Origin of the sequence: Pseudomonas sp. TH39(2020) (assembly GCF_016650715.1) — a bacterium.
GTDB classification, from domain to species: domain Bacteria; phylum Pseudomonadota; class Gammaproteobacteria; order Pseudomonadales; family Pseudomonadaceae; genus Aquipseudomonas; species Aquipseudomonas mandelii_C.
Genome location: NZ_JAEKFF010000006.1, coordinates 610,044 through 724,090, shown reverse-complemented (window position 1 = coordinate 724,090; position 114,047 = coordinate 610,044). Strand labels below are relative to the sequence as shown.

Annotated in this window: 104 protein-coding genes, 1 tRNA gene and 4 pseudogenes (1 of these 109 only partly in view); 59 read left to right on the top strand and 50 right to left on the bottom strand. The window is 59.0% G+C overall.

Annotation, left to right across the window (positions count from 1 at the left end):
• Window positions 1-186, bottom strand: the start of a protein-coding gene (locus tag JFU47_RS11390; RefSeq protein WP_201183021.1) for a putative bifunctional diguanylate cyclase/phosphodiesterase. 1,866 nt of this gene lie to the left of the window's left edge; the window shows 186 of its 2,052 coding nt (coding positions 1-186); it begins with the start codon at window positions 184-186; its stop codon lies beyond the left edge, outside the window.
• A 1,030-nt stretch (window positions 187-1,216) separates the two neighbouring features.
• Here JFU47_RS11390 and JFU47_RS11385 point away from each other — a divergent pair.
• Window positions 1,217-1,483 carry a DUF6124 family protein gene (locus tag JFU47_RS11385; RefSeq protein ID WP_201183019.1) on the top strand — a complete coding sequence of 89 codons (267 nt, stop codon included), beginning with the start codon at window positions 1,217-1,219 and terminating at the stop codon, window positions 1,481-1,483.
• Between the two features lie 175 nt (window positions 1,484-1,658).
• On the opposite strand, the gene JFU47_RS11380 is transcribed toward JFU47_RS11385, so the two are convergent.
• The 3 genes from JFU47_RS11380 to JFU47_RS11370 form a co-directional block, all read right to left on the bottom strand.
• On the bottom strand, window positions 1,659-2,255 hold the full coding sequence (locus JFU47_RS11380) for a superoxide dismutase (protein WP_008156084.1): 597 nt from the start codon (window positions 2,253-2,255) through the stop codon (window positions 1,659-1,661).
• A 176-nt stretch (window positions 2,256-2,431) separates the two neighbouring features.
• Window positions 2,432-3,034, bottom strand: coding sequence for a LysE/ArgO family amino acid transporter (locus JFU47_RS11375; RefSeq protein WP_140893501.1), 603 nt, complete (start codon window positions 3,032-3,034; stop codon window positions 2,432-2,434).
• 7 nt (window positions 3,035-3,041) lie between these two features.
• Entirely contained in the window at window positions 3,042-3,443 is a 402-nt protein-coding gene (locus tag JFU47_RS11370; protein WP_201183017.1) for an ACT domain-containing protein, read from the bottom strand.
• A 96-nt stretch (window positions 3,444-3,539) separates the two neighbouring features.
• Here JFU47_RS11370 and JFU47_RS11365 point away from each other — a divergent pair, with 96 nt between their 5' ends.
• The 4 genes from JFU47_RS11365 (at window position 3,540) to JFU47_RS11350 (ending at window position 7,453) form a co-directional block, all read left to right on the top strand.
• On the top strand, window positions 3,540-4,433 hold the full coding sequence (locus JFU47_RS11365; protein WP_076028448.1) for a LysR family transcriptional regulator ArgP: 894 nt from the start codon (window positions 3,540-3,542) through the stop codon (window positions 4,431-4,433).
• 61 nt (window positions 4,434-4,494) lie between these two features.
• A complete protein-coding gene (locus JFU47_RS11360) occupies window positions 4,495-5,487 on the top strand; it encodes an NAD-dependent epimerase/dehydratase family protein (RefSeq protein ID WP_201183015.1) in 993 nt (330 codons plus the stop codon).
• Between the two features lie 118 nt (window positions 5,488-5,605).
• Window positions 5,606-6,481: an ATPase gene (locus tag JFU47_RS11355; RefSeq protein WP_201183012.1), complete on the top strand. Its 876-nt coding sequence runs from the start codon at window positions 5,606-5,608 to the stop codon at window positions 6,479-6,481.
• Window positions 6,482-6,604: 123 nt separating this feature from the next.
• Complete coding sequence (locus JFU47_RS11350; protein WP_201183010.1) at window positions 6,605-7,453, top strand: cache domain-containing protein; 849 nt, start codon at window positions 6,605-6,607, stop codon at window positions 7,451-7,453.
• Between the two features lie 129 nt (window positions 7,454-7,582).
• Here JFU47_RS11350 and JFU47_RS11345 read toward each other — a convergent pair whose 3' ends face one another.
• Window positions 7,583-9,100: an MDR family MFS transporter gene (locus JFU47_RS11345; protein WP_140676946.1), complete on the bottom strand. Its 1,518-nt coding sequence runs from the start codon at window positions 9,098-9,100 to the stop codon at window positions 7,583-7,585.
• An 80-nt stretch (window positions 9,101-9,180) separates the two neighbouring features.
• Window positions 9,181-10,365, bottom strand: coding sequence for a 4-hydroxybenzoate 3-monooxygenase (gene pobA, locus JFU47_RS11340; protein WP_185049435.1), 1,185 nt, complete (start codon window positions 10,363-10,365; stop codon window positions 9,181-9,183).
• Between the two features lie 188 nt (window positions 10,366-10,553).
• Here pobA and JFU47_RS11335 point away from each other — a divergent pair, with 188 nt between their 5' ends.
• Window positions 10,554-11,450, top strand: a complete 897-nt coding sequence (locus JFU47_RS11335) for a helix-turn-helix domain-containing protein (RefSeq protein ID WP_140676944.1) — start codon at window positions 10,554-10,556, stop codon at window positions 11,448-11,450.
• Between the two features lie 9 nt (window positions 11,451-11,459).
• On the opposite strand, the gene JFU47_RS11330 is transcribed toward JFU47_RS11335, so the two are convergent.
• Both JFU47_RS11330 and JFU47_RS11325 read right to left on the bottom strand, forming a co-directional pair.
• Window positions 11,460-11,636 (bottom strand): hypothetical protein, encoded by a 177-nt coding sequence (locus tag JFU47_RS11330; RefSeq protein ID WP_170206612.1) that lies wholly within the window; start codon window positions 11,634-11,636, stop codon window positions 11,460-11,462.
• A gap of 218 nt (window positions 11,637-11,854) precedes the next feature.
• Complete coding sequence (locus tag JFU47_RS11325; protein WP_207202903.1) at window positions 11,855-12,760, bottom strand: LysR family transcriptional regulator; 906 nt, start codon at window positions 12,758-12,760, stop codon at window positions 11,855-11,857.
• Between the two features lie 114 nt (window positions 12,761-12,874).
• Here JFU47_RS11325 and JFU47_RS11320 point away from each other — a divergent pair, with 114 nt between their 5' ends.
• Both JFU47_RS11320 and JFU47_RS11315 read left to right on the top strand, forming a co-directional pair.
• The gene (locus tag JFU47_RS11320) at window positions 12,875-13,756 is read left to right on the top strand and encodes an MBL fold metallo-hydrolase (protein ID WP_201183008.1); all 882 of its coding nucleotides are present in this window, start codon (window positions 12,875-12,877) and stop codon (window positions 13,754-13,756) included.
• A gap of 41 nt (window positions 13,757-13,797) precedes the next feature.
• The gene (locus JFU47_RS11315; protein WP_201183006.1) at window positions 13,798-14,412 is read left to right on the top strand and encodes an NAD(P)-dependent oxidoreductase; all 615 of its coding nucleotides are present in this window, start codon (window positions 13,798-13,800) and stop codon (window positions 14,410-14,412) included.
• 250 nt (window positions 14,413-14,662) lie between these two features.
• On the opposite strand, the gene JFU47_RS11310 is transcribed toward JFU47_RS11315, so the two are convergent.
• Window positions 14,663-15,544: a LysR substrate-binding domain-containing protein gene (locus JFU47_RS11310; RefSeq protein ID WP_201183004.1), complete on the bottom strand. Its 882-nt coding sequence runs from the start codon at window positions 15,542-15,544 to the stop codon at window positions 14,663-14,665.
• Between the two features lie 159 nt (window positions 15,545-15,703).
• Here JFU47_RS11310 and JFU47_RS11305 point away from each other — a divergent pair, with 159 nt between their 5' ends.
• From JFU47_RS11305 to JFU47_RS11280, 6 genes are all read left to right on the top strand, one after another.
• Window positions 15,704-17,341, top strand: coding sequence for a 5-guanidino-2-oxopentanoate decarboxylase (locus JFU47_RS11305; RefSeq protein ID WP_201183002.1), 1,638 nt, complete (start codon window positions 15,704-15,706; stop codon window positions 17,339-17,341).
• Window positions 17,342-17,349: 8 nt separating this feature from the next.
• Window positions 17,350-18,798 carry an aldehyde dehydrogenase family protein gene (locus JFU47_RS11300; protein ID WP_201183000.1) on the top strand — a complete coding sequence of 483 codons (1,449 nt, stop codon included), beginning with the start codon at window positions 17,350-17,352 and terminating at the stop codon, window positions 18,796-18,798.
• 218 nt (window positions 18,799-19,016) lie between these two features.
• The gene (locus tag JFU47_RS11295; protein WP_201182998.1) at window positions 19,017-20,120 is read left to right on the top strand and encodes an ABC transporter substrate-binding protein; all 1,104 of its coding nucleotides are present in this window, start codon (window positions 19,017-19,019) and stop codon (window positions 20,118-20,120) included.
• Window positions 20,121-20,314: 194 nt separating this feature from the next.
• Window positions 20,315-21,223, top strand: coding sequence for an ABC transporter permease (locus JFU47_RS11290; RefSeq protein WP_201182996.1), 909 nt, complete (start codon window positions 20,315-20,317; stop codon window positions 21,221-21,223).
• Complete coding sequence (locus JFU47_RS11285) at window positions 21,220-22,068, top strand: ABC transporter permease (protein WP_201182994.1); 849 nt, start codon at window positions 21,220-21,222, stop codon at window positions 22,066-22,068. Before JFU47_RS11290 ends, JFU47_RS11285 begins: the two co-directional genes overlap by 4 nt.
• A 15-nt stretch (window positions 22,069-22,083) precedes the next feature.
• A complete protein-coding gene (locus tag JFU47_RS11280; protein WP_140676924.1) occupies window positions 22,084-23,139 on the top strand; it encodes an ABC transporter ATP-binding protein in 1,056 nt (351 codons plus the stop codon).
• 206 nt (window positions 23,140-23,345) lie between these two features.
• Here the strand turns inward: JFU47_RS11280 and JFU47_RS11275 are convergent, their stop codons facing one another.
• On the bottom strand, window positions 23,346-24,275 hold the full coding sequence (locus JFU47_RS11275) for an AraC family transcriptional regulator (protein WP_201182991.1): 930 nt from the start codon (window positions 24,273-24,275) through the stop codon (window positions 23,346-23,348).
• Window positions 24,276-24,610: 335 nt separating this feature from the next.
• Between JFU47_RS11275 and JFU47_RS11270 the strand changes: the two genes are divergently transcribed.
• Both JFU47_RS11270 and JFU47_RS11265 read left to right on the top strand, forming a co-directional pair.
• Complete coding sequence (locus JFU47_RS11270) at window positions 24,611-24,964, top strand: putative quinol monooxygenase (RefSeq protein ID WP_123368238.1); 354 nt, start codon at window positions 24,611-24,613, stop codon at window positions 24,962-24,964.
• Between the two features lie 41 nt (window positions 24,965-25,005).
• Window positions 25,006-25,236 carry a hypothetical protein gene (locus JFU47_RS11265; RefSeq protein WP_123368237.1) on the top strand — a complete coding sequence of 77 codons (231 nt, stop codon included), beginning with the start codon at window positions 25,006-25,008 and terminating at the stop codon, window positions 25,234-25,236.
• On the opposite strand, the gene JFU47_RS11260 is transcribed toward JFU47_RS11265, so the two are convergent.
• From JFU47_RS11260 to JFU47_RS11235, 6 genes and pseudogenes are all read right to left on the bottom strand, one after another.
• Window positions 25,237-25,866, bottom strand: a complete 630-nt coding sequence (locus JFU47_RS11260; RefSeq protein WP_140893515.1) for a flavin reductase family protein — start codon at window positions 25,864-25,866, stop codon at window positions 25,237-25,239. It abuts the gene before it with no gap.
• Between the two features lie 86 nt (window positions 25,867-25,952).
• A pseudogene (locus tag JFU47_RS11255) lies at window positions 25,953-26,147 on the bottom strand (hypothetical protein); the annotation flags it as partial.
• 208 nt (window positions 26,148-26,355) lie between these two features.
• Window positions 26,356-27,675, bottom strand: coding sequence for an MFS transporter (locus tag JFU47_RS11250; protein WP_123367845.1), 1,320 nt, complete (start codon window positions 27,673-27,675; stop codon window positions 26,356-26,358).
• Between the two features lie 380 nt (window positions 27,676-28,055).
• The gene (locus JFU47_RS11245) at window positions 28,056-29,387 is read right to left on the bottom strand and encodes a sigma-54-dependent transcriptional regulator (protein WP_201182989.1); all 1,332 of its coding nucleotides are present in this window, start codon (window positions 29,385-29,387) and stop codon (window positions 28,056-28,058) included.
• Complete coding sequence (locus JFU47_RS11240; protein WP_201182987.1) at window positions 29,381-31,147, bottom strand: sensor histidine kinase; 1,767 nt, start codon at window positions 31,145-31,147, stop codon at window positions 29,381-29,383. The genes JFU47_RS11245 and JFU47_RS11240 overlap by 7 nt, the downstream gene beginning before the upstream one ends.
• 159 nt (window positions 31,148-31,306) lie before the next feature.
• Window positions 31,307-32,830, bottom strand: coding sequence for a fumarate hydratase (locus JFU47_RS11235; RefSeq protein WP_008156025.1), 1,524 nt, complete (start codon window positions 32,828-32,830; stop codon window positions 31,307-31,309).
• 485 nt (window positions 32,831-33,315) lie between these two features.
• Between JFU47_RS11235 and JFU47_RS11230 the strand changes: the two genes are divergently transcribed.
• Genes JFU47_RS11230 through JFU47_RS11220 form a run of 3 tightly spaced genes read left to right on the top strand, consistent with a single transcriptional unit; the run spans window position 33,316 to window position 36,127 of the window.
• Window positions 33,316-34,422, top strand: coding sequence for a GGDEF domain-containing protein (locus tag JFU47_RS11230; RefSeq protein ID WP_201182985.1), 1,107 nt, complete (start codon window positions 33,316-33,318; stop codon window positions 34,420-34,422).
• Entirely contained in the window at window positions 34,415-35,350 is a 936-nt protein-coding gene (locus JFU47_RS11225) for an iron-sulfur-binding ferredoxin reductase (RefSeq protein WP_201182983.1), read from the top strand. The genes JFU47_RS11230 and JFU47_RS11225 overlap by 8 nt, the downstream gene beginning before the upstream one ends.
• A gap of 27 nt (window positions 35,351-35,377) precedes the next feature.
• Window positions 35,378-36,127 carry an enoyl-CoA hydratase-related protein gene (locus JFU47_RS11220; RefSeq protein ID WP_201182981.1) on the top strand — a complete coding sequence of 250 codons (750 nt, stop codon included), beginning with the start codon at window positions 35,378-35,380 and terminating at the stop codon, window positions 36,125-36,127.
• A gap of 191 nt (window positions 36,128-36,318) precedes the next feature.
• Here the strand turns inward: JFU47_RS11220 and pyk are convergent, their stop codons facing one another.
• Window positions 36,319-37,770 carry a pyruvate kinase gene (gene pyk, locus JFU47_RS11215; protein WP_201182980.1) on the bottom strand — a complete coding sequence of 484 codons (1,452 nt, stop codon included), beginning with the start codon at window positions 37,768-37,770 and terminating at the stop codon, window positions 36,319-36,321.
• A 157-nt stretch (window positions 37,771-37,927) separates the two neighbouring features.
• On the opposite strand from pyk, the gene JFU47_RS11210 reads away from it, so the two are divergent.
• Window positions 37,928-38,314, top strand: coding sequence for a tetratricopeptide repeat protein (locus tag JFU47_RS11210; RefSeq protein ID WP_140676880.1), 387 nt, complete (start codon window positions 37,928-37,930; stop codon window positions 38,312-38,314).
• Between the two features lie 241 nt (window positions 38,315-38,555).
• On the top strand, window positions 38,556-38,915 hold the full coding sequence (locus tag JFU47_RS11205) for a PilZ domain-containing protein (protein ID WP_140677283.1): 360 nt from the start codon (window positions 38,556-38,558) through the stop codon (window positions 38,913-38,915).
• A 149-nt stretch (window positions 38,916-39,064) separates the two neighbouring features.
• On the opposite strand, the gene JFU47_RS11200 is transcribed toward JFU47_RS11205, so the two are convergent.
• From JFU47_RS11200 to JFU47_RS11165, 8 genes are all read right to left on the bottom strand, one after another.
• Window positions 39,065-39,451 carry a DUF6124 family protein gene (locus JFU47_RS11200; RefSeq protein ID WP_201182978.1) on the bottom strand — a complete coding sequence of 129 codons (387 nt, stop codon included), beginning with the start codon at window positions 39,449-39,451 and terminating at the stop codon, window positions 39,065-39,067.
• Window positions 39,452-39,727: 276 nt separating this feature from the next.
• Complete coding sequence (locus JFU47_RS11195; protein WP_201182976.1) at window positions 39,728-39,976, bottom strand: hypothetical protein; 249 nt, start codon at window positions 39,974-39,976, stop codon at window positions 39,728-39,730.
• 156 nt (window positions 39,977-40,132) lie between these two features.
• Window positions 40,133-41,464, bottom strand: coding sequence for a DUF58 domain-containing protein (locus JFU47_RS11190; RefSeq protein ID WP_201182974.1), 1,332 nt, complete (start codon window positions 41,462-41,464; stop codon window positions 40,133-40,135).
• The gene (locus JFU47_RS11185; RefSeq protein WP_201182973.1) at window positions 41,461-42,462 is read right to left on the bottom strand and encodes an AAA family ATPase; all 1,002 of its coding nucleotides are present in this window, start codon (window positions 42,460-42,462) and stop codon (window positions 41,461-41,463) included. Before JFU47_RS11185 ends, JFU47_RS11190 begins: the two co-directional genes overlap by 4 nt.
• A complete protein-coding gene (locus JFU47_RS11180; RefSeq protein ID WP_201182970.1) occupies window positions 42,459-43,622 on the bottom strand; it encodes a DUF4350 domain-containing protein in 1,164 nt (387 codons plus the stop codon). Before JFU47_RS11180 ends, JFU47_RS11185 begins: the two co-directional genes overlap by 4 nt.
• Window positions 43,619-45,163 (bottom strand): DUF4129 domain-containing protein, encoded by a 1,545-nt coding sequence (locus JFU47_RS11175; RefSeq protein WP_201182968.1) that lies wholly within the window; start codon window positions 45,161-45,163, stop codon window positions 43,619-43,621. The genes JFU47_RS11180 and JFU47_RS11175 overlap by 4 nt, the downstream gene beginning before the upstream one ends.
• On the bottom strand, window positions 45,150-46,127 hold the full coding sequence (locus JFU47_RS11170; RefSeq protein WP_201182966.1) for a stage II sporulation protein M: 978 nt from the start codon (window positions 46,125-46,127) through the stop codon (window positions 45,150-45,152). Before JFU47_RS11170 ends, JFU47_RS11175 begins: the two co-directional genes overlap by 14 nt.
• A complete protein-coding gene (locus JFU47_RS11165; protein WP_201182964.1) occupies window positions 46,124-46,849 on the bottom strand; it encodes an RDD family protein in 726 nt (241 codons plus the stop codon). Before JFU47_RS11165 ends, JFU47_RS11170 begins: the two co-directional genes overlap by 4 nt.
• A gap of 183 nt (window positions 46,850-47,032) precedes the next feature.
• Here JFU47_RS11165 and sbcB point away from each other — a divergent pair, with 183 nt between their 5' ends.
• A complete protein-coding gene (gene sbcB, locus JFU47_RS11160) occupies window positions 47,033-48,463 on the top strand; it encodes an exodeoxyribonuclease I (protein WP_201182963.1) in 1,431 nt (476 codons plus the stop codon).
• A 99-nt stretch (window positions 48,464-48,562) separates the two neighbouring features.
• Here the strand turns inward: sbcB and mvaT are convergent, their stop codons facing one another.
• The gene (gene mvaT / locus JFU47_RS11155) at window positions 48,563-48,940 is read right to left on the bottom strand and encodes a histone-like nucleoid-structuring protein MvaT (protein ID WP_007933316.1); all 378 of its coding nucleotides are present in this window, start codon (window positions 48,938-48,940) and stop codon (window positions 48,563-48,565) included.
• Window positions 48,941-49,279: 339 nt separating this feature from the next.
• On the opposite strand from mvaT, the gene purU reads away from it, so the two are divergent.
• Complete coding sequence (gene purU / locus JFU47_RS11150) at window positions 49,280-50,128, top strand: formyltetrahydrofolate deformylase (RefSeq protein WP_008147434.1); 849 nt, start codon at window positions 49,280-49,282, stop codon at window positions 50,126-50,128.
• A gap of 86 nt (window positions 50,129-50,214) precedes the next feature.
• Window positions 50,215-50,391: a hypothetical protein gene (locus JFU47_RS11145; RefSeq protein WP_201182960.1), complete on the top strand. Its 177-nt coding sequence runs from the start codon at window positions 50,215-50,217 to the stop codon at window positions 50,389-50,391.
• 217 nt (window positions 50,392-50,608) lie between these two features.
• Here the strand turns inward: JFU47_RS11145 and JFU47_RS11140 are convergent, their stop codons facing one another.
• The 5 genes and pseudogenes from JFU47_RS11140 to JFU47_RS33575 all read right to left on the bottom strand — a co-directional run.
• Complete coding sequence (locus JFU47_RS11140; RefSeq protein WP_201182958.1) at window positions 50,609-51,604, bottom strand: lysylphosphatidylglycerol synthase transmembrane domain-containing protein; 996 nt, start codon at window positions 51,602-51,604, stop codon at window positions 50,609-50,611.
• Entirely contained in the window at window positions 51,601-52,377 is a 777-nt protein-coding gene (locus tag JFU47_RS11135) for a DUF2334 domain-containing protein (RefSeq protein WP_201182956.1), read from the bottom strand. Before JFU47_RS11135 ends, JFU47_RS11140 begins: the two co-directional genes overlap by 4 nt.
• Window positions 52,370-53,491 (bottom strand): glycosyltransferase family 4 protein, encoded by a 1,122-nt coding sequence (locus JFU47_RS11130; protein WP_201182954.1) that lies wholly within the window; start codon window positions 53,489-53,491, stop codon window positions 52,370-52,372. The genes JFU47_RS11135 and JFU47_RS11130 overlap by 8 nt, the downstream gene beginning before the upstream one ends.
• Window positions 53,492-53,681: 190 nt before the next feature.
• Window positions 53,682-54,446: a methyl-accepting chemotaxis protein gene (locus JFU47_RS33580; RefSeq protein WP_409077343.1), complete on the bottom strand. Its 765-nt coding sequence runs from the start codon at window positions 54,444-54,446 to the stop codon at window positions 53,682-53,684.
• A gap of 93 nt (window positions 54,447-54,539) precedes the next feature.
• Window positions 54,540-55,571, bottom strand: a pseudogene (locus JFU47_RS33575) (HAMP domain-containing protein); the annotation flags it as partial.
• A gap of 189 nt (window positions 55,572-55,760) precedes the next feature.
• Here JFU47_RS33575 and JFU47_RS11120 point away from each other — a divergent pair.
• Window positions 55,761-57,248 carry a helicase HerA-like domain-containing protein gene (locus tag JFU47_RS11120; RefSeq protein WP_201182950.1) on the top strand — a complete coding sequence of 496 codons (1,488 nt, stop codon included), beginning with the start codon at window positions 55,761-55,763 and terminating at the stop codon, window positions 57,246-57,248.
• Window positions 57,249-57,372: 124 nt separating this feature from the next.
• Here the strand turns inward: JFU47_RS11120 and JFU47_RS11115 are convergent, their stop codons facing one another.
• Window positions 57,373-57,828: a DUF721 domain-containing protein gene (locus JFU47_RS11115; RefSeq protein ID WP_008147416.1), complete on the bottom strand. Its 456-nt coding sequence runs from the start codon at window positions 57,826-57,828 to the stop codon at window positions 57,373-57,375.
• A gap of 307 nt (window positions 57,829-58,135) precedes the next feature.
• Here JFU47_RS11115 and secA point away from each other — a divergent pair, with 307 nt between their 5' ends.
• The 4 genes from secA (at window position 58,136) to JFU47_RS11095 (ending at window position 63,966) form a co-directional block, all read left to right on the top strand.
• Window positions 58,136-60,871: a preprotein translocase subunit SecA gene (gene secA, locus JFU47_RS11110; RefSeq protein ID WP_140676832.1), complete on the top strand. Its 2,736-nt coding sequence runs from the start codon at window positions 58,136-58,138 to the stop codon at window positions 60,869-60,871.
• Window positions 60,872-60,993: 122 nt separating this feature from the next.
• On the top strand, window positions 60,994-62,211 hold the full coding sequence (gene argJ, locus JFU47_RS11105) for a bifunctional glutamate N-acetyltransferase/amino-acid acetyltransferase ArgJ (RefSeq protein WP_123367875.1): 1,218 nt from the start codon (window positions 60,994-60,996) through the stop codon (window positions 62,209-62,211).
• Window positions 62,212-62,386: 175 nt separating this feature from the next.
• Window positions 62,387-63,019 carry a glutathione S-transferase family protein gene (locus JFU47_RS11100; protein ID WP_201182948.1) on the top strand — a complete coding sequence of 211 codons (633 nt, stop codon included), beginning with the start codon at window positions 62,387-62,389 and terminating at the stop codon, window positions 63,017-63,019.
• Window positions 63,016-63,966: a Nudix family hydrolase gene (locus JFU47_RS11095; protein WP_201182946.1), complete on the top strand. Its 951-nt coding sequence runs from the start codon at window positions 63,016-63,018 to the stop codon at window positions 63,964-63,966. The genes JFU47_RS11100 and JFU47_RS11095 overlap by 4 nt, the downstream gene beginning before the upstream one ends.
• Window positions 63,967-64,071: 105 nt before the next feature.
• Here the strand turns inward: JFU47_RS11095 and JFU47_RS11090 are convergent, their stop codons facing one another.
• The 3 genes from JFU47_RS11090 to JFU47_RS11080 are packed head-to-tail and all read right to left on the bottom strand — an operon-like array spanning window position 64,072 to window position 67,655.
• The gene (locus JFU47_RS11090) at window positions 64,072-64,653 is read right to left on the bottom strand and encodes a cob(I)yrinic acid a,c-diamide adenosyltransferase (protein ID WP_201182944.1); all 582 of its coding nucleotides are present in this window, start codon (window positions 64,651-64,653) and stop codon (window positions 64,072-64,074) included.
• Between the two features lie 2 nt (window positions 64,654-64,655).
• Complete coding sequence (locus tag JFU47_RS11085) at window positions 64,656-66,692, bottom strand: sensor histidine kinase (protein WP_201182942.1); 2,037 nt, start codon at window positions 66,690-66,692, stop codon at window positions 64,656-64,658.
• 45 nt (window positions 66,693-66,737) lie between these two features.
• On the bottom strand, window positions 66,738-67,655 hold the full coding sequence (locus JFU47_RS11080; protein ID WP_201182940.1) for a putative 2-dehydropantoate 2-reductase: 918 nt from the start codon (window positions 67,653-67,655) through the stop codon (window positions 66,738-66,740).
• Between the two features lie 141 nt (window positions 67,656-67,796).
• Here JFU47_RS11080 and JFU47_RS11075 point away from each other — a divergent pair, with 141 nt between their 5' ends.
• Together JFU47_RS11075 and JFU47_RS11070 are read left to right on the top strand one after the other, a co-directional pair.
• Window positions 67,797-68,282: a YajQ family cyclic di-GMP-binding protein gene (locus JFU47_RS11075; protein ID WP_028621905.1), complete on the top strand. Its 486-nt coding sequence runs from the start codon at window positions 67,797-67,799 to the stop codon at window positions 68,280-68,282.
• Window positions 68,283-68,419: 137 nt separating this feature from the next.
• Window positions 68,420-69,262 (top strand): mechanosensitive ion channel family protein, encoded by an 843-nt coding sequence (locus tag JFU47_RS11070; protein WP_201182938.1) that lies wholly within the window; start codon window positions 68,420-68,422, stop codon window positions 69,260-69,262.
• A 64-nt stretch (window positions 69,263-69,326) separates the two neighbouring features.
• Here the strand turns inward: JFU47_RS11070 and JFU47_RS11065 are convergent, their stop codons facing one another.
• The gene (locus tag JFU47_RS11065; protein WP_201182937.1) at window positions 69,327-70,670 is read right to left on the bottom strand and encodes an OprD family porin; all 1,344 of its coding nucleotides are present in this window, start codon (window positions 70,668-70,670) and stop codon (window positions 69,327-69,329) included.
• A 916-nt stretch (window positions 70,671-71,586) separates the two neighbouring features.
• Here JFU47_RS11065 and JFU47_RS11060 point away from each other — a divergent pair.
• The gene (locus JFU47_RS11060; RefSeq protein WP_123367895.1) at window positions 71,587-72,012 is read left to right on the top strand and encodes an HIT domain-containing protein; all 426 of its coding nucleotides are present in this window, start codon (window positions 71,587-71,589) and stop codon (window positions 72,010-72,012) included.
• Window positions 72,013-72,015: 3 nt separating this feature from the next.
• Window positions 72,016-72,222: a SlyX family protein gene (locus JFU47_RS11055; protein ID WP_008029236.1), complete on the top strand. Its 207-nt coding sequence runs from the start codon at window positions 72,016-72,018 to the stop codon at window positions 72,220-72,222.
• Between the two features lie 70 nt (window positions 72,223-72,292).
• Here the strand turns inward: JFU47_RS11055 and JFU47_RS33285 are convergent, their stop codons facing one another.
• Entirely contained in the window at window positions 72,293-72,895 is a 603-nt protein-coding gene (locus JFU47_RS33285; protein WP_008147390.1) for a cold-shock protein, read from the bottom strand.
• A gap of 308 nt (window positions 72,896-73,203) precedes the next feature.
• On the opposite strand from JFU47_RS33285, the gene JFU47_RS11045 reads away from it, so the two are divergent.
• The 21 genes from JFU47_RS11045 to nadA all read left to right on the top strand — a co-directional run bounded on the left by JFU47_RS11045 (window position 73,204) and on the right by nadA (window position 91,842).
• A complete protein-coding gene (locus tag JFU47_RS11045; protein WP_140676806.1) occupies window positions 73,204-73,674 on the top strand; it encodes a Dps family protein in 471 nt (156 codons plus the stop codon).
• A gap of 265 nt (window positions 73,675-73,939) precedes the next feature.
• A complete protein-coding gene (locus JFU47_RS11040) occupies window positions 73,940-74,278 on the top strand; it encodes a ribbon-helix-helix domain-containing protein (RefSeq protein ID WP_201182936.1) in 339 nt (112 codons plus the stop codon).
• 136 nt (window positions 74,279-74,414) lie between these two features.
• Window positions 74,415-74,636, top strand: a complete 222-nt coding sequence (locus JFU47_RS11035; RefSeq protein WP_010457489.1) for an FmdB family zinc ribbon protein — start codon at window positions 74,415-74,417, stop codon at window positions 74,634-74,636.
• 122 nt (window positions 74,637-74,758) lie between these two features.
• Window positions 74,759-76,534: an aspartate--tRNA ligase gene (aspS, locus tag JFU47_RS11030; RefSeq protein ID WP_123367883.1), complete on the top strand. Its 1,776-nt coding sequence runs from the start codon at window positions 74,759-74,761 to the stop codon at window positions 76,532-76,534.
• A gap of 123 nt (window positions 76,535-76,657) precedes the next feature.
• Window positions 76,658-77,404 (top strand): YebC/PmpR family DNA-binding transcriptional regulator, encoded by a 747-nt coding sequence (locus JFU47_RS11025; RefSeq protein ID WP_129437845.1) that lies wholly within the window; start codon window positions 76,658-76,660, stop codon window positions 77,402-77,404.
• Window positions 77,405-77,561: 157 nt separating this feature from the next.
• Complete coding sequence (ruvC, locus tag JFU47_RS11020; RefSeq protein WP_008147379.1) at window positions 77,562-78,086, top strand: crossover junction endodeoxyribonuclease RuvC; 525 nt, start codon at window positions 77,562-77,564, stop codon at window positions 78,084-78,086.
• Between the two features lie 115 nt (window positions 78,087-78,201).
• Window positions 78,202-78,816 (top strand): Holliday junction branch migration protein RuvA, encoded by a 615-nt coding sequence (gene ruvA, locus JFU47_RS11015; protein ID WP_046049661.1) that lies wholly within the window; start codon window positions 78,202-78,204, stop codon window positions 78,814-78,816.
• Window positions 78,817-79,878 (top strand): Holliday junction branch migration DNA helicase RuvB, encoded by a 1,062-nt coding sequence (gene ruvB, locus JFU47_RS11010; RefSeq protein WP_046049660.1) that lies wholly within the window; start codon window positions 78,817-78,819, stop codon window positions 79,876-79,878.
• A 127-nt stretch (window positions 79,879-80,005) separates the two neighbouring features.
• Window positions 80,006-80,473: a tol-pal system-associated acyl-CoA thioesterase gene (gene ybgC / locus JFU47_RS11005; protein WP_008147372.1), complete on the top strand. Its 468-nt coding sequence runs from the start codon at window positions 80,006-80,008 to the stop codon at window positions 80,471-80,473.
• Complete coding sequence (gene tolQ / locus JFU47_RS11000; protein WP_046049659.1) at window positions 80,463-81,158, top strand: protein TolQ; 696 nt, start codon at window positions 80,463-80,465, stop codon at window positions 81,156-81,158. The genes ybgC and tolQ overlap by 11 nt, the downstream gene beginning before the upstream one ends.
• A 23-nt stretch (window positions 81,159-81,181) precedes the next feature.
• A complete protein-coding gene (gene tolR, locus JFU47_RS10995; protein WP_161807482.1) occupies window positions 81,182-81,634 on the top strand; it encodes a protein TolR in 453 nt (150 codons plus the stop codon).
• Window positions 81,634-82,713 carry a cell envelope integrity protein TolA gene (gene tolA, locus JFU47_RS10990; RefSeq protein WP_201182935.1) on the top strand — a complete coding sequence of 360 codons (1,080 nt, stop codon included), beginning with the start codon at window positions 81,634-81,636 and terminating at the stop codon, window positions 82,711-82,713. Before tolR ends, tolA begins: the two co-directional genes overlap by 1 nt.
• Window positions 82,710-84,011: a Tol-Pal system beta propeller repeat protein TolB gene (gene tolB, locus JFU47_RS10985; RefSeq protein WP_074879460.1), complete on the top strand. Its 1,302-nt coding sequence runs from the start codon at window positions 82,710-82,712 to the stop codon at window positions 84,009-84,011. Before tolA ends, tolB begins: the two co-directional genes overlap by 4 nt.
• A gap of 52 nt (window positions 84,012-84,063) precedes the next feature.
• On the top strand, window positions 84,064-84,561 hold the full coding sequence (gene pal / locus JFU47_RS10980) for a peptidoglycan-associated lipoprotein Pal (RefSeq protein WP_003178634.1): 498 nt from the start codon (window positions 84,064-84,066) through the stop codon (window positions 84,559-84,561).
• A 6-nt stretch (window positions 84,562-84,567) separates the two neighbouring features.
• Window positions 84,568-85,407 carry a tol-pal system protein YbgF gene (gene ybgF, locus JFU47_RS10975; protein WP_140676800.1) on the top strand — a complete coding sequence of 280 codons (840 nt, stop codon included), beginning with the start codon at window positions 84,568-84,570 and terminating at the stop codon, window positions 85,405-85,407.
• 167 nt (window positions 85,408-85,574) lie between these two features.
• A complete protein-coding gene (gene queE / locus JFU47_RS10970; RefSeq protein WP_201182934.1) occupies window positions 85,575-86,222 on the top strand; it encodes a 7-carboxy-7-deazaguanine synthase QueE in 648 nt (215 codons plus the stop codon).
• A 1-nt stretch (window position 86,223) separates the two neighbouring features.
• The gene (gene queC, locus JFU47_RS10965) at window positions 86,224-86,916 is read left to right on the top strand and encodes a 7-cyano-7-deazaguanine synthase QueC (protein ID WP_201182933.1); all 693 of its coding nucleotides are present in this window, start codon (window positions 86,224-86,226) and stop codon (window positions 86,914-86,916) included.
• Window positions 86,917-86,979: 63 nt separating this feature from the next.
• Window positions 86,980-87,055: transfer RNA gene (locus JFU47_RS10960), tRNA-Lys, on the top strand.
• 560 nt (window positions 87,056-87,615) lie between these two features.
• Window positions 87,616-88,755, top strand: a complete 1,140-nt coding sequence (gene rffA / locus JFU47_RS10955) for a dTDP-4-amino-4,6-dideoxygalactose transaminase (RefSeq protein WP_201182932.1) — start codon at window positions 87,616-87,618, stop codon at window positions 88,753-88,755.
• A 147-nt stretch (window positions 88,756-88,902) separates the two neighbouring features.
• Window positions 88,903-90,501: a hypothetical protein gene (locus JFU47_RS10950; RefSeq protein WP_201182931.1), complete on the top strand. Its 1,599-nt coding sequence runs from the start codon at window positions 88,903-88,905 to the stop codon at window positions 90,499-90,501.
• A gap of 282 nt (window positions 90,502-90,783) precedes the next feature.
• A complete protein-coding gene (gene nadA, locus JFU47_RS10945) occupies window positions 90,784-91,842 on the top strand; it encodes a quinolinate synthase NadA (protein WP_201182929.1) in 1,059 nt (352 codons plus the stop codon).
• A 63-nt stretch (window positions 91,843-91,905) separates the two neighbouring features.
• On the opposite strand, the gene JFU47_RS10940 is transcribed toward nadA, so the two are convergent.
• The 8 genes from JFU47_RS10940 to JFU47_RS10905 all read right to left on the bottom strand — a co-directional run bounded on the left by JFU47_RS10940 (window position 91,906) and on the right by JFU47_RS10905 (window position 101,675).
• A complete protein-coding gene (locus JFU47_RS10940; RefSeq protein ID WP_201182927.1) occupies window positions 91,906-92,394 on the bottom strand; it encodes an RDD family protein in 489 nt (162 codons plus the stop codon).
• Window positions 92,395-92,490: 96 nt separating this feature from the next.
• The gene (locus JFU47_RS10935; protein WP_003175786.1) at window positions 92,491-92,703 is read right to left on the bottom strand and encodes a cold-shock protein; all 213 of its coding nucleotides are present in this window, start codon (window positions 92,701-92,703) and stop codon (window positions 92,491-92,493) included.
• Between the two features lie 403 nt (window positions 92,704-93,106).
• Window positions 93,107-94,231 (bottom strand): glycine cleavage system aminomethyltransferase GcvT, encoded by a 1,125-nt coding sequence (gene gcvT, locus JFU47_RS10930; RefSeq protein ID WP_201182925.1) that lies wholly within the window; start codon window positions 94,229-94,231, stop codon window positions 93,107-93,109.
• 38 nt (window positions 94,232-94,269) lie between these two features.
• On the bottom strand, window positions 94,270-95,646 hold the full coding sequence (locus JFU47_RS10925; RefSeq protein ID WP_201182923.1) for an L-serine ammonia-lyase: 1,377 nt from the start codon (window positions 95,644-95,646) through the stop codon (window positions 94,270-94,272).
• Between the two features lie 206 nt (window positions 95,647-95,852).
• Window positions 95,853-98,705, bottom strand: coding sequence for an aminomethyl-transferring glycine dehydrogenase (gcvP, locus tag JFU47_RS10920; RefSeq protein ID WP_201182921.1), 2,853 nt, complete (start codon window positions 98,703-98,705; stop codon window positions 95,853-95,855).
• Between the two features lie 11 nt (window positions 98,706-98,716).
• On the bottom strand, window positions 98,717-99,100 hold the full coding sequence (gcvH, locus tag JFU47_RS10915; protein WP_008027813.1) for a glycine cleavage system protein GcvH: 384 nt from the start codon (window positions 99,098-99,100) through the stop codon (window positions 98,717-98,719).
• Between the two features lie 422 nt (window positions 99,101-99,522).
• Window positions 99,523-101,031 (bottom strand): sigma-54-dependent transcriptional regulator, encoded by a 1,509-nt coding sequence (locus tag JFU47_RS10910; protein WP_201182918.1) that lies wholly within the window; start codon window positions 101,029-101,031, stop codon window positions 99,523-99,525.
• A gap of 278 nt (window positions 101,032-101,309) precedes the next feature.
• Window positions 101,310-101,675 (bottom strand): DUF5064 family protein, encoded by a 366-nt coding sequence (locus JFU47_RS10905; protein ID WP_123367217.1) that lies wholly within the window; start codon window positions 101,673-101,675, stop codon window positions 101,310-101,312.
• A gap of 190 nt (window positions 101,676-101,865) precedes the next feature.
• On the opposite strand from JFU47_RS10905, the gene JFU47_RS10900 reads away from it, so the two are divergent.
• Window positions 101,866-102,729: a DNA-3-methyladenine glycosylase family protein gene (locus JFU47_RS10900; protein ID WP_201182916.1), complete on the top strand. Its 864-nt coding sequence runs from the start codon at window positions 101,866-101,868 to the stop codon at window positions 102,727-102,729.
• Window positions 102,730-102,929: 200 nt separating this feature from the next.
• Here JFU47_RS10900 and JFU47_RS10895 read toward each other — a convergent pair whose 3' ends face one another.
• The 5 genes and pseudogenes from JFU47_RS10895 to gap form a co-directional block, all read right to left on the bottom strand.
• Window positions 102,930-104,279 carry a CoA transferase gene (locus JFU47_RS10895; RefSeq protein ID WP_201182914.1) on the bottom strand — a complete coding sequence of 450 codons (1,350 nt, stop codon included), beginning with the start codon at window positions 104,277-104,279 and terminating at the stop codon, window positions 102,930-102,932.
• Between the two features lie 152 nt (window positions 104,280-104,431).
• On the bottom strand, window positions 104,432-105,187 hold the full coding sequence (locus tag JFU47_RS33570; RefSeq protein ID WP_446739637.1) for a methyl-accepting chemotaxis protein: 756 nt from the start codon (window positions 105,185-105,187) through the stop codon (window positions 104,432-104,434).
• A 102-nt stretch (window positions 105,188-105,289) separates the two neighbouring features.
• Window positions 105,290-106,297, bottom strand: a pseudogene (locus tag JFU47_RS33565) (PDC sensor domain-containing protein); the annotation flags it as partial.
• Between the two features lie 581 nt (window positions 106,298-106,878).
• Entirely contained in the window at window positions 106,879-107,343 is a 465-nt protein-coding gene (locus JFU47_RS10885; RefSeq protein ID WP_008155845.1) for a methylglyoxal synthase, read from the bottom strand.
• Window positions 107,344-107,360: 17 nt separating this feature from the next.
• Window positions 107,361-108,362, bottom strand: a complete 1,002-nt coding sequence (gene gap / locus JFU47_RS10880) for a type I glyceraldehyde-3-phosphate dehydrogenase (protein ID WP_140676771.1) — start codon at window positions 108,360-108,362, stop codon at window positions 107,361-107,363.
• Between the two features lie 220 nt (window positions 108,363-108,582).
• Here gap and edd point away from each other — a divergent pair, with 220 nt between their 5' ends.
• The 4 genes and pseudogenes from edd to JFU47_RS10860 all read left to right on the top strand — a co-directional run bounded on the left by edd (window position 108,583) and on the right by JFU47_RS10860 (window position 113,744).
• A complete protein-coding gene (gene edd, locus JFU47_RS10875; RefSeq protein ID WP_008155848.1) occupies window positions 108,583-110,409 on the top strand; it encodes a phosphogluconate dehydratase in 1,827 nt (608 codons plus the stop codon).
• Window positions 110,406-111,365 (top strand): glucokinase, encoded by a 960-nt coding sequence (locus JFU47_RS10870; protein WP_201182910.1) that lies wholly within the window; start codon window positions 110,406-110,408, stop codon window positions 111,363-111,365. The genes edd and JFU47_RS10870 overlap by 4 nt, the downstream gene beginning before the upstream one ends.
• A 189-nt stretch (window positions 111,366-111,554) precedes the next feature.
• Window positions 111,555-112,286 (top strand): response regulator, encoded by a 732-nt coding sequence (locus JFU47_RS10865; RefSeq protein ID WP_008155851.1) that lies wholly within the window; start codon window positions 111,555-111,557, stop codon window positions 112,284-112,286.
• Window positions 112,276-113,744 (top strand): annotated as a pseudogene (locus tag JFU47_RS10860) (ATP-binding protein). The gene JFU47_RS10865 and the pseudogene JFU47_RS10860 overlap by 11 nt, the downstream one beginning before the upstream one ends.
• Window positions 113,745-114,047 lie beyond the last annotated feature (303 nt).

Here is a 114,047-nt window from a genome sequence, read left to right as displayed (position 1 = left end):
GGCCTGGGTCGAGGGGTCGCGGAACATGTCGAGGATGCGTTGGGCATCGCTGGCCACGGCCTGGCGTGTTTTATAGGCATCAAAAACGATCTGTGCGCAGCTCAAGACCACGCCGACGATCAATGCCGACAGGAGCACGACCCGAAGCAACTTCACCGACAAGCTGTTCTTGAGTTCCAGCTTCAAAGAGTCATTCCTTGTTCCGTGCGGGTAGCGTCAAGTTGCCATGAGTATTGGCAATCCGGTGATGGCAGTCAAAGGGACAATCAATCACATGGGGTTTTGCCTGTAGCTTGGCTGAAATGCTGTTGTCTGGAGTATTTGTACTGGTTGTACTGTGTCGGTTGTTGGGTCCTTCAACTTGAGGGGGATTTGGACATATTTTCCGTTTGATTGATGTTAGACGGCTGTGGCGGTGGGGCAAGGGGCTGAAGGCTGGTTTCATCTTGGGAAATCGCCCTGGTTTTGCGGATACACCCGGTGTACATATCCATTTCTGCGGTAACGGCCACTTGGGGTTTCGCCCTTACGGCGACTCACTTTTTTTACAAACGCCTAAAAAAAGTAAGCAAAAAAACGCTCGCCCCAAGCGTCCGGCCCCTCGCCTGGGCTCGGCGTTCCTTCGCTCCGGTATTCATCTGGGGGCATCGCCTCCGGTCGGCTTCGCTTCGACCTCCTCTCGATGTGTTCGACTGCGTCGAACGGCGCTGCGCGCCACTCCCCGGATGAACACCTCCACTCAGCCTCCCGAAGGGGCGGGTGGATCAAGGTCAAGAGCTGCAGGCGAGCTAACGCTCGGCCTGTTGAGTGGTGAGGTGCGAAAGGCATGCGCCGATTCCCTGTGGGAGCGAGCCTGCTCGCGATGGCGGCTGCACGGGCAACGGATGCGTACGTTTAAATAGCGGTAAAAAAACCAGACCTTTCCCACGAGGTTTTCAGGTTGCCCGTAGGAAGCGGGTTCAATAACCTTTTGGCTGTCGCTGAAAATCAGCGATCGGGAGTGAGATCCCCGACTAAGCAATTGGAAACCAGCGCTAGGCCCTCCATAATTGCCGCCAGCTCCAGGCTGTCAGCAATTGTTTTATGGCGGCTGTGTGCGGGCGGACTTCGGTCCGGCCGGGTTCCTTTTGCCGGTGATCTCACCCTGCACATAGCTGCCACCTCTTCTTCGAGTGAGATCGGGAATCGATGGCTCCAAACTCAAAAGGCTATGTAAGTGGATAAATTAATCCCCGACCCACCCTTCAACATCACCAAACCCTACAGTCCCAACACCATGTTCATGATCGCCCCCGACATGGATACCGAATCCCTCCTGGCCCACGCCTGTGAGTCATTGGCTTCAGCCAACGTCTTGGCCAGTGATTTCGCCACCTACCTGACCGGCTCCCAGCGCAGCACGGCGTTGGCCATTGCGCAGATCGTCATGTTGGCGGACTTAGCCGTTAATCGGGCGTTGGATATCGTCGACCCGCAGGAATAGGCGTTCAGTCAGTTCTACCGCGTCATCGTTCTTCGCGAGCAGGCTCGCTCCCACAAGTACAGTGGTGTCCTTGTGGGAGCGAGCCTGCTCGCGAAGGTCCAACTGCCGCCCCAAGACTTTTCCTGGTGCATAAAAAAACCCGGCAAAAGCCGGGTTTTTTTGACTGGCGTCGATCTTAAGCGGTGAAGGTTTTGCCTTCGAACTGCTCAGCCACGAATTTCCAGTTGACCAGGTTCCAGAACGCTTCGACGTATTTTGGACGAAGGTTGCGGTAGTCGATGTAGTAAGCGTGTTCCCAGACGTCGCAGGTCAGCAGCGGGGTGTCGCCGTTGGTCAGCGGGTTGCCGGCGCCGATGGTGCTGGCCAGGGCCAGGGAACCGTCAGCCTTTTTCACCAGCCAGCCCCAACCGGAACCGAAGGTGCCGATGGAAGTCTTGCTGAACTCTTCCTTGAACTTGTCGAACGAACCGAAGGCTGCATTGATTGCCTCAGCCAGTGCGCCGGTTGGTTGACCGCCGGCGTTTGGCGCCAGGCAGTTCCAGTAGAAAGTGTGGTTCCAGACCTGAGCGGCGTTGTTGAAGATACCGCCCGAGGAAGATTTGACGATTTCTTCCAGAGTCTTGCCTTCGAACTCGGTGCCTGGCACCAGGTTGTTCAGGTTCACGACATAGGTGTTGTGGTGCTTGTCGTGGTGGTATTCCAGAGTTTCCTTGGAAATGTGCGGCTGCAGGGCATCGTGTGCGTAAGGCAGCGGCGGCAATTCGAAAGCCATGATGATTCTCCTAATCAGGTCAGTTGCGGTGAGCGCAAGGCCGATCACGGGCGGCCAGACAAGCGCCGGGGAGTTTGTACTCTTTGCGGCGCATCGGACCGGATCATAGCACCGGGGGGGCGGCATAACCACGCAACAACTGTGTGGGATAGAGGTTCCAGAGCCTTTTGGAATAATCAGCCAGCGGCGATCAATTGAAAGGCCACGGCAAACATCATCACCGCCACCAATAGATCGAGAATCCGCCAAGTGCTCGGCCGGGCCAGCCATGGCGCGAGCCACGCGGCGCCCAATGCCAGGGTGAAAAACCACAGCAACGACGCACTGGCCGCGCCCACGACATAAGCGCCGGGCTCGGTTTGTTGAGCACCGAGAGAGCCAATCAGCAACACGGTATCCAGATAAACGTGCGGGTTAAGCAGCGTTACGGCCAAAGCACTGAGCATCACCGCGCGCAGCGAGCGCACGGTCTGGTTTTCGCCCTGTTGCAGGCTCTGTTTCGAGCAGGCCCGACGCAACGCCAGGCTGCCATACCAAATCAGAAACGCCGCGCCACCCCAACGGGCAACCGCTAAAAGCGTCGGGTTTTGCGCCAGCACCGTCGCCAGGCCGAATACCCCGGCGGCCACCAGCAAGGCATCGCAGATCACGCACAGTGCCGCCACGGGCAGGTGATGTTCGCGCCTAAGGCTCTGGGCCAACACAAACGCATTCTGAGTACCGATCGCCATGATCAGCCCCGCGGCCACCAACAGGCCGTTTACATAGCTTTGCCACATAAGATGTTTACTCCGCGTTGGCCGCCAGATCCCGCAGCACGTGCAGGGCGCGTTCGGCATCGGCCTGGCCGACGAATAAATGGTCGTGGTAATAGCCAGCGATCACGTTGCAACTGATGCCGGCCTGGCCCAATGCCGTGGCGAATGCGGCGGTCAGGCCGACGGCTTCGAGGGCCGAGTGCACGTTCAAGGTGATCCAGGCCGCGACGTAATCGAAGCTGAAACCGGCCTTCTCGGCGTGGGAGCGTTCCAGAATCACCGTCAGACCTTCCTGCTCGCGAAAGCTGCCGACAATCTCAAGACTTGCCGGCAACTTGCCGTCGCGCAGGGTGCAGAACACGTATTCGCCGACGTTAAGTTGCGGGCTCATGCTGCGCAGCAGGGTTGCCAATGAAGTTTCGCCAGCCATGTCGATGATCCTTGTTGAAGAGTTCTTGCTGGCTATTCTCCAGTGCAAAGCTGTATAAGAAAAACCAATCTTGCTGATCGCTCATTAGGAAAACTGATGTTCGACTATAAATTGCTTTCTGCCCTGGCCGCGGTGGTCGAGCAGGCCGGGTTCGAACGAGCTGCGCAGGTGCTCGGCTTGTCGCAATCGGCGATCTCCCAGCGCATCAAATTGCTCGAGGCGCGGGTCGGCCAACCGGTGCTGGTGCGGGTAACACCGCCGGCCCCGACCGAAATCGGCCGACGGCTGCTCAACCATGTGCAGCAGGTGCGTTTACTTGAACGGGACTTGCAAACCTTGGTGCCGGCACTCGACGAAGAAGGTCTGCCGGAACGCCTGCGCATCGCCTTGAACGCCGACAGTCTGGCCACGTGGTGGGCTGCAGCCGTCAGTGATTTCTGCGCCGAGCAACACCTGCTGCTGGATCTGGTCGTCGAAGACCAGACGGTGGGCCTCAAACGCATGCGCGCTGGCGAAGTGGCCGCGTGCATCTGCGCCAGCGAGCGCCCGGTGGCCGGCGCCCGCAGCGTTTTGTTGGGGGCCATGCGCTACCGTGCATTGGCCAGCCCGGCATTTATTGCCCGGCATTTCCCTGAAGGCGTGCGCGCCGATCTGTTGTCGAAAACGCCCGCGTTGGTGTTTGGCCCGGACGATTTCCTACAGCATCGCTACCTTGCGTCCCTCGGCGTCGATGGCGGATTCGAACACCATCTATGCCCCTCGTCGGAAGGCTTCATCCGTCTCACGGAAGCGGGACTCGGTTGGGGCCTGGTGCCTGAACTGCAGGTGCGCGAGCAACTGGAACGCGGTGTATTGGTAGAGCTTTTGCCCGATAAGCCGATCGATGTGCCGCTGTACTGGCATCATTGGCGCAATGGTGGTCAGTTGCTGGGGTTACTGACCGATCAGTTGGTGCGTTCGTCGAAGCAATGGCTGGTGCCGTTGGACTGACAGGCAGCGTCAAGACCTCACGCAATATGCAAAACGCAAAACGAAATATTCGGAGCAATTCATGAAAATTCTGGTTACCGGCGCAAGCGGCTTCATCGGCGGGCGCTTTGCGCGTTTTGCCCTGGAGCAGGGCCTGGACGTGCGGGTCAACGGTCGCCGGGCCGAAAGTGTGGAGCATCTGGTGCGCCGTGGCGCCGAGTTCATCCAGGGTGACTTGAGCGACCCGGAACTGGCACACGACCTGTGCTCAGACGTCGAAGCCGTGGTGCATTGCGCCGGTGCGGTCGGTTTGTGGGGGCGTTATCAGGACTTCCATCAAGGCAACGTGCAGGTCACGGAAAACGTGGTCGAGGCCTGTCTGAAACAGCGGGTTCGCCGACTGGTGCACTTGTCGTCGCCGTCGATCTACTTCGATGGCCGCGATCACCTGGGGCTGACCGAAGAACAGGTGCCCAAGCGCTTCAAGCATCCCTACGCCGCGACCAAATACCTGGCCGAGCAAAAAGTGTTCGGCGCTCAGGAGTTCGGCCTCGAAACCCTGGCCCTGCGCCCGCGTTTCGTGACGGGGGCTGGTGACATGAGCATCTTTCCGCGGCTGCTGAAAATGCAGCGTAAAGGACGGCTCGCGATCATCGGCAACGGCCTGAACAAGGTTGATTTCACCAGCGTGCAAAACCTCAATGAAGCGTTGCTCAGCAGTTTGCTGGCCAGTGGTTCGGCATTGGGCAAGGCCTACAACATCAGCAACGGCACGCCGGTGCCGTTGTGGGACGTGGTCAACTACGTGATGCGCAAGATGGATGTCCCACAGGTTACCCGCTACCGTTCCTACGGTTTGGCCTACACCGTGGCGGCGCTCAACGAGGGAGTGTGCAAGGTGTGGCCGGGTCGTCCCGAGCCGACCCTGTCGCGCTTGGGCATGCAGGTGATGAACAAAAATTTCACCCTGGACATCAGTCGCGCCCGGCATTATCTGGACTACGATCCCAAAGTCAGTCTCTGGACCGCCCTCGATGAATTCTGCGGCTGGTGGAAGGCCCAGGACATTCGCTAAGGCATGGGTTAGCGCCGCCACACTGAACCGAGTTCGGGGTTGAGGGTCAATCGATGCGGCAGTGGGGGTTATACTGCGCCGCATCAAGCCATCACCGCGTTCCACAAAGGTTGACTCAATGTCCATGCGTAACGATGCCAACGACGACTTCGACGATGTACCGAGCCTGCGTGCCGACAGCCTCGACGACGATGATTTTCCGACCACCGCTCGCACCTCCGTGCATTCGCGGACCGCGCCCGTCGTCAAAGTCAAAAGCCCGAGCACCGGCCCGCTGTGGGCGCTGGTCGGCGCCTTGTTCTTTGCGTTTGCAGGCCTTGCCTGGTGGAGCTTCCAGCAGCTCTCGCTGATGGAACAGCAATTGGTGGCGACCCAGGAAAGTTTCGCGCGTATCAGTGAGGATGCGGCGGGGCGCTTGCAGGACATTTCCGGCAAGGTTGTCGCCAGTCAGACCAACGTCAGCAGCGACAGCGAAGCCTTGAAGCTGCAAATCAAACAGCTGGAAAGCAAGCTCCAGGATCAAAGTAAACAGCAGCAAGGCGTCCTCGGCCAGACCACCGATCTGGACAAGCGTCTGGCACAGATGACTGCCCAAACCACTGATCTGGATAAGCGCTTGGCGCAGATGACCGCTCAGACCACTGAGCAACAGACCGCCACCATTCAATTGCAGGCTCAGGTCAAAGTCTTGAACAGCGATGTAGCCGTGCTGAAAAGCAACCCGGCGGACACAGACAAATTCGACGCGCAACTTAAAAGCCTTGGCTCCGACATCGTTGCCCTGAAGAAACAAGGCAACCCGAGCGCCGCCATCGAGCGTCTGGAGCAGGAAGTCATTATTCTCAAAAGCCAACAGGACAATCGCCCGGCCGCGACACCAGGCGGGACCAATACCGCCGAATTCGATGCCTTCCGTAGCCAGGTCACCCGCACCATCAACTCCCTTCAGGCGCAGATTCAGAATCTGCAGCAGCAGCTGCGCGCCCGGCCTTGAGCCATGAATCATTCCCGGATGCCCCGGGAATGATTTCCTTACACACTGCCATTCGCTGAATATCCATACATACCCCATTGCCGTCTACGCTCTTGAAACACCAACAAGAACGAGGGATGCGCAATGGGGTTTTTGCATAGGTTGGCCTTGCTGGGCGTGATGCTTTTGCTGTGTCTTGGCCAGGTTCAAGCCGCCGGCACGGAAAAGGACGACAGCCAGGCTGCCAAAGCCTTGCTGGAAAAAGCCCTGGCGTACTACCACGACCATGGCGACAAGGCCTTCGCTGCTTTCAGCCGTCAGGGCGAGTTTGTCGACAAGGATCGTTACGTGTTCGTGGTCGACACCCAAGGCGTGATGCTTGCCAGTGGCGGGCCGTCTTCGGCGTTGATTGGCCGTGATGTGTCCGATGTGCTCGGGCCGGATTTGCAGAAAGCCTTCAAAGACGCCTTGAAAGTGCCGGAGGGCAATGGCATCCAGCAGGCCGAATACCGCTGGCAGAACTGGTCCGACGGCAAGGTCGAACGCAAGCATGTGTTCTACCAGCGCATCGGTCAGCGGATCCTCGCGGTCGGTTACTACTTGCCACGGGCCTCAGCGGAACAGGCGATGGCGTTGCTGAACAAAGCGGCGGCCGATCTGGCCAAGGACGAGAAGGGTACGCTCACCGCCATCAACTCCCTCAAGGGCGGTTACTTGCAGGATGACCTGTACGTCTTCGTCGTCGACCTGAATAACCAGCGTTATGTCGCCCATGGCACCAACCTGCGGTTGATCAATACCGATTTCAGCAAGATCAAGGATCCGGAAGGCAAGCCGGTTGGGGAGCCGATCCTGGCGCTGATGGCCAAGCAGGACTACGGCGAATACGAGTACCGCTGGAAAAACCCGGTGACCGGCAAGGTCGAGGACAAGCATGCCTACCTGAAAAAGGTCGGGCATTTTCTGGTGGCTGTCGGGTATTACAGCCCTTGATGGATTACCGTGATCGTTCCCACGCTCTGCGTGGGAATGCCTCAATGGACGCTCTGCGTCCGCTCTTGGGACGCGGAGCGTCCCGGGCTGCATTCCCACGCAGAGCGTGGGAACGATCAGTCGGAGGTATCAGCGAACCTTGTCTTCCCGCCCACGCAACACCATGTTCGGCATGGCAACCGCGGCCGCCAGCCCCAGCAGCGACACCGCCGCGCTGACCATCAGCAAATGTTGAAAGGTCAGCAGCAGTTCAGCGCGCAAGGCGTTCTGCGCATCCCCCGGCGCGGCGTTCAAACCATCGAGCAAGACATTCCCCGAACTGCCCTCGGCAATCATCGAAGAGCCGGCCAGGTGGGCAAAACTTGAGTCCTGCAACAACGCCAGCAGCAGTGCCGACATCAAGGCCACACCCACCGCACCGCCCAGTGAGCGGAACAGGTTGGTGGTGCTGGTGGCGACACCGATGTCCCGTTGTGCCACCGCGTTCTGCGTTCCGACCAGGGACGTCGGGAACTGCATGCCGCTAGCGATCCCGCTGAGCAACATGAACAGACTACTGAGCACAAAGGCCTGGGGAGGACTGAACGCCATACCGAGAATCGAGAGGGGCATGATGAGGGCCCCGGTCAGAATCATGGGTTTGTAGCGCCCGGTCACCGAGGTTCGGCGGCCGGCGACATACGCCCCGATCGGCAAACCTATCGCCAGCGGCAACAGGTGCAGCGCGGCGCTGTCGGCCCCAGCGCCGGTCACGCTCTGGAAGCGCAGCGGCATCAACACAATCAGCGAGATCGCCTGGAAACTGGTGAAGAAAATCGTGCACCAGCACAGGATCGCATTGCGATTGGCGAACAAATGCATCGGCAGCAGCGGCTCCCGCGCCCGGCGTTCATGCCAGACGAACAGCGCCAGTACCAACACCGCACAACCGAGCAGGCCCAGCACTTCGGCACTGCGCCACGAATGGCCCTGACCGACCTGGGTGATGCCCAGCAACAAGGCGGTCAAGCCGATGATCATCAACAATGTGCCGAGGTAATCGATGATCGGTTTGCGTTGCGGCACTGGCAAACCCACCAACGTTCGATTGGCCACCAGCCAGGCACCGAGGCCCAACGGCAGGTTGATCAGAAATACCCAGCGCCATGACAGGTACTCGGTCATGTAACCGCCGAGTACCGGGCCGGCCACGCTGGCCACTGCGTACATGCTGCTGAAATAGCCTTGATAGCGGCCACGTTCCCGGGGCGGCACGATGTCGCCAATGATCGCCTGGCTGACCGAAATCATCCCGCCAGCACCGATGCCTTGAAGAATCCGCGCCAGCACCAATTGCTCCATGCTCTGGGCCATGCCGCAGAAAAACGAAGCGACCGTGAACATTCCCATGCCAAACAGCATCAACGTGCGGCGACCGTACAGATCGCCCAATTTGCCGTAGATCGGCACGGCCACCGTCATTGCCACCATGTAGCCGGAAATCACCCAGGCCAGCAGGCTGACGTCCTTGAATTGTGCGGAAATGGCCGGCATCGACACGGCGACGATGGTCTGGTCCAGCGCGCCCAGAAAGATCGCCAGCATCAGGGCGATCAACACGCTGCGAATGGCCGGTTTGGGCGTTTCAGGCTGGTTGAGATTGGTCACGGGTTAGAACCTGCGGACAGTGATTAACCCGCAAGGAGCAAGGCGAGCGGGGATGCTCGCCAGTGTAAGTCGATAGCAGGCTATTCGATAGCCTCGTATGGAAGGCCGACGTAATTTTCTGCAATGGTTTTCCGACCGGCTTCGGAGTCGACGAAGTACCCCAGTTCCGACTCGGCAATCCGCTGGCTGAAGGCGTCGTTATCGTCAAAGCGGTGCAGCATCGAGGTCATCCACCAGGAAAATCGTTCGGCTTTCCACACCCGACGCAGGCAGACCTCGGAGTATTTCTCCAGCAAATCCACACGGCCTTCCCGGTAAACCTTCAGCAGAATGTTGAACAGCGTACTGACATCGCTGGCCGCCAGGTTCAGGCCCTTGGCGCCGGTGGGCGGGACGATGTGCGCGGCGTCGCCGACCAAAAACATCCGCCCGTACTGCATCGGTTCGACGACAAAACTGCGTAACGGCGCGATGCTTTTTTCGATGGAAGGTCCAGTGACCAACGACGCTGCCAACGCACAAGGCAGACGGGATTTGAGTTCATCCCAGAAGCGCTGATCAGACCAGTTCTCGACGTGCTCGTCGGCCGGCACCTGGAGGTAATAGCGAGTGCGGGTGGCCGAACGCATGCTGCACAGGGCAAAACCGCGCTCATGCCGGGCGTAAACCAGCTCTTCGTGCACTGGCGGGGTATCGGCAAGAATCCCCAGCCAGCCAAACGGATAGACCCGCTCGAACACGTTCAGGCACTCGGCAGGAATCGACTGCCGGGCCACGCCATGGAAACCGTCGCACCCGGCGATGTAGTCGCAATCGAGTCGATACAGCTCGCCGTCCTTCTCAAAAGTCACGAACGGCTCTTCGGTTTTCATCCCGTGAGGAACGACGTTGCCTGCCTCGTAAATCGTCTGCGCACCGGCCTCCCGACGAGCGGCCATCAGGTCGCGGGTGACCTCGGTCTGACCGTAGATCATCACCGTTTTGCCACCGGTGAGGGCGTGCAGATCGATGTGGACCTGACGTCCGTCGAGGGCCAGTTCGAAGCCTGTGTGGACCAGCCCTTCGGCGTCCATGCGCTGTCCCACCCCGGCCTGGCGCAACAGCTCTACCATGCCTTGTTCGAGGACGCCGGCACGGATTCGTCCGAGCACATAGTCCGGGGTCTGGCGTTCGAGAATGAGGGTGTCGATGCCGGCGTTGTGCAGCAATTGGCCGAGCAATAAACCGGACGGACCGGCGCCGATGATGGCGATTTGGGTTTTCAGCATTTTCATTGTTTTTATGACTCGCAAGCTTCACGCGACCAGGGCCGGTGAATAATTTTTATGGATCGAGTGCTTGCATTTTTCTCTCGCGAGTCTGTCAATTGAAGGGGAAAACTGAGCCGATACCTGTACATTCTGCCAATCGGTGCGATTATCGCCCGCCTACCCCCGAGGCCTGGATTGAAGTGATGAACAAGCCTGACCTACCTTCGATTCCAGTGTTCAAGCTCTACGGTGAAAGCCTGGATTGGCCGACCCCGGACTTGCTGCACTGTGAAACCATTTCCAAACGCAGCCGCGAACACCAATGGGAAATCAAACCCCACCGCCACGCCGATTTGTGCCAGCTGCTCTTCGTATTCAAAGGTCAGGCAGAGCTTGAAATCGAAGGCAAACGCACGCAATTGACTGAGCCGGCGATCCTGATCCTGCCGCCGTTATCGGTGCATGGCTATCGGTTTTCCGAGGACGTCGAAGGGTTTGTCGTGACCCTTGCCGCGCCGCTGGTTGCTCATCTTCAGGCGCAACTGGGCAACTCGGTGAACGCTCTGGCCCAGGCCGAAAGTTATCCGGCGGGCAAGGAAGGCGAATACCTCAACAGCCTGTTTTCAGCGCTGCAAGACGAATACACCGGGCACCAGCCGGCTCGCGAAATGCTCATGCATTCGTTGGTCAGCGTGATCATGGTGTGGGTCAGCCGCCAGGTGATTTCCCGCCGCAACGCCAGCCAGCGTCCGCAGCGAGCCCGGGAATACCTCAACGGTTTTATCCAACTGGTGGAAGAGACCTATCGCCAGCACGTCAAGGTCGAGGACCTGGCCCATCGGCTGGGGATTTCCGTGTCCCACCTCAACGGCACCTGCCGTGAGCTGGCGGGACAACCGGCGTTGCAGATCATGCACGAGCGTCAATTGCTGGAGGCCAAGCGCTTGCTGACCTACACCAGCATGACCATTTATGAGATGTCCGACGTGTTGGGGTTCTCTGATCCGACCAACTTCACGCGCCTGTTCCGGCGTCGAGTGGGGATCTCGCCCAAGGCATTTCGCGACCGCTTGAAGGCCGATCAGGACAACGAGGCCTGATCCCCTTCGTTACTTGAGGGCGTTGAGGGTCGCGTTGTGGGGAATGCAGCGTTCGAAGTTGCAGCTCGCGTATTCACGGGGCAGTTGTCGCAACTGCTCGACCCGCCAGGCCGCGGTGCCATACAGCGCGAGCGTGGCCGCGCAGGTGATGAAAATCGCGAGGTATCTTCTTGTTTTGATGTTCATGGCGTTGACCTCTGAACGAATACCCTTCGGTACTACTTTCAGCATAGGTCAGTGCCAGTGAGTTACCAGTAACACGGCCTGGGCATGTAACCCGACATTCAGAACAGTGATTTCCCCTGTGGGAGCGAGCCTGCTCGCGAATGCGATCAATCATTCAACAATGATGTTGGCTGACCCACCGCCTTCGCGAGCAGGCTCGCTCCCACAAGGGGATACGGTTACAGGCCGATATCCCACGCCGGATCGTCCGGGAATCTGAGCACCAGAAAATCCAGCATGCTGCGCAACGCCGCCGGCATGTGTTTGCGTGAGGCATACACCGCGTAAACGTTCATCTGCCGGGGTTCGGCATGGGGCAGCAGGCGGATCAATTCGCCGCTATGGATATACACGCCGGCCTGATAACTGGGAAGCATCGCCACCCCTGCACCGGCCATCGCCGCGCGCAACAACGTGCTGGCTTCGTTGGCGCTGATGTTGCCCTGCACCGGCACTGACACCTGCTCACCGTCCTCCTCGAAATGCCAGAGGCTTTTGCCGAAGTAGGAGTGGGTCAGGCAATTGTGCTGGCTCAGATCCTCGACCCGCCGCGGTGTCGGGTGTTCGAGCAGATAAGCGGGGGAGGCGCAGATCACCGAGCGGCAGACCGTCAGCCGTCGCGCGATCAGGTTCGGGTCCAGGTCGTTGCTGGTGCGGATCGCCAGATCGATGCGCTCATCCACCAGGTTCACCGTGCGGTCGAGCATCTGCATGTCGATGCTGACGCCGGGATAACGTTTGACGTAAGCGGCCATGGCATCCGCCAGTTGTGCCTGACCGAACGAAGTGCTGACGCTGATCCGCAACACGCCGCGCGGCGCATCGTCCGGTTCGCTGACGGCGGCCTGCATGTCCGTGGACAAGTCGAGCATCTGCCGACAACGAGGCAGGATTTCACTGCCGGCGGCGGTCAGGCTCAGCTTGCGCGTGGTGCGGTGCATCAGGCGTGCGCCGACCCAATCCTCCAGCTCCGCCAGATAGCGCGAAACCACGGGCCGTGACAGGTCCAGGTGATCGGCGGCGGCTGATTGGCTGCCGAGGTCAACCACCGTGACGAACACCCGCATTGCTTGTAGACGATCCATCATTCGCTCACTTTCAGAAACAAACTATGTCCCAGCATCGCATTTTTTGTACTGAGTCATGCAACTAAGCTCTGGTCCATCGCCACGCACGGCAATTTGACAACGGAGCAACAGATGATCGGCTTCACCTCGCTTAAACGTATTTTGCTGGCCACCGCCACCCTCGGTTTCGCCGCCCACGCGGCGGCTGCCTCGACCCTGACCCTGGACGTCTACAACCCGGGCGACAAGGCGATTTTTCCGGTGACCTCGGTGCTGGTCAGCGGCGAGAAAGACGCGATTTTGGTGGATGCACAATTTGGCAAATCCCAGGCCGAGCAAGTGGTCGAGAAGATCCGCGCCAGCGGCAAGCAACTGACCACCATCTACATCAGCCACGGTGACCCGGATTACTACTTCGGCCTCGACACCCTGACTGCCGCATTCCCCAACGCCAAAGTGCTCGCCTCGCAGCCGACCGTGGACCACATCCAGAAAACCGTCGACGGCAAACTGGCGTTCTGGGGGCCGAAAATGGGCGCCGACGTACCGGCCAAAACCATCGTGCCGGATGTACTCAAAGGCGACAGCCTGATGCTCGAAGGACAGAAGTTGCAGGTGGTGGGGCTTGAGGGCAAGCAGCCGGATCGCACCTTTGTCTGGATTCCGTCGATCAAGGCGGTGGTCGGTGGCGTCGTCGTCGCGGAAAACATCCATGTGTGGATGGCTGACACCCAGACGCCGCAGTCCCACGCCGATTGGTTGACTACGCTGCATGCCATCGAAACCCTGAAGCCGAAAACCATCGTGCCGGGTCATTACCTCGGTGAGAGCGCCCGCTCCCTGGCCGCCGTGCAGTTCACTGCCGATTACATCAAGACCTTCGACGAAGAAACCGCCAAGGCCAAAGACTCCGCTGCGCTGATCGCCGCGATGAAAAAACGCTACCCGAAGCTGGGTGAAGAAAGCTCCCTGGAACTGAGCGCCAAAGTCGCCAAGGGCGAGATGAAGTGGTAACCCGATTCACCTACTCACACTGATCCACACTGGAGAACGTCATGAGCAAGATCGCAATCATTGGAGCTACCGGTCGCGCCGGTAGCCAGCTGTTAGAAGAAGCCTTGCGCCGGGGTCACAGCGTTACGGCGATCGCCCGCGACACCTCGAAGATCGGCCAACGTGCCGGTGTGGTGAGTAAAAATGTGGATGCGCTCGACGCTGAAACCTTGCAAGCGGCAGTCGCGGGCCATGACGTGGTGATCAGCGCTGCGCACTTCGCGACCCTTCCTGCCAGCGCGGTGATCGGACCGGTGAAACAGGCCGGCGTGAATCGTCTGCTGGTGGTGGGCGGTGCCGGTTCGCTGTTGCTGCCGGACGGAACCCGCGTCATCGACAGCGAGGGTTTTCCGCAGGCGTACAAGGCTGAGGCCAGTGCCGGTGCGCTGTTTCTGGAAAACCTGCGGCAGGAAAAACAGCTGGACTGGACCTTTGTGTCGCCGTCGGCAGAGTTTGTCGAAGGTGAGCGCACAGGCACGTTTCGGATCGGCAAGGATGATTTGCTGGTGAGTAGCGAAGGGCGGAGCTGGATTACTTTTGCCGATTATGCGATTGCGATGATCGATGAAGTGGAAGCGCCGAAGCATTCTCGTCAGAGGTTTGCTGTCGGGTATTGAGCTGAAAACCACCCCTCACCCTAACCCTCCCGAAACGTCGGACCGCCGCAGAGGGGCGAGGGGACTGACCGGGTTGTCTGATCGAAATTTTGCGACCTGAGATATCGAGTCGAACTCAAGTTTTGAACGGCCCCGGATCTGCCCCCTTTCCCCCTCTCCCCTCTGGGGCGGTCCGACGTTTCGGGAGGGATGGGCGGGCGGCGTTCCGATGAGGGGTGGATCTAACTGACACACCACGCCACACACACATTCACCGCGCCTGAGCCTGCTCCACCAACCACCCCATCAATTCACGCAACTTCGGCGAAGGTCCAGGTTTATCGGGGAAAACAAGGTAATACGCCAACCCGGTCTTCACCTTCAATTCAAACGGCATGACCAGCCGCCCGGCACTCAAATCATCGCCAATCAACGACCAATCCCCGATCGCCACGCCTGTCCCTTGGGACGCCATCGACATCGCCAGGTCCAGCGTTTCGAAATGCTGACCCTTGCCGACATTGCTCAAGCGAACATCCGCGGTGGCCAGCCAGGCCTTCCAGTCTCGTTCATCCCGTGTCGGGTGCAGCAGCATGTGCTGCTCCAGATCTTCCGGCGTCAGCAGCGGCACCGGACCTTCGAGCAACGGCTTGGAACAGACCGGCGTCAGTTGTTCGTCAAACAGCCGATGGGACGCCAGTGAGGTGTCCGGTGGCACGCCATACACCACCGCTGCATCGAACTGCTCGCGATGAAAATCCACACCGTGCTTGACCGTGGTGGTCAATTCCACCGGCACATCCGGGCGCTCCCGTTGCCACTGCAACAGCCGTGGCAACAGCCAGCGCATGACGCACGTCGGGGCCTTGAGTTGCAGGGTTTCGCGCTTCTCGCCGATCTGTTCCACCGCCTCGTCGATCAGACCGAAAATCTGCTGGACCCGTGGCAGCCATTCCCGTCCTTCAGCGGTCAGGCTCAAGCCTCGAGCCTGGCGAATGAACAGTTCATAACCCAGATGTTCTTCCAGCCCGGCGATCTGCCGACTCACCGCACCTTGGGTGATGTACAGCTGTTCAGCAGCACGGGTGAAGTTGCAGCACTGCGCGGTAATCAGAAAAGTGTGCAGCGCCGGCAGGGGAGGCAATCGTTTCATTGGGATCCAAGGTATGACGTGAGGACATGGCTAGTATGACTTTTTATCCATTGTTGCGGCTACGTGTCGCCCGTTCCAATGAGGCCATCCCTGGACCTGCCCGCTCATCATAAACACTGCGCAGGTCCGGCGTCTCAAACGAACAAAAAGGGCAAAGACATGGCGACGTGCGGCGAAGTATTGGTCAAGTTACTCGAAGATTATGGGGTTGAGCAGGTGTTCGGCATTCCCGGGGTTCACACCGTGGAGCTGTATCGCGGGCTGGCCCGTTCGAGCATCAACCACGTCACTCCGCGTCACGAACAGGGCGCCGGTTTCATGGCCGACGGTTACGCTCGCACCAGCGGCAAACCGGGTGTGTGCTTCATCATCACCGGCCCTGGCATGACCAACATCACCACCGCCATGGGCCAGGCCTACGCCGATTCGATCCCGATGCTGGTGATCTCCAGCGTGCAATCGCGCAGCCAGTTGGGCGGCGGTCGCGGCAAGCTGCACGAGCTGCCAAACCAGAGCGCATTGGTCGGTGGCGTCGCGGCGTTCTCCCACACCTTGATGTCGGCGGCTGAATTGCCGGGCGTCCTGGCTCGCGCTTTTGCACTGTTCCAGGCTGGCCGTCCGCGTCCTGTGCATATCGAAATTCCGTTGGACGTGTTGGTAGAAGAGGCCGATGACCTGCTCGCCAGCGTACCCGTGAACATCGACCGCGCCGGTGCCTCGCCGAGCGCAATCAGCCGCATGACCGCGTTGCTGGCCGGTGCCAAGCGCCCACTGATTCTCGCCGGTGGCGGCGCCATCGATGCGGCCGCCGAGCTGACTGAACTGGCCGAGCTGCTGGACGCTCCAGTGGCCCTGACCATCAACGCCAAAGGCATGCTCGAATCCAATCACCCGTTGCTGATCGGCTCGACCCAGAGCCTGGTCGCGACCCGCGCCCTGGTGGCCGAGGCTGACGTAGTGCTGGCCATCGGCACCGAACTGGCCGAGACCGATTACGACGTGACCTTCGCCGGCGGTTTCGAGATTCCTGGCGTGCTGCTGCGTGTGGACATTGATCCCGACCAGACCGTGCGCAACTACCCGCCGAAAGTCGCGTTGGTAGCCGACTCACGCAACGCCGCCCAAGCCTTGCTGAGCGAACTGTCCCACCACTCGCTGGCCGAGCGCCGCAACGATTGGGGCCAGGTCCGTGCCGCACGCTTGCGCGACGAACTGGCCGCCACCTGGGACGCTCCGACCCTGGCCCAGACCCGTTTCCTGGAAACCGTTCTGCACGAATTGCCAGAGGCCGTTTTCGTCGGCGATTCGACCCAACCGGTATACACCGGCAACCTGACGTTTAACCCGGAACGTCCACGTCGCTGGTTCAACTCGTCCACCGGTTACGGCACCCTTGGTTACGCCTTGCCGGCAGCGATTGGCGCCTGGCTCGGCGGCAGCATCGAAAATGGTACCCGGCCGCCAGTGGTGTGCCTGATCGGCGACGGCGGCCTGCAATTTACCCTGCCGGAACTGGCCAGCGCCGTTGAAGCGCGCACTCCGGTGATCGTCCTGCTGTGGAATAACCAGGGCTACGAAGAGATCAAGAAATACATGGTCAACCGCGCCATCGAGCCGGTTGGCGTAGACATCTACACCCCGGACTTCATCGGCGTGGCCAAGGCGCTGGGCTGTGCAGCCGAAGCCGTCTGCGGTGTCGAGCAACTGCGCAGCGCACTGCGCGCCGCCACCGATCGCCAGGGTCCGACCCTGATTGAAATCGATCAGACTGTTTGGATGAAGGCGGTGTCGAAATGACTTTCCGCATGACTTTCCCAACGGCACTGGATGGCCTGTTCATCGACGGCCAATGGTCCGCTGGCAACGAACACCTGCGCGTGATCAACCCGGCGACCGAAGCCTTGTTGACCACCGTGAACGGCGGCGATGAACGCGCGGTCGAGCAAGCCGTTACTGCCGCAACCAACGCCTTCGCCGACTGGTCGAAAACCACCGGCGCCGAGCGCGGTGCAATCCTGCGCAAAGTTGCTGCGGGCGTGCAGGCCAGTCGCGAACGGTTGATGCATTTGCAGTCGAGCAACAACGGCAAGCCGCTGTTTGAAGCCGCCATCGACGTCGACGACGTGATCGCCACCTTCGAGTACTACGCAGGTCTGGCCGAAGGCCTCGATGCCAAGCAAGACAGCAATGTTGAACTGCCAACCGACGATTTCAGCGCTCGTGTGCGCCGCGAACCCTGCGGTGTGGTCGGCCTGATCGTGCCGTGGAATTTCCCTATGGTCACCACCGCCTGGAAACTCGCCCCGGCCCTGGCTGCCGGTTGCTGTGTGGTACTCAAACCGTCCGAAGTGACACCGCTCCCGGAACTGGAACTGGCGACGATCATCGCCGAGGCCGGTCTGCCCAAAGGCGTGTTCAACCTGGTCTGCGGCACGGGGCTGGCGGTCGGCGCGCCGTTGTCCACTGATCCGCGCATCGCCAAAATTTCCTTCACCGGCAGCAACGCCGTCGGTGTTCAAGTCATGCAACGTGCCGCAGAAACCGTGAAGGGCGTTAGCCTGGAGCTGGGCGGCAAATCCTCGCTGCTGGTGCTCAAGGACGCAGACATCGAACTGGCCGTGGAAGTGGCCTGTGGCGGTGGATTCTTCAACGCCGGGCAGATGTGTTCGGCCACCAGCCGTGTGCTGGTCGCCGATGAACTGGCGGACGAATTCCTCATCCGTTTGAAGGCCCGCGCCGAAGCCATTCGCGTGGCTGATCCGTTCGACCCGAATGTGGAAATGGGCGCGCTGGTCAATCAGGCTCAATACCAGCGCGTGCTGGGCCACATTGATCGTGGTTTGAGTGCTGGCGCCAAACTGGTTTGCGGCGGCAATCGTCCGGCAGACTTGCCGCGCGGCTATTTTTTGCAGCCGACGATTTTCACTGAAGTGCCCCCAGGCAGTGCGCTGTGGTGTGAAGAGATTTTCGGTCCGGTAATCTGCGTGCGCAGTTTTGCCACCGAAGCCGAGGCGATTGCCCTGGCCAATGACAGCCAGTTCGGTCTGGTGGCCAGCGTGGTCACCCGCGATGCGGAAGCGGCAGATCGGGTCGCCAACGCCTTGCAGGCGGGGCTTGTGTGGATCAACGCGCCGCAAGTGATCTTCCCGCAGACCGCCTGGGGTGGCTACAAACAGAGCAGCATCGGCCGCGAATTGGGGCCGTGGGGTTTGCAGGCTTTCCAGGAAATCAAACACGTGATTCGAGCGGTCTGACGGCCCGAAAAGGGTCAGCGCATGCCTCGTCATGAGGCATGCGCTGGCGTCATGGCTTCAATGAGTTTTTATCGATAGTCAGGTGTTTTGCACGACCTCAGGATGAACCCGTCGGCTCAGCGCAAGTCCTTTGAAACCGGGGGCTTTAAGCCGATTTGACCGCGCGGATGCAACGGTTGCGACCAACCTCATACTTAAAAAAACAAAGGGAGTCCTTCATGGGCGAGCATGATTTAAACAGACGTCAATTCATCAAAACCGTGGGCGTGGCGTCCGTAGCCGCGGCGGCCATGAGTTTGCCCTTCGTCAAGGCCAATGCCAGTGACACACGCTTCCAGGGCAAAACCCTGCGCCTGCTGACCTGGTCCGACGACACCGGCCTGGCCGCACTGCGCAACATCGCGGCCACCTTCGAAGACAAGTACGGCTGCAAGGTCATCGCTGACCGCACCGGCAGCACCTCGGAAATGGTCGCCAAACTCAAGGCCGGCGGTGATCGTCCGCAGTACGACATCATCACCCTGGCAGGCGTCGGCGCCGAAGGTCTGGCCGCGGCCAACCTGCTGGAAAAACCCGACCTCAACCGCATTCCCAACCTGGTCGACGTACCGGAGAAATACCGCACCGGCGCCAATGGCCACGGCATCGGTTACCTGCTCTGGTGCAACAGCCTGGTCTACAGCACCCGCACCATCAAAGAAGCGCCGGACAGCTACGCCGCCCTGTGGGACGCCGAGCTGTCGCCGAACATCTTCCTGCCGCCGCCGAACTGGACCGAAGCGATGGACCTGATCATCATCGCCGCCAAACTGGCCGGTGGTGACGAGCACAACATCGAGCCTGGCTTCAAGAAACTCGCCGAGCTGAAAGATCGCGTAGTGACCCTGGGTGAAAACCCGAACCAGATCGCCGAACTGTTCCGTACCGGTTCTCTGGACATGGGCGGCTTGTACGCGCCAGCGTTCTTCCCGAAACAGATCCGCGATCCGGCTTACGGTCTGGGCGCCACCTTCGGGATGAAGGAAGGTTTCTACACCGACCTGATGCTCTCGGTGATGCCGAAGAATCGTCCGGGCGATACCGACCTGGCCTACGCCTTCATCAACCACTCTCTGGACCCGCTGGTGCAGGGCAAGATGGCTGAGGACATCTACAACGGTCCGGTCAACGCCAAGGCGATCATCTCCGCCGAAGCGCGCAAGAGCCCGTACATCCTCACGCCTGATCAGATTGCCGAGAAGGCGATCATGCACGACAACGCCTTCCTGGCCACCGTGCATGACCAATGGATTCGTCGTTACACGGAAATCTTTTCTTCCTGATCGAGTGACAAACACAGGATCTTCAACCACTGAAGATCCCCTGTGGGAGCGAGCCTGCTCGCGAATGCGGTCTGACATTCAGCATTGATGTCGACTGGCAGATCGCTTTCGCGAGCAGGCTCGCTCCCACAAGGGGCCAAGGTGGTTTTGAGGGATGTGTTTGTCCGCTGCTTTCCATTGACGAGACCTTTGCTATGGAACACCAACCTCTGACTCATCCGGTCGTCGCCGTTCCCGCGCGCACCAATCGGGGTGTTTCGCCGACGACGCGTGCCTGGATTTTCCTCTCGCCGTCGATGCTGTTTCTGGGCGTATTGATCGCCGCCAGCCTCTTGGTACTGCGCATGAGCGTGGGCACCAAAGGCGCGGAATGGACCGGGTTCAGCCTGGCCAGTTACGCCCAACTGCTGGAACCGTACTACCTCAAATCCTTGCTGCTGACCCTGCGTCTGGCGCTGATCAGCGCGGTGATCGCGGTCGTGTTGGCGATCCCGGTGGCCTACACCATGTCGCGGCTGACCTCACCGTTTGTGCGACGGATCTTCCTCGCCGCGGTGCTGCTGCCATTGCTGGTCAACCTGCTGCTGCAAAGCTACGGCTGGCTGGTGATTCTGGGACCTGGCGGGATGCTCAACCAGGCGCTGATGGGCCTGGGCCTGATCAAGCGCCCGATCATGTTGCTCTACAACCAGAACGGCGTACTGATGGGCCTGGTGCAAACCGCGTTCCCGTTGGCCGTGCTGCCGATTGCCAGCGCCATGCGCGGCGTCGCCCGTACTTATGAAGAAGCCGCTGCAACCCTGGGTGCCAGCCGTTTGCAGGTGTTCCGTCAGGTGGTGCTGCCGATGAGCATGCCGGGGATCATCACGGGTGCGACGTTGGTATTCGCCTACAACGCCAGCAGCTTCGTGGTGCCTTTGCTGCTCGGCGGCCGACGCGTGCCGATGCTGGCCGTGATGGTGCATGACCAGATCGCCCCGCTGATGAACTGGCCTGCCGCCTCCGCTGCCGGTGTGGTGCTGATTGTCACCACGCTCGCAATCATGACCTTGTCCGAATACATCACTGGCCGTCGTCGGCGCATGCTGGAGGCTTCCCAATGAGCACCCTGATCAAGAAACGTTATGGGCTGCTGCCCGGCGAGACCGGCAAGTTTGCCGGCATCCTGTCGGGCTTCATCCTGCTGCTGGCGGTGTTGCCGATCCTGACCATGATCGTGATGTCGTTCAGCGGTGCGTCGAACCTCGACTTCCCGCCGAGCAGCTACAGCCTGCAATGGTACAAGGCTGCCTGGCACACCTTCGTGTCGCCGGATTCCAGTGATGTGCTGAGCCTCGGCAAAGCCATGACCACCAGCCTGATGGTGGCGTGCCTGACCATGGTGTTTGCAACGATTGTCGCGGTGCCGGCAGCCTATGCCCTGACCCGTTGCGAGTTCCGCGGCAAAGCCGTGGCGCTGCAACTGATGTCGCTGCCATTGGTGTTCCCGATGGTGGTGTTGGGGCTGGCGTTATTGCTGGTGTTCGACAGCCTGCCCTTTCAAATCACTACGTCGCGGCTGGTGATTGCCCACGTGATCCTGGCGTTACCGTTCGTGGTGAAAAACTGCACCGCCGCGATGCTCTCCATCGGCAGCGAAGTCGAAGAGGCCGCGCAGATGCTTGGCGCTTCACCGACCCGGGCGATTATCGATGTGGTGGTGCCGTTGATGAAGTCGGGGATTCTGGCGGGGATGCTGCTGGCGTTCATCGTCTCGTTCAACGAATTCACCGTGACCTACTTCCTCTACACCATCGATGTCATGACCGTGCCGATCTGGATGTACAGCCGCACCGTGTCATCGCTCGACCCTACCGTTTTCTCGTTCGCCGTGCTGATCGTGCTGATCGACTTCGTCCTGATTTGGGCGTTGGAGAAGCTAGTCGGTGAAGGTGGCGTTTCGTTCTGATTCTTGAGGTGCAACATGACTGGTCTGATTCTGGAAAACGTCGAGAAACATTACGGCTCGGCCTGCGCGGTAAAGGATGTGAACCTGCATTTGCCTGAGGGCAAACTAGTGTGTTTTCTCGGCCCGTCGGGCTGCGGAAAAACCACTTTGCTGCGAATGATCGCAGGGCTTGAAACCCTGAGCGGCGGCGAGATTCGCCTGGACGGTGAAGACATCGGCCACACGCCTGCGCATCAACGTAACTTCGGCATGGTGTTTCAATCGCTGGCGCTGTTCCCGCACATGACAGTGGGGGAGAACATCGCCTATCCGCTGAAACTGCGTGGCGTCAGCAAGGCTGATCAGCAGGCGCGGGTGGTGGAGTTGCTCGAGCTGATTCAGCTGAGCGAGATGATTGATCGCCCGGTGGCCAAACTCTCCGGTGGTCAACGCCAGCGCGTTGCGATTGCCCGGGCGATTGCCTCGCGGCCGAAAATCCTGCTGCTGGATGAGCCGCTGTCGGCGCTCGACGCCAAGCTGCGCGAATCGATGCAGGTGGAAATCCGCCAGCTGCAACAACGCTTGAACATCACCACCATCATGGTGACCCACGACCAGCGTGAAGCCATGACCATGGCGGATATCGTCGTGGTATTGGGTGAGCATCGGGTGCAGCAGGTGGGTACGCCGATTGAAATCTATCGTCACCCGGCCAACGAGTTTGTTGCGGACTTTATCGGCTCGGGCAATATTTTCCCGGCCACTGCGCTGGGCAACGGCAAGATCGGGCTGCCGGGTGGCGATGCGCTGGAAGTGCCGATCTGCAGCAGCATCGTGGTCGGTGAGAAAGTGAAGATGCTGATTCGCCCTGAAGATTTGCAACTGTCGCATCCGCAGGCGACGGCGGGGAATCGGCTGCTCGGTAAGGTGACGTTTGTGCGTGATATTGGCGCGACCATCGAAACGACCGTGGAGTGTTCCGGGGTGTCGTTTACGGCGTTGAGTACGCCGTGTCAGGGGTTTGGGTTGAGCATTGGTAATCCGGTGTCGGTGACCCTTCCGGCGGAGGCGTGCCGAGTACTAAGCGCCTGAGTTCCTGCCGTTAGATCCACCCCTCACCCCAACCCTCTCCCCAAAGGGGCGAGGGGGCTGACCGAGGTGTTCTTTTGAGCTACATCGACCTGAAATATCGAGTCGAACTCAAGTTCTGAAAAGCTTGGAGATCGGCTCCCTTTCCCCCTCTCCCCTCTGGGGAGAGGGCTGGGGTGAGGGGTGGATTTTGACGGCAATACACAACCTCAAACCGTCAACCGCAACCGCGCCAAATCCCTTAACGGCGGAGCCCCGAACAATCGGCTGTACTCACGGCTGAATTGCGAGGGGCTTTCATACCCGACCCGATACCCCGCCGCCGAAGCCTCCAACCCTTCCGCCAGCATCAATCGCCGCGCTTCTTGCAGGCGCAGTTGCTTCTGATACTGCAACGGACTCATCGCCGTCATCGCCTTGAACCGGTGATGCAGCGTCGACACACTCAGGTTCACTTCCTTCGCCAGATCATCGATGCGCAACGGCTGTTCATAGTTGCCGTTGAGCCATTTGATCGCCTGGCTGATGCGATGGCTCTGGCTGTTGGCGATAGCGATTTCGTACAGCCGATGGCCCTGCTGACTGCGCAACAACCGATACAGAATCTCCCGGCGAATCAACGGCGCGAGCATGGCGATGTCTTTCGGCGCATCCAGCAAACGTGCCAGACGCAACACTGCGTCGAGCATCGCGGTGTCGATCCGTTCGACATACAAGCCGCGCCCCGTCGGCCGGGTGGGCACACCGAGAGGACCAGCGTCGGCAATCAGCGCGGAGATTTCCGCCGGGTCGATATCCAGCCGCACCGCGAGGATCGGTTCTTCAGACGTGACGTTCACCACTCGTCCGCTCAATGGCATCGAGACCGACACCACCAGGTAATTCAGCGGATCGTAATTGAAGTATTCATCGGCCAGCCTGACCTCTTTACGGCCCTGCGCCATGATACACAGCGCGGGTTGCGCCAGTACCGGGGCAAACTCATGGGACTTGCTATGGCGAGACATGAAGAGCGAGCCGACGGCAGTCGCATAAGTGCCATCCTCCGCCGTGTTATGGCGAATGATAGCGGCCAGTTCCGCGCGCTGTTTCTCCATGTCGGCATCCAGCGGGGCTTTAAAGTGATCGAGCGACGACATGCAAGGCATCCTCGGTGGGGCGTCAGTAATGAGGCGAGCTTAAGTTTGTGCAAGACGAAGCGGTAGACACATCCTGCCTCAACCTTGCCTGATTCTGCACGGAGTGGATTAACGGCACCTCTATGACAGGGCCGTCCACGGAAAACTTGCTTGAAAGCCCTGTTTCATTGGCACGAAAGCTTTTACAGGTTGTTATAGGTTTTTCGAGAAGCCGCGCAGGATTGTGCAACAAGCCGGCAGGAATCGACTAACCGCGCTTCCACCGGCGCGCTTAACCTTGGATCCTGTCGCAGCCCGTCCCACGGCTGCCACTCGAGTACCTGGGAGGGTTGAACATGTCTACGCAGATCCCCGTCAGTCATATGGCTTTTGTCCGCGCCCGCGCCGGGCGTTCGGCGGAACTCGGTGCGCGCCTGAGCGCCTTGATCGAGCCGTCCCGCAGCGCACCGGGTTGCCTGAATTTTGCCCTGCAGCATTCGCAGTGCGATCCGGAGCTGTGGCTGGTGTCCGGTTTCTGGATGAACCAGCAGGCCATGACCGCTTATTTCAGCACCCCGGCCATGCAGATCTTTGCCGAGCTGGTGCAAGACCTGGTGGTCAATAGCCTGGATTTTCATACCTTCAAGGACGTATCGGCCGCCCAGGCGCTCGGTCAGTCTCAGTCGTGGGTACACAAAATGGCGGGTTGAGGGTTTAATGGCTCAATTCTCAGTTAGCCAGGATCCGCGACATGGCACGTAAAGCCTTTGAAACCTTCGAAGCCGTATCCGCCGTAGTACCCCGCGAGGGCGGTTATCACGCCGCGATCGCCACCAAAGCCATCGGTGGTTCGGGCGCACCGCGCTTTCATAAGCTGCTGGAAGAGCAAACCTTCAAAACTGCCCGCGAGGCCGATGAAGCCGCCGCGCTTGAGTTGACACGCCTCAAAGACGTCAGCGAAGACGGCGACCTGATCTGGTAATTACCTTTTCGCCCCCGGGCGATACATCTTGAACAATGCCTCAGGCCCCAGCTGGAAATAATCCGCTGGCCCGCCGCCGCGCAGGATCGGTTCTGCCGCGGCGGTGTCGTACACCCCATCCTTCAATAGCCACTTGGCGATATGCACGGCGACCACTTCGCCGAGAATCAGCCAGCTGGGCACCACTTCGCCGTCCGCCCGCTGCAACTGAATGATCTGCGTGACCTTGCACTCGAAGGACACCGGGCTTTCGGCGACGCGTGGCACCTGAATGATTTTCGACGCTGCCGGGGTTAGCCCGGACAGCTCGAACTCGTTGACCTCAGGCCCGACCATGGCCGAGCACTGGTTCATCTGCTCGGCCAGCGGACGGGTCGCCAGGTTCCAGGCGAACTCGCCGGTTCGCTCGATGTTATTCAGGCTGTCTTTGCGCCCGACACTGGAAAATCCAATGATCGGCGGAATGTAGTTGAAGGCGTTGAAGAAACTGTAAGGCGCCAGGTTCAAGCGGCCATCGGCATCCTGGGAGGAAATCCAGCCAATGGGACGTGGGCCGACGATGGCATTGAACGGGTCATGCGGCAGGCCGTGGCCGTTGGCGGGTTCGTAGAAGTGGATGTCGTCAGCCATGGCATGGGGTTCCTGAATTCGGTTCGTAGCGAAGACGGCCATAGTGCAAGGGCTGACGGGTAATTTCCAGCGTGAGATCAGTTGGTACGGGCTGCGTCGGTGTGATCGGCGCTGTCGGAAGCGACCTTCGCCGAGTCAGTGCGATCGTTTCCAGCGGAGGCGACTGCAGCGCCACTTCCGGAGGTGAAAGCGGCAGAGCCGGTGCGATCGTAACCGTCAGCGGCGAAGGTACTGGCGGCCAGTACAGAGAGGGTCAGGGCGAGGATCAGTTGGGTTTTCATGGTGTGTACTCCAGGTTCGCTTGCACAATGTAATGAATCGGCGAGGAGAGTCCGTGGAGGGCGTTAACCGCTGATTAATTCGCTCTTTTGCTTATGTGACAAATTGTTCATGGCGCACTTATTTGTCTTGATCGCACTCTTTTCAGCGTCAATGAAAAAGGGGCAGACCTTTGCCAGGTCTGCCCCTTTTTTTGTGTCGCTTGCGGAATTAGTCCGTCTCGATCCGCGAATGCTTGCGGGTGTCTTTCATGGTCACGTAGACCAGCAACGACACGGCAATACACGCGGTGACATACCAGTAGTAACCAGTTTCCATACCGATGCTCTTGAACCACAGTGCGATGTATTCAGCGGTGCCGCCGAAGATCGACACGGTCAGCGCGTACGGCAGGCCGACGCCCAGCGCACGGATTTCGGTCGGGAACAGTTCGGCTTTGACCACCGCGTTGATCGAGGTGTAGCCGCTGACGATGATCAGCGCCGCCATGATCAGGAAGAACGCGCCCCACCAAGTCTGTACGGTGTGCAGGGTGGTCAGGATCGGCACGGTGAACAGCGTCCCGAGAATACCGAAGGCAATCAGGATTGGCCGGCGACCGACTTTATCCGACAAGCCGCCGATGATCGGTTGCAGGCACATGAACAGGAACAGCGTGGCAGCGGAAATGGTGGTGGAGTCGGAGATGCTCATGCCGACGGTGTTCACCAGGTATTTCTGCATGTACGTGGTGTAGGTGTAGAACGCCAGGGTGCCGCCCATGGTCAGGCCGACCACGGTCATCAGTTCCTTTGGATGACGCATCAAGGTGCGCATCGCGCTTTCCTTGGCCTTCTCTTTCTTGGTGAACGACTCGGTTTCTTCCATGCCACGACGCAGGTACAGCGCGACCACGGCACACAGCGCGCCGATGGCGAACGGGATGCGCCAGCCCCAGGCGTAGAGCTCCTCGGTGGTCAGGGTCTGTTGCAGCACGATCAGCACTGCCAACGCGATGAGCTGGCCGGAGATCAGGGTCACGTACTGGAAGCTGGAGTAGAAGCCGCGACGATCCTTGGTCGCCATTTCGCTGAGGTAGGTTGCCGAGGTGCCGTACTCGCCACCGACCGACAGGCCCTGCAGCAAACGGGCGAAAATCAACAGGATCGGTGCGCCAATGCCAATGGTTTCATAACCCGGGCTCAGGGCAATCAGCAGCGAGCCGAAACACATCAGATACACCGAAGCCATCAGTGCTTTCTTGCGACCGGCCTTGTCGGCGTAGAGGCCCATCAGCCAGCCACCGATCGGGCGCATCAGGAAGCCCACGGCGAAGATCGCGGCGGTGTTCAGCAGTTGTGCGGTGGTGTCGCCTTTGGGGAAAAAAGCCTTGGCGAAGTACAGGGAGAAGGCGGCATAGACGTACCAGTCGTACCACTCGACCATGTTGCCGACTGAGCCGCTGAAGATCGATTTGATGCGACTGGCAGTGGTTCTTTCTTTGGCAGGCGAAGCTGCCGACCCAAGAGGCAGGGATTGTGAGTTATCCATGACGGATCCTTCATTTAATTGTTTTTGTGGAGCGCGTTGAAACGCAGCCTGCTTGGGCTATAGCAGGAGCTGTGCCAACGGGAGGAGGGCCGGTTTAGAGGGGTTTTGAAACTTGAGTGAGCGGAAATCCGCTTATTCTGGCTTGGTTGTAGGCGGAAATTTGCTTATTGCGGAAGGGCCACCCCTCACCCTAACCCTCTCCCCAGGGGGGGAGAGGGGACTGACCGAGGTGTTCTCTCGAGGTACATCGACCTGAAAAATCGAGTCGAACTCAGGTTTGCAAAGCATGGAGATCGGCTCCCTTTCCCCCTCTCCCCCGTGGGGAGAGGGCTGGGGTGAGGGGATGGATTTCAGCATCACTGAAAATCCCGCGTGAAAACTCACTCCCCCAAAAACATCTCCCGACTCAACCCATGCCGCTGCATCTTTTCATTAAAGGTCCGGCGCGGCAGTTGCAGCTCTTCCAACACCGCTTTCACGTCGCCCTTATGCCGGGTCAACGCCGCGCGCAGACAATGCGCTTCAAACGCTTCCTGCTGCGCCGCCAGCGACTGCCCAGGGTCAATGCCCGCCGGTTCCGGCTCGCCCAGCCCCAACACTTGTCGCTCAGCAACGTTCGCCAATTCGCGCACATTGCCCGGCCAGTCATGGCTCAGCAGGTGGCTCAACTGCGGGCCGCTCAGCGGTGGAAAAGTGCGCCCCAAACGCTCGGCGGCATTTTGCGCAAACGACTCGAACAACAACGGAATGTCTTCACGCCGCTCGCGCAACGGTGGCAGCCGCAACTCGGCCACGTTCAACCGATAGGCCAGGTCTTCGCGAAAGCGTCCAGCCCGGGCTTCGTCCAGCAAATCGGGTTTGGTTGCGGCGATGATCCGTAAATCCACGCGGATGCTCTGATTGGAGCCTAACCGCTCCAGCTTCTGTTCCTGCAACACCCGCAGCAATTTCACCTGTTGGGCCAGCGGCATGCTTTCGATTTCATCGAGAAACAGCGTGCCGCCATCGGCGTATTCGAGCTTGCCGATGCGTTTGCCCGAGGCGCCAGTGAATGCGCCGCTCTCGTGGCCGAACAACTCAGCCTCGAACAACTGCTCGGGAATTGCCGCACAGTTCAATGCCACAAACGGTTTGTCGGCCCGCGGGCCGAAGTCGTGCAGGCAACGGGCAACCAATTCCTTACCGCTGCCGGTTTCACCGCGAATCAACACATTGACCGGCAGCGTCGCCAGGTCCAGCACTTGCCGACGCAGCGTCTGCAAGCCACGGGACACGCCCAGCAACGTCGCATCGAGTTTGGCGCGGTTGTCCGCCTGCTCGTGCAGGGCGCGGTTTTCCAGCACCAGCCGCCGCTTGTCCAGCGCACGGCGCAGACTGCCGAGCAGGGTTTCGGGGCTGAAGGGTTTTTCAAGGAAGTCGTAGGCGCCATCGCGCATCGCTTCGACCGCCATCGGCACATCGCCGTGACCGGTCAGCAGAATCACCGGCAAGTCGGCGTCGCGCCGCTGAACTTCGGCCAGCAGTTCCAGGCCGGTCATGCCCGGCATGCGCACGTCGCTGAGGATCACCCCGGGGAAATGCTTCGGCAGCTGCGCCAGGCATTCATCGGCGCGGCTGAACAATTGCACCTCGAACCCCGACAGGCTCAGCCATTGTTCGACGGCACTGCGAATACTGCTTTCGTCGTCGACCACCATCACTGAGTTCAGCATGAGCCAGGTGCCTCCAGGTCGATGGGCAAGGTCACGGTGAACACCGCGCCGTTTGCATGATTGTCGGCGCTCAGGCGTCCGCCCGATTCGTGAACGATGGCAAAGGATACGGCCAGCCCGAGGCCCAGGCCATCACCCACCGGTTTAGTGGTGAAGAACGGATCAAACACGTTGGCCAAGTTTTCTTCGGCAATGCCGCCACCGTTGTCGGCGACCGTCAGGCGCCAGAGTTGTTCGTCGGCTTCGAGACGGATTTCCAGGCGTTTGCAGGGTTTGTCCTGCATGGCGTCCAGGGCATTGCGCAGCAAATTGATCAGCACCTGTTCCAGGCGAATCGCATCGCCACGCACCCACGCCGGGCGCGTCAGGTGCAGCACCGTGCTGACCTGTTCATCGCGCAACCTCGTGTCGAGCAGCTGCAATGATTGGTCGACCACCGCCGCCAAATCCAGTCGTTCGCGCAGCCCGCTGGGGCTTTTGCGGGCGAAGGTTTTCAGGTGGCCGGTGAGGGCGGCCATGCGCGTCAGCATGTCATCCACCGGTTTGAGCGCCTTGTAAGCGTCGTCGACCCGACCGTGATCGAGCAGCAGCCTCAGAGTAGCAAGCTGCATGCGCTGGGCGGTCAGTGGCTGGTTGATTTCATGGGCCAGCGCGGCAGACATCTGTCCGAGGGCGGCGAGTTTGGCCGACTGCACCAGACCGTCCTGAGCGGTGCGCAGGTCGCGGGTGCGTTCTTCCACCAGTTGTTCGAGTTCTTCACGACTGCGCTGGCGCAGCTTGGCCAGACGCCAGCGCTGATTGAGGAACAGCAACAGAAACACCACGGCCAGCCACAACCCGGCGGCGGCGAGCCCGGCGTTACGGCTGTCTTCGAACGAAACTTGCGGGCGGCGCAGCAAGTGTAACGTCCAGCCTTCAGTGCTCAGCGGCAGCGATTCCCACAGGTAATTCGCCGTCCCGTCAGGCCCCACGACCCGTGTCAGGTCACTGTTGTCGTCGAAGCGCCGCACCGATTGATATTCGAGCGGTGTCAGCGGTTGTTTGTCGTATTGGCGGGTGGCCTTGAGTTCGGCGTGATCGCTGTCACTCAGCGGTTTCAACGAGCGATAGCGCCAGCCCGGCTGGTTGGCGATGAAGATAATCCCGCGTGCATCGCTGACCAGCAGCGTGTCGCTGCCCTGACGCCACTCGCGCTCCAGTTCCGGAAATTCGAGCTTCACCACCATGGCGCCGAGGAACTGGCCGCTGTCGCCGGTGACCGCGCTGGACAGGAAGTAACCGGGAATGCCGCTGGTCACGCCCACCGCGTAAAAGCGCCCGGTGCCTTGGGTGCGGGTCTGGCTGAAGTAGGGACGGAAGCCGTAGTTGTGGCCGACGTAGCTGCTGGGCAAACGCCAGTTGCTGGCGGCCACGGCGAGGCCGGTGTGGTCGAGCAGTTCGAGTGTCGAGGATTGCGCCGCGCCGTTGATTTTTTCCAGTTTGCGGTTCAGTGCGTCCTGCTGTTCAGCGGATACCGAACCATTGAGGGCTGCGCGCAATTCGGGGTCCAACGCGAGCACGGCGGGCAGGGCGCGGTAGCGGTCGATCAGGGTGTGCAGGGAATTGGCGTACAACGCCAATTGCTGATTGGCGCGGGCGGCGTCTTCGACCAAGGCCTGGCGTTCTGCGTGACGTATTGACACGGTGGCCGCGATCGCAGCGCCGACGAGGATAAGAAGGGTGTACAGAATTATGCGCAAGGAGCGAGAAGACTCAAACATGCTTGGCGTTACACAAGTGTGCGGGGGGGCACCATATCATGACGAAGTTAGGCATTCCCACGCTCAAATCCACCTCCCTCAGCCTATATATATAAACGACCATTAAAAAAGGCGACAAGAGCATGGCTCATGTCGCCTTTTATTTGTCAGTCGAAGCGCTTACTGCACTTCCACCGCCAGGCTTTCACTGATCTTTTTCTGCCAGATGGCAGGACCGGTGATGTGTACCGACTCACCCTTGCTGTCGACTGCAACCGTCACAGGCATGTCTTTGACGTCGAACTCGTAGATCGCTTCCATGCCCAGTTCGGCGAACGCCACCACGCGGGATTTCTTGATGGCTTGTGCCACCAGGTAAGCCGCGCCGCCGACGGCCATCAGGTAAACGGCTTTGTGGTCCTTGATCGCTTCGATCGCGGTCGGGCCGCGCTCGGATTTGCCGATCATGCCCAGCAGGCCGGTTTGCTCGAGGATCTGACGGGTGAACTTGTCCATCCGCGTCGCCGTGGTCGGACCGGCAGGGCCAACCACTTCTTCGCGCACCGGATCAACCGGGCCGACGTAGTAGATGAAGCGACCCTTGAGGTCCACCGGCAGGGTTTCACCCTTGTTCAGCATCTCGACCATGCGCTTGTGCGCGGCGTCGCGACCGGTGAGCATCTTGCCGTTGAGCAGGACGGTTTCGCCCGGCTTCCAGCTCTGCACGTCTTCCGGGGTCAGGGTGTCGAGGTTGACGCGACGGGCCGACGGGCCGGCTTCCCAGACGATTTCCGGGTAGGCGTCCAGCGGTGGCGCTTCCAGCGAGGCCGGGCCGGAACCGTCGAGCACAAAGTGCGCGTGACGGGTGGCGGCGCAGTTGGGGATCATGCACACCGGCAACGAAGCGGCGTGGGTCGGGTAATCCATGATCTTCACGTCGAGCACGGTGGTCAGGCCACCCAGGCCCTGGGCGCCGATGCCCAGTTGGTTGACCTTCTCGAACAGCTCCAGGCGCATCTCTTCGATACGGTTGGACGGGCCGCGCTTTTTCAGCTCGTGAATGTCGATGGATTCCATCAACACTTCCTTGGCCATCACGGCGGCTTTCTCGGCGGTGCCGCCGATGCCGATGCCGAGCATGCCCGGTGGGCACCAGCCGGCGCCCATTTCCGGAACGGTTTTCAGCACCCAGTCGACGATCGAGTCGGACGGGTTGAGCATGGCCATTTTCGACTTGTTCTCGGAACCGCCGCCCTTGGCCGCCACGTCCACTTCCACGGTGTTACCCGGAACGATGGAATAGTGGATAACGGCCGGGGTGTTGTCCTTGGTGTTTTTACGAGCGCCCGCCGGGTCGGCGAGGATCGAGGCACGCAGGACGTTTTCCGGCAGGTTGTAAGCCCGGCGCACGCCTTCGTTGATCATGTCGTCCAGGCCCATGGTGGCGCCATCCCAACGTACGTCCATGCCCACGCGAACGAAGACGGTAACGATGCCGGTGTCCTGGCAGATCGGGCGGTGGCCGGTGGCGCACATCCGCGAGTTGATCAGGATTTGCGCCATCGAGTCACGGGCCGCTGGCGATTCTTCGCGCAGGTAGGCTTCGTGCATCGCCTGGATGAAGTCAACGGGGTGGTAATAGGAAATGAACTGCAGGGCGTCGGCAACGCTCTGAATCAGGTCGTCTTGCTTGATCACGGTCATGAGTCGCGCTCCTCTAAAAGACGGGAACATTCAATAAGGTGCTTGCAGCTTGGGTGCATCGGTCGGTTGCAAGCACCTTTACAAGGCACGCCGGGGCAGCTGGCGCGACGCTAAAAAGGCGCGGCAGTATACCGCGCCTCGGTTCCGGGCACACCCGCCGGTAGTCAATCGTTGGTCGCATATCGAACACAATCCCTGTAGCAGCTGGCGAAGCCTGCGTTCGGCTGCGCAGCAGTCGCAAAACCTGCGTTCATGGTCTGCCTGACACACCGAGGAGCATGATTTCACGACTGCTGCGCAGCCGAACGCAGGCTTCGCCAGCTGCTACAGGGAATGCAGCAAGGATCAGGAAATCAGTCAGCGTTCTGACGCCAGTTATCCGCCCTTAAAATTGAATGGTCATTTATCAGGCACGCTACTAAAGTGGCATTCGGTCTGTAGAGTAGGACACTCAAGCAGCCTCCCTTCGCACGGTGAGTCAACGATTGACCCATAACGCCATCCAACGCTTGTTGCTCAAACGCTTTGCCCTCGCAGCCGGCACCTACGCCCTGGCTTTGTTGCTGTTGTGGCTGGCGTTTTTCACCGGTCATTACGATGAACCCCTGTCCAACGTGGCCATCGGCAGTGCGCTGGTGGTTATCAGCCAGGCCGCGTTGTTTGCGGTGTTTTACAGCGGCTGCAACCTGCGTTTTTCCGACCCCAGCCTGACGGAAGCGCAAGTGTTGCTGGGGCTGGGTTGGCAAACCTGGCTGATCGCCCATCTGGACGAGGCACGCGGCGCGTTCCTGGTGTTCTACGTGCTGATTCTGCTGTTCGGGTTGTTCCATCTTTCGCGACTGGCCTTTTTGCGGTGCGCGCTGTTGGTGTTCGTCAGTTTCAGCGCGATCACGCTGTGGGAGGGTTTCCACTTCCAGTTACCCGACCCGGCACTGGCCGCGTTGCAGGTGTGCGTGCTGCTCATCGTGTTGGTCTGGCTGGAGCTTTATGCCCGTCACGTCCAGGCCTCCCGTCAACGCATGCGTCAGCGCCGATTTGCCTTGCAGGCGCATCAGGACACGCTGCGCGGGATGATGCGTCAGCTCGAAGACCTGGTGGCCACTGACGAACTGACCGGGCTGTTCAATCGCCGGCATTTCCTGCGCCTGGCCTCCCGCGAGCTCAAAGCCATGGGGGCCGATGTCGTGCATGGCCTGGCGCTGATCGACCTCGATCACTTCAAACGGATCAACGATGTACACGGCCACGCCGCCGGCGATCAGGTGCTGCAAGCCTTTGCCGCCGTGGCCACCGCCTGCCTGCGCGATGGCGATGTTCTGGCCCGTTACGGTGGCGAAGAATTCGTCGTGCTGTTGCCCGATTGCAACGCCGAGCGCTTGACCTCCTGTTGCGAGCGGCTGCGCATTGCGTTCACCGATGTAGAACTGATCGGACTCAACCTCGCCCATATCAGCTTGTCGGCGGGCATGACGTTGCTCGAACTGGGCGACGATCTCGATGAAGCCTTGCAGCGCGCCGATCAGGCGCTTTATCGCGCCAAGCGTGACGGCCGCAATCGTTGCGCGGCCGCGTGGGAGAACGTCGATGCCTGAGTTACGGGTCGGCGAACGCCAATGGTCGGTGGCGGCGGGCAGCAACCTGCTCGATGCGTTGAATCAGAACGGCGTATCGGTGCCCTACAGCTGTCGCGCCGGCAGTTGCCATGCGTGTCTGGTGCAATGTGTACAAGGGCTGCCGAGCGACAGTCGCCCCGACGCCCTGAGCGCAGACCAACGTCAGCAAGGCTGGCGCCTGGCGTGTCAGTGTCAGGTGGTCGAGGACTTGCAGGTGCACACCTTCGATCCGCAGCAGGATGGCCGCCCGGCCGAGGTGGCGGCTGTCGATTGGTTAAGCGCCAGTGTGTTGCGTTTGCGCCTGACCCCTCAAAACCCTTTGCGCTACAGCGCCGGGCAGCATTTGGTGTTGTGGGCGGGTAACGTGGCGCGGCCGTATTCATTGGCCAGCCTGCCGGAAGAAGACCGTTTTCTGGAGTTCCATCTTGATTGTCGTCAGCCGGGGGAATTCAGCGACGCGGCCCGTCAGTTGAAAATCGGCGATTCGATCCGCCTCGGCGAGTTGCGCGGCGGGGCCTTGCATTACGACCCGGACTGGAACACCCGACCGCTTTGGCTGATGGCCGCCGGCACGGGTTTGGGGCCGTTGTTCGGTATCTTGCGTGAAGCGCTTCGGCAAGATCACCAAGGTGCCATTCGCGTCATTCACCTGGCCCATGATGCCGAGGCGCATTACCTGGCCAAACCCCTGCAGGCCATGGCCGCCAGCCGCCCGAACCTGAGCATTGAGCTGTGGACAGCGGCCGAGTTGCCAGAGGCTTTGGCACAACTGCGGCTTGTTTCACGGCAAACCCTGGCCTTACTCTGCGGGGCCCCTGACAGCGTCGACGCCTTTGCCCGGCGCTTGTACCTGGCGGGATTGCCGCGCAATCAACTGCTGGCGGACGTCTTTGTTCTCCGCGGTTGAGCGCTGATTTTCGATGCGAGACCGACCATGAGCGATGCCATCCAATTTGAACGTGAGCGCGGCCTGCTGACCCTGCGCCTCAACCGCCCCGACAAGAAAAACGCCCTGACCCGCGCCATGTACAGCCACTTGGCCGAAGCGTTGAAACTGGCGGATTCCGACCCGGAAATCAAAGCCGTGCTGATCACCGGTACTACCGAGTGCTTCACCGCTGGCAACGACATCGCCGACTTCATCCAGCAACCGCCGAGCAACCTCGACAGCCCGGTGTTTCAGTTCATGCTCACCCTGCTCGAATGCCGCAAACCGGTGATCGCCGCCGTGGCCGGCGCTGCGGTAGGGATTGGCACGACGATGCTGCTGCATTGCGATCTGGTGTATGTCAGCCGCGATGCGCGCCTTCGCATGCCGTTCGTGAATCTCGGTCTCTGCCCGGAGTTCGGTTCCAGCCTGATACTGCCGCGACTGCTCGGGCAGGCCAAAGCCGCAGAATTGTTACTGCTGGGCGAAGGCTTCAGCGGTGAACAAGCCGCGCAGTGGGGCATTGCAACCGAAGCCTTGGACAGTGGCGAAGCGGTGTTGGCCAAGGCGCGGGAGATGGCGTTACGTTTCGAGTCGCTGCCTTCGGAAGCGGTGCGTATCAGCAAGCAATTGATGAAAGCCCCGGACCGCGAACAACTGCGCAAGGCCATAGAAGAAGAGAGCGCACAGTTCACCCAACGGCTGCGCTCGCCGGAAGCGATTGCGGCGTTGACCGGGTTTATCAAACGGCATTGATTCTGCGGTGACTGTGCGGGCCTCATCGCGAGCAGGCTCGCTCCCACATTGGATCTGTGGCGTACACAAAACCCCTGTGGGAGCGAGCCTGCTCGCGATGAGGCCAGCCCAGGCAACACATCTTCCGGATCAGAAACCAAAAAGCCCCGCCATTCACATGGCGGGGCTTTTGTTTTTCAGCAACCGGGCACTCAGACCATCTTGTCGCCAACGTGCAGGATTTTCATCCCGTTGGTGCCGCCGATGGTGTGGTAGCTGTCGCCCTTGGTCAGGATGACCCAGTCGCCTTTCTCGACTACGCCGCGCTTGAGCAACTCGTCGATCGCGGCCTGGCTGACTTGCTCAGGCGGCAGCGATGCCGGGTCGAACGGTACGGTGTAGACACCACGGAACATGGCCGCGCGGGCCTGGGTTTCGCGGTGCGGGGAGAACGCGTAGATCGGCACCGAAGAACGGATGCGCGACATGATCAACGGCGTGTAGCCACTTTCGGTCAGGGCGATGATCGCTTTCACGCCAGGGAAGTGGTTGGCGGTGTACATGGCCGCCAACGCGATGCTCTGGTCGCAGCTTTCGAAGACCTTGCCGATGCGGTGGCTGGAGGTCTTGCTGGTCGGGTGCTTTTCAGCGCCGATGCAGATGCGCGCCATGGCTTGCACCGCTTCCAGCGGGTACAGGCCGGCAGCACTTTCAGCCGAGAGCATCACGGCGTCGGTGTAGTCGAGCACGGCGTTGGCCACGTCGGACACTTCGGCGCGGGTCGGCATCGGGTTCTGGATCATCGACTCCATCATCTGGGTCGCGACGATCACAGCCTTGTTGTGGCGGCGTGCGTGCAGAATGATTTTCTTCTGAATGCCCACCAGCTCGGCGTCGCCGATTTCCACACCCAAGTCACCACGAGCGACCATGACGGCGTCGGATGCATTGATCAGCGCGTCGAGGGTTTCGTCGTCGGCCACGGCTTCGGCGCGTTCAATCTTCGCCACCAGCCAGGCCGTACCGCCGGCTTCGTCGCGCAGTTGACGGGCGTATTCCATGTCGGCAGCGTCACGCGGGAAGGACACGGCGAGGTAATCGACCTGCATCTCGGCAGCGAGCTTGATGTCGGCCTTGTCTTTTTCAGTCAGGGCCGGAGCGGTCAGGCCGCCACCGCGACGGTTGATGCCTTTATGGTCGGACAGCGGACCGCCGATCAGCACGGTGCAATTCAGTTCGGTGGCATTGGCGGTATCAACGCGCATCACCACGCGGCCGTCGTCGAGCAGCAGCTCGTCGCCTACGCCGCAGTCCTTGACCAGGTCCGGGTAGTCGATACCAACGATGGTCTGGGTGCCTTCGGTCAGAGGATGGCTGGTGGAGAAGGTGAATTGATCACCGATCTTCAGCTCGATCTTCTTGTTGGCGAATTTGGCGATACGGATTTTCGGGCCTTGCAGGTCACCCAGCAGGGCGACGAAGCGGCCGTGCTTGGCAGCGAGGTCACGCACCAGCTTCGCGCGAGCCTTGTGCTCGTCGGGGGTGCCGTGGGAGAAGTTCAGGCGGGCGACGTCCAGGCCAGCCAGAATCAGCTGTTCGAGAACTTCCGGCGAGTTACTGGCCGGGCCAAGGGTAGCGACGATTTTGGTGCGACGGACGGACATGCATAGACTCCTGAGTTCAAGCGCTGAGTGAGGCTACTATGGTCCGAAGTTGTAGTCATTGTTCGTTTGCACTACTTATTCGTTTATCTCTTTAACCGAACAATCCTGAAGATTTCTGCTCACGGGTCGATACAGAGCTCAAGACAGGAGAACCCCCATGCGATTCGTGCTCATTGCCGCCCTTGCCATCAGTGCCCTCAGCGTCACGGGCTGCACCCGTTGGTCGATGAACCATCATTTGAATAACGCCTACAGCGCCTACGACCGCGGCAATTGCGAGCAGGTGACGCTCGAACTGTCCAAAGTCGAACGCGCCAGTCGAGCTAGGCCTTATGTGTGGCCGGAAGTGTCGATGTTGCGCGGGTTGTGCCTGGAACGGCAGAAACTGTTTGTCGATGCGGCACAAACCTACCAGTTCATCATCGCCTCGTACCCGCAAAGTGAATACGCCTACCGCGCCCGCGCCCGCCTGGAAACCTTGCAGTCGCTGGGCCACTATCCGCTGCGCAGTGCTGCTGCGGTCGTGCGCCCGACGCAGTTCTGATTGTTGTAGTTGTTCAAAGGCTGGCTCACCGGCGGTGGTGAGCTATAGTCGAATAGATCGGTTTAGAGCCTTGCCTCTGATCGACGCAACACCTGTGATCGGCAGAAGTAAGCGGCAGCGGCTTTATGGACTGTCGCACCGGGATCGGGGAGAGCGCGCCCATGCCTCTGTATAAAAGAAGCAGGCCCGTTCCGAAGCATTAGTGCGGCTCTGCTTAAGAGCCTTGCTGGGCCATTTGCGCATGTTTACTGACCGCCGGATCGAGCGGCATCAACTGCCGTATTTTCTAAGAGTGTTCAACAGCGTCACCGACAAACCCATCGGCTTTCTGGGCAACGTGTCCGAAGACGGGCTGATGCTGATCAGTCAGTTGCCGATGATGATCGGCGCCGATTTCGATTTGCGCCTGAAAATCCCCGCCAGCGATGGCTGCATGCAGGTCATTGATCTTCAGGCGTGTTGCCTGTGGTGCCATGAAGACACGACCCCTCACCACTATGACGCCGGGTTCAGCCTGCAACGGGCACCGCCGGAGTATGGGCAACTGATCAGCGCCTTGAAGCAATACTTCAGTTTTCAGCCGTTGCCTGCCTCTGCCTGAACGCCCACAACCTGTAGCAGCTGGCGCAGCCTGCGTTCGGCTGCGCAGCAGTCGTAAAATCAAAGCTCGCGGTGATCAGGTAGACCGTGCATCTCGGGTTTACGACTGCTGCGCAGCCGAACGCAGGCTGCGCCAGCTGCTACAGGGGTTTAGGTCGTCTTGATCGCTGGCTCGTTAGCCAGCGACCTCTCTACCAGCATCAACCCCAACTCACTCAACTGATAAATCGCCATCGCCAGGTGACGTTCCTTATCTTCGAGGCTTTCAGCCAGGTCCAGTAACAAGGTACCGACTGATGAAAAGGTTTCGAAGGTCTGGATCAGCAGCTCCTCGGGATTTGCATCTGGGGCGACGGCGAACATCTTCATGGCTCGTTCCTCGGTGGTGTGTTCGTCGGTAAAGCGGTTTTGGGTATTGTTTTGTTTTAGGTAGTGTTTCAGAGCCTTTTTGGCGGCGGCGTGGAGCTTTTTAGGGTCGAGGGTGGCGTAGGGCGAATGGGGGATGGATTCGAATTTCTCGGGTGGAGGTTTGAACATCGGGTTAACTCCTTTGGATCGCTGATGGGTAGAGACAGGAGAACCTTAAGGTTGAACGGCCATCTTCAATAGTCAGTCAAGGCCGCTGCTAGTTGTAGGCAGAGGCGCTTGGTTTTGTAGTCGTTGTCGTTTGCTCGAATATTTGAGTAGGAAAAGAGAAAGAGCAGCTGTCCAACGATGAACATTTGTCATGCCACCAAAGCTATTCCTTCATCACAGAGCGCTCGACAAATTGAGAAATTGTCGAGCGATATTTGCAAGAGTTGAAAGTGTTTATCACTCATCAGAATGTGGTTTTTTCGGGGGCTGTACTTCTTTAAAGTCGGTGGAAACAGAGATAAGCGCCAGAGAGATAAATTCTTGGTTTCGATCTAGCGTTTGGAGCGTCCCTCGGATGTTATTTGCGACTTCAGTAGCCCCTTGCTTCTCCACCCAATTGGTTAGTTCCTCTATTGCCGCACCCATTGCCAGCTGGTTCTGAGAGATCTGGGTTAGCACTGCAGTGAATAGATTTTTCTCATCCATGATTTATTCCTCGATGTAGAGCTAAACGCTTGTTGGTTATGACCGATGCTCAAAACTGCTATGGGAAAGAATTGACCACTGCATCGCGTCCTTAAGTAGTTCAATTATCACTTCCTATAGAGGTTGTGAAGCAGCTATTTTCTATGTTGGGTACCGTTACATCATTCCCGCTTTTTTCCAACCAAGATACCGCGTCACCAGCTCGGCCCCCAACTCTGAGGGTCGAGCATCCACCACCGGAACTCCATGAGCACTCAACCGCTCATGGAGTTCCGCCCGCTCATTCAAATAATCCACCGTCCCGCAGTAAGCCAGCGCCTCCGGCAAGGTTTGCACTGGCGTGTGCCGCAGCGTGTCGAGCAAGTCTTCGCGCAGACTCGCCACCAGTACCCGATGGTGTTTGCCTAGGCGTTTGACGGCGGTGAGCAGTTCTTCATCGTCTTCGTCGCGCAGGTTGGTGACCAGCACCACCAGCGCCCGGCGTTTTTGCCGGGCCAGCAGTTGGTTGGCGGCGGCTTGGTAATCGGCGGGGCGTTGGGTGTTGTTGAGGTCGTAGACGGTGTTGAGCAGTACCTTGAGTTGTTCAGTGCCTTTGACCGGGGCGAGGTAATGTGGGCGGTCGCAGGCGAAGGTGCTCAGGCCTACCGCATCGCCTTGGCGCAGGGCGATGTAGCTGAGCAGCAGGCAGGCATTGAGTGCATGGTCGAAATGCGCCAGTTCACCGTCCTGGCTGCGCATCCGGCGGCCGCAGTCGAGCATGAAAATGATCTGCTGGTCGCGCTCGTCCTGATACTCCCGGGCAATTGGAGTGCGCTGGCGGGCGGTGGCTTTCCAGTCGATTTGTCGCAGGCTGTCGCCTTCGCGAAATTCACGCAGCTGATGAAACTCCATACCCAACCCGCGACGCTGGCGTTGGCGCACGCCGAGCTGGCTGAGCCAGTTGTCCACCGCCAGTAATTGGCCGCCGTAGAGGCGGGCGAAGTCCGGGTAGACGCGGGTGTTGTCGGTGACGTTGAGCAGGCGTTTGTCGGACCATAAACCCAATGGGCTCGGCAGGTTGATTTCGCAGTGTTCAAAGGTGAAATGACCACGCTTGAGCGGGCGCAGGCGGTAGCCGACCTGGCTGTGCTGGCCGGGTTGCAGTTCGACCGACAGGGGCAGGTTTTCGAAGCTCAGGCCGTCCGGCACATGGTCGAAAATGTGTATGTTCAGTGGTTGGGCAAAGTCATGCTCGACCTCCAGTCGCACTTCACCCCATCGACCGAGTGCAAGGCTGCCGGGCATTTGTCGTTGTACGCGGGGAGTGGGCAGGCGTTTGAGGCGGATGGCGTCGAGTACTGCCAAGGCCAGCAGTGCCAGCAGCAATCCCCAGTTGATCGACAACAGGCTCGGTGGAACCGCGAATTCCAATGCCCGCAACGCGCCCAGCACGATGCCGATGACCAGCAGCAATGCGAGCCAGATCAGCAGTAGGCGCGAGGGTTTCACAGGCGTGGCGCCGGCACTTGATCGAGCAATTGCTTGAGTACTTGATCGACGTCCAGCCCTTCGATGTCGAGCTCCGGCGCAATCCGCACACGGTGACGCAGCACCGCGAGGGCGCAGCCTTTGATGTCATCCGGGATTACAAAATCGCCACCACGCAACAAGGCGCGGGCCCGAGCGCAACGCACCAGGGCAATGGAGGCCCGAGGCCCGGCGCCGAGGATCAGGCCCGGCCAGGTGCGGGTGGTGCGGGCCAGGCGCACGGCGTAATCGAGCACCTGATCGTCCAGCGGCAGGTCGCTGGCAATGCGTTGCAAGGCCAGCACGTCCTTGGCTTGCAACACCGTGCGCAGCGGCTGCACGTCGAGCATGTCGGCTCGGGTCGAGCGGCTGACCTGGCGGACCATGTTCAGCTCCTGATCGGCGTCGGGGTAATCCATGCGCACCTTGAGCATGAAGCGATCAAGCTCGGATTCCGGCAGCGGGTAAGTGCCTTCCTGTTCGATGGGGTTTTGTGTGGCGAGCACCATGAACGGTTGCACGATGGGCAGGGCGCGGCCTTCGAGGGTGACCTGGCGTTCCTGCATGGCTTCGAGCAGCGCGGCCTGGGTTTTCGCCGGGGCGCGGTTGATCTCGTCGGCCAGCAGCAGGTTGGTGAACAACGGCCCTTTGCGCAGTTTGAATTGCTCGGTATGCAAGTCGTACACCGCGTGCCCGGTGACATCGCTGGGCATCAGGTCCGGGGTGAACTGGATGCGCGCGAATTCACCGCCGAAGCAGCGAGCGAGGGCGCGCACCAACAGTGTCTTGCCCAGCCCCGGCACGCCTTCGAGCAGTACGTGGCCACCGGCAATCAACGCGGTGAGGACGTCGTCGATCACCGTGTTCTGGCCGATCACGGCTTTCTGTAATTCGGTCCGTACTGCTTGGGCCAACTGGCTCGCGCGCTGGCGCTGCTGGGCGGCGTGGGTCTGTGTGCCGGGCTCGATCTGTTCACTCATAAGGCGTTCCTCAAGGTTTGCAGGTGGGCGACCTGACGGCTGAATTCAGCGCTGGACAGCCGCTGCTTCGGTCGCGGGCTCATGGCCTGGCTGATAGCGCGTGTGGATTGGCCGGTCAGGCGTGCGAGCACCAGCCATTGTTCGGCAACGCCGAGTTGTTCGAAACCGGGATGACGGCGCCGCACACGACGCAAGATGTCGTGCTGCAAGGCTTGCATCAGGTGTTGCTGACCGTTTCGGCGCAGCATGAAATCGGCGCTGGCGCGCAGGTGTTCCTGAAGTTGACGGCGGGCTCTCGGGGCCGGTTCCAGCAGCGGACCCTGGCGCACGCCGACGTGCCAGAAGCCAAGACCGATCAGGGCAAAAAGGGCGACCAATGCTTGGGGGAAATAGCGCAGGAGCAAGGTCAGAAGACTGTCGTGATCGGTGTTGAACAGCAGGGTCACGTTCGTGTCCGCGGTCAGGTACCAGAGCAGCCAGGCGTTGTCGTACTGGTCAATGGCCGGGGTTTTCCACAGGTCGGCGTCGGTGACCACGGTGATCGAACCGAGCCCGTGATTGAGCTGCATCATGTGCGTGGCCTTGCCGCTGTTGGCCCAGGCCTGGGCGAGGTTTTTCGGGTCTTCGAGATGGAATGCGGTATCAAAACCGACGTAGGCCGGCGCGTTTTCGTCTTCCAGATACAGCTTGGTCAGCTTGGGGTAAGGATCGTCGTCGATAGCGGGCGGCGGGTCCTTGAGGTCTTTGCTCAGCGACTGGTGCAGCTGCACCCGGTCGAGCAACAGGTCATTGCTTTGGCCGGTCTTCTCATCCCACAGCGACTGGGCGACAAACAAAAGTCGCCCGCCGGCCCGGGTCCAGTTCAACAGCTGATCGATCTGGCGCGGGGTCATGTTGTACCGGTCCCCGAGCAATAACAGGCTGTGCTGATGCGGCTCCAGGGTGGGCAGAATGTCGAGGCTGTTGGCGTGGTTCACCGACAGGCCCTGCTTGCGCAGGAAATGCTCGGCGGCGAGATAGGGGTTGGCCTGGGCTTCGGGCGAGGGGCCGTGATCGATGTCTGCCTGATAGGGCGTCGCTTTGACGTACAGATAAACGCTCAGCGCGATCAAGAGCACGGCGATGAACACGCCGACCGCCAGCCAGCGTTGCCGGTTCAACGCAACGCTCCCGGGCCGAACAGGGCTCGCCAGCCGTCACAGAGTTCCTGTTGCACATGCGCGGGAGGCAGGCGATGCCCGTAGGCCATGTTCTGCCAGTGCCCGGTCAGGTTTTTACTGAAGGCCAGCAAGGCAGGTTGTTGCAGGTGTTCGATGCGCTCCAGGACCTGGCCTTCGGTGTCGGCGGGTTTCAGCGCCATGTTGAAGTCGTGCAGCAAGTGGCTGAGCAGACCGCGATAGAGTAATCCTAGGGCCTCGCGAGGGTGAGTTTGCCAGAGGCGTTCGGCGCTGGCGGCGATGTCGGCAGGCAGGGTTTCGCGGTTGAGGTCCAGGCCGAAAGCCTGTTGCGGTAACGGCCGCGCGACCTTGCTGTTCAAGGCCGGTCGACGGCTGACGAAGGCTTGCAACCCGTCACGGTAATGCCAGATCAATAAACCAATGGCACCGATCACGACACCCCACAACACCACTTCAATCAGCGTGGCCGCTGCGTCGAAGCGTTGGTTGTCCAGCAGCTTGAGCAGCGCCTCCAGCCATTCGGGTGTTTGGTCATCGTCTGTCGTATCGGCGGCGGGTTGGTCCTCGCCAAACCGATAGCGCGTGACCGATTCCTTGTTCTTGAACGGAGGCTGATCGAGGATCGCCTTGATGCTGTCCCGGGATGCCTGACTGGTCAGTGGCTGGTCCAGCAGGCGTGGGCTGTCGGGTGAAATGACTGGCTCGGCGGCCCATACGGTGTGTGCTGTCGGTATCAACAGGAACGCTGCCAGCAGCAGGGTGACGGCGGCGCTGCTCAAGCGTTGGCGCATGCGACGGAACACCAGCTCGATATCCCAGGCCTCCAGCACTGTGCGCCGATTTAGATAAAGGCTGAAACCGCAGGCGACATAAACCGGTTCCCAGACAATGAGCACCAGTGCGTAAAAGGCGTTGGTCAGGTGTTCCAGCCATCGCCAGTCCTGTGTCGCGGCGGTGATCAAGGTCTGCCAGCTCCAGTCGAGTTCGACCTGTTGCGGCAAAAACAGGTAGAACAGCACCATCAGGCCGATCCACAGCGCGGTTTCCAGATGCACGCCGATGATGGTCAGCCACCGCGCGGCACCGGCGTTGCGCTGCAACAGCACCTGCAAGCGCTGTTGTCGCGTTTGCCCATTCAGCCCTTCGAGCTGCATCACCGGCATCAGGAAGCTGCGACTCAGGCTCAGGCGCCGCCAGGTCAGACTCACCAGCAGTTGCGGTTTGAGCAGCTGCGGAAATTGGCGCAATGCCTGCTTGAGCGTGGGCGTTTCGCCAAACATGGCTTTGGACAGTATGTACAGCGGCAGGCGGTCGAACGCCGGTTTCAGCCACCAGAAAATGAACACGGCGAGGGAGGGCGAATCCCACAGCACCCAGCTGAGCAGGGCGAAAACCGGCAAGGTCACGATGGCCCAACTGGTCATCAGCAGACACCGGTGTCGCTGGCTCAGCAGGACGCCCAGGTCCATGGCTTCCCAGGTGGTGCGCGGGCGGATGACAACCGTGGCGTCACTCAGGCGCATGGCGGGTCCGTCCGGCAAACAGCAGATAGGTCGCCACCAACAACCAGAGCGCTGCGCCGACCAGGTATTTGGTCATTGGCGCGACCCCGATCGTGGACGACCAGTAAGCTTCGATAAACGCCGCAATCAGCAGAAACAGCATGACCCCGCAAATCAGCAGTACGCTCTTGCGTGCCGCCAATCGCAGGGCTTCGGAGCGGGGCAGGCGTCCCGGCGCGATCAATGCCCAACCCAGTTGCAGGCCGGCGGCACCGGCCAGGGCGATAGCACTCAGTTCGAAGGCGCCGTGGCCAACCACGAATGACCAGAAGGTTTGCCCGTAGCCGATGTGCGTCAGGTGCCCGGCCACCGCGCCAATCATCAAACCGTTGAAGAACAGGAAAAACGCGCTGCCCAGGCCAAACAGCACACCGCTGGCGAAGGTCTGAAAGGCAATGCCGATGTTGTGCATGATGTAGTAACCGAACATCACCCAGTCTTCACTGGCCGCCCGTTCCGCCGAGCGCCCCAGGTGACCGGCCTCGGGGTCGTACATGCCTTGCATCTCGCTGACCTGCTCGGCCGGGATCAGGTTGTAGACGAAGTCCGGGAACAGATACACCAGCAGCGCGATGCCGATCAGGCTGCCAAAAAACATCAGGCCGGCGGCGAGCACGAAGCGCCACTGTTCGCGCACCAGTCGCGGGAAGTCAGCCAGGATGAAGCCCAGCACGTTGGCACCCAGTCGACTGCGGTGGCGATAAAGCTGTTGATGCCCGCGCAGTACTTGTTGCTGTAATGAGTCGATCAGAAAGCTGCTGTAACCACGTTCCTGGGCCAGCGCCAGATGCTGGCAGAGACGACGATAATCGCTGGGGAAACCGGCGACTCGCTCTGCTTCCTTGCCTTGCTCCAGCTGTTCAAGCACGAGAGCAAATTGTTCCCATTCGGCCTTGTGGCGACTTTCGAAAAGGCTTTGTTTCATGTCGGGCCCAACAAGCCGCGGGCGATGCCATTGAGTTCGTCCACGGCCCCTGGCACCGACACCTGCAACGGTTGCGCGAGTATGGCCGCCAGCTCTTTGACCCGTGCGTCAGAGAGTTCACCCTGGCGCTCGGCAAACCCGAGGATGGCGCGTTGTTCGGTCAGCGTCAGCGCAAAGGCCGGGCGCCGGGGCTGGACGGCGGGTAGTTGTGGTCGGGCGAGCGGTTGTTCGCGGTAGATCACCAGCGTGCCGGCGGCCAGATCGCCGAGGCGTTTGAAGGTGGGATGTTGCAGGCAACTGATGGCCCCAAGGAAATAGCCGAACGGCAGCATGTCGACAAATCGCAGCAGGTTGCGCAGCAGCGAAGCAGACCAGCCGATGGGCGTGCCATCGTCCTGCACCACCCGCAGGCCCATCCATTGCTTGCCTGGTGAACGACCCTGGTTGAGCACTTCGAACAGCACCATGTACCACCAGCTCACCACGAACAACAGAATCGAGCCGAGCCCTGCACCGAGTTTTCCGAGGAACGCCAGGACGATGAACAGCAGGCCGACGATCAACCCGCGCAGCCCGAGATCGATGGAGAACGCCAGCGCACGAACCATCAACCCGGCCGGGCGCAGTGGCAGGTCGATGCCTTCCGGCGTTTCGACTTGATACCGCGTATCCAGTGGCGGGGACAGCGTCGCATTCCTTGGCAGTGCTGTGGTCTCGAGCATGGGCAACCTTGATGTGGCCTGTTCGGGATTCGATGTCCGTCCGATGCTAGCAGCCTCTCGGGGGAAAACGACATAACTATGTATTGCACGGCACGTGGCCAGAGGTGATTGAATGAGAAGATTACTGGCCGGGGCGGGATATGAACGCCTAGACTTCGCCGATCTTCAGTTCAGGAATAGCCCGTGACCTCTATCTTCTGGTACGACTATGAAACCACTGGCGTCAACCCCCGTTGCGACCGCCCGCTGCAAATGGCGGGGATTCGCACTGACTTCGATCTCAACGAAATAGACGAGCCGGTCAACCTTTACTGCCAGCCCAGTGAAGACATCCTGCCCCATCCGGCAGCCTGTGCGATTACGGGTATCACGCCCGGCCGACTGGCCGAGCAAGGCTTGAGCGAAGCCGATTTCATGACCCGGGTGCATGCCCAACTCGCTGCGCCCGGCACGTGCGGGGCGGGGTACAACACGTTGCGTTTCGATGACGAGATGACCCGTTACAGTCTTTACCGAAACTTTTTCGACCCTTATGCGCGCGAGTGGCAGGGCGGTAATAGCCGCTGGGACTTGATCGATGTGGTGCGTGCAGCCTATGCCTTGCGCCCTGACGGCATCGTTTGGCCAACGGACGACGAGGGGCGGATAACGCTCAAACTCGAACGCCTGACCGCCGCCAATGGCATTGATCACGGAAATGCTCACGAAGCGCTTTCGGACGTTCGCGCCACCATCGCCCTGGCGCGTCTGATCCGGGAAAAGCAGCCGAAGTTGTATGACTGGTTGTTTCAGTTGCGCGGTAAACAAAAGGTGATGGATCAGATTCGTCTGTTGCAGCCGATGGTGCACATCTCCGGGCGCTTTTCGGCGGCGCGCAATTATGTCGGTGTGGTGCTGCCCTTGGCCTGGCACCCGAAAAACAAGAACGCCTTGATTGTCTGTGACCTGCACCTGGACCCTCAAGGTTTGCTCGATCTTGATGCCGACACCTTGCGCCAACGGCTGTATACCCGCCGCGATGACTTGGCCGAGGGCGAGTTGCCGGTGCCGCTCAAACTTATCCACATCAATAAATGCCCGGTGGTGGCGCCGTTGTCGGTTCTTCGTTCTGAAGATCAGCAACGTTTGGGGCTGGATATGCCGCTCTACCAAGAGCGCGCGCTGCGGCTAAGTGACGCACAAACAGTTTGGCGAGATAAAGTTCAGGCGATTTATGCCAGCGAAGCTTTCACCCCGAGCCAAGACCCTGAGCAACAGTTATACGATGGTTTTATCGGTGATAGGGATCGGCGTCTTTGTGAGCAAGTCAGGTCTGCCGACCCGGCTCAATTAGCGCAACAACAGTGGCCTTTCGATGATGAACGATTGCCTGAATTATTGTTTCGATATCGCGCACGCAACTTCCCCGATACGTTGAATTTCGAAGAGCAAGAACGCTGGAGAATATTCTGTCAGCAACGTTTGTCAGCACCCGAGTGGGGGGCGCCAAATACGCTGGAAACTTTTGTAGAAGCCGCCGCCCAATGGAGTATTACGGCTACATCGTTTCAGCGAGAGGTGCTGAATGAATGGCAGAATTATGTCGAAGGATTACGCAAACGTTTGAATCTTTGAAATCGAAAATGTTCGGGGCTGAATACCGGACATAAAAAAACGCCAGCAGATGCTGGCGTTCTTTTTTGTCGCGGATGAGTCTGCGACAAGCGCTACGGCTTAGCCCAGCAGGGTAGCCCAGCCTTCAACCACGTCACCGCCCCACTTGGCTTTCCACTCTTTCAGAGTTTTGTGGTTGCCACCTTTGGTTTCGATGACTTCGCCGTTGTGCGGGTTTTTGTATTGTTTAACTTTGCGAGCACGCTTGGTGCCAGTAGTTTTTACTGCGCCGCCGCGTGGTGCTTTGGTTTTGGACTCTGGATCCAATAGCGCAATGATGTCACGCAGAGACTTGGAGTACTCGCCCATCAGGGTGCGCAGTTTGCCTTCGAATTCCAGCTCGGTTTGCAGTTTGTCGTCTTGGGACAGGTTCTTCAAACGGGCTTGCAGCTCTTTGATAGCTTCTTCGGTGGCGCGATATTCGTTGATCAAGGACATGAGGACTACCTTATGTTGGGGCGCTGGATGGCAGGTGACAGTGCGGCAATAATAGTCAGGGTGTTTCACCAAGTAAACATTTAACCGGAGTTTTATTTAAATTAGTTGTGGTGAATAGGCATAAATTGCCGGTGTAGTTAAATAGTGTGATGCAGTCATCACGAATATTCACAATTGGGCACTTGAAGATTGGCAACAGGAACACCATCGCGCGGGTTGCAGGTGCTGCCAGAACCTGTGCCGCTTACCTTTGTGTCGGGCCACACGTCATCAATACTGCAGTTTTGCTGCGCAATCGCTAGAATGGCCGCCTTTGCGAAGTTCTGGAGTTTGACCCTCATGCGCACTTTTCGGCTGGTGATTGCTTGCCCGGACCGCGTCGGCATCGTTGCTAAAGTCAGTAACTTTCTGGCGTCACATAACGGCTGGATCACTGAAGCGAGCCATCACTCGGACAATCTCAGTGGCTGGTTCTTCATGCGTCACGAAATTCGTGCCGATTCGCTGCCCTTCGGTATCGATGCCTTTCGCGAAGCGTTTGCACCGATTGCCGAAGAGTTCTCGATGAACTGGCGCATCACCGATACCGAGCAGAAAAAGCGCGTGGTACTGATGGCCAGTCGCGAGTCTCACTGCCTCGCCGACTTGTTGCACCGCTGGCACAGTGATGAGCTGGATTGCGAAATTTCCTGCGTGATTTCCAACCATGACGACTTGCGCAGCATGGTCGAGTGGCACGGGATTCCGTATTACCACGTACCGGTCAATCCGCAGGATAAAGAGCCGGCCTTCGCCGAAGTCTCGCGCCTGGTCAAACAGCACGATGCCGAAGTGGTCGTACTTGCTCGCTACATGCAAATCCTGCCGCCCGAGTTGTGCCGCGAATATGCTCACAAGGTCATCAACATTCACCACAGCTTCCTGCCGTCGTTCGTCGGTGCCAAGCCGTATCACCAGGCATCGATGCGTGGCGTGAAGTTGATTGGCGCTACTTGCCACTACGTGACCGAAGAACTGGATGCCGGTCCGATCATCGAACAAGACGTCGTTCGCGTCAGCCACAGTGACAGCATCGACGACATGGTGCGTTTCGGTCGGGACGTCGAAAAGATGGTGCTGGCCCGTGGTTTGCGTTATCACCTGGAAGATCGGGTGCTGGTGCACGGCAACAAAACCGTGGTGTTCTGATAGCGATACAACACGGTTGAAATACGAAGGGCCTGGGCGTTCAATCGCTTCAGGCCCTTCGCCGTTTCTGCACTGAGGACATGATCATGGCCGATCCACTCGACAAAGCCACTTCCAGGGCACCCGCCACGTTGGGCGAGGGCTGTCTGAGTCGTTACGACCCGCAAGACATGAGCCCCGAAGACGGCACGGAGTTTCCCGGTGCGGCGGAGCTGTGGGAGCAGTTGAATCCGGAGTCCGACGAAGAAATGGAGGAGGCCTAAAAAGATCGTCCGAACGCGGCCCGAACCTTCGGCAGCGCCATGGAGATTTTCGGTGAATGATCCATCGTCATCGCGAGCAGGCTCGCTCCCACATTGGTCCTATGCCACACCGAAGATCCCCTGTGGGAGCGAGCCTGCTCGCGATGAGGCCCGAATCGGCGCTGCAAATCTCCATGTAGGAGCTGCCGAAGGTTCGGGCCGCGTTCGGACGATCTTTTTAGGCCTGCTTGAACTTCATCAACTTCTTCAGCAGCGGCCGCCCGAGCATCAGCAAAAACACCGGGCCACCCACCAGCAAATAAAAGTAATAAGTCACCGCCCGCCAGATCAGAATCGCCGCCGCCGCGGTGGATTTTCCCACCATCGGCGCCAGCAGCGCCGCCGACGTCAACTCCGCCGCCCCGGCACCGCCCGGCAACAGGCTGAACTGCCCCGCACTTAGCGAAAGCATCTGGATCAGAAAGCTCCAGGCCCACTGCAAATCCGCCCCAAGCCCACGCAATGCCAGATACAGCACGCTATAGCGCAAGATCCAATGCACGCAAGTCAGGGCAAACACCTTGATGAGCGTTTGAAAGGGCAACTTCAGCGTGTCAGCAAAGGCCGCCAGAAAGTGCAGGAGTTTTCGCGCCCAGCGCAGACGCGTGGTGGTTTTGACATTCAGGCGAGCGAGCAACCGACCGCTCAGACGAATCAGCACTCGATGGTAGCGAGCGACCACCACGCAACTGAACAACCCGCCGAACATCGAAATGGCGCTGACAGTCAGCAGCCATTCCATGCGTTGGCTGAGGTGCTGGAACAACGCGTAAATCAGGATCCCGCTCAGCGCGCAGAGAAAAAACAGCAGATCGCTCAGTTGATCCATGGCAAACACGGCGCTGCCCCTGGCCGGACGCACGCCATTGCGCGCCAGCAGCGCCATGATCGTCAGCGGCCCGCCGCTGCCACCCGGGGTTGCGCAATAGGCGAATTCGGCGGCCATCACCACCCCGAGGCTTTTTAGCGGTCCGACCTTGTCGCGCTGATCCCCTAGCAACAGACGCAAGCGCATCGTGTTCAGCACCCAGCACAGCAGGATCATGCCGAACATGATCAGTAACCATGTCAGCGGAAAGCTTTGCAGTCGATACCAGGTTTCGTTACCGCCCAGCAGCGACGGAATCAGCACCGCAGCGAGCAGCGCGACGAGCAGCAGAATCCCGCGACTCATGCGGCGCGACCCATACGGTCGCTTTGCAGCGCCAGCCAGCGTGCCTTGGTCATCGGCACACGTCCTTCGTCGAGCAAGCGCTTGAGGGTTTGTAGCCAGTAAGTACGCGAGAACTCATGGCGCATATCCACCGGGTGCAGGCCGAGACGAATCACCGGTGCTTGCTGCCAGCGTTGTTCGCGTTGATCACTGACGAGCTTCGACACCCCACGGCGCCAGGCACTGCGCGCACTCCAGACCAGTCCCGGCGCGTCGACCGCGGTGAAGTCTGGCAGACGATACAGATGCTGAGGATCGCTGGTGTAACGCAGGGGCAACTGGCGCAAGGCCTGGCGCGTCCCTTCGCTCATCAACCAGGCCGGGGCGACGAAGCCCTCCAGCGGCCAGTGATAACGGTGGAATATTTCGATGCCGGCGCGCAGGCGGGCGAGGGCGGTTTCTTGAGACAGGCTGTAAAACTCGCCTTCGTGGGTGTAGATCCGGCGCATGAACCAGTCTCGTGGAGTAGTGGGCGTGGGCGCTTCATCGCAATGAAAGTAACCGTGCAATGCCAGTTCGTCACCTCGGGCGATACGACGGGTGAGTAAACGTCGAAATCCCGGATGCTCCTCCAGATCGTTGTGCTTGTGGAAATCGGGCACCACCAGCCAGGTCATCGGCACCTCGCCCAAGGCGTCGACAGCTTCGACAAAGGGTTGATAATCGGCCCAGGTTTGCGGTGCAACGTCGTGCAGCACGAGTAACAGGCTGGGCGGGTTCATGGGCTCAACCATTGGCCGTCAGTGGCCAGTGGCTGCCGAGCACGGCGTGATAGTGCCCCAGCAGGCTGTTGACCACCGTGTCCCAAGAGTAATGCCGTTCGACATGGCAACGGGCCTGTTTGCCCAAAACCACGCTGCCCGAACTGAACAGCTCGCGGACTGTGTTGGCCATCGCCAATGGATTATTCGGCGGGCAGAGCAGGCCGCATTGATCGGTGATGATTTCCTGAAAGGCCCCGGCCGCCACGGCTACCACCGGAATGCCACTGGCCATGGCTTCAAGAACCACCAGGCCGAAGGTTTCCTGATCGCCGGCGTGCAGCAGCGCATCGGCGCTGGCCATCAACCGCGCCACTTGTGCTGCCGGGCAGAACTCATCGACCACGGTGACGTTGTCGGGCACCACGGCCGGCATCGACGAACCTACCAGCAGCAGGTGATAGCGTCGCCCCAGGCGTTTCATGCAGTCGAGCAGCACCGGCAGGTTTTTTTCCTTGGAGCCGCGCCCGGCGAAGATCAGCAAATGCGTGTTTTCATCAATGCCCAATTCGGCCCGCAGGCCCGTGTCTCGTGCAGTGGGATTGAAGGTTTGCAAGTCGACGCCCAACGGTTGAACGAAAACGTTCTTCACCCCCAGCCCGATCAGTTTGTCGGCCATGACCTGGCTGGGGGCCAGAACCCGATCGAAGTTGCCATAGAGCTTGCTGACATAGGCTTCGACGTTGGTGGTGACCCAGTTGCCCATGCGATTGCTGACCAGCAGCGGCAGGTCCGAATGATAAAAGCCGATCACCGGGACATCGAGTTGCCGCCGGGCATCGAGGGCCGCCCAAGCAGTGAGGTAAGGGTCGCCGACCTCGATCAGGTCGGGCTGTAAGTCCTGCAGAACATTGCGCCATGGCGCGAGACGGAGGGGGAATCGATAACCCTTGCCGAAGGGCAGGGCGGGGGCCGGAACCGTGTAAACGCCATCCTGTTCACTGAAGTAAGCCCCAGGGATCAGCAGACTGTGGCGAATGCCTGGCTTGATGCTCAGGCGACGGTGTTTTGCATCCAGATAAGTGCGCACGCCACCGCTGGCAGGGGCGTAGAACATGGTTATGTCAGCGATATGCACGATGAACATCCCTCCGGTCCGTTGGGCTCCCTTGGTTGACCTTTATGAAGGATAGATGTTCGGTTGGGGTTTTGTGGCGGGGCGTCAGTGAGGTTTTGCGGTGTGTTACAGGCCGCTATCGCGAGCAGGCTCGCTCCCACAAGGTCTGGCGCTGTACCTGTGGGAGCGAGCCTGCTCGCGATGGGGCCCTGATCAGACACTAAATACGGAAACTGCCCACCAACTGCTTCAACCGCGCCGCTTGCTGCTCAAGGTCGGCACACGCCCGCAACGTCGACTGCAGGTTTTCCACACCTTCCTGATTCAGCGTGTTGATCTCGGTAATGTCGACGTTGATTGATTCCACCACCGCCGTCTGTTCCTCGGTCGCCGTCGCCACCGACTGGTTCATCCCGTCAATCTCGCCAATACGCAACGTCACGCTGTTCAACCGCTCGCCGGCCAGGTTGGCGATTTCAACGCTGTCCTGACTATGGCGCTGGCTGTCGCTCATGGTGCTGACGGATTCGCGGGCGCCGACTTGCAGCTCCTCGATCATGGTCTGTACCTGTTGCGCCGATTCCTGAGTGCGGTGCGCCAGGTTGCGCACTTCATCGGCCACTACGGCAAAACCACGTCCGGCTTCACCGGCGCGCGCCGCTTCGATGGCCGCATTCAGCGCCAGCAGGTTGGTTTGCTGGGAGATGCTGGTGATCACTTCGAGAATCTGCCCGATGTTCACGGTTTTGCTGTTCAGCGATTCGATGTTGGTGCTTGAGGCGCTGAGCATGCTCGATAGCTGATTCATCGCGACAATGCTGCGATCCACCACTTGCTGGCCATCTTCGGCCAGGCTGCGGGCATCGCTGGCCTGACTCGATGCTTGCGCTGCGTTGCGGGCGATTTCCTGAGCGGCGGCGCCGAGCTGGTTGATTGCCGCGGCCACGCTGCTGGTGCGCGAAGCCTGTTGGTCGGAGTTGAACATCGAGGAGTTCGAGGCGGCCACTACACGCAGTGCCACTTCGTTGACTTGCCCGGTGGCCGACGACACTTCGCGGATCGAACCGTGAATGCGCTCCACGAAGCGGTTGAACGCGGTACCGAGGACGCCGAATTCGTCGTTGTTCACGATGGTCAGGCGTTTGGTCAGGTCGCCTTCGCCGTCGGCGATGTCTGCCATGGCGCGGGTCATGACGTGCAGCGGCTGGATCAGGATGCGGATCAGCATGCCCAGCAGAGCGATGATGATGGCCACGGCAATGACCGTCGCTATGACCGCCGAAGCGCGGAATTCGCTGAGCATGGAGAAGGCTTTGTCTTTGTCCACCGACAGACCGATGTACCAGTTGACTGAGGACAGCCCTTTGATCGGTGTAAAGGTCACGATGCGAGTCTTGCCGTCAACGTCGACTTCACTGAAGTCGCTGCTGATGCGCGGGGTGTTTTTCGGGTACGCCTCGCTCAGGGACTTCATCACCAGCGCTTTGTCCGGGTGAACCAGGATTTTGCCGTCGGCGCTGACCAGAAACGCATAGCCCATGCCGTCGAAGTCCAGTGCGTTGAGGCTGTCGGTGATCACCTGCAAGCTCAAGTCACCCCCGACCACGCCGATGTTTTGACCGTCCTTGAGTACGCTATTCACGATGGAAATCACCAACTGGCCAGAAGCCAGGTCGATGTAGGGCTCGGTCAGGGCAGAACCGCTGGTGCTTTGGGCGCTCTTGTACCAGGGGCGGACACGAGGGTCATAGCCGTCGGGCATCTTGCTGTCTGGGCGAATGATGAAGGTGCCATCTTTGTTCCCCAGGTAGGCGCCCATAAAGGTCGACGACACGGCCTTCTGTTCCAGCAGGTTGGAGACATTGGCTATATCTGCGTTCAAGGCAACGGTTTGCGACAGGTTTTCGATCAGCAGGCTGCGACCCGCCAGCCAGGTTTGAATGTTTTTTGCGGTGACGCTGCCCATTTCTTGCAAGTAGTTGTCCAGATCGCGGCGTATCGCATTGCGCTGCAAATAGTCGTTGTACAGCGTGAACGAGGCGAAGGCAGCAATGACGATGAGGGCGGCGGCAAGCAGGATTTTATGGCTGAAGCGCAGATTTTTGTTCATGGCTCGGGGGGTCCGCTAAGGTCTTATTGTTCGGGGCGCGTTGCTGTTAATGCGCGCAAAATGAGTGCGCAACGGAGCGAGTCGGTAATTCCTGCTCTCCATAGGGGAATGTCGGACCTTGCTTTCAATTGGGTCTCTCGCTTATTTCTATCGGCCGTGAAGGATCAAAGATTAACCATGGGTGACCAAATGCCTGACTCATTACAACTCGTTATCGGTGCTGATCTCGCCGGGCAACCCATTACCCAGGCCATGCGTCTGGCGAACCGTCATGGTTTGGTCGCAGGCGCTACCGGGACGGGCAAGACCGTCACCTTGCAACGGATGGCCGAAGCATTCAGCGATGCCGGCGTGGCGGTGTTCGCCGCCGATATCAAGGGTGACCTGTGTGGTCTGGGCGCCGCCGGCAACCCTCAAGGCAAAATCGCCGAGCGGATTGCCGGGATGCCTTGGCTGCACCATAAGCCTCAGGCGTATCCAGTGACCCTGTGGGACATTCACGGTCAGTCCGGTCATCCGTTGCGCACAACCTTGAGCGAAATGGGGCCGTTATTGATTGGCAGCCTGCTGGAGCTGACCGACAGTCAACAGTCGGCGCTGTACGCCGCGTTCAAGGTGGCGGACCGTGAAGGGCTGTTGTTGCTGGACCTCAAGGACCTGAAGGCACTGCTCAATCACCTGCGTGACAACCCCGAATTGCTGGGTGAAGACGCCGCGCTGATGACCACCGGTTCCAGTCAGGCACTGTTGCGGCGTCTCGCGACCCTGGAACAGCAGGGCGCCGAAGCGCTGTTCGGTGAGCCGGCGCTGCAACTCGAAGACATTCTGCAGCCGACCGCCGAGGGTCGCGGGCGCATTCACCTGCTCGATGCCAGCCGTCTGGTGCATGAAGCGCCGAAGGTCTACGCGACGTTCCTGTTGTGGCTGCTGGCCGAACTGTTCGAGCAATTGCCAGAGCGCGGGGATTCGGACAAACCGCTGCTGGCGTTGTTTTTCGACGAAGCGCATTTATTGTTCGCCGGTACGCCAAAGGCTTTGCAGGATCGTCTTGAGCAGGTGGTGCGGCTGATACGCTCGAAAGGCGTTGGCGTGTATTTCGTCACCCAATCGCCGGGCGACTTGCCGGATGACGTGCTGGCTCAGCTCGGTCTGCGCGTTCAGCATGGCCTGCGCGCGTTCACCGCCAAGGAACAGAAATCCTTGCGAGCGGTGGCCGAAGGCTTCCGGCCGAACCCGGCGTTCGATGCCTTGTCGGTGCTGACCGAGCTTGGGATCGGCGAGGCGCTGGTCGGCACGTTGCAGGACAAGGGCACGCCGGAGATAGTCCAGCGGGTTTTGGTGGCGCCGCCGCAATCGCGGATCGGGCCACTGAGCGAGACTGAGCGCACGGTGCTGATCGCGGGGTCGCCGTTCAAGGGACGGTATGACAAACCCGTTGATCGCGAATCGGCTTATGAAGTGTTGATGGGGCGCAAAGGGTTGGCGCCAGAGCCTGACGCTGTTCCGGGCAAACCGGCAGCCGAAGAGCCAAGCTTCACCGACAAGGCCGGGGAATTCCTCGGCACCGCGGCGGGGCAGGCATTGAAATCAGCGATGCGCCAGGCGGCCAATCAATTGGGCCGACAGTTGGTACGCGGCTTGATGGGGTCGTTGCTCGGCGGTAGCAAACGCCGCTGAACATCTGGCTGGGCGCAATCAATGTGGGAGCGAGCCTGCTCGCGAAAGCGGTAGATCAGACAACATCTATGTTGAATGTCAGGCCGCCTTCGCGAGCAGGCTCGCTCCCACATTGGGTTCTATGTCAGGTCTTGGGTTTGGCGTGAGCCGCCAGCCGTTCCAGCGCCGCCCGCAGATTCGGATCGCTGATCCCGTCGGCAGTGGCCTGAATGGTCGCGCCAGCATCGGTCGACAAGCTGATGGTATGGCCGGCCGCCCCTTGCTGAACCGTGGGAGGCTGAACCTTAAACAGAATCCGCGTCAGGCTGGCGAATTCGTCGAACATCTGTAATTGCCGTTGCAGACGCTTTTGCTGATAACGCAGGCGGGTTGCCCAATGACCGTCGGTCACTATCAGCAACAAACTGCCTTCGCGCCACGACGCCACATGGCAATGCTCGCGGGCAGCGGGCTGCAATTGGCTTTCCAGCAGACGTTGTAAATGACCCAGGCGTTGAGCGTGGCCGAAGATGGCTTTCAGCGGTTTGGCTTCGCGAAGCAGGACGGCGGGTGCTCTGGCCGTAAGAGGGCGAAATGCCATGATCAGACACCTGAAGTAACAGAGCCGCCATGGTAGCAGAAAGCACCGGATGCACCCGAGCCATTGCTTTGTGAGCGCTTTACCCATTAAATCAACAAGTAACTTGTGCCGTGAATGGCTTGAAGTTCAGCAAAAAGCCCTTATTTTAAGTGAGCCCCGTCACAGCGCTGTGCCAGCATCGTGGAATAACGCCACTTTCCTCACCATCGTTTCCGGGTAGAATGCTCGTTCGCATGCGGCCATGAGGGCTGCTCGGGCGACTCACGGGGCCGCCCTCCATCCCTTTAGTGTGGAAGATCCTGCCGATATGTTTGCGCCTTTGTTAAAGAAACTTTTTGGAAGCAAGAACGAGCGTGAAGTCAAACGCATGCTCAAGACGGTGCAACTCGTCAATGCCTTCGAAGAGCAAATGGTGGCCCTTTCGGACGATCAATTGCGTGCCAAGACAGATGAGTTCAAGGCCCGCATCGCCAAAGGGGAAACCCTCGACAAGCTGCTGCCAGAAGCCTTTGCGGTCGCCCGCGAAGCCGGTAAGCGCGTCATGGGTATGCGCCACTTCGACGTCCAGCTGATCGGCGGCATGACCTTGCATGAAGGCCAGATCGCAGAGATGCGTACCGGTGAAGGCAAGACCCTGGTGGCAACACTGGGCGTTTACCTCAACGCACTGTCCGGCAAGGGCGTGCACGTTGTGACGGTGAACGACTACCTGGCCCGTCGTGACGCCAACTGGATGCGCCCGCTCTACGAGTTCCTCGGAATGTCGGTCGGTGTTGTCACGCCGTTCCAGCCGCCGGAAGAGAAACGTCTGGCTTACGCTGCCGACATTACCTACGGCACCAACAACGAATTCGGTTTCGACTACCTGCGCGACAACATGGCGTTCAGCATGGAAGAAAAATTCCAGCGCGAACTCAATTTTGCCGTGATCGACGAAGTCGACTCCATCCTCATCGACGAAGCCCGTACCCCGCTGATCATTTCCGGTCAGGCCGAGGACAGCTCCAAGCTGTACATCGAGATCAACAAACTGATCCCGCAGCTCGAGTTGCACATCGAAGAAGTTGAAGGCGAAGTCACCAAGGCCGGCCACTACACCGTCGACGAGAAGACCCGTCAGGTTGAGCTCAACGAAGCCGGTCACCAATTCATCGAAGACATGCTGACCCGCGTTGGCCTGCTGGCTGAAGGCGAGAGCCTGTACTCGGCGCACAACCTCGGTCTGCTGACTCACGTTTATGCCGGTCTGCGCGCTCATAAACTGTTCAATCGCAACATCGAATACATCGTGCAGGATGGCCAGGTCGTTCTGGTCGACGAACACACCGGCCGTACCATGCCGGGTCGCCGTCTGTCCGAAGGCCTGCACCAGGCCATCGAAGCCAAGGAAAACCTGAACATTCAGGCCGAAAGCCAGACCCTGGCCTCGACCACGTTCCAGAACTACTTCCGTCTGTACAACAAGCTGTCCGGCATGACCGGTACCGCTGACACCGAAGCGTTCGAATTCCACCAGATCTACGGTCTGTCGGTGATGGTTATCCCGCCGAACAAACCGCTGGCGCGTAAAGACTACAACGACCTGGTGTTCCTGACCGCCGAAGAGAAATACGCGGCGATCATCAATGACATCAAGGAATGCATGACCCAGGGCCGTCCGGTGCTGGTGGGTACTGCAACCATTGAAACGTCGGAACACATGTCCAGCCTGCTCGTGAAAGAAGGCATCGAACACAAGGTTCTGAACGCCAAGTTCCACGAAAAAGAAGCCGAGATCATTGCCCAGGCCGGTCGCCCAGGCGCACTGACCATCGCCACCAACATGGCCGGTCGTGGTACCGACATCCTGTTGGGCGGTAACTGGGAAGTGGAAGTGGCAACCCTGGAAGACCCGACCCCTGAGCAGATTGCCCAGATCAAGGCCGACTGGCAGAAACGTCACCAGCAAGTGCTCGAGTCGGGCGGTTTGCAGGTGATTGCTTCCGAGCGTCACGAATCGCGCCGTATCGACAACCAGCTGCGTGGTCGTGCCGGTCGTCAGGGTGACGCCGGTTCCAGCCGTTTCTACCTGTCGCTGGAAGACAGCCTGATGCGCATCTTCGCCTCTGATCGGGTGAAGAACTTCATGAAGGCCCTGGGCATGCAGCCAGGCGAGGCGATCGAGCACCGCATGGTGACCAACGCCATCGAGAAGGCTCAGCGCAAGGTTGAAGGCCGCAACTTCGATATTCGTAAGCAACTGCTCGAGTTCGACGACGTCAACAACGAACAACGTAAAGTGATTTATCACATGCGTAACAGTTTGTTGGCCGCCGACAACATCGGTGAAACCATCGCCGACTTCCGTCAGGACGTGCTCAACGCAACTGTCAGCGCACACATTCCACCGCAATCGCTGCCTGAGCAGTGGGACGTGGCCGGTCTGGAAGCGGCGTTGCAGAGCGACTTCGGTGTGGCGCTGCCGATCCAGAAATGGCTCGACGAAGACGATCACCTGTACGAAGAAACCCTGCGCGAGAAGCTCATGACCGAGCTGCTGGCCGCGTACAACGAGAAAGAAGAGCAGGCGAGCGCCGAAGCGCTGCGCACCTTCGAGAAGCAAATCGTTCTGCGTGTGCTCGACGACCTGTGGAAAGACCACCTGTCGACCATGGATCACCTGCGTCATGGCATCCACTTGCGTGGTTATGCGCAGAAGAACCCGAAGCAAGAGTACAAGCGCGAGTCCTACACGCTGTTCTCCGAGCTGCTGGATTCGATCAAGCGCGACTCGATCCGTGTGCTGTCCCACGTTCAGGTTCGCCGCGAAGATCCGATCGAAGAAGAACAACGCCTGCGTCAGGAAGCCGAAGCGCTGGCTGCGCGCATGCAGTTCCAGCACGACGAAGCACCGGGGCTTGAGCAACCGGAACTGCTGGGTGAAGAGGTCGATGTCGCCCTTGCCACCGCGCCGGTACGCAATGAACAGAAGCTGGGCCGTAACGAACTTTGCTACTGCGGTTCGGGCAAGAAGTTCAAGCATTGCCACGGGCAGATCCAGTAAAACCCGTTTCATACGCTGAAATACCCGCGCCGCGACCGGCTTATGCCGTCGCGGCGTTTTGCCATTTAAACCACCGTTCTTCCTGAAAGCGGTGCTGACATCATTTATTAAGGAGCGCATTCATGGCTGTTGGTCTTGGTCCTTTGCCAACGTTGCACCCGGTTGCCGGTTTTGAACTCGGTATCGCCTCGGCTGGCATCAAGCGCCCGGGGCGCAAGGATGTTGTGGTCATGCGCTGTGCCGAAGGTTCCACGGTCGCTGGCGTGTTCACCCTGAACGCGTTTTGCGCCGCCCCCGTGATCCTGGCCAAGCAGCGTGTGCAAGGTCCGGTGCGTTACCTGTTGACCAATACCGGCAATGCCAACGCCGGCACTGGCGAACCAGGCCTTGCCGCCGCCGAGCGCACGTGCGCCAAGCTGGCTGAGCTGACCGGCGTCGACGCCAGCCTGGTGCTGCCGTACTCCACCGGTGTGATCGGCGAGCCGTTGCCGGTCGAGAAAATCGAAGGGGCTCTGCAAGCAGCCCTCGACGACCTGTCGGTCAACAACTGGGAAGCTGCCGCCACCGGCATCATGACTACCGACACCCTGCCAAAAGGTGCCAGCCGCCAGTTCCAGCATGACGGCGTGACCATCACCGTCACCGGTATCAGCAAAGGCGCGGGCATGATCCGCCCGAACATGGCGACCATGCTCGGCTACATCGCCACCGACGCCAAAGTCTCCCGCGACGTGCTGCAAAACCTGCTGCTGGACGGTGCCAACAAATCGTTCAACCGCATCACCATCGACGGCGACACCTCGACCAACGACTGCTGCATGCTGATCGCCACCGGTCAGGCAGCACTGCCGGAAATCACTGAAGCCAGCGGTGATTTGTTCGCCAAGCTGAAACAGGCCGTGTTCGAAGTGTGCATGGACGTGGCCCAGGCCATCGTTCGTGACGGCGAAGGCGCGACCAAGTTTGTGACCGTTGAAGTCAACGGCGGCGGCAATCACCAGGAATGCCTGGACGTCGGTTACACCGTGGCTCACTCGCCGCTGATCAAGACCGCACTGTTCGCCTCCGACCCGAACTGGGGCCGCATTCTGGCGGCTGTGGGCCGTGCCGGCGTACCGAACCTGGACGTGAGCAAGATCGACGTGTTCCTCGGTGATGTCTGTATCGCCAGCCGTGGCGCTCGTGCATCGACCTACACCGAAGCCCAAGGCGCGGCCGTGATGCAGCAGGAAGAAATCACCATCCGTATCGAGCTGGGTAGGGGTGATTGCAGCGAAACCATCTGGACCACCGACCTGTCCCACGAATACGTGAAAATCAACGCCGAGTACCGCACGTAATCAACCGTTAGACCGAGTCGCTGCATTCGCGAGCAGGCTCGCTCCCACAGGGGATCTTCAGTGGACACAGGTTTTGTGTACAGCAGGATCCAATGTGGGAGCGAGCCTGCTCGCGAAAGCGGTCTGTCAGTCACTCAATAGATTGGCTTGTCCCCTCCATCAAAAGGTCCCGAACATGAGCTTGCACCTGATCATCGGCGACAAACTGATTTCCTCCTGGTCCCTGCGCGGCGCGTTGGCCCTCGACCTGGCCGGCGTTCCTTACACCGAAGAACTGATCAAGCTGAACCAGCCGGATACGCGTGAGCGTCTGCTCAAGCACTCGCCGACCGCGAAAGTCCCGCTGCTGAAAACCGAACACGGCACCATCGCCGATTCCCTGGCGATTGCCGAGTATCTGGCAGAGCAGTTCCCCGACGCCGGCCTCTGGCCCAAAGACACCGCCGCCCGCGCCCAGGCCCGTTCGGCCTGCGCGCAGATGCACAGCGGTTTTTTCGCCATGCGCGGCAACATGCCATTCGACTTGAGTCACGACGCTGCACTGTCGCCGACACCGGCTGACGTCCAGGCCGATATCGAGCGTATGTTGGCGTTGTGGGCCGAGTGCCGCGCCGCCGCCACCGAAACCGGTCCGTTCCTGTTCGGCGGCGTGACCTTGGCGGATGCCTTCTTCGCACCGATCGCCGTGCGCCTGCGCACCTATCAGGTGAGGCTGCCCGCAGCGGACGCGGCCTATGTCGAAACCATCTACCAGTGGCCAGCCTTCAAGGCTTGGCAGAAGGCAGGTCTGGAGGAAGTAGAACGGTGAAACGAGTCCACGTAGCTGCCGCTGTTATCCGTGATGGCAGTGGCAAGATCCTCATTGCCCGCCGTGCCGACACCCAGCATCAGGGTGGCCTGTGGGAATTTCCCGGTGGCAAGGTCGAGGCCGACGAATCCGTCGAAACCGCTCTGGCTCGCGAGCTCCATGAAGAGTTGGGCATCGTGGTCAACGCGGCTCGCCCGCTGATCAAGGTCCGGCACGATTACCCGGACAAGCAAGTGTTGCTGGACGTTTGGGAAGTGTCGGCCTTTACCGGCGAACCGCACGGCGCCGAAGGCCAGCCGTTGGAATGGGTCGCGCCCCGCGATCTGCTGAACTATGAGTTCCCGGCGGCCAACCAGCCGATTGTCGCGGCTGCGCGGTTACCCGCGCAGTATTTGATTACCCCGGAAGACCTGGAAACCCCGGCCTTGCTACGCGGTATTCAAAAAGCCATTGCCGGCGGCATCAAGCTGATCCAGTTGCGGGCACCCAACGGCTACGATCCGAAGTACCGCGATCTGGCGGTGGACGCGGCGGGGCTGTGTGCTGGCAAGGCGCAGTTGATGATCAAGGGGCCGTTCGAGTGGCTGGGGGACTTCCCGTCCGCCGGTTGGCACATCACCGCCGCGCAACTGCGCAAGTACGCGGCGGCGGGCCGACCGCTGCCGGCGTCACGCTGGTTGGCGGCGTCCTGTCATAACGCTGAAGAGCTGGCGTTGGCCGAGCAGATGGGGGTGGATTTTGTGACCCTGTCACCGGTGCAACCGACCCTGACTCATCCGGGGGCTCAGCCTCTGGGTTGGGAACAGGCTTGCGCGTTGATCGAAGGTTTCAGCAAACCGGTGTTCTTGCTCGGTGGTGTTGGCCCGACGGATCTTCAGAAAGCCTGGGAGACAGGGGCTCAAGGTGTGGCAGGGATTCGGGCGTTCTGGCCTGATTCTTTGGTGTAGCGGCTGGCCTCTTCGCGAGCAGGCTCGCTCCCACAGGGGATTGTGGCGCACACAAATCCAATGTGGGAGCGAGCCTGCTCGCGAAGGCGGCCTGACAGCCGCCGACTAAACCCCAGGCTTCGCCGCTGGCTGCCACAAAATCTCGGCTATCCCCTGCCGCTTGGCAATCAACCGTGCCACCACAAACAACAAGTCCGACAACCGATTGATATACGCCAACCCAACCCCGGCCAGCGGTTCGACGGCGTTCAAGTGCTGACACCGCCGCTCGGCACTGCGCGCCAGGCTTCTGCACACATGCGCCTGGGCAATCAGCGCCGAACCACCCGGCAGAATGAAATTCTCCAGCGGCCCCAGTTCTTCATTCCACACATCGATCGCAGCTTCCAGCCGTTCGACTTCTGCCGTATTCAGTGCCTGATACACCGGCATCGCCAGTTCACCACCCAGGTCGAACAACCGATGTTGGCAGGGCGCCAAAACCTCGATCACTTCGTTCAAGCCTGGATACTCACCAGTTTCCGCCGCCAACCCGGCCAATAGCACACCCACCTGACTGTTCAGCGTATCGACCTCGCCAATGGCTTCGATCCGCGGATGATCCTTGGGTACGCGGCGGCCGTCGCCCAGCCCGGTTTCGCCTTTGTCGCCGGTGCGGGTGTAAATCTTCGACAAGCGAAAGCCCATGGTTACCTCGATAGCTGATTGAGTTCTTGAGAGACGAGCGGGGTGCCCGCCAAGGGCAGGCGCAAGGTGAAACACGTGCCTTGGCCCAGGGTCGATTGCACTTCCATCTGACCCTTGTGGTTGTTGGTAATGATGAAGTACGAGACCGACAGGCCAAGGCCGGTGCCCTGACCGATTTCCTTGGTGGTGAAAAACGGCTCGAAGGTGCGTTTGCGCACGTTCTCGCTCATGCCGATGCCGTTGTCCTCCACCTGGATTTCCGCCCACGGCGGATTCAGTTTGGTGCGCAGAATGATCCGTCCCGGCTCGCGGTCGTCTTCGCGTTGGTGAATCGCCTGAGCGGCGTTTTTCAACAAATTGAGCAGCACTTGCTCCAGTTCGTTCGCGGTCCCGGGCACCGGGCCCAACGCTGGATCGAACTGGCGAATGATCGCCTGGCCCTTGAAGTCGAAACCGATCGCCAGGTCGAAGTCGTTACCGGCGATTTCCACCGCCTGATCGATCAGTGCCGGCAGATCGCACGGGGCCATTTGCCGGGTACTGCGGCGGCTGAAACTGAGCATGTGCGTGACAATCTTTGCCGCCCGGGCGCCAGCCTGTTGAATGCCGTCGAGCAACTGCGGCACTTCGCGCGCTTGCAGGTATTTGTTGACCGTTTCCAGCGCGATCCCGGTTTGCTCGGCTTGTTCGAGGTTCTTCGGCAGATCAGGCGAAAGGCGTCGGCGTATGTTTTGCACGTTGTGCAGGATCGCGCCTAACGGGTTGTTGATCTCGTGAGCCATGCCCGCGGCAAGACCGCCGACCGAGAGCATTTTTTCCGACTGCACCATCATTTCCTCCAGCGACAGGCGCTGAGTGATGTCGTCGATCCGGATCACCACCCCGCGCCCGGCACCGCCCATCAGCGGGTAAAACGTCAGGGCGTAGTGCTTGGGTTCTTCGTCTTTGAGCCACGTCACCCGTTCAATCTTGGCCACCGTGTGCTGCTCGACAGTTTGCTTGAGTTGCGGCAGAAACGGCTTGAGTGGTTCGAAGGCAAGGAAGATCGGCTGGTTCAAGGCTTCGTCGAGGCGCGTGCCGGAGAGGGCGCTGGCTTCCTGATTCCACTGCGTCACGTAGAGCTGTTCATCAAGGGCGATCAGCGCCGAGGGCATGGAATCGATGATGCTGTTGAGGTAGTTCTGGAAACCGGTGAGCTTCTTCTCGATCTTGCTGCGCACCTGAACTTCGAGTTCCAGTTTGCGATTGGTATGGCGGGTTTCTTCGGCCAGGCCCTGAGCCTGGTCATACGCGGCCTGGGAATCGTCTCGGGCCCGCTTGAGTTGCTGCTCCCGGGCTTCGATCCGCGAGAGCATGGTGTTGAAGGCTTCGGCGAGGCTGCCGATTTCGTCATGGTTGCCGCGGGAGGCGCGCAGGGCGTAGTTCTCTTCCCGGGTCACTTGCCGGGACAGCTCTTCGAGCTGATGAATTGGCCGGGTGATCAGGCGTTTGATTTGTCGGGCAATCACCAGCCACAGCAGCACACTGAAGATCAGAATCCCAAGACTGGCGGTGAGCGTCCCGGTATAGAACGCCATCGGCAGTTCGCTGCTGGCGACCAGTAACAGGTGGCCAGGCGCGGTGCCGGGGCGGGGCAGGGTGATGATTTGATTGCTGCGAAACTCGGTGGCTTGCCAGGACTCGATGTGCCGGTAGCGCTCCGGCAGGCTCAGCTTGTCGCCATGCTGCAACTGCGCCAGACGCTCGCCCTTGCCGTCATAAAGGGCCGCCGCGCGCAACGGTGAATAGCTGTTGAGCTCATTGAGCAGGCGTTCGGCGCTTTGCGGTGACTGCAAGGCTTCGGACACCAGGCTGGGGTTGGACACCAGGCGGCCGATGGTCTGCAAGGCCTGAGGTGCCATGCTTTCCTGGGAGATGTAGTACGCGGCGCTGATAAAGGTCAGGTTGGCGACCAGCAGGACGGTGGTCAACAGCACCAGCAGGGCGGCCAGCAATTTCTGGCCGACCGGAAGGTTTTCAAGGCGCTGGCGCAATGGCATCAGGTTCATCGCTGAAAAGGAACAAGTGGCCAGCGTAGCCGCTGCTCAGTCGCTGGGCAATCCAAGGCTGTGCAGATGGGTGATCAACCTTTGCTCAAGTTGATTGAGGTGTGGCAGGTTGAGTTGATGCCTCGCGGCGACTTTACAGGCATGACCCAATAGATAGCTGATCTCGGTCCGGCGCTGGTTCGCGACGTCCTGGTACATCGATGAGTAATTGGCGGCGGTCGCGTGAATCACCCGTTCGACTTCCTGTTGAAGGTCCTCGGCTGCTGCCGGCTGACCGCACCGCTCAAGCAACTCTGTCAATTCGACGCAAAGGGTGGCGACTTCGCAGTGGTGTTCCTGTAAACCGCCATTACGGCAATCGTGCAACACGGTCAGGGGATTGATCGCACAGTTGAGCGCCAGTTTTCGCCACAGCCGGGTCAGAATATCGGTGCTCCACTCGTGGGGAATACCGGCGGCGCTCACATCATCCAGCCAGATCGGCGCCACGGGATGTCCGGCATCCCCCAGCCAGGTGTAACCGTGGCCGGCGAATACCACGCGCCAGTCGCCATCGCGAAAGGCACCTTCGGTGCTCGACGCACTAATACAGCGCGCCTGCGGCACCTGCGTGGCGACGGCGTCCTGGCTGCCAAGACCGTTCTGCAACAGGATCAGCTCGGCGTCGGGAGCCAGGCGCGGAGCCAGTTGGGCCACGGCTTTCTCGGCATCGTAGGCTTTACAGGCCACCAGCAGGCGCTTGATCGGTTCACTGCTGTCGGGTGTCTCGGCAGGCACTGGATAGCTCTGCGCTTTACCGTGTTCGACCAGCGTCAACCCACCCGCTGCCTCATATGCCTGCAAGCGTGCAGCGTCCCGCACGATCAGCTTGACCGGCACGCCGGCCCGCGCCAGTCGAGTGGCCCATAAGGTGCCAAGGCTGCCGGCGCCCAGAACATGCCAGGTGGTGGACATCAGCTTTTTGCTCTGTTTATCGCGCGCATGGGAGGCTCGCAGTGAATGATGGGAAAGACCCGTTATAATCAGCGCGGATTTTAACCGCAAGCCAGGCGTGCTCCATCGTGATCGAGCATGCCCTTTTATTGGAGAGATTACATGCCGTCGTTCGACGTGGTATCCGAACTGGACAAACACGAAGTCACCAACGCGGTCGAGAACGCCGTCAAGGAACTCGATCGTCGTTATGACCTGAAAGGCAAAGGCACCTTCGAGTTCAAGGAAAAGGACCTGACCGTCAACCTGACCGCTGAAGCCGATTTCCAGCTCGAAGCGATGATTGAGATCCTCAAGCTGGCCCTGGTCAAGCGCAAAATCGACGTGCAGTGCCTTGAAGTCAAGGATGCCTATGCGTCGGGCAAGCTGATGAAGCAGGAAGCGGTCCTCAAGGAAGGCATCGACAAAGAGCTGGCGAAGAAAATCGTCGCTCATGTCAAAGACGCCAAACTCAAGGTTCAGGCTTCCATTCAAGGTGAGCAAGTGCGCATTACCGGCAAGAAGCGTGACGATTTGCAGGAAGCCATCGCGGCCCTGCGCGCCAAGACGTTCGATATGCCGCTGCAGTTCAACAACTTCCGCGACTGACCTCTCAGGCGGGAACCTTTTGGGAGCGAGCTTGCTCGCGATGAGGGCGTATCAGTCGACATCACTGTTGAATGACACACCGCTTTCGCGAGCAAGCCCGCTCCCACCCGGATTGTGCTTAACCCAGGAGAATGTAGATGGATTTGAATACTGAAGTGGACAACCTGGTCAAGGCGTCTCAAGCCTGGATTCCGATGATCATGGAATACGGCAGCCGCGTGCTGCTGGCGGTGATCACCCTGGCCATCGGCTGGTGGCTGATCAACAAGGTGGCGCAAAAGCTCGGCGGGTTGCTGGCGCTGCGTAACGCCGACCTGGCGCTGCAAGGCTTCATCAGCAGCCTGGCGAACATTATTCTCAAGGTTCTGCTGATCGTCAGCGTCGCCTCGATGATCGGCGTGGAAACCACTTCGTTCGTCGCGGCCATCGGTGCGGCAGGTCTGGCCATTGGTCTGGCCTTGCAGGGCAGTCTGGCGAACTTCGCCGGTGGTGTGCTGATTCTGTTGTTCCGCCCGTTCCGCATTGGTGACTGGATCGAAGCCCAAGGTGTTGCCGGCACTGTCGACAGCATCCAGATCTTCCACACTGTACTGCGTACCGGCGATAACAAAACCATCATCGTGCCTAACGGCAACCTGTCGAACGGCATCATCACCAACACTAACCGTCAACCGACCCGCAAAGTCGTGTTTGATGTGGGCGTTGATTACGAAGCGGACTTGCAGAAGGCCCGTCATGTTTTGCTGGAACTGGCCAAAGATGAACGTGTTTTGGCTGAGCCGGCACCTCAGGCAGTGATTTCTACTCTGGGCGACAGTTCGATTACTGTTTCCCTTCGAGTGTGGGTCAAGACGGCGGATTACTGGGACGTGATGTTCATGTTCAACGAGCAGTCTCGTGATCGATTGAAAACGGCCGGGATTGATATTCCATTTCCACAGCGGGTGATTCGAGTGGTTCAGGAATCAGCGGTGCAGTAAGCAACAAAAAAGGCCCATCCGAAGATGGGCCTTTTTTTATTGCTTGCGAACTAACTTTCGGTAATTACAGAACCGACAGCGGGTAGTCGATGATCAGACGGAACTCGTCGATGTTGCCTTCAAACGCGTCGTCATGGTTGGCGCGATGCCATGCTTGACGAATACGGAAGGACAGATCCTTGGCCGGGCCGGTTTGAACGACGTACTTAGCTTCGACGTTGGTTTCGTGGTGTTTGCCATCTGCACCGTAGAAACCGGTGTAGAGGCTGCCCGCCGGTGTGTTGGTACCGTCGATGTCCCAACCTTTCACGTAACGGGTCATGAAGCTCAGGCCAGGTACACCGTATTCGGCCATTTTCAGGTCATAACGGGCTTGTACCGATTTCTCGCCAGGGGCGTTGAAGTCAGAGTACTGGATGGAGTTGGCGAGGAAGATCGAGTCGCCACCGCGGTTGGCGGCAGGATCGTGACCACCTACACCAATGTAGTCGAACGGAGTATCGCCATTCACTTTCTGGAAGCCCAGGGTGAAGGTGTGCGCTTTCAGGAACGAGAAAGCAGCAGCGAGCGAGTAGGCGGTGTTGTTGATTTCGCCTGCTTTAGCGTTACCGGTGTCCTTGGTGTTGTAGATGTTACCGTCGAAGTTGATCGAGTTGTCGCCACCCAGTGCCAGGGTGTAGTTCGCGTTGGCGTAGTACTGGTTCCAGATGTCTTCGAGCTTGGCACCGTAGAGCGACACGCTCAGGTCTGGGGTAATGCCGTATTTGCCACCGAAATAATCGATGGAGTTGGCTTGTACGCTAGCGTAGGTTGCCCACAGCTCGCCGTCACGAGCGTTTTTGTCCTGGCTGGTCGCCGAGTAGAAGTGACCGGCTTCGAGGTCAAGGTCTTTGACTTCGCTGCTCTGCAGTTGGATACCGCTGGCAGTTTGGTGAAGGATGCGGGAGCCGCCAACAGCGAACACCGGAGAAGTGCTTGGCTGCATGTCGCCGATTTTCAGCTCGGTCTTGGAGATGCGGAACTTGGCGGCAGCGCCGGCTTTGCCCTGGCTGTTGTTGACCTCGCCATCAGAGTCCACGGACATGTTACCGGTACCGGCATATTTGTCGGAACCGTCCAGCTTAATGGCCAGTTGACCCCAAGCTTCAACGCCAACACCGATCAGACCTTGGGTGTAGCCAGAGCTGAACATGCCCTGAATGCCTTGGGTCCAGTCTTTGTCGTCGGTTGCGCCGTCTTTCTTGTTACGGTTGTAGTAGTAGTTGCGAACTAGCAAGTCGAGCTTGCTGTCTTCAACAAAACCTTTGGCTTCTGCCTGGTCGCTTACGAAAGGTGCGGCTACTGCCAACTGAGTACTGGCTGCTGCTGCAACTGCCAGTGCGATCATGCTCCACTTCATCACGCGCATCGTGATTTGCTCCTTTGGTTTTAGAAGAGTACTGCCGTCCCACCTGATTTATTATCTGGGCGGCTCTTTCTTTTTGTGTCGGCGCAAACTTATATCACGCCGACCATGTTGGCGATACTTGCGCATCTAACCTTTCAGCTTCTTTACGACCCTGTCGCAAACGGCTTGGTAGATGTCGCAAATTTACAGCCCCGACGCAAGCGGACTGACAACTTTTAGCGTTGTTTTCCAGGGCCTGAGCATCGGTAAAAAGAGTCCCTGGTGAAACGCTTGAATCTCCATCGGGCAACCCTGCCACTGTTTTTATTTGCCTTGAAGCTTCCACTTCCAGCGGACGCTTTAGAGGCGATGTGGGTGTGAATGCAACAAGCGTGCACAAATCAGAATCCTGTTGCTGTTTTTTTCTGAAAGCCTGCCTGTTGCTGTAAAAACCTCATAAAACCGGGGTGTTCAAGCACGTCTTGTTTGGGCTTGACGCCATGGTTTGCATCGTGTTGCACCCTTGTGGCCGACTGCATGACAACCAAAAACGTTACCGGTTCACCCCGCCAGTGAGTAGATGGCGGATGCCTGACCGACTCAGCGTAGACGCAATGTGCGGTTTTGGTGCAAAAAATTTTAATCGCTGTACTGAATTCATACAGTGCGGCTGTCTGCCAAATTCGAACGCGTCGTTGTTTATCAGTCAGTTCGGCGTTTTTTGTGTGGTTGCTGGTTCTGTAATGGTGCGTCCTGAACGAAAATGACTCATGTCGGGGCGCGTGGCGGGTCGTTTGTAGTTTCTCGGGTTGGCTTCGACCATGGTTCGTCGTGAAGCCAGCGGCGTTCGCAGGTATGCTGCCGTCCTGTCGCTTGGTGCGCCGTCTCTCGGGATGGACGCTAAGCTGAAATTGATGACCTGGCGGGAGTGCGCGCAGTGTTCGCTTTAGATCCACGACTTCAACAAGACACGTTACCGATCGGGGATTTCCCACTCTGCCGGTTGCTGCTGTCCAACGATTCGAACTACCCCTGGTTCATTCTGGTGCCACGTCGCGAGGATATCAGTGAGATATTTCAGTTGGGTGTCGCAGATCAACAGCAGCTGTGGCAGGAAACGACCGCACTGGCGGAAATGCTCAAGGACTCGTTTGACGCGGACAAATTGAATGTCGCGGCCCTGGGTAACGTCGTCAGTCAGTTACACATGCATGTGATTGTGCGCAAGCGTGAGGACGCCGCCTGGCCGGCGCCGGTCTGGGGGAAACACCCAGCCAAGCCTTATGGCTCAGAGCAGATCGCGCTGATTCGCGAACGGTTGCGCCTGGTATTGACCGATGACTTCACGTTTCTGGAGGGTTGAATCATGAGCCTGGAAGAACGCGTTACCGATCTGGAGAGCCAGCTGGCGTTTCAGGATGACACCATCCAGGCATTGAGTGATGTGCTGGCGACGCAGCAGCGTGCGGTTGAGCGCCTGCAACTGCAAATGGCCGCCTTGCTCAAGCGGCAAGAGGAAATGGCCGGTCAGTTCGAGACGTTTGAAGAAGAAGCGCCACCGCCGCATTACTGAGTGTGGCCAACTGATGGGCAATAAAAAACCGCGAACAGCCAGGCTGTTCGCGGTTTTTTTTAGCCTTGGATCAGCGGCGCGGCAGTGCGGCGATCACATCTTCGGCTTGCAGGCCTTTGTCACGATTCATGACGGAGAACTCCACGCGCTGGCCTTCGACCAGGACGCGATGACCTTCGCCACGAATGGCCCGGAAATGCACGAAAATATCATCGCCGGAATCACGGGAAATAAAGCCGAAGCCTTTAGAAGTGTTGAACCACTTTACGGTACCGGTATCGCGGTTGCTCATGTCATAGCTTGGCGAGGCGGCAGCCGGTGAAGATTTGTAGAAGCTGATGGCCAGGTGCAGAAGAACGGCAATCAGGGCAGCGACCAGGCTGAACAGAACAGCAGGTTGACCGGCAATGACAGGCATTGGCGCGATCAGCGTCAGGGTTTGCAGGACGACGGTCAGAACCAGCAGGGCGCTGACCAGATTTTGCAGTTGATGACGTGGGCCTTTGTTCCAGTAGGGGATAACAGGAGCGAGGGTGAGGTTGAGCAGGCCGAAAAAGGCCAGGTACAGCGCATCAGGTTGTTGCAGGTAAGGTACGGCTTCGGATCGCAGGCTAGGGATGAAGGACAACAGCAAGGCTGCTGCGCCCATTAGCAGGTGGACAATTTTCAACATTTTGAGTAACTCACGTTAAGACGGATCACAAGGAAGAGCTGATGGAGCACGGTTCGCTTCAGAACAATAGGAGGCGTTGGACACGTACCCGGTACCAGCCTATGCGCAGCCCCCGGAAAATAGGCGGTAGCGACACACTGCCTATTTAACAGCAAAGCCTGCGGCTACTCAAATCAGGCAGTCCAGCGGTGCCCTGAGGGTCGATTTGTCGCAGGTGACCGGAAAGTCCGGGGCTGCGGGGTGCCGGCAGGCTTGCTAGAGTGGTCCTGCACCTGCTGGATGAATTTCATCACCTTTAGGGGAAACGCATGGCAATCGATATCGGTATCAGTGAAGAGGACCGCAAGTCCATCGTCGACGGACTTTCGCGTCTGCTGTCGGACACTTATGTACTTTATTTGAAAACCCATAACTTCCATTGGAATGTCACCGGTCCAATGTTCCGGACCTTGCACTTGATGTTCGAGGAGCAATACAACGAGTTGGCCCTGGCCGTCGATTCGATTGCCGAGCGTATTCGTGCCCTCGGGTTTCCTGCGCCAGGCGCCTATTCCATTTATGCTCGACTGTCCTCTATTAAAGAAGAGGTCGGCGTGCCCAGCGCCGAAGACATGATCAAGCAACTGGTCGACGGGCAAGAGGCGGTCACGCGTACGGCGCGCGGGATCTTCCCGCTCCTCGATAAAGTCAGCGACGAACCGACGGCTGACCTGCTTACCCAGCGCATGCAAGTCCACGAGAAAACTGCGTGGATGTTGCGGTCTCTGCTGGATCAGTAACCTGCCAGTGCGCGGATGACGTTCGTTGGCGTTGTTCGCGTTCTGCTTCTTGTCTCTTTAAACCCCTTTCGCGCTAGTCAAATGGCGTCTGACTATGTAGGAAAATGGCCGGCCTAGGACGGTCTCCATGATCGCCCTTCAATTGTTGGCTTCTCCTACGTTGATGGTCATAAAGTCATCTGGATATACCTTTGCGCCTGCGCTTTTATAAGGCAACAGATATTGCTCTTAAAGAAGGCAAGGATGGCTAAGGAGTGTCAACGATATGGATTACGAAGACAGGAGAAGCGAGGGGAGGGTCGGTCCGGTCAAGGAGATAAGGATTGATCCATTTGTCAGCGAATTTGATATGGGGCTGGCCCAGCCTTTATCGCGATCGGTGCGGTTGAATGGCTTCGCCACCTGCTTGCGGCTTGAACAGGTGTACTGGGATATTTTGAGTGATATGGCCAAGGTCAATTGCTGTTCGGTCAGTGTGCTGTTGTCCCATCTGGACCGCGAGGTGCATTTGCGTCACGGTGGGGTCAAGAACTTCACCGGGCTGGTGCGGGTTGTGTGTGTCGTGCATAGCCTGAAGGAAGGCGGCTGCGTCGCCATGCCTTAACCACAGGGGTGGAATGGGTAGAGTGTCGGTCTGTGCAGTCTTACGGCTGCACAGGCTGCATTTAATGGATATAATCCCGCTCTTTGCCGCAAAACCCAGCGTGTGCGGTAGCAATCTGATCGCCGAGACAACCCCCATGCCGATGTACGACTATCAATGTGCTTCCTGTGGTCATCAGTTGGAAGCCATTCAAAAGATCAGCGCAGCACCGCTGGTCGACTGCCCTGCCTGCCAGGCGCCAGAGCTTAAGAAGATGCTGTCCATGCCGGGCTTCCGCCTTAGCGGCACCGGCTGGTACGAAACCGATTTCAAGACCGGTTCCAAGAAGAATCTGGCCGGCGGCGACAAAGCTGACTAGGGTCTTGGACCTGAGTTGAACGACACGTGCGAGGTCTTGCATCATCTGGCGCCTTTCTAAAGGGCGGGGCTGTTGCAGGATCTCCAACCGAATTTCGAATTACGAGAAGTGAAACTACGACCATGATGCGCAGCCATTATTGCGGCCAACTGAACGAAAGCCTGGAAGGCCAGGAAATTACCCTTTGCGGATGGGTTCACCGTCGCCGTGACCACGGTGGGGTGATTTTCCTCGATATCCGTGATCGTGACGGTCTGGCCCAGGTGGTGTTCGACCCGGACCGCGCTGAAACCTTCGCCGCCGCCGATCGCGTGCGCAGCGAGTACGTGGTCAAGGTCACCGGTAAGGTCCGCTTGCGTCCGGCCGGTGCCGGTAACGCCAACATGGCGTCGGGCATGATCGAAGTGCTGGGCTACGAGCTGGAAGTGTTGAACGAAGCGGAAACCCCGCCGTTCCCGCTCAACGAGTTCTCCGACGTCGGCGAAGAAACCCGCCTGCGTTATCGCTTCATCGACCTGCGTCGTCCGGAAATGCTCGAGAAGCTGCGTCTGCGTTCGCGCATGACCACCAGCATCCGTCGCTACCTGGACGAGAACGGCTTCCTCGACGTCGAGACGCCGATCCTGACTCGCGCTACCCCGGAAGGTGCTCGCGATTACCTGGTGCCGAGCCGTACTCACGCCGGTTCGTTCTTCGCCTTGCCGCAATCGCCACAGCTGTTCAAGCAACTGTTGATGGTTGCCGGTTTCGATCGCTACTACCAGATCGCCAAGTGCTTCCGCGACGAAGACCTGCGTGCCGACCGTCAGCCTGAATTCACTCAGATCGACATCGAAACCAGCTTCCTCGATGAAAAAGACATCATTGGCATCACCGAAGGCATGATCCGCAACCTGTTCAAGGAAGTGCTGGATGTGGAATTCGGCGAATTCCCGCACATGACCTGGGACGAGGCCATGCGTCGTTACGGTTCCGACAAGCCGGACCTGCGTAACCCGCTGGAACTGGTTGACGTTGCCGATCAGCTGAAAGAAGTCGACTTCAAAGTCTTCAGCGGCCCGGCCAACGACCCGAAATGCCGCGTTGCCGCGTTGCGCGTTCCTGGCGCAGCGAGCATGCCGCGCAAGCAGATCGACGACTACACCAAGTTCGTCGGCATCTACGGCGCCAAGGGCCTGGCGTACATCAAGGTCAACGAGCGCGCCAAAGGCGTTGAAGGTCTGCAATCGCCGATCGTCAAGAACATCCCTGAAGCCAACCTCAATGTGATCCTTGATCGCGTCGGCGCGGTTGACGGCGACATCGTGTTCTTCGGTGCCGACAAAGCCAAGATCGTCAGCGAAGCCCTGGGCGCGCTGCGAATCAAGGTCGGTAACGATCTGGACCTGCTGACTTGCCAGTGGGCGCCGATGTGGGTGGTCGACTTCCCGATGTTCGAAGAGAACGACGACGGCAGCTTCGCCGCCTTGCACCACCCGTTCACCGCCCCGAAGTGCACCCCGGAAGAACTGGAAGCCAACCCGGCGACCGCTCTGTCCCGTGCCTACGACATGGTCCTGAACGGCACCGAGCTGGGTGGCGGTTCGATCCGTATCCACCGCAAGGAAATGCAACAGTCGGTGTTCCGACTGCTGGGTATCAGTGAAGCGGAACAGGAAGAGAAATTCGGCTTCCTGCTCGACGCCCTGAAATACGGCGCACCGCCGCACGGTGGCCTGGCCTTCGGTCTGGACCGTCTGGTGATGTTGATGACCGGCGCCCAGTCGATCCGTGAAGTGATCGCCTTCCCGAAAACCCAGAGCGCCGCTTGCGTCATGACTCAGGCCCCGGGTGTGGTAGATGCCAAGGCACTGCGCGAACTGCACATTCGTCTGCGCGAAACGCCTAAAGCTGAGTAAGGCTGACCAGAAGGGCGCATCTTCGGATGCGCCCTTTCTTTATAGAATGGTCGAGATTTTTATTTGCCGGCTGGCGCGTCAAGGCGCGGCGGGCAATGTTTCAAAGAGAATTCGGAGCGAGATATGGCGGGTCATTCCAAGTGGGCGAACATCAAGCACCGCAAAGAACGTCAGGATGCCAAGAAGGGCAAGATTTTCACCAAGTGGATTCGTGAGCTGACCGTTGCTGCCCGTCAGGGCGGTAGTGATCCGGGTTCCAACCCGCGTTTGCGTCTGGCGCTGGACAAGGCCCTTGGCGCGAACATGAGCCGCGACATCATCGATCGCGCGGTTGCCCGCGGCGCCGGTGCCGCCGACACCGACGACATGGTCGAGCTGACCTACGAAGGCTACGGCCCGGGCGGCGTGGCGGTGATGGTCGAGTGCATGACCGACAACCGCAATCGCACCGCAGCCGCTGTTCGGCACGCGTTCAGTAAGTGCGGTGGCAACCTCGGTACGGACGGTTCGGTGGCCTATCTGTTCGAGCGCAAGGGGCAGATTTCCTTCGCACCGGGCGTCGATGAAGATGCGCTGATGGAAGCGGCGATGGAAGCCGATGCCGATGACGTGGTGACCCACGAAGACGGCTCCATCGACGTATTCACCTCGTTCGCCGGTTTCTACTCCGTGCGTAACGCCCTGGAAGCGGCTGGTTTCAAAGGCGATGACGCGGAAATCGTGATGCTGCCGACCACCAGTGCCGAACTGGACCTGGAAGGCGCCGAGAAGGTTCTCAAGCTGATCGACATGCTTGAAGACCTGGATGACGTGCAAAACGTCTACTCCAACGCGGACATTCCGGAATCGGTCGCCGCACAGCTTGGTTAAGGGCGACTAAGATTCAATGTGGGAGCGAGCCTGCTCGCGAACGCGGATTTTCAGGCAGCATCGTTGCTGAATATGAAACCGCATTCGCGAGCAGGCTCGCTCCCACATTTGTTATTCGTGTATTGAATACCGTGCTTTTACTTAACCCGCAGGCGTTATGACTTTAATTCTTGGTATCGACCCCGGTTCGCGCATTACCGGTTATGGCGTAGTGCGTGATACCGGGCGTGGTTGCGTTTACGTGGCGTCGGGCTGCATTCGCACAGGTTCCGGCGAGCTGCATGAACGCCTGCAAATCGTCTATCGCGGCGTGCGCGAAGTCATCCAGACCTACGGCCCGGTGACCATGGGCATCGAAAAGGTCTTCATGGCGCGCAACGCCGACTCTGCGCTGAAACTTGGCCAGGCCCGCGGCGCAGCCATCGTTGCCGGGGCGGAAGAAAGCCTGGAAATCGCTGAGTACACGGCGACCCAGGTCAAACAGGCGGTGACCGGGACCGGCGCGGCGAATAAAGAGCAGGTGCAAATGATGGTCATGCACATGCTGAAACTGACCAGCAAGCCGCAAATCGATGCCTCGGACGCCCTGGCCATTGCCATTTGCCATGCCCATACCCGCTCCAGCCTGTTGCCCCATGGCTTGGGTACGGCACGCAGTCGTGGCGGACGCCTGCGTCTCTGATAGCATCAGCAATCATTTTTTATGGAGCGAGGGTTTTGCGCCTGTGTCGTCGGCGCAAAACCCTCGTTCTGTCAGTCGCCAGCACTGATCTGGCCAACGCTCAAGGATCTGAAACGTGATTGGACGCTTGCGCGGCACACTGGCTGAGAAACAGCCGCCGCACCTGATTCTGGATGTAAACGGTCTGGGGTATGAGCTGGAAGTGCCCATGACCACGCTTTATCGCTTGCCGTCGGTCGGTGAACCGCTGACCTTGCACACCCATTTGGTCGTACGCGAAGACGCGCAGTTACTCTATGGCTTCTTCGGCAAGCGCGAGCGAGACTTTTTTCGCGAGTTGATCCGTCTCAATGGTGTAGGGCCGAAATTGGCCCTGGCTCTGATGTCGAGCCTGGAAGTCGATGAACTGGTTCGCTGCGTACAATCCCAGGACACCTCGGCGTTGACCAAGGTGCCAGGCGTGGGCAAGAAGACGGCCGAACGTTTGCTGGTGGAGCTCAAGGATCGCTTCAAGGCGTGGGAAACCGTGCCGGCGATGTTCGCCTTGGTGCCAAACCAGCCGGGTGGGCCAGATACGACGCCGGTCGCCACCGCCGAAAATGACGCGGTCAGCGCGCTGATCTCCCTGGGCTACAAGCCGCAGGAAGCCAGCAAGGCGATTTCTGCGATCAAGGAGAAAGGTTTGAGCAGTGAAGACATGATTCGTCGTGCCCTGAAGGGAATGATCTAAGTGATTGAAGCTGATCGTCTGATTACCGCCACACCGGGCCCTCGTGATCGCGAGGAAGTCCAGGACCGGGCGATTCGCCCTGTCAGCCTGGCCGAGTACATTGGCCAGCCGACCGTTCGCGAGCAAATGGAGTTGTTCATCCAGGCTGCCCGTGGGCGTAATGAATCCCTGGACCACACGCTGATTTTCGGCCCGCCGGGTCTGGGTAAAACTACCTTGGCCAACATCATCGCCCAGGAAATGGGGGTCTCGATCAAGAGTACCTCGGGCCCCGTGCTTGAACGCCCGGGTGATCTGGCTGCGCTGCTGACCAATCTTGAGCCACACGACGTGCTGTTCATCGACGAAATCCATCGGCTCTCGCCGATCGTCGAAGAAGTGCTGTACCCGGCCATGGAAGATTTCCAGCTCGACATCATGATCGGCGAAGGGCCGGCCGCGCGTTCGATCAAGCTTGATCTGCCGCCGTTCACCCTGGTCGGTGCGACGACGCGGGCGGGGATGCTGACCAATCCGCTACGCGACCGTTTCGGGATCGTCCAGCGCCTGGAGTTCTACAACACCGCCGACCTGGCTACGATTGTCAGTCGTTCAGCTAACATCCTCGGCTTGCCGCTGGACCCGGAAGGCGCCTTCGAAATCGCCCGTCGTGCCCGTGGTACGCCGCGGATCGCCAACCGCTTGCTGCGCCGGGTTCGGGATTTCGCCGAAGTACGCGCCAAGGGCCACATTACCAAACCGATCGCCGACCTCGCCTTGAACCTATTAGATGTCGACGAGCGTGGTTTCGATCACCAGGATCGACGTCTGTTGTTGACCATGATCGAGAAGTTCGACGGTGGGCCGGTCGGGGTCGATAGCCTCGCCGCAGCCATCAGTGAAGAGCGCCACACCATTGAAGACGTGCTGGAGCCGTACCTGATCCAGCAGGGCTACATCATGCGTACGCCGCGGGGGCGAGTGGTGACCCGGCATGCGTATCTGCACTTCGGTTTAAACATTCCGTCACGATTGGGCGAGATGCCCGTGGTAGACGAGTTCCTCGATGCCGTGGACGATTAATAACCTTTGCGCGCTGATTTATTCGGGGTTTGTGCGGTCCTAGGACCGTACTTTCGCCACAAAGCCGTGAATCAATGAAAAACAGTTGCCTGGCCGGATTGGCAACCTGAGGAGTAAGCACTAGAGTATGCGCGCGCAAAACGGGCTTGAGCCTTTCGCACTTCGTTGTCGCGTTTATTACGAGGACACCGATGCGGGCGGCATCGTGTATTACGTTAATTACCTCAAGTTTATGGAACGGGCTCGAACCGAGCGGCTCCGGGAGCTGGGCTTTGCCCAATCCCAGCTTGCAGGTGAGGACCTGTTGTTCGTCGTGCATTCCAGCGAAGCGCGTTACCACGCGCCGGCGCGACTGGACGACGAGCTGCTGGTAAGCGCTGAAGTAATCGAATTGAACCGTGTCAGCCTGCGCTTCAAACAGCAGGTCAGGCGAGCCACGGATAATGCGCTGCTCTGCGAAGGGCAGTTTTTGGTGGCCTGTGTGCGCACTAACAGTTTGAAACCCCGGGCCATTCCCGAAGCTCTACGTGCGGCCTTTGCCGACGTGAGCGGCGCGGGTACACACTCAAAGCAGGAGATAAAGCGTGGAAGCTAACGTCGTCGACCATTCCTCCATGTGGAGCCTGGTCAGCAATGCCAGTATCGTGGTGCAACTGGTAATGCTGATCCTGGTAGCCGCATCGGTGACCTCATGGATCATGATCTTTCAGCGCAGCAATCTGCTGCGCGCCGGTCGACGTGCCCTGGAGAGCTTTGAAGAGCGCTTCTGGTCGGGTATCGACCTGTCCAAACTCTACCGTCAGGCCGGCAGCAACCCTGATCCGGATTCGGGCGTAGAGCAGATCTTCCGTGCAGGTTTCAAGGAATTCTCCCGTCTGCGCCAGCAGCCAGGCGTTGACCCGGAAGCGGTCATGGAAGGCGTGGCCCGTGCCATGCGCGTGGCCATTTCCCGCGAAGAAGAAAAGCTCGAGCAGAGCCTGCCGTTCCTCGCCACCGTAGGTTCCGTCAGCCCGTACATCGGTCTGTTCGGTACCGTCTGGGGGATCATGAACTCCTTCCGTGGTCTGGCAACTGCCCAGCAAGCGACCCTGGCCACTGTGGCTCCAGGTATTGCCGAGGCACTGATTGCAACCGCAATCGGTCTGTTCGCCGCCATCCCGGCCGTTATCGCTTACAACCGTTTTGCTGCTCGCAGCGAAACCCTGCTGAGCCGTTACTACACCTTCGCCGACGAATTCCAGGCGATCCTGCACCGCAAAGTGCACACCAGCGAAGAATAAGCAGGTAATTTCCAATGGCTTTAATCGCTCGAGCTCGCAAAAAGCGCAAGCCGGTTGCCGAGATGAACGTGGTGCCTTACATCGACGTGATGTTGGTGCTGCTGGTCATTTTTATGGTGACCGCTCCGATGCTCAATCAGGGCGTGAAAGTTGATCTGCCCAAGGTTTCCAGCGAAGCCTTGCCGCAGGACAATAACACCCAGGTCCTGACCATTTCGATCAAGGCTGACAAGACCTACTACTGGAACCTTGGCAGCGAAGTCGACACTGAAAAGCAACAGGACAAGGCCATGACCTTGCCGCAGATGACCGACGCCGTGACCAAAATCATTCGCGCCGGCACTGAAGGTGGCAAGCGCACCCAGGTGTTCATCCGCGGTGACAAGACCGTCGACTACGGTTCCGTCATGGGCGCCATGGGCGGGTTGCAGAAAGCCGGGGTCGGTAATGTTGGCTTGATTACCGAGGCACCCTGATGCAGCAAATGCGAGAGCCGTCCGCCTCGGAAAGCTACTTCTGGCCTAGTGTCTGGGCGCTTGTCTTGCACGTGCTGGTTTTCGGCATGCTGTTCGTCAGTTTCGCCTTCACACCGGAACTGCCGCCGGCCAAGCCGATCGTGCAGGCGACCCTGTACCAACTGAAATCGAAAAGTCAGGCGACCACCCAGACCAATCAGAAGATTGCGGGTGAGGCGAAGAAATCCGCCGCGCGCCAGACCGAAGTCGAACAGATGGAACAGAAAAAGATCGAGCAGGAAGCGATCAAAGCCGCGGAACAAAAGAAGGAAGATTCGGCTCAAAAAGCCGAAGAATCCAAAAAGGCCGACGAGACGAAGAAAGCGGAAGAGGCTAAAAAGGCTGATGAAGCCAAGAAAGCCGATGAAGCGAAGAAGACCGCCGAAGCTAAAAAGGCCGAAGAGAAACAATTGGCTGATATAGCCAAGAAGAAGTCTGAAGAAGAAGCCAAGAAAGCAGCTGAAGAAGAGGCCAAGAAAGCGGCCGCTGAAGAAGCGAAGAAAAAGATCGTCGAAGACGCGAAGAAGAAAGCCGCGGAAGACGCCAAGAAGAAATCTGAAGCTGAAGAGGCGAAGAAGAAAGTCGCCGAAGACGCGAAGAAGAAAGCTGCTGCCGATGCTGCGAAGAAAAAATCGCAGGAAGCGTCACGTAAATCCGCCGAAGACAAAAAGGCTCAGGCCCTGGCAGATTTGCTTTCCGACACGCCGCAGCGTCAGCAGGCCTTGGCGGATGAGCAGGGTGACGAAGTCGCCGGTAGTTTCGATGATCTGATCCGTGCTCGTGCAGCGGAAGGCTGGGCTCGTCCACCTTCGGCCCGCAAAGGCATGACAGTCGTGTTGCAAATCGGCATGTTGCCGGACGGTACGGTGACTTCGGTCAGCGTGGCCAAGTCCAGTGGCGATGGTCCGTTTGACGCTTCGGCTGTAGCGGCGGTGAAGAATATTGGACGTTTGACAGAAATGCAGGGAATGAAGCCGAGCGATTTCGCTCCGTATCGTTCATTCAAGATGACATTCACACCTGAGGATCTAGCCTTGTGAGAAACCTTCTTCGAGGAATGCTTGTCGTTATCTGCTGCCTGGCAGGGATAGCGGCAGCAGATGAAAAAAACATTCTGGTCACCAGCGGCAGTGATCGGGCCACCCCGATCGCAGTCGTTCCGTTTGGCAACCAGGGCGGCAGCGTTCTGCCGGACGACATGGCCGAAATCATCGGTAACGACCTGCGCAACTCGGGTTACTACTCGCCGATTCCTAAACAGAACATGATCAGCCAGCCAAGCCAGGCCAGCGAAATCATCTTCCGTGACTTCAAGGCGCTGGGCGCCCAGTACGTCATGGTCGGCAGCATTGCTCCTGCGGGCGGTCGCCTGCAGGTCCAGTACGCACTGTTCAACGTCGCCACCGAGCAGCAAGTGCTGACCGGCAGCGTGTCGGGCAGCGTCGATCAACTGCGCGACATGTCGCACTACATTGCGGACCAGTCGTTCGAAAAACTCACCGGTATCAAAGGTGCGTTCTCGACGCGTCTGCTGTACGTGACGGCTGAGCGTTTCTCCGAGAAGAACACTCGTTACACGCTGCAACGTTCGGACTATGACGGTGCCCGTGCTGTGACTCTGCTGCAATCGCGCGAGCCGATCCTGTCGCCGCGTTTCGCACCGGACGGCAAGCGCATCGCTTATGTGTCGTTCGAGCAGAAGCGTCCGCGTATCTTCATGCAGAACATCGACACCGGTCGCCGTGAGCAGATCACCAACTTCGAAGGCCTGAATGGCGCGCCAGCATGGTCACCTGATGGCAATCGTCTGGCATTCGTACTGTCGAAAGATGGCAACCCGGACATCTACGTGATGAATCTGGGTTCGCGTCAGATCACGCGTGTCACTAACGGTCCTGGCATCAACACCGAACCGTTCTGGGGTAAAGATGGTTCGACCATCTACTTCACCTCGGACCGTGGCGGCAAGCCGCAGATCTACAAAACCAGCGCAGGCGGTGGTGGTGCGGAACGTGTGACCTTTATCGGTAACTACAACGCCAACCCAAAACTTTCGGCTGATGAAAAGACCCTCGTGATGATCCATCGTCAGGAAGGTTTCACTAATTTCAAGGTGGCGGCCCAGGATTTGCAGCGCGGAAGCGTAAAAATCCTCACTGATAGCACTCTGGACGAGTCGCCTACTGTTGCGCCCAACGGCACCATGGTAATCTACGCCACCCGCCAGCAGGGCCGGGGAGTCTTGATGCTCGTGTCCATTAATGGACGCGTAAGGCTCCCGCTTCCTACCGCACAAGGCGAAGTCAGAGAACCTTCCTGGTCCCCTTACCTGAACTGACGCGGCGCTACACGTTGTACTTAACACACTGGGGTTCATTAGGAGTTTCACGATGGAAATGCTGAAGTTTGGTAAATTTGCTGCGCTGGCTCTGGCCATGGCTGTAGCTGTAGGTTGCTCGTCCAAAGGCGGCGACAATGCCGGTGAAGGCGCTGTAGATCCAAACGCTGGTTACGGCGCAAACACTGGTGCAGTTGACGGCTCCCTGAGCGAAGAAGCTGCTCTGCGCGCAATCACCACTTTCTACTTCGAATACGACAGTTCGGACCTGAAGCCAGAAGCCATGCGCGCTCTGGACGTTCACGCCAAAGACCTGAAAGCAAACGGCGCTCGCGTTGTTCTGGAAGGCAACACCGACGAACGTGGTACTCGTGAGTACAACATGGCACTGGGCGAGCGTCGTGCGAAAGCCGTTCAGCGTTACCTGGTACTGCAAGGTGTTTCCCCAGCTCAGCTGGAACTGGTTTCCTACGGCGAAGAGCGTCCAGTTGCTACCGGCAACGACGAGCAGTCCTGGGCTCAAAACCGTCGCGTCGAACTGCGTAAGTAATTCGTCATGCGAACGTGCCGTCGTGCTGTAACTGTTTTGGCTCTCAGTCTCGCACCGCTTGCGGTGTGGGCTGCGGTTCCTGTGGTCGATAATGACTCCGGCTATAACAATAGCGGGACTAATAATCCGCCTGCGGGTTACGGTACGAACGGCGCCTATGCCGGGGGAGGGGTTTCGGCCCCTGTCTCGGCACAGGGCGAGCTGTTCAACCAACTGCAATCGATGCAGGAGCAGATCTCGCGCCAACAAGGCATCATCGAAGTTCTGCAAAATGATGTAGCGCGCATGAAGCAAGAGAACCTGGAGCGATATCAGGATCTTGATCGGCGCATAGGAACCGGCGTTGCACCAGCCGCGACTCCTGAAAATTCTTCCACCGGTGGCAGTTTGAATGCCCCTGGTGCAGCAGCGGGCGCAGCCGCAGGAGCGGCAGCCGCTCAGGCACCTGCCGCGGGTAGCGAACCGGCTGATCCGGCGAAGGAAAAGCTGTATTACGATGCAGCCTTCGACCTGATCAAAGCCAAGGATTTCGACAAGGCCAGCCAGGCGTTTGCCGCATTCCTGCGCAAGTACCCGAACAGTCAGTACGCGGGCAATGCCCAGTACTGGTTGGGCGAAGTGAACCTGGCCAAAGGCGATCTGCAAGGTGCAGGTCAGGCTTTTGCCAAGGTTTCGCAGCTGTACCCCAAGCATCCAAAAGTGCCTGATTCGTTGTACAAGCTCGCTGATGTAGAACGCCGCCTTGGTCATCCCGACAAGGTCAAAGGTATTCTGCAACAGGTTGTGTCCCAATATCCGGGCACTTCCGCCGCTCAGCTGGCCCAGCGTGATCTGCAAAAAATGTAAGGGCAGCTTGACCCGTTTTGAAGAAACCCGCGCTTGTCGCGGGTTTTTTCGTTAGAATTCACGCCCTTTTTATGAAATACGCTTTTTGGGATCTGCGCGGTGGCGGGGTTCCTTGAAGTGCCTGACGGAGGCGGACAGCCTGTTTAGCTGTTATGCCCGTGGCGACTATGCAAGACACATTGAGAATCACCGAAGTTTTCTACTCGTTGCAGGGTGAAACGCGGACTGCCGGGCTGCCCACTGTTTTTGTGCGGCTGACCGGTTGCCCATTGCGTTGCCAATACTGCGACAGCGCTTATGCATTCACTGGCGGCACCCTTCGCACGCTCGACGATATTCTTGAGCAAGTGGCCGGTTTTCGTCCGCGTTACGTCTGTGTCACCGGCGGCGAGCCGCTGGCACAACCCAACGCCATCCCATTGCTCAAGCAGTTGTGTGACGCCGGTTACGAGGTCTCGCTGGAAACCAGCGGTGCCCTGGATATCTCGGCGGTCGATCCACGGGTCAGTCGCGTCGTCGACCTGAAAACCCCGGGTTCGAAAGAAGCCCATCGCAACCGCTACGAGAACATCGAACTGCTCACGTGCAACGATCAGGTGAAGTTCGTCATCTGCTCGCGGGAAGACTATGACTGGGCCGTGTCCAAGCTGATTCAGTACGGTCTGGATCAGCGCGCCGGTGAAGTCCTGTTTTCGCCAAGTCACCATGACCTCAATGCTCGGGACCTGGCTGACTGGGTGGTGGCGGACAACCTGCCAGTGCGTCTGCAATTGCAGTTGCATAAATATCTGTGGAATGACGAGCCGGGGCGCTGAAATGACTGAACAACTGAACACTGCTGAAAAACGTGCGGTCATCCTGCTGTCCGGCGGCCTCGACTCCGCGACGGTTGTGGCCATGGCTCGCGCTGAAGGCTACAGCTGCTACACCATGAGCTTCGACTACGGTCAGCGCTCCCATGCCGAACTGCACGCCGCCGAACGTGTTGCGCGCGACCTGGGTGTGGTCGAACACAAGGTGATCGGTCTGAACCTGAACGGCATCGGCGGTTCGGCACTGACCGATAGCAGCATTGATGTGCCGGAAGTGGCGGGCGAAGGCATCCCGGTAACTTACGTGCCGGCGCGCAACACGGTGTTCCTGTCCCTGGCTCTGGGCTGGGCCGAAGTGCTGGGCGCGCGTGACATCTTTATTGGTGTGAACGCCGTGGATTACTCCGGTTACCCGGACTGCCGCCCCGAGTTCATCGAGTCTTTCGAGCGCATGGCCAATCTGGCGACCAAGGCCGGCGTAGAAGGGCTGGGCTTCCGTATTCAGGCGCCACTGCAGAACCTGAGCAAGGCGCAGATCGTCCAGGCAGGCGTGAAGCTGGGTGTTGATTATGGACTGACGGTTTCCTGCTATCAGGCCGACGATAATGGCCGCGCATGCGGCAAATGCGACAGCTGCCGTCTGCGTGCAGAAGGCTTTGCGGCAGCCGGAATCAGCGACCCAACACCTTATTTTTGATTTATTTCAAATTAGGTGTTGAATAGTCCTTAAAAATCAGTATTATACGCGCCACCACACAGCGGGTCGTTAGCTCAGTTGGTAGAGCAGTTGGCTTTTAACCAATTGGTCGTAGGTTCGAATCCCACACGACCCACCATTTTTGTAGCAGTTTTAAAAGTCTGGAAGGCCCACGCAAGTGAGGATTTCCGGATTTTTTTTTGCCCGGAAGAAAGTGCGCGACGAGGTTCTGCCCTTGTGCCTCGCTTCATACTTCGTTCGACCCCGGCATAGATCATTGCTTGCGGTTAGCCTGCCAGGTGCCTGCAGTCACGGCTGTGCTGTCGCTTCGCCTTGTTGGGAGGGGGTATCTTCATTCCACTCGATAGAGGGCGGTGGTGGCCTTACAGGGCCGATGCTGGTTTGGCGTGGAGTCGCGACTGAACTATCGGAATTTCCCATCTTGAAAAGGCTGTGAGTGGATCGTCTTTCCTACAGTGGGGGATTTTCGGTGCAGTGATTCAGTATCACTGGTTCATCTGACATACTGCGAAAAAGTGAAATTGACGCTGGAAAAGATAGATGCGCTCAAATGACTGTCAAGCAAGAAGTGGTCATATGATCTCGAGTGCTGGCATGCCAGCCTTCACGACGATTTCCCTTGTAATATCTGTACATCGCGCGGAAAAAACACCTCGTGAATCTATCGACGGAGCATGCATGAGCACTGAAAAAATACTTTTCAACCGTCCCTACATGACAGGTAAAGAGCTGTACTACATCGCGGAAGCAAAATTTGGAAATATGCTGGCTGGTGATGGCTCTTTCACCAAACGTTGTCACCGCTGGATTGAAGACAGTACAGGTTGTAACACTGCGCTTCTAACCCATTCCTGCACCGCCGCGCTTGAAATGGCTGCATTGTTGCTGGATATACAACCTGGCGACGAAGTCATTCTACCGTCTTACACTTTCGTATCGACCGCCAATGCCTTTGTACTGCGTGGTGCTATTCCGGTATTTGTGGATATTCGTAAAGACACCTTGAATCTGGATGAGACGCTGATTGAAGCGGCGATTACTCCACGTACCAAGGCGATTGCTCCTGTTCATTATGCGGGAGTGGCCTGTGAGATGGACACGATCATGCATATCGCTCGCAAACATGGGCTCAAGGTAGTAGAGGACGCGGCTCAGGGTGTGATGTCTGCTTATAAAGGACGCGCGCTCGGAAGTATCGGTGATCTTGGTGCTTTTAGTTTTCACGAAACAAAGAATGTCATTTCAGGTGAGGGCGGTGCGCTTCTAGTAAATGAACCGCAATTGTCGTTACGCGCAGAAATCATTCGTGAGAAAGGTACTGATCGCAGTCGTTTCTTTCGTGGTCAGGTAGATAAATATACCTGGCAAGAGGTAGGTTCTTCGTTTTTGCCTGGAGAGTTGATCGCCGCCTTTCTTTGGGCACAACTTGAGGAGGCTAATAGCATCACCGATCGACGTTTGGCGGTTTGGGACTATTATCATGCTGCCCTTGCACCTCTCGAGCAAAAAGGGTTGTTGCGTCGCCCTATCGTCCCTGATGATTGTCAACATAATGCGCACATGTATTACGTGCTGCTGCCGCCCGATGTCGATCGGCAATCTGTTCTGGAAGAACTGAAGCGCAACGATATAAATGCTGTTTTTCATTATGTGCCTCTTCATTCGTCACCGGCGGGTGAGCGTTACGGAAGAGTTCATGGTTCCATGGACGTCACCAACAGGCTGTCGGAGTGTTTGTTGCGTTTGCCGCTGTGGGTCGGATTGACGCCCGAGCAGCAAAATAAAGTGGTGGAGGTTTTGGCGCGAGCTATTGGTTGATCATCTCTACAGTGAATACTGCGCGATCATTTAATAGGTGTCGGACGCCGGTCATGGCACCTATTGCATAAGAAAGTAGTGCATTGAGGTCAATACCTCAGGAATAGGCGCATTCAAGTTTGCTTTCCTGGCAAGGATTTTGGGATTATGTTTTTTGCAACGCTAAAGCAGGCATCAGAAAAAATACCAGGCAGTTTGGCTCTGAAGCTGATTTTTATAATCTTGGCTTATTTGTCTTACGCTTTTCCGATGATGTATGCCTACTTTGAGTCTGTAAATTTTATATATGTGAACGCCTGGGATGAAGAAACTTATCTCAGCTTCCAGGGAGCGTTGGGGTCGCTGACGGTGCCTGGTTACTGGGCTTCCGGAGCTATCGTATACACCCTCCAGCTTCTGGGGCTCAGTGGAGGACAAATCAACGTTCTCTTTGATTGTCTTTTAACGCCTGCTACGTTTTTGCTGCTTGTGTTTGTTCTTCATAGGTTGAAAGTCGACTATGGGCGCGCATTAATATATGCCACCCTTATTTTGTTCTCTCCCATTCTCTTTAATTTCGGCAATCCACTGATAGCCCATTTAACCAGAGAGTACGGCGTTTTTGGTTATGGCTGGGAATATTATCAATCGGCGTTGAGAACGCCGGAGCCACAGTTGTCCTATTTTTTTGTTGTGCTGGGTATTGCTGCATTTCTAAAAACGAAGCGCTTGCTTTGTTTGTTTTTTTTCTTGCCGTTGCTGTATTTTTATGTTGGCATATCCTATGCGTATTTTCTGGTCTGTGGTTTTATCCTGTCCCACTCACGGCTATTTAATCAAGAACTGAATTTATGGCGTGTCGGAATCGCTGGCGTAGCGGGCTACCTGGCTATTTCTTTTGGTTTTGTATTTTTTGATTTTCTATTTTTGTCAAAGGATCCATTTATTCTTGCAATGCCGGGCGCTTATATAAGACGCCACGTACCCATGCTGCCGATTTCGGGGCTTGTAATACTGGGTCTTCTTTTGATTCAAGTGGCTCTTTCCCATCGATATTCCATAAAAGACACTCGGCATGTGTATGCCCAGTTTTTTATTATGTTGTCATTGTTTCTTATCTGTAATGTTCATGTTGTGTCAGGGGTGATGCTGTCCTATAAGAATTACATTGATTACTCATCCAGTCTTGTGGTTGGCGTGGGGATAATCATTTTTCTGGATTTTCTTAAGTATCACGCTATAAAAGGCGCAAGGCTGGTTTGTGTTGTCGTCAGCACAAGTGTCTTGTACCTTACATTCAAGGCTTATGGTTTCAATTTTAGCGAGCTGGAATACAGGTATTTTCGTGGTCTGCAGTTCAATTCCGCTGAAGAGTATAAAGCGGCGTCCAGCGATCCAATGTCTGTCATCATTCCGGACAGCGATTTGTCCGCCAAGTTGCCATACTCGGTTGCGATGATGCCGGTGCCGCTATTTTCCTATCAATATAACTTTCCCCTGGTTGCCAATGGGTGCCGTACGGTACTTGAGCGAATGGAAGCTATTACCGAGGCTATGAAGAGCCATTCGCCTGGTAATACGACGTTAAACGTTGACTATTTTCAAGCTGCAATCAAAGCGTTTTCTGGGCAGAAATATGTGCCGCTTGAAAAGCAGAGGAATTTTCCCGCAAATGTAATTTGCCGCAAGCTGCCAACGGATGGAGACGTCAAGGTGCTGGGTAATCAATTCAAAGACGATGGTTGGATCACCATAAAGTTGTTCTGATCCGCACATCAGAGAAAGGTGGGGGGGATATTTTAAGCCTCCGCTGCCATGGCACCTGTCCGTGCTGGCAAATCTCTCATCTCGTGAATATCGGGCAGCAGCTTGTCGGGTATCGGAATCAGCTCGAAATGGTCTTTTGTCTCCGATGGATATTCTGTAGCCTTGCGCAGCTTCAACGTTGTCCGTGCCTGATGATACTCACTCTCCCGGCGGTACCCTGAAGGGTCCGGAGCCGGGTGTATACTCGACTTTCGCGCGAAAGCGCCTGCAGGTCTTGCGAACATGACGCAGATTTCCGAACGCCTTCTGGTTCAAGCCCACCTCGACGCCAAGCAGCCCAAGCCGCTGACTGCCGAGGAGGAGGCCTATTACCGTGCCGCCATCGCTGCCGAGCTCAAGGCTCAGGATGCGGTGCTGGTTGCTCACTTCTATTGCGATCCGGTTATTCAGGCCCTGGCCGAAGAAACCGGAGGCTGTGTCTCCGACTCGCTGGAGATGGCCCGCTTCGGCAATGCTCACCCGGCCAAGACCGTGGTGGTCGCCGGTGTGAAGTTCATGGGTGAGACCGCCAAAATCCTCAACCCGGAAAAACGCATCCTGATGCCGACCCTGGAAGCGACCTGCTCGCTGGACCTGGGTTGTCCGGTGGACGAGTTCTCGGCGTTCTGTGATCAGCACCCGGAACGTACCGTGGTGGTGTATGCCAACACGTCGGCGGCGGTCAAAGCCCGGGCGGATTGGGTGGTGACTTCAAGCTGCGCGCTGGAGATCGTCGAAAGCCTGATGGATAACGGCGAAACCATCATCTGGGCCCCGGACAAACACTTGGGCACCTACATCCAGCGCCAGACTGGCGCGGACATGCTGCTGTGGGACGGTGCCTGTATCGTTCACGAAGAGTTCAAGTCCAAGCAGCTCGAAGACATGAAGGCGCTGTACCCGGACGCAGCGATTCTGGTGCACCCGGAGTCGCCGACGTCGGTGATCGAGTTGGCGGATGCCGTCGGCTCCACCAGTCAGTTGATTGCGGCAGCGCAGAGCCTGCCGAACAAGACCTTTATCGTCGCCACTGATCGCGGCATCTTCTACAAGATGCAGCAGCTGTGCCCGGACAAGGTCTTCATCGAAGCGCCAACGGCCGGTAACGGCGCAGCCTGCCGTAGTTGCGCACATTGCCCGTGGATGGCGATGAATACCCTTGAGCGCACGCTGAAGAGCTTGAAGGAGGGGACTAACGAGATCTTTGTCGATCCTGCCTTGATCCCGCAAGCGATTCGGCCGCTCAAGCGCATGCTTGACTTCACACAGGCAGCGCGGATGAAATTGGTCGGTAACGCCTGATTCGCCGTCAGTGAGCCAAAAAAAACGCCCCGATTTGATCGGGGCGTTTTTGCATCTGCTGGATTACTTGGTTTTCTTTGGAATCCGCACGAGTTGGGTATTGGAGTACATGTCATGCCAGCTGCGTTTCTGTTTGTCGAACAGCGACCAGAAAAAACCCAGCCCGACGCACAGCAAGGACGCGATCGACACCACAAAGCGCAGCAGCGCCTGCCACAGGCTGATGGATGAGCCGTCGGCGTTTTGTACGCGGATGCACCAGACCTGCATGCCCAGAGTCTGACCGGACCAGGTCCAGAACTTGGCGAAGAAGCCGAACAGCACAAATAGCAGCACCGTTGACAGCAATGGATCGCCGTCCAGCGCGCCGGCTTCGGTCAGGGTGCGCATTTTGTCTTCGCCGATGATCGCCATCTGGATCATCTTGTAAATCCCGCTGGTGACGATCAGCAGGGCGGTACACAACAAGAAGTCGTAGAACATCGCTGCCAGGCGACGACCCAGGGTGACGGCAGGAAAGTCGCCCTGGGGTTTGAGAAGATGTTTCGACATGGCAGCCTCTGGACGGAAAAAAGAAGCCATTTTACGGATTTACGCGCACAAAAAAGCCCCTGATGTCAGCATCAGGGGCTTTTTCGTTACAGAAGATCAGGCTTCTGCTTGTACTTCGTCAGCCTGCATGCCTTTCTGGCCTTGCACAGCAACGAAAGTCACTTTCTGGCCTTCTTTCAGGCTCTTGAAGCCGTTGCCCTGAATAGCGCGGAAATGCACGAACAGATCCGGACCGCTTTCTGGAGTGATAAAACCAAAACCTTTCTCGTCGTTAAACCACTTGACGGTACCGCTCTGACGTTGGGACATTTCTTATTTCCTTTGACGCAAAAATTAATGACAGCCTCCTTCTTGTGAAAGAGTACTGGGGCTGGTTGCAGGAGAGTAAGAAGACGTCGAACGGGATGTAGCTAACTTGTAGGCTACTGCCCAGGTCACGATTCCAAGCGACCCATGCAAACACAGTGAATAAACTCTACGCCAACTACAGGAGAAAAAACAAGCCCTGTGGAGGGCCCGGATTTGCTCGCGCCGGGGCGTTTATGTCGCAACTAGTGCTGGCTTATGCAATCGCCGTGTTCAATTGTTTTCGATCGTTATAAGCAAAGTTCATAAACGAAGCTTGCAGGTAAAGTGACGCACTGTTTTATGGCGGTTGCGTTACACATTAGTGCACTGTTAACGCAACCGCGTTACTTATAGAAACAGTCAATCAGCCGCGGTAGTAGCGTTGTGGAACAAATGGCATTTTGCTTACAAGCAAAGGCACCTTTTTCCCACGAACAATCGCCCATACCGGCGTATCGAGAGCGATATAAGCACTGTCGACGTAACCCATCGCCAAAGGGCCGCCCAGGGTCGGACCGAAGCCGCCACTGCAAACCGCACCAATGATGTCGCCTGCTTCATTGACGATTTCTGCACCTTCGCGCACCGGCGTGCGTTCCTGAGGCAACAGGCCAACGCGCTTGCGGCTGACACCGGCTTGTTGCTGTCCGAACACGGTTTCTGCGCCAGGGAAGCCGCCGGCACGTGCGCCATCAGCGCGACGAGGCTTGGAGATCGCCCACAGCAGGCTCGCTTCGATCGGGGTGGTCTCGGTGTTCATGTCGTGGCCATAGAGGCACAGGCCAGCTTCCAGGCGCAGGGAGTCGCGAGCGCCAAGGCCGATGGCCGCCACTTCAGGTTCGGCCAACAGGGCGCGAGCCAGAGCTTCGGCATTGGCGGCCGGCACGGAGATTTCGTATCCATCTTCACCGGTGTAGCCCGAACGGCTGACAAAGCAGTCCACACCCAGCAGTTTCACGCGGGCGAACTGCATGAAGGTCATCTTCGCCACTTCAGGTGCCAGGCGTGCGAGCACGGTGACGGCGGCCGGACCTTGCAGAGCCAGCAGGGCCCGTTCTTCAAACAGCGGTTCGATGGTGCACTGGTTGCCGATGTGCTTGCGCAGATGCGCCAGGTCCTGGTCCTTGCAGGCGGCGTTGACCACCAGGAACAGTTCGTCGTTACCCAGGTTGGCGACCATCAGGTCGTCGAGGATGCCGCCGGTCTCGTTGGTGAACATCGCGTAACGCTGCATGCCCACCGGCAGGTCGATGATGTCCACCGGCACCAGGCTTTCCAGCGCCTTGGCGGCATTGGCGCCGGTCAGGCGGATCTGGCCCATGTGCGAGACATCGAACAGCCCGGCCTGATCACGGGTGTGCTGGTGTTCCTTCATTACGCCCAATGGGTATTGCACCGGCATGTCGTAGCCGGCAAACGGCACCATGCGGGCGCCGAGTTCGATGTGCAGTGCGTGCAACGGGGTTTTCAGCAATTGTTCGGTGGACATATTCAGCTCCTGAAAAAGTGTGCAAATGCGCGTGAGCATCAGCACTCGATAATGTTGACCGCCAAACCGCCACGGGCGGTTTCTTTGTATTTGCTTTTCATGTCGGCGCCGGTCTGGCGCATGGTGCGGATGACCTTGTCGAGGGACACGAAGTGCTGACCGTCGCCGCGCAGGGCCATGCGTACCGCATTGATTGCCTTGACCGACCCCATGGCGTTGCGCTCGATGCAAGGTACTTGCACCAGCCCGCCAATCGGGTCGCAGGTCAGGCCGAGGTTGTGTTCCATGCCGATTTCCGCGGCGTTTTCCACTTGTTGCACGGTGCCGCCGAGGACTTCGCACAGGGCGCCGGCCGCCATGGAACAGGCCACGCCGACCTCACCCTGACAACCGACTTCAGCGCCGGAAATCGAGGCGTTTTCTTTATAGAGAATGCCGATGGCGGCTGCGGTCAGCAAAAAGCGTACGACGCCGTCTTCGCTGGCTCCGGGGATGAAGCGCATGTAGTAATGCAAAACAGCGGGGACGATCCCGGCCGCACCGTTGGTAGGCGCCGTCACCACGCGCCCGCCGTTGGCGTTTTCTTCGTTGACCGCCAGTGCGTAGAGGTTGACCCAGTCCAGCACCGACAGCGGATCGCGCAGGGACGATTCCGGGTTCTTGCACAGTTGCCGATGCAGCGCGGCCGCCCGACGCTTCACCTTCAAGCCACCCGGCAGGATGCCTTCGTTACGACAGCCGGCGTCGACGCAATCCTGCATCACTTGCCAGATTTTCAGCAGGCCGGCGCGGGTTTCCGCTTCCGGGCGCCAGGCACTTTCGTTGGTCAGCATCACCTGGCTGATGGATAAACCGTAGGTGGTGCAGTGACCGAGCAGGTCCTTCGCGCTTTTGAACGGGAAGGTCAGTGGCGTGGCGTCTTCGACGATGCGGTCGGCGCCGGCGGCGTCTTCGTCGACCACAAAACCACCGCCGACCGAGTAGTACTCGCGGCTGCGGATTTGTATGCCCGCCGCATCGAAGGCGCGAAAGATCATGCCGTTGGGGTGATAAGCCAACGGTTTGCGGATCATCGCCAGGTGCAATTTTTCATTGAATTCGATGGAGTGCTCACCGAGCAGGTTCAAGCGACCGTTGCCACGAATCTCTTGTAGACGGGCGGCGACGGTTTCGGTGTTCACGGTGTCCGGGTGTTCGCCTTCCAGGCCGAGCAGCACAGCCTTGTCGCTGCCGTGGCCTTTACCGGTGGCGCCCAGTGATCCGTAGAGTTCGACTTTGACGCAGGTGGTTGCGGTCAGCAGCCCTTCACGGCGCAAACCTTCGGCGAAGCGCGCAGCCGCCCGCATCGGGCCAACGGTGTGGGAACTGGAGGGGCCGATGCCAATCTTGAACAGGTCGAACACGCTTAAAGACATGGTTGTTCTCCGGTTTCTTGTTATAGGTATGGGCGCGATCTGGGACTTGCCACAGAACCCTTGTAGGAGTGAGCCTGCTCGCGATAGCGGTCTAACATTCAACAAAAATGTCTACAGACAGATCGCTATCGCGAGCAGGCTCACTCCCACAGTGTTTTGTGGTGTTCTCGAAAATGGGGGCGAGTAAACCCGCCCCCCTTATTCGTTTAAGCGTAGCTTTCGATCGACGGGCAGGCGCAGATCAGGTTGCGGTCGCCAAACACGTTGTCGACCCGACCGACCGGTGGCCAGTACTTGCCTTCGATCAGCGAAGCTACCGGATAAACCGCTTGCTCACGGCTGTACGGATGCGTCCACTCGCCGACGATTTCCGCCGCGGTGTGCGGGGCGTTTTTCAGCGGGTTGTCGTCCTTGTCCAGCGTGCCGTTTTCCACCGCGCGGATTTCTTCGCGGATGCGGATCATGGCGTCGCAGAAGCGGTCCAGTTCTTCTTTGGATTCGCTTTCGGTCGGCTCGATCATCAGCGTGCCGGCGACCGGGAACGACATGGTCGGGGCGTGGAAACCGAAATCGATCAGGCGCTTGGCGACGTCATCGACGCTGATGCCGCTGCTGTCTTTCAGCGGACGCAGATCGAGGATGCATTCGTGTGCCACCAGGCCGTTGCTGCCGGTGTAGAGCACCGGGTAGTGCTCTTCGAGGCGACGGGAAATGTAGTTGGCATTGAGGATCGCCAGTTGCGAAGCACGCTTGAGGCCGGCGCCACCCATCATCCGAATGTACATCCAGGTAATCGGCAAAATGCTCGCGCTGCCGAACGGTGCCGCGCAGACCGCGCCTTCTTTGCGCTCCATGGTCCCGTGACCCGGGAGGAACGGCGTCAGGTGCGACTTGACGCCAATCGGGCCAACGCCCGGGCCGCCACCGCCGTGGGGGATGCAGAAGGTTTTGTGCAGGTTCAGGTGCGACACGTCGCCGCCGAACTTGCCCGGCGCGCAGAGGCCGACCATCGCGTTCATGTTGGCCCCGTCGATGTACACCTGGCCGCCATGGTCGTGAATGATGCCGCAGATTTCGCGGATGCCTTCTTCGAACACGCCGTGGGTCGACGGGTAGGTGATCATCAGCGCGGCGAGGTGTTCGCGGTGCTCGATGGCCTTGGCGCGCAGGTCTTCGATGTCGACGTTGCCGCGGGCATCGCAGGCGGTGACGACCACGCGCATGCCGGCCATGTTGGCGGTGGCCGGGTTGGTGCCGTGGGCCGAGGACGGGATCAGGCAGATGTCGCGACGGTCTTCGCCACGGCTCTGGTGATAGGCGCGGATCGCCAACAGGCCGGCGTATTCACCCTGCGAACCGGCGTTCGGTTGCAGCGAGATCGCGTCGTACCCGGTAGCGGCGCAGAGCATCGCTTCCAGCTCGTCGGTCAGCTGCTGGTAGCCGGCGCTTTGCGCGGCCGGGGCGAACGGGTGCAGGGCGCCGAATTCAGCCCAGGTCACCGGGATCATTTCGCTGGCGGCGTTGAGTTTCATGGTGCACGAACCCAGCGGGATCATGGTGCGATCCAGCGCCAGGTCCTTGTCGGCGAGCTTGCGCAGGTAGCGCATCAGCTCGGTTTCCGAGTGATAACGGTTGAACACCGGGTGGCTGAGGATTGGCGACTGGCGCAGCAGGGCGGCCGGAATGGTGCTTTGTACGGAAGCGGCGAGGGCGGCGAAGTCCGGCAGGGTCTTGCCGTCGGCCAGCAGGGCCCACAGGGTTTCCACGTCGGCTTGCGACGTGGTTTCGTCGAGGGACAGGCCCAGACGTTCAGCATCGACCACGCGCAGATTGATCTGCCGGGCGCGAGCCTTGTCGTGCAACGCGGCAGTTTGCGCGCCGGTCTTAAGGGTCAGCGTGTCGAAGAAGTTTTCCTGCTCGACCGTCAGGCCGATTGCGCTCAAGCCTTTGGCCAGAATCGCCGTCAGGTGATGCACGCGCTTGGCAATCTGCGTCAGGCCTTTCGGACCGTGGTACACGGCGTACATGCTGGCGATGTTGGCCAACAGCACTTGCGCGGTGCAGATGTTGCTGGTGGCCTTCTCGCGACGGATGTGTTGCTCGCGGGTCTGCATCGCCAGGCGCAGGGCCGGCTTGCCGAAACGGTCCACGGACACACCGACCAGACGGCCGGGCATGTCGCGCTTGAACGCATCTTTCGTCGAGAAATACGCCGCGTGCGGGCCACCGAAGCCCAGCGGCACGCCGAAGCGTTGCGCGCTGCCGATGGCGACGTCGGCGCCGAATTCACCCGGCGGGGTCAGCACGGTCAGGGCCAGCAGGTCGGCGGCCACGGCGACCAAGGCGTTGGCGGCGTGGAAACGTTCGGTCAGTTCGCGGTAGTCGAATACATCACCGTTGCTCGCCGGGTATTGCAGCAGGGCGCCGAAGAACGGCGTCACGTCGCTCAGCTCACGCTCGTCGCCGACGACCACGTCGATGCCCAACGGCTCGGCACGGGTGCGCAATACATCGAGGGTTTGCGGGTGGCAATGCACCGAGGCGAAGAACGCGTGGCTGCCCTTGTTCTTGCTCAGGCGTTTGCAGAAGGTCATGGCTTCGGCGGCGGCGGTGGCTTCATCGAGCAAGGAGGCGTTGGCGATCGGCAGGCCGGTGAGGTCGCTGATCAGGGTCTGGAAGTTCAGCAGCGCTTCGAGACGGCCTTGGGAAATCTCCGGTTGGTATGGGGTGTAGGCGGTGTACCAGGCCGGGTTTTCCAGCAGGTTGCGCAGGATCGGCGACGGCGTGTGGGTGCCGTAGTAGCCCTGGCCGATGTAGGTCTTGAACAGCTGGTTTTTGCCGGCGATGGATTTGATCAAGGCCAGGGCGTCGGCTTCGCTCAGGCCGTCTTCGAGGCCGAGGACGCTGGTGCCCTTGATGCTGTCGGGGATGACGCTGGCGCTCAGGGCTTCCAGCGAGTCGAAGCCGAGGCTGTTGAGCATGGCTTGCTCGTCGCCAGCGCGCGGACCGATGTGGCGGGCGATGAATTCGTTGGCAGTGGTCAGGCTTACTTGAGTCATGTCAGTGCTCCTCAGGCTTCGGCGTTGGCTTTGATCAGACGGTCGTAAGCGTCTTGATCCAGCAGTTTGGCGACAGCCGATGCATCGGTTGGCTGGAAGCGGAAGAACCAGCCTTCGCCCAGCGGATCTTCGTTGACCAGTTCAGGGCTGCTGTCCAGCGCCGGGTTTACTTCCAGCACTTCACCGTCCAGCGGCATGTACACGCCGCTGGCAGCTTTTACCGATTCCACGGTGGCGGCTTCAGCGCCTTTGTCGTAGGACTGCAGCTCAGGCAGTTGTACGAAAACCACGTCGCCCAAGGCGTTCTGTGCGAAAGCGGTGATGCCGACTGTGACGCTGCCGTCAGCTTCGGTGCGCAGCCATTCGTGATCTTCAGTAAAACGCAACTCGCTCATGGAAACTCCTAAGGGGGCCAGACTCGTCTGGTGGACGCGATTGAATACTCGGCAATGCCGTACTTTATGGATGGTTACTAAGCAAAAACGCGGCCAATGTTTTTTTATTGTTATAAATCAATAAGTTATGTGTTTGTTCGAAGTGCAGCGATGTGCTGTCTGTAGCGAAATCGCTACAGACCAAGGCGGAGAAAAAAGCCTAAGTGGATCAAAGCCTTGCACAGCGGTGATCAGGAGAGGGTGTAGCGATATCGTTCCGCTGTAGCGCTTTCAGTACAGATGAAGGTCGCTTTTGAGTTGAGTAAATGATCGTTCCCACGCTCCGCGTGGGAATGCCTCTAGGGACGCTCCGCGTCCAGTGACGCGGAGCGTCACGGGCTGCGTTCCCACGCAGAGCGTGGGAACGATCAACCGAGTAGAACCTATGGCTTGTTGGGAATGCCGTACTTGCGCAACCGATGGGCGATGGCGGTGTGGGAGGTTTGCAGGCGGCTGGCCAGTTGGCGGGTCGAGGGGTAGCTGACGTAGAGTTTTTCAAGCAGGGTTTTTTCGAACTCTTCCATGGCTTGTTCGAGGCTGTCGACGTCGCTGTCGCTCTGGCGCGCCACCGAGGTGCCCGCGATATCGAGGTCGCCAATGTCGACCAGGCTGCTTTCGCAAATGGCGGCGGCGCGGAAGATCACGTTCTGCAATTGCCGCACGTTGCCCGGCCAGCGATTGCCCAGCAGCGCCGGATAGGTGCCGGGCGCCAGGCGACAGACCGGGCGCTGGATCTGCGCGCAGGCCTGCTGCATGAAGTAGCGTGCCAGGAGCAGGATGTCCTGGCCGCGTTCGCGCAGGGGCGGAACTTCGACGTTCAGGACGTTGAGGCGATAGAAGAGGTCTTCGCGGAACGAACCTTCACTGACCATTTTTTCCAGGTCGCGGTGCGTGGCGCTGAGGATCCGCACATTGACCTTCACCTCACGATCCCCGCCCACCCGGCGGAAGCTGCCGTCGTTCAAGAAGCGCAGCAATTTCGCCTGCAAGTACGGCGACATCTCGCCGATCTCATCGAGAAACACCGTGCCCTGGTTGGCTAGTTCCATCAGCCCCGGTTTGCCGCCTCGTTGCGCGCCGGTGAAGGCGCCGGGGGCGTAGCCGAACAGTTCGCTTTCGGCGAGGTTCTCCGGCAATGCCGCGCAGTTCAGCGCCAAAAATGGCGAACTGTGCCGAGCGCTGTTGGCGTGGCAGGCACGCGCCACCAGTTCTTTGCCGGTGCCGGTTTCGCCCTGGATCAGCAACGGCGCGTCAAGGGTCGCAACGCGCTGGGCGCGGGCCTTGAGGGTGCGAATCGCCGGAGACTCGCCGAGCAGCGCATCGAAACCTTCGGCATGGTCGTGGTGCAGCGCCGACAGGCGTTCGCCGATGCGGTTCGGTTGGTACAGGGTCAGCAGGGCGCCGGCGTCGGTAATCGGTGTGGCGTCCAGCAGCAACGTCTGGCCGTTGACGGTGACTTCCCGCAGCGGCAGGCGGAAGCCGTTTTCCAGCAGGGCTTCGAGCAGTGCCGGGTCGGCGAACAGGTCGGCGATGCTTTCGCCGTCAGGCTCGCAACCGTACAGGGCAATCAGTGCCGGGTTGGCCAGCAGCACCTTGCCGGCACTGTCTAACGCCAAAACCGGGTCAGTCATGGCCGCGAGCAACGCGTCAAGCTGCAGGTGCCGACGCTGACCGGGAAGAATGTCGACCACCGTCACCGCTTGCACGCCGCGCACGCTGAACAACGCATCGCGCAGCTCTTCGAGGACTTCCGGGCTCAGCGTCGGGGCGTCGATGTAGACGTTGGGCGGAACCATTTCTACCGCATCCAGATTGAGATTGCGCCCACCGAGCAGGGCCAGGACTTCCTGGGTAATGCCGACGCGGTCGATGAAGCTGACGTGGATACGCATGGGGCGTTGTTGGGTTCTGGAGTGCGGAGGGTGGCAAGTATGCCTTGGTGGAGGGCTGGGGTGAAATCTTGAGATTTATGGAGGATTCAAAAACCACCCCTCACCCCAGCCCTCTCCCCAGTTGGGAGAGGGGGAAAGGGGGCAGATATTTGTCGCTTTCAAAGCCTGAGTTCAATTTGGACTTTCAGGTCGATGTACATCGAAAGAGCAACGCGGTCAGTCCCCTCGCCCCTTGGGGCGGTCCGACGTTTCGGGAGGATTAGGGTGAGGGGGGGCCTTCAGATTCGATCCAGATGCTCAGGTTTGATCGGATCACCGGATTTGACGTGGAGCTGCGCCCGCACATCTTCAAACATGGCGTCGTACTCCTTGTGTATCGAGCCGATACTGGCCTCTTTGGGCATCCCGTACTTCTGCGCGATGCGCGTGGCATGCCGGGCGAAGTCGAAGGCCTGATCTTTGGGCAGGAAGAATTCTTCCTTTAACTCCTTGTCCCCAACCGTGCCATGCATCTTGAAGAGCATGCCTTCACCTTCCTTGGGGTCCTGGCTGACGGCATATTCGATGTGCAGGTTGTAACTGTAATCGTCCTTGTTCAGCGCATGGCGCTCGATGTGCAGGTGACCGGGCTCGAACGTTGCCATTGGTGTCTCTCCTTCAAAAAGGCATTGAATCAGGGCAGACCTCAAGCCTGACCTTGGAGTTTCTTTTATTGATAGCTCATCCGGGTGTCGCCGTGTCCGAGAGTGGACCGATCGACGCGACTTTTCCAGTCTGTCGGGCGAACTGGGTCCATCCTTGGTCTGCGTGAACTCATCGGTAATCGGAGGCGTTATGAAGGTGCTGCTGGAGTATCCACCGCCCTATGACTGGCCGGCGATGCTGGGTTTTTTGTCGGCACGGGCAATTGTGGGGATCGAGGCGGTAGTCGATGGCGTTTACTCGCGCAGCATCGGGTTGAACGGTGTTCATGGCACGTTTTCGATCAAGCCTGCGGCGGCGAATGCGCTTGAATTGACCCTGGATTTTCCTGATTCAGCGGCCGTGCCGGAGATCATCACGCGGCTGCGGCGGATGTTTGATCTGGATGCGGAGCTGGCAACGATTCATCGGCAGCTGGCGGTTGATCCCTTGATGGCGCGGTTGATTGCCGAGCGTCCGGGGCTGCGGGTGCCGGGGGCGTGGGATGGCCTGGAGTTGGCGATTCGTGCGGTGTTGGGGCAGCAGATTAGCGTGGGCGCGGCGATCAAACTGGCGGGGAAACTGGTGGCGCAGTATGGCGAGCCGTTGGCTTCGTCGTTGCCCGGCGTGACCCATGTGTTTCCTCAGGCCGCCACTTTGGCGTTAGTGGATTTGGCGACGTTGGGGATGCCGAAAAGCCGTGGTCGAACCCTATCGGGTGTGGCTCAGGCGTTGCTCGATGATCCTTTACTGTTTGAGCCGGATCGGGAAGGCGGCGTTGCCCGGCTACTGGCGTTGCACGGGATTGGTGACTGGACGGCGCAATACATCGCCCTGCGGCAGTTGCGCGATCCGGATGCGTTTCCGAGCGGAGATGTGGGGTTGATCAATGCGCTGGCGGCGCTTGAAGGTGAGGCGGTGACGGCTCGGGGGTTGTCGCAACGAGCTGAAGTCTGGAGACCTTATCGAGGCTATGCGGCGCAGGTGCTTTGGACTTCTTTGAATCGGGGGGATTGAGGGGGATGTGATCTGCTTGAAATCGACCCCTCACCCCAGCCCTCCCGAAACGTCGGACCGCCCCACAGGGGAGAGGGGAAAGGGAGCCGATCTCGGTTGCTTTCAAACCTGAGTTCGACGATTTCTCAGGTCGATGTACCTCCAAGTACACCTCGATCAGTCCCCTCTATCGCCTGGGGCGGTCCGACGTTTCGGGAGGGTTAGGGTGAGGGTGAGGGGTGGATCCACTGCGCACGATGCGACCCCAATTCAGAAGCCGGAATCGTCCACTGCAACGGCGTCCCCGTAATCTTCAGCGGCACATGAAGTCGATGCGCCGGTCCCCAAGGCGTCTGCTCAACCAACAGCCCTTGATCGTTGTGATCCTCCGCCCGCAACGGCTCATCTGTTCCCGGGCCGTTTTCAATCAACAACTTCGCCGTACGCGCCAACGACAACCGTGCCGATCCACTGCGCCCCAACAATCGAATCGCACTGGCCGCCATCAAATACCCGGTGGCGTGATCGAGCGCTTGCAAGGGCAATGGCGTCGGCTTGTCCGCGCGTTTCCACTGCATGCCGGCGTCGGCGATTCCACTGCTCATTTGTACCAGGCTGTCGAAGCCGCGGCGGTTCTGCCATGGGCCACTCCAACCGTAGGCATTGAGGCTGACGTCGATCAGGCCGGGCGCCAGTTTCTGGCGTTCGGCGACACCGTAACCCAGGCGTTCCAGTGCGTCAGCACGGTAGCCGTGGAGCAGAATGTCAGCGTCCTTGAGCAGGCTTTCGAACACCGCGCGATCAGTCTTGTCGTGCAGGTCCAGGCGTGCGCAGCGTTTGCCCAAGGTGACTTCCGGCACCACGCCCGGTTCGTTCCAGGTCGGTGGGTCGATCCGCAAAACGTCGGCGCCGAGGCCTGCCAGAAAACGGCTGGCGATCGGTCCGGCGAGCACTCGGGTCAAATCCAGCACCTTGATCCCGGCCAGCGGTTGCGCCACCGAGCCTTGCCACGGTTTCGCGTCCTGGCGGCTGTTGTCAGCCAACTGAATCAGCGGCTCGGCGTTCACGGCCTGACCTTGGGGATGCGCCTGCCATTGCGCCCAGCTACGCATCTCGGCGGCGCAGCCACCGGCATCGACCACGGCCTGCTCCAGATCACGTTTGGCCCATTGAGCAACCTTGCTCGCCATCGCTGTACGGTCGGCACAGGCGCCGAGCACTTTTTCGGCAGCGGCGCGGTGATGGGGTGCGTTGGTGTGCAGGCGAATCCAGCCATCCTTTGTGGCGTAGTCACCGGCGACCGGATCCCACAGCGGCGGGACGCTCCAGCCTATCGGGCGGATCGACGTGGCGAACCAGAAAGAGGCCAGGCGGAGGTCGACCTCAAGGCTTGGCAAGCGACCGGTTTGTTGCTGCAGCCATTCGCTGACAGCCTGGCCGGCAGCGGCAATGCTGGCGCACGCCAGGTCGGTGACGGCAAACGCCGAGGGCAAGGCGCCGCTCGAGGTGAACTTGACCTGGGTGTGAGGCACGCCGAGTGCGGCTTGAATGGACGTGAGTAAATCAGTCATCGAAGGCCCTCCGGAAGAGGGCTTCATGATAGATCGTTCCCACGCTCCGCGTGGGAATGCCTCAATGGACGCTCCGCGTCCGCTTCTGGGACGCGGAGCGTCCCGGGCTGCATTCCCACGCAGAGCGTGGGAACGATCAGGGGCAGGGGGGGTTACACCCGAAACTGATCCATCAATTTCATCTGATGCGAGCTCAACGAGTTGAGGTGGCTGCTGATCTGCGCCGATTCGGTGGCCTGGCCGGTCAGGGTTTCGGTGACGGTGCGGATCGCCGAGACGTTGCGGTTGACCTCTTCGGCCACCGCGCTTTGCTGTTCGGCGGCGCTGGCGATTTGCAGGTTCATGTCGCTGATGACCGTCACCGCGTCGCTGATTTTGCTCAAGGCCTGGACGGCTTGCTGGATTTGCCCGGCGTTGCTGTGAGCCTGGGTCTGGCTCGAATGCATCGTGGCCACCACGCCGCGAGTACCGGACTGGATGCGCTCGATGACAATGCGGATTTCTTCCACTGAGTCCTGGGTGCGTTTGGCCAGGTTGCGCACTTCATCGGCGACCACCGCAAATCCGCGACCGCTCTCGCCGGCACGCGCCGCTTCAATCGCCGCATTGAGCGCCAGCAGGTTGGTTTGTTCGGCGATGCTGCGGATCACTTCCAGCACCGAACCGATCTGCTCGCTGTTAACTGCTAAGGCTTCGACTTCGGTCACCGCCTTACTGACTTCGTCGGCCAGTTGATTGATGTCGCGGGTGCTGCGTTCGATGATCTGCATGCCGTCGCGGGCCGACTGGTCGGCACCCTTGGCTGCGTTAGCCGCGTTCGAGGCACTGTTGGCGACGTCGTGGGCGGTGGCGCTCATTTCGTTGGACGCGGTGGCGACCTGGTCGATTTCGCGGAACTGCACTTGCATGCCTTCGCTGGTCTGGCGGGCAATTTCCGAAGACTGGTCGGCGGTGCCGCGCGCATCGGTGATGCTTTGTTTGATCTGCGCAATGGTCGGTTGCAGCTTGTCGAGGAAGCGGTTGAACCAGCTCACCAGTTCACCCAGTTCGTCTTTCTTGCTGTAGTGCAAACGCTGCGTCAGGTCGCCGTCACCGCTGGCAATCGCCTTGAGCATCTCGGCCACGCTGTTGATCGGCCGGGTCACGCCGGACGCCGTGAGCCAGATCAGCAACAGTCCGACCAGGCCGGCAATCACTGCCACCAAAACGGCTTTGATCGTGCCACTTTGCTGGGCGTCATCGACTAAGGCTTGCAACTTGACCGAGTCGGCCAGCAACACGTGTTTCGGCAGGTCGATCACCACGCCCCAGGCTTTGGACTCGGCAATCGGACTGACCGGGTACACCGCGCGGATCAGGTCGCCCTGTTCGAGAATCTTCGGCGTGCCAGCGCTGAGCAATTGCAGGACGTCCTTGCCGTCTGCGCCCAAGGTGTCGCCAATGCTTTTGCCGACCTTGCTCGCGTCCACGCTGTAACCGGCGAGTACGCCACTACCGGAGACGATCAACATGTGCCCGGCGCTGTTGAACAGATCACGTTGGGAGTCGACAGCCGCTGCTTGCAGGGCGTCGAGGGCGATGTCCACACCGACCACGCCGATGGATTTGCCATCCACCAGCAGCGGTACGGAAATGGTGGTCATCAGCATTTCCTTGCCGGCGACGGTGTCGGCATACGGGTCGAGCAGGCAGGTGCGCTTGCTATCGCGAGGGCAGGTGTACCAGCTGTTATAGGGTGTGCCGCTGAGGCTCAAGGTGGTTTTGGTCATGTCGTCTTCGACCATGATCGTGTTGATCCCGACACCGCCGGCACGGCTCCAGTAGCTGGCGAAACGACCGGTTTCGTTGGATTGGCGAGCGGCATCGTTGGCGAATTCACTGTCCTTGCCGTCGAGGCCATTGGGCTCGAATGCCAGCCAGATGCCGAGCACTTTGCTGTTGCGCTCGAAGGCGGTTTTCAGGCTCTGGTTCAACTCTTCACGCAGGGCACCGGCGTCAAGGGAGCGCGTGCTCGCCATGTTGCGCATGTCCTTGATCTGGTCGGCCAGGGCAGTCACCACCAGCAGGCTTTCGCCGAAGGTCTTCTGCACCCGCACTGCTTGCTCGGCGGCCTTGGCCTGGAGCAGGTTCTGCACGCTGGCGGTGAGCATCTTGCTGCTGGAGGCGCTGACCAGTTCATCGTTCTGATCGGTCTGGTAGATGTTCATGCCGACGATCAGGACGACCACGCCCAGCAGGCACAGACCGGACAGCAGGACGATTTTCAGGCGGATAGAGAGAGAGTCGAACATGGGACGAACTCGCGAATGGATGAGGTGTTGGCTGTGAGTCGGGATCGACCCGGTTCGCCAAGTCCATTCAGCGCCATTCAATGCACATCGGCGTGGGCGGAGGTTGCATGAACGCAAAGCCGACGAACGGTAACAGGTGAACGTTTGCGCAGGAAAATGCCCTGAAAAGGGCAGAAATTCAGGAAATTGTCGGCACTGATTCCGCCCGTGCGGCAGGGGGAGGCAGGAGGCTCGATCGACAAGTCCTCCTGCAGGAGCAAGCGCCCACAGCAGGGCGCATTGAGTCAGGCAAGCAACAGAATGAAGCTTTAGGCGCGGCCCAGCAGATAGGTCGCGTAATCGGGGATCCGATGTTCGTGCGCCTGCTCCATCATCGGGCTGCTGAGCAGGTAGTCGGCGCTGCATTCGTTGCAGGCGACGGGAATGTTCCAGACCGCCGCGACGCGCAATAACGCCTTGATGTCCGGGTCGTGCGGCTGTGGTTCGAACGGGTCCCAGAAGAACACCAGCATGTCGACCCGCTGCTCGGCGATTCGCGCACCAAGTTGCTGATCGCCGCCCAATGGGCCGCTGATCATGCTCTCCACTGGTAAATCCAGGCGTTGTTGCAACAACAACCCGGTGGTGCCGGTGGCGACCAGTTCATGCTGTGCGAGCCTGTCTTTCTGCCGCTCCGCCCAGTCCAGCAAAAACACTTTGCAGTGGTCATGGGCGACCAAGGCAATACGCTTGCGCGCTGCCATGGTCTTCTGCGTAAAGCTGATACCGATCATCGGTTGCTGCTCCACGGTCATTCGGCGTTGCACAGCGCCAGGCAGTTATCGAGCATGCGGTTGGAGAAGCCCCATTCGTTGTCGTACCAGGCCAGTACCTTGAGCAGCTTGCCGCTGGACTTGGTGTGGTTGGCGTCAAAAATCGACGACAGCGGGTTGTGGTTGAAGTCGCTGGAGACCAGCGGCAGGGTGTTGTAACCGAGAATCTTCGAGTGCTGGCTGGCTTCTTTGAGCAGCGCGTTCACTTCATCGGCCGACGCTTCGCGTTTGAGTTGCACGGTCAGGTCCACCAGCGACACGTTGATCACTGGCACGCGCACCGACATACCGGTCAGTTTGCCCGCCAGTTCCGGCAGCACCAGACCGACCGCTTCAGCCGCGCCGGTTTTGCTCGGGATCATGTTCTGGGTGGCCGAACGCGCACGATACGGATCGACATGATAGACGTCGGTCAGGTGCTGATCGTTGGTGTAGGCGTGAATAGTGGTCATCAGGCCGCTTTCGATACCCAGCTCGCGGTGCAACACCTGGGCCACCGGGGCCAGGCAGTTGGTGGTGCACGACGCATTGGAAATGATCTGGTGCGATTGGCGCAGAATGTCGTGGTTAACGCCATACACCACCGTGGCGTCGGCGCCTTTGGCCGGGGCCGAGATGATCACTTTGCGTGCGCCGGCCGTAATATGTGCAGCGGCTTTGTCGCGGTCGGTGAACAAACCGGTGCATTCGAATACGACGTCGATCTTCTCGGCAGCCCAAGGCAGTTCGGCCGGGTTGCGAATGGCGCTGACAGAAATACGGTCGCCGTTGACGGTCAGGCTTTCCAGATCGTGCTGGACATCGGCATCGAACGTGCCGTGAACAGTGTCGTACTTGAGCAGATGAGCGTTCATCGCGCTGTCGCCCAGGTCATTGATGGCAACGATCTGCAGATCCTGGCGATAACCTTGGGTATACAGTGCGCGTAGGACATTACGGCCAATTCGGCCAAAACCATTGATTGCGATTCGAAGAGTCATTTAACAGGGCCGCCGTCGTTTTGTTGTTGGAATTACAAGATTATTCGCATAAAAATAGAAAACAAGCCTTTTTAATGGCAATATTTTGTTCAATCTACAACGAGTGACCTGAATCAACTGGTCCGACCGAACAAGAAAACCGTCTGTCATCCCATCGACAACGGCTCTTGCTCAGCATAGACAATCAGGTCGCCACATCCGTTAGCCTGGAGTTCTAAACATGCATCCCCGCGTCCTTGAGGTCACCGAACGCCTTATCGCCCGTAGCCGCGCCACGCGTGAGGCTTACCTTGCACTGATTCGTGGTGCTGCCAGCGACGGTCCCATGCGCGGCAAGCTGCAATGCGCCAACTTCGCCCACGGCGTAGCCGGTTGCGGCACCGACGACAAGAACAGTCTGCGGATGATGAACTCCGCGAACATTGCGATTGTTTCGTCCTATAACGACATGCTCTCGGCGCATCAGCCGTACGAAGTCTTTCCTGAACAGATCAAAAAAGCCCTGCGTGAAATCGGCTCCGTCGGCCAGTTCGCCGGGGGTACTCCGGCCATGTGCGATGGCGTGACCCAAGGCGAGCCGGGCATGGAGCTGAGCCTGCCGAGCCGCGAAGTGATCGCGCTGTCTACTGCCGTGGCGCTGTCTCACAACATGTTCGACGGCGCGCTGATGCTCGGCATCTGCGACAAGATCGTCCCGGGCCTGATGATGGGCGCGCTGCGTTTCGGTCATCTGCCGACGATCTTCGTCCCGGGCGGGCCGATGGTCTCGGGCATTTCCAACAAGCAGAAAGCCGACGTGCGCCAGCGCTACGCCGAAGGCAAGGCCAGCCGCGAAGAGCTGCTGGAATCGGAAATGAAGTCCTACCACAGCCCGGGTACCTGCACCTTTTACGGCACCGCCAACACCAACCAGTTGCTGATGGAAGTCATGGGCCTGCACTTGCCGGGCGCCTCTTTCGTCAACCCGAACACCCCGTTGCGCGATGCCCTGACCCGCGAAGCGGCGCATCAAGTCACGCGTCTGACCAAACAGAGCGGCGACTTCATGCCGATCGGCGAAATCGTCGACGAGCGTTCGCTGGTCAATTCCATCGTGGCCCTGCACGCCACCGGCGGCTCGACCAACCACACGCTGCACATGCCGGCGATCGCCATGGCGGCGGGCATTCAATTGACCTGGCAGGACATGGCCGACCTCTCCGAGGTGGTGCCGACCCTGAGCCACGTCTACCCGAACGGCAAAGCCGACATCAACCACTTCCAGGCGGCGGGCGGCATGTCGTTCCTGATCCGCGAACTGCTGGAAGCCGGGCTGCTGCACGAAAACGTCAACACCGTGCTGGGCCACGGCCTGAGCCGCTACACCATGGAACCGTTCCTCGAAAACGGCGAGCTGGTCTGGCGCGAAGGTCCGATCGAAAGCCTCGACGAAACCATCCTGCGTCCGGTCGCTCGCGCGTTCTCGCCAGAGGGCGGCTTGCGGGTGATGGAAGGCAACCTCGGCCGCGGTGTGATGAAAGTGTCCGCCGTCGCGTTGGAAAACCAGGTCGTCGAAGCACCGGCCATGGTGTTCCAGGATCAGCAGGATCTGGCCGATGCGTTCAAGGCCGGTTTGCTGGAGAAGGATTTCGTCGCGGTGATGCGCTTCCAGGGCCCGCGTTCCAACGGCATGCCGGAACTGCACAAGATGACACCGTTCCTCGGTGTGCTGCAGGATCGCGGCTTCAAAGTGGCGCTGGTGACTGACGGGCGCATGTCCGGTGCGTCGGGGAAAATCCCGGCGGCCATTCACGTCAGCCCCGAAGCGTATGTGGGTGGCGCTTTGGCGCGGGTGCAAGAGGGCGATATCATCCGCGTCGATGGCGTCAAAGGCACCCTGGAGCTTAAGGTGGACGCCGAAGAATTCGCAGCGCGCGAACCTGCCAAGGGCCTGTTGGGCAATAACATCGGCAGCGGTCGCGAACTGTTTGGTTTCATGCGCATGGCCTTCAGCTCGGCGGAGCAGGGCGCCAGCGCCTTTACTTCTGCCCTGGAGACGCTTAATTGAAACTGGCTTTGGTCGGTGACATCGGTGGGACCAACGCACGTTTCGCGTTGTGGAAAAACCAGCAGCTGGAATCGATCCAGGTGCTGGCGACGGCCGACCACGCCAGCCCGGAGGAGGCAATTGCTCTCTACCTGAGCGGGCTTGGCCTGGCGCCGGGTTCGATCGGTTCGGTGTGCCTGTCGGTGGCAGGCCCGGTGAGCGGCGATGAATTCAAGTTCACCAACAATCACTGGCGACTCAGCCGCAAGGCGTTCTGCAAGACCTTGCAGGTGGACCAACTGTTGCTGGTCAACGACTTCTCGGCGATGGCACTGGGCATGACCCGTTTGCAGCCGGGCGAGTTTCGGGTGGTCTGCGAAGGCACGCCGGAACCGTTGCGGCCGGCGGTGGTGATCGGTCCGGGGACTGGCCTCGGTGTTGGCACGTTGCTCGATTTAGGCGAAGGTCGTTTCGCCGCGTTGCCGGGGGAGGGCGGTCACGTCGATTTGCCGCTGAGCAGTCCGCGGGAAACCCAGTTGTGGCAGCACATCTTCAATGAGATCGGCCATGTCAGCGCTGAAACGGCCTTGAGCGGCAGCGGCTTGCCGCGGGTCTATCGGGCGATTTGTGCGGTGGACGGTCATGAGCCTGTGCTCGAAACGCCGGAAGCGATCACGGCTGCCGGGTTGGCGGGCGATCCGATTGCCCTGGAAGTGCTGGAGCAATTCTGCTGCTGGCTGGGGCGTGTGGCCGGCAACAACGTGCTGACCACCGGTGCGCGTGGCGGCGTGTACATCGTGGGCGGGGTGATTCCGCGGTTTGCCGATTTCTTCATCGAAAGCGGCTTTGCCCGGTGCTTTGCCGACAAGGGCTGCATGAGCGATTACTTCAAAGGCATCCCGGTGTGGCTGGTGACAGCGCCGTATTCCGGCTTGATGGGTGCGGGAGTTGCGCTCGAGCAAGCCAACCCAACTTGAAATGCAATCCTGTGGGAGCGAGCCTGCTCGCGAAAGCGGTGTATCAGTCAACGAATGTGTTGAATGTAAAACCGCTTTCGCGAGCAGGCTCGCTCCCACATTGGTTTTCCCACAGTTGGTTTTGTGGTGTTTGTAGATTCAGTGCTTAAGGCATAATCCGCCCAATTCAAACAACAAGGACGCCGCCCCGTGAGCTCAGTCAACAAGTCGATTTTGTTGGTCGATGACGATCAAGAGATACGCGAGTTGCTGGACACCTACCTGACCCGCGCCGGTTTTCAGGTGCGTACCACGCCCGACGGTGCAGGTTTTCGTCAGGCGATGAACGAGGCGCCGAGCGATCTTGTGATCCTCGATGTGATGCTTCCGGACGAAGACGGCTTCAGCCTCTGCCGCTGGATCCGTCAGCACCCGCGTCAGGCTCAGGTGCCGATCATCATGCTCACGGCCAGCTCCGACGAGGCTGATCGCGTCATCGGTCTGGAACTGGGCGCCGACGATTACCTCGGCAAACCCTTCAGCCCGCGTGAGTTGCAGGCGCGCATCAAAGCCTTGTTGCGCCGCGCGCAGTTCGGTCAGGAACGTTCCGGCAGTGAAGTGCTGGCCTTCGATGACTGGCGGCTGGACATGGTCAGCCACCGACTGTTCCACATCGACGGCGAAGAAGTGATTCTCTCCGGCGCCGATTTCGCGCTGCTGAAACTGTTCCTCGATCACCCCCAGGAAATTCTCGACCGCGACACCATCGGCAACGCCACCCGTGGTCGTGATTTGATGCCGCTGGATCGCATCGTCGACATGGCCGTCAGCCGTTTGCGCCAGCGCCTGCGCGACACCGAAAAACCACCGCGGCTGATCCGTACCGTGCGCGGCAGCGGCTACCAACTGGCCGCCAATGTGGTTGCCAGCAATGGCCACTGAGTTTTTCCGCAAGCTCGCCGCACGGATCCCCATGCCGCGTTCGCTGCTTGGACGGATGTTGCTGCTGACGCTGTTGGCGGTCCTGTTCGCCCAGACGCTGTCGAGCGTGATCTGGGTCTCGCAACTGCGCGCCACCCAACTTGAAGGCCTGGTCACCAGCGCTCGTAGCCTCGCTCATTCGATGACGGCCAGCGTCAGTTACTTCCGCTCTCTGCCGGTAGCGTTTCGGCCATTGGTACTCGACCAGTTGCGCAGCATGGGCGGCACCCGTTTCGTAGTGACGCTCAACGACAAACCCTTGGGCATGGAAGTGCTGCCGATCACCCCGCGCAAAGAAGCGGTGCTCAAAGCAGTGGATGAAGTATTGCGCCAGTCCCTGGGCCAGGACACGGATATCTCGGTGACGTTCGTCAGCCCCGAAGACCTGCGGATTTTCAACAGCGGTCTGAAACTCGATGAATTGCCGCGCTCCTGGGCGCATTACGCGTTGACCCTGGAGCCGGTGAACCCACCGGTATTGGTCACGCAAATCCAGATGGCACCGGGCGAGTGGCTGTACATCGCCTCACTGTTGCCCGAGCCCTACACCAGTCTTGAAGAGCAAGGCCTGCCGGCACAGCAAGTCTGGTTTATCGTGCTCACCAGCGGCTTCTTGCTGTTGTTCATTGGCCTGCTGGTGCACTGGCAGAGCCGTCCGCTCAAGCGCCTGGCGCGGGCAGCACGGGACATGTCCCTCGGCGCGGAAGTCGAGCCAGTGGCCGAGGGTGGTGGCAGTGAAGTGGTCGAAGTCGGCCGCGCCTTCAATGCGATGCGTGAACGCATCAGCCGTTACCTGACCGAGCGCAGCCAGTTGTTCAGCGCGATTTCCCATGACCTGCGCACGCCAATTACCCGCTTGCGGTTGCGGGTTGAATTGCTTGAAGACGAAACGCTGCAAGCCAAGTTCGGCCGTGATCTGGATGAGCTGGAGCTGCTGGTCAAAGGCGCGTTGCAATGCGTGAAAGACACCGACATTCACGAAAACATCGAACCGGTGGATCTCAACCATGTGCTCGACTGTCTGGTGGAGCCGTATCTGGCGCCCAACGGTAATGGTCGCGTTACTCAGCAAGGGCGTGCGCTGGCGGCGTATCCGGGGAAGCCGCTGGCGCTCAAGCGTTGCATCGGCAACCTGATCGACAATGCCTTGAAGTATGGGCAGAAAGCGCATTTGCACATCGATGACGACCAGAGTGCGTTCATCCTGCATGTGGACGATGAAGGGCCAGGCGTGCCGGAACAGCGAATGGAGCAGGTATTCGAGCCGCACTTCCGCCTGGCCGGTCAGCAGCAGGGTTATGGGTTGGGGTTGGGGATTGCGCGAAATATTGCGCATAGCCATGGGGGGAGGTCAGCCTGCAGAATTTGCGTGAGGGTGGGTTGAGGGTGACGTTGCATTTGCCGCGGTCGATTGATTAAGGTTTCGATATTTGCGTCTGGCTTGAAATCGACCCCCTCACCCTAACCCTCCCGAAACGTCGGACCGCCCCAAGGGGCGAGGGGACTGACCGAGTTGTTTAAAAGAAATTCGGCGACCTGAAATTCCGAGTCGAACTCAGGTTCTGAAAAGCGTGAAGATCTGCTCCCTTTCCCCCTCTCCCCCGTGGGGAGAGGGCTGGGGTGAGGGGTGGCTCTTTGTCACAACCCAGTGACAAAACCTGCCCCCTTCGTTACAAGCCCGCCACCGCCCGTTGTTTAGACTGCCCTCAGTCATAACAACAA

Excerpts from the sequence above, each read along its gene's own strand:
- JFU47_RS11315 (WP_201183006.1), top strand. The coding sequence starts at position 13,798 with ATGAGCAAGATCGCAATCATTGGAGCTACCGGTCGCGCCGGTAGCCAG.
- JFU47_RS11295 (WP_201182998.1), top strand. The coding sequence starts at position 19,017 with ATGGGCGAGCATGATTTAAACAGACGTCAATTCATCAAAACCGTGGGC.
- JFU47_RS10910 (WP_201182918.1), bottom strand. The coding sequence starts at position 101,031 with ATGCGTATCCACGTCAGCTTCATCGACCGCGTCGGCATTACCCAGGAA.
- JFU47_RS11370 (WP_201183017.1), bottom strand. The coding sequence starts at position 3,443 with ATGGCTGGCGAAACTTCATTGGCAACCCTGCTGCGCAGCATGAGCCCG.
- JFU47_RS33285 (WP_008147390.1), bottom strand. The coding sequence starts at position 72,895 with ATGTTGAAAATTGTCCACCTGCTAATGGGCGCAGCAGCCTTGCTGTTG.
- secA (WP_140676832.1), top strand. The coding sequence starts at position 58,136 with ATGTTTGCGCCTTTGTTAAAGAAACTTTTTGGAAGCAAGAACGAGCGT.
- JFU47_RS11070 (WP_201182938.1), top strand. The coding sequence starts at position 68,420 with ATGGATTTGAATACTGAAGTGGACAACCTGGTCAAGGCGTCTCAAGCC.
- JFU47_RS11140 (WP_201182958.1), bottom strand. The coding sequence starts at position 51,604 with ATGAGTCGCGGGATTCTGCTGCTCGTCGCGCTGCTCGCTGCGGTGCTG.
- JFU47_RS11335 (WP_140676944.1), top strand. The coding sequence starts at position 10,554 with ATGAACAAGCCTGACCTACCTTCGATTCCAGTGTTCAAGCTCTACGGT.
- JFU47_RS33570 (WP_446739637.1), bottom strand. The coding sequence starts at position 105,187 with ATGCAAGTGCAGTTCCGCGAAATCGACCAGGTCGCCACCGCGTCCAAC.
- JFU47_RS10885 (WP_008155845.1), bottom strand. The coding sequence starts at position 107,343 with ATGATCGGTATCAGCTTTACGCAGAAGACCATGGCAGCGCGCAAGCGT.
- JFU47_RS11025 (WP_129437845.1), top strand. The coding sequence starts at position 76,658 with ATGGCGGGTCATTCCAAGTGGGCGAACATCAAGCACCGCAAAGAACGT.
- pal (WP_003178634.1), top strand. The coding sequence starts at position 84,064 with ATGGAAATGCTGAAGTTTGGTAAATTTGCTGCGCTGGCTCTGGCCATG.
- queC (WP_201182933.1), top strand. The coding sequence starts at position 86,224 with ATGACTGAACAACTGAACACTGCTGAAAAACGTGCGGTCATCCTGCTG.
- argJ (WP_123367875.1), top strand. The coding sequence starts at position 60,994 with ATGGCTGTTGGTCTTGGTCCTTTGCCAACGTTGCACCCGGTTGCCGGT.
- ybgC (WP_008147372.1), top strand. The coding sequence starts at position 80,006 with ATGCGCGCGCAAAACGGGCTTGAGCCTTTCGCACTTCGTTGTCGCGTT.
- JFU47_RS11240 (WP_201182987.1), bottom strand. The coding sequence starts at position 31,147 with ATGTTTGAGTCTTCTCGCTCCTTGCGCATAATTCTGTACACCCTTCTT.
- JFU47_RS11280 (WP_140676924.1), top strand. The coding sequence starts at position 22,084 with ATGACTGGTCTGATTCTGGAAAACGTCGAGAAACATTACGGCTCGGCC.
- JFU47_RS11170 (WP_201182966.1), bottom strand. The coding sequence starts at position 46,127 with ATGAAACAAAGCCTTTTCGAAAGTCGCCACAAGGCCGAATGGGAACAA.
- JFU47_RS10950 (WP_201182931.1), top strand. The coding sequence starts at position 88,903 with ATGTTTTTTGCAACGCTAAAGCAGGCATCAGAAAAAATACCAGGCAGT.
- JFU47_RS11330 (WP_170206612.1), bottom strand. The coding sequence starts at position 11,636 with ATGAACATCAAAACAAGAAGATACCTCGCGATTTTCATCACCTGCGCG.
- gcvP (WP_201182921.1), bottom strand. The coding sequence starts at position 98,705 with ATGACTCAAGTAAGCCTGACCACTGCCAACGAATTCATCGCCCGCCAC.
- JFU47_RS11265 (WP_123368237.1), top strand. The coding sequence starts at position 25,006 with ATGGCACGTAAAGCCTTTGAAACCTTCGAAGCCGTATCCGCCGTAGTA.
- JFU47_RS11185 (WP_201182973.1), bottom strand. The coding sequence starts at position 42,462 with ATGAGTGAACAGATCGAGCCCGGCACACAGACCCACGCCGCCCAGCAG.
- JFU47_RS11055 (WP_008029236.1), top strand. The coding sequence starts at position 72,016 with ATGAGCCTGGAAGAACGCGTTACCGATCTGGAGAGCCAGCTGGCGTTT.
- JFU47_RS10935 (WP_003175786.1), bottom strand. The coding sequence starts at position 92,703 with ATGTCCCAACGTCAGAGCGGTACCGTCAAGTGGTTTAACGACGAGAAA.
- JFU47_RS11080 (WP_201182940.1), bottom strand. The coding sequence starts at position 67,655 with ATGTCCACCACCTGGCATGTTCTGGGCGCCGGCAGCCTTGGCACCTTA.
- JFU47_RS11165 (WP_201182964.1), bottom strand. The coding sequence starts at position 46,849 with ATGCTCGAGACCACAGCACTGCCAAGGAATGCGACGCTGTCCCCGCCA.
- JFU47_RS11380 (WP_008156084.1), bottom strand. The coding sequence starts at position 2,255 with ATGGCTTTCGAATTGCCGCCGCTGCCTTACGCACACGATGCCCTGCAG.
- JFU47_RS11225 (WP_201182983.1), top strand. The coding sequence starts at position 34,415 with ATGCCTGAGTTACGGGTCGGCGAACGCCAATGGTCGGTGGCGGCGGGC.
- JFU47_RS11135 (WP_201182956.1), bottom strand. The coding sequence starts at position 52,377 with ATGGTTGAGCCCATGAACCCGCCCAGCCTGTTACTCGTGCTGCACGAC.
- JFU47_RS11175 (WP_201182968.1), bottom strand. The coding sequence starts at position 45,163 with ATGCGCCTGAGTGACGCCACGGTTGTCATCCGCCCGCGCACCACCTGG.
- JFU47_RS11145 (WP_201182960.1), top strand. The coding sequence starts at position 50,215 with ATGGCCGATCCACTCGACAAAGCCACTTCCAGGGCACCCGCCACGTTG.
- JFU47_RS11300 (WP_201183000.1), top strand. The coding sequence starts at position 17,350 with ATGACTTTCCCAACGGCACTGGATGGCCTGTTCATCGACGGCCAATGG.
- JFU47_RS10900 (WP_201182916.1), top strand. The coding sequence starts at position 101,866 with ATGAAGGTGCTGCTGGAGTATCCACCGCCCTATGACTGGCCGGCGATG.
- pyk (WP_201182980.1), bottom strand. The coding sequence starts at position 37,770 with ATGTCCGTCCGTCGCACCAAAATCGTCGCTACCCTTGGCCCGGCCAGT.
- edd (WP_008155848.1), top strand. The coding sequence starts at position 108,583 with ATGCATCCCCGCGTCCTTGAGGTCACCGAACGCCTTATCGCCCGTAGC.
- JFU47_RS11350 (WP_201183010.1), top strand. The coding sequence starts at position 6,605 with ATGGGGTTTTTGCATAGGTTGGCCTTGCTGGGCGTGATGCTTTTGCTG.
- JFU47_RS33580 (WP_409077343.1), bottom strand. The coding sequence starts at position 54,446 with ATGTTCAACTCCGACCAACAGGCTTCGCGCACCAGCAGCGTGGCCGCG.
- JFU47_RS11375 (WP_140893501.1), bottom strand. The coding sequence starts at position 3,034 with ATGTGGCAAAGCTATGTAAACGGCCTGTTGGTGGCCGCGGGGCTGATC.
- JFU47_RS11325 (WP_207202903.1), bottom strand. The coding sequence starts at position 12,760 with ATGGATCGTCTACAAGCAATGCGGGTGTTCGTCACGGTGGTTGACCTC.
- JFU47_RS11130 (WP_201182954.1), bottom strand. The coding sequence starts at position 53,491 with ATGTTCATCGTGCATATCGCTGACATAACCATGTTCTACGCCCCTGCC.
- JFU47_RS10905 (WP_123367217.1), bottom strand. The coding sequence starts at position 101,675 with ATGGCAACGTTCGAGCCCGGTCACCTGCACATCGAGCGCCATGCGCTG.
- JFU47_RS11200 (WP_201182978.1), bottom strand. The coding sequence starts at position 39,451 with ATGTTCAAACCTCCACCCGAGAAATTCGAATCCATCCCCCATTCGCCC.
- JFU47_RS10925 (WP_201182923.1), bottom strand. The coding sequence starts at position 95,646 with ATGTCTTTAAGCGTGTTCGACCTGTTCAAGATTGGCATCGGCCCCTCC.
- JFU47_RS10895 (WP_201182914.1), bottom strand. The coding sequence starts at position 104,279 with ATGACTGATTTACTCACGTCCATTCAAGCCGCACTCGGCGTGCCTCAC.
- JFU47_RS11100 (WP_201182948.1), top strand. The coding sequence starts at position 62,387 with ATGAGCTTGCACCTGATCATCGGCGACAAACTGATTTCCTCCTGGTCC.
- JFU47_RS11220 (WP_201182981.1), top strand. The coding sequence starts at position 35,378 with ATGAGCGATGCCATCCAATTTGAACGTGAGCGCGGCCTGCTGACCCTG.
- JFU47_RS11275 (WP_201182991.1), bottom strand. The coding sequence starts at position 24,275 with ATGTCGTCGCTCGATCACTTTAAAGCCCCGCTGGATGCCGACATGGAG.
- JFU47_RS11320 (WP_201183008.1), top strand. The coding sequence starts at position 12,875 with ATGATCGGCTTCACCTCGCTTAAACGTATTTTGCTGGCCACCGCCACC.
- JFU47_RS11290 (WP_201182996.1), top strand. The coding sequence starts at position 20,315 with ATGGAACACCAACCTCTGACTCATCCGGTCGTCGCCGTTCCCGCGCGC.
- JFU47_RS11090 (WP_201182944.1), bottom strand. The coding sequence starts at position 64,653 with ATGGGCTTTCGCTTGTCGAAGATTTACACCCGCACCGGCGACAAAGGC.
- rffA (WP_201182932.1), top strand. The coding sequence starts at position 87,616 with ATGAGCACTGAAAAAATACTTTTCAACCGTCCCTACATGACAGGTAAA.
- tolA (WP_201182935.1), top strand. The coding sequence starts at position 81,634 with ATGCAGCAAATGCGAGAGCCGTCCGCCTCGGAAAGCTACTTCTGGCCT.
- JFU47_RS11195 (WP_201182976.1), bottom strand. The coding sequence starts at position 39,976 with ATGGATGAGAAAAATCTATTCACTGCAGTGCTAACCCAGATCTCTCAG.
- JFU47_RS11250 (WP_123367845.1), bottom strand. The coding sequence starts at position 27,675 with ATGGATAACTCACAATCCCTGCCTCTTGGGTCGGCAGCTTCGCCTGCC.
- ybgF (WP_140676800.1), top strand. The coding sequence starts at position 84,568 with ATGCGAACGTGCCGTCGTGCTGTAACTGTTTTGGCTCTCAGTCTCGCA.
- JFU47_RS11260 (WP_140893515.1), bottom strand. The coding sequence starts at position 25,866 with ATGGCTGACGACATCCACTTCTACGAACCCGCCAACGGCCACGGCCTG.
- JFU47_RS11285 (WP_201182994.1), top strand. The coding sequence starts at position 21,220 with ATGAGCACCCTGATCAAGAAACGTTATGGGCTGCTGCCCGGCGAGACC.
- JFU47_RS11075 (WP_028621905.1), top strand. The coding sequence starts at position 67,797 with ATGCCGTCGTTCGACGTGGTATCCGAACTGGACAAACACGAAGTCACC.
- JFU47_RS11305 (WP_201183002.1), top strand. The coding sequence starts at position 15,704 with ATGGCGACGTGCGGCGAAGTATTGGTCAAGTTACTCGAAGATTATGGG.
- mvaT (WP_007933316.1), bottom strand. The coding sequence starts at position 48,940 with ATGTCCTTGATCAACGAATATCGCGCCACCGAAGAAGCTATCAAAGAG.
- aspS (WP_123367883.1), top strand. The coding sequence starts at position 74,759 with ATGATGCGCAGCCATTATTGCGGCCAACTGAACGAAAGCCTGGAAGGC.
- JFU47_RS11210 (WP_140676880.1), top strand. The coding sequence starts at position 37,928 with ATGCGATTCGTGCTCATTGCCGCCCTTGCCATCAGTGCCCTCAGCGTC.
- JFU47_RS11115 (WP_008147416.1), bottom strand. The coding sequence starts at position 57,828 with ATGGCATTTCGCCCTCTTACGGCCAGAGCACCCGCCGTCCTGCTTCGC.
- ruvC (WP_008147379.1), top strand. The coding sequence starts at position 77,562 with ATGACTTTAATTCTTGGTATCGACCCCGGTTCGCGCATTACCGGTTAT.
- purU (WP_008147434.1), top strand. The coding sequence starts at position 49,280 with ATGCGCACTTTTCGGCTGGTGATTGCTTGCCCGGACCGCGTCGGCATC.
- JFU47_RS11040 (WP_201182936.1), top strand. The coding sequence starts at position 73,940 with ATGGATTACGAAGACAGGAGAAGCGAGGGGAGGGTCGGTCCGGTCAAG.
- JFU47_RS11360 (WP_201183015.1), top strand. The coding sequence starts at position 4,495 with ATGAAAATTCTGGTTACCGGCGCAAGCGGCTTCATCGGCGGGCGCTTT.
- JFU47_RS11035 (WP_010457489.1), top strand. The coding sequence starts at position 74,415 with ATGCCGATGTACGACTATCAATGTGCTTCCTGTGGTCATCAGTTGGAA.
- JFU47_RS11270 (WP_123368238.1), top strand. The coding sequence starts at position 24,611 with ATGTCTACGCAGATCCCCGTCAGTCATATGGCTTTTGTCCGCGCCCGC.
- JFU47_RS11085 (WP_201182942.1), bottom strand. The coding sequence starts at position 66,692 with ATGCCATTGCGCCAGCGCCTTGAAAACCTTCCGGTCGGCCAGAAATTG.
- JFU47_RS11045 (WP_140676806.1), top strand. The coding sequence starts at position 73,204 with ATGGCAATCGATATCGGTATCAGTGAAGAGGACCGCAAGTCCATCGTC.
- JFU47_RS10940 (WP_201182927.1), bottom strand. The coding sequence starts at position 92,394 with ATGTCGAAACATCTTCTCAAACCCCAGGGCGACTTTCCTGCCGTCACC.
- nadA (WP_201182929.1), top strand. The coding sequence starts at position 90,784 with ATGACGCAGATTTCCGAACGCCTTCTGGTTCAAGCCCACCTCGACGCC.
- gcvT (WP_201182925.1), bottom strand. The coding sequence starts at position 94,231 with ATGTCCACCGAACAATTGCTGAAAACCCCGTTGCACGCACTGCACATC.
- gcvH (WP_008027813.1), bottom strand. The coding sequence starts at position 99,100 with ATGAGCGAGTTGCGTTTTACTGAAGATCACGAATGGCTGCGCACCGAA.
- JFU47_RS11245 (WP_201182989.1), bottom strand. The coding sequence starts at position 29,387 with ATGCTGAACTCAGTGATGGTGGTCGACGACGAAAGCAGTATTCGCAGT.
- JFU47_RS11235 (WP_008156025.1), bottom strand. The coding sequence starts at position 32,830 with ATGACCGTGATCAAGCAAGACGACCTGATTCAGAGCGTTGCCGACGCC.
- gap (WP_140676771.1), bottom strand. The coding sequence starts at position 108,362 with ATGACTCTTCGAATCGCAATCAATGGTTTTGGCCGAATTGGCCGTAAT.
- JFU47_RS11310 (WP_201183004.1), bottom strand. The coding sequence starts at position 15,544 with ATGAAACGATTGCCTCCCCTGCCGGCGCTGCACACTTTTCTGATTACC.
- queE (WP_201182934.1), top strand. The coding sequence starts at position 85,575 with ATGCAAGACACATTGAGAATCACCGAAGTTTTCTACTCGTTGCAGGGT.
- JFU47_RS11205 (WP_140677283.1), top strand. The coding sequence starts at position 38,556 with ATGTTTACTGACCGCCGGATCGAGCGGCATCAACTGCCGTATTTTCTA.
- JFU47_RS11065 (WP_201182937.1), bottom strand. The coding sequence starts at position 70,670 with ATGCGCGTGATGAAGTGGAGCATGATCGCACTGGCAGTTGCAGCAGCA.
- JFU47_RS11355 (WP_201183012.1), top strand. The coding sequence starts at position 5,606 with ATGTCCATGCGTAACGATGCCAACGACGACTTCGACGATGTACCGAGC.
- JFU47_RS11365 (WP_076028448.1), top strand. The coding sequence starts at position 3,540 with ATGTTCGACTATAAATTGCTTTCTGCCCTGGCCGCGGTGGTCGAGCAG.
- JFU47_RS11120 (WP_201182950.1), top strand. The coding sequence starts at position 55,761 with ATGCCTGACTCATTACAACTCGTTATCGGTGCTGATCTCGCCGGGCAA.